The organism is Breznakiella homolactica (assembly GCF_016616095.2).
Lineage (GTDB): Bacteria > Spirochaetota > Spirochaetia > Treponematales > Breznakiellaceae > Breznakiella > Breznakiella homolactica.
The window spans coordinates 2,762,279-2,877,621 of record NZ_CP067089.2; the positions used below are offsets into that span (position 1 = coordinate 2,762,279).

Below are 115,343 nucleotides of genomic sequence, written 5' to 3' on the forward strand. Positions count from 1 at the left end.
ACCGCCCAGTCGGAATACCGGGAAGTCTTCCCGGAAACGGACTGGCCGATGAGTTCGGCGCAGAAGGCCACCTCCGAATCCTGGTCCGGCAGGAACGCCAGGGTCGGCGTCTTGCCCGGCCCCCGTTCGGAGCGGAGCTTTTTGCCGAGACGGCCCTCATTGTGGTCCACCACGGAAGAGGCCAGATCCAGGATGGGGGCGGTGGAACGGTAGTTGCGTTCCAGCCTGACGATCTCCGTTCCCGGGAAACGGTCCGGGAATTCAAGAATGTTCCGGACTTCGGCGCCCCGGAACCGGTAAATCGACTGATCGTCGTCGCCCACCACACAGACGTAGGTTTCGGGTCCGCAGAGCGCCTTGAGCAGCTCGAACTGGGCGACGTTGGAGTCCTGGTATTCATCCACCAGAATAACCCGGAACCGGTCCCGGAAACGCTGTGCGAGTTCCGGCGAGACCCGGAGGGCTTCCACGGGTTTTTTGATGAGGTCCCCGAAATCCACATTGCCGATCTGCAGCATCCGCTCTTCGTACCGGGCGTAGGTTTTGCGGAAGCTGCTCCGGTGTTCAATAATATCCAGTTCCGGATCATCGGGATTGAGAAAGTAGTCCTTGGCCCGGGCAATGAGATGGGCGGTATGCTTTACCTCCGCCCGGGATGAATCTCCCATAAGTGTCGCCAGCAGGGAAACCGTGTCGTCGTCATCGTAGATTACGAAGGACGGATTGAGCCCCAGCACGGAGCCGTTCCGCCGGAGGAACCACGCGCCGAAGGAATGGAAAGTCCGGAGCATGGCATCCCCAGCCCGGGGTTCGATAATCCGGGCCCGGTCCGCCATTTCCCGGGCGGCTTTATTGGTAAAGGTCACCGCCAGGATCGACCGGGGATCCATTCCCCGGTCCCTGATGAGATAGGCGATCTTGGTGGTAATAACCCGGGTTTTGCCGGAGCCGGCCCCGGCCAGGATCAGGAGCGGACTGCCGCTGTGGAGCACTGCCTCCTGCTGTTCCGGATTAAGCGTCTCCAGGTACGGCGGAACCTGCGCCGCGGGCTTGCTGTTTTTACTCATGAATGTACGCCGCGTCCAGATCGAAGCCGGAGCGGGAAAATACCCTGCCCCGGATAAAGGTCCCCGGCGTCAGAACGCCGTCGGCATTGATCACCGTGGCGCCGTCAACCTCCGGCGCCTGGGCCGCGGTCCGGCCCAAGTAGAGGCCGTCCTCATTGGTAACGGCCTCTTCCACCAGAATATCCAGGGTTTTCCCCACGAACCGGTCCATTTGAGCTTCGGTGATGGGAATCTGGCGGTCCTCGATCTGCTGCTTCCGGTTTTCGGCAACGCATTTTGCCACGGCCGGTTTCATGCCGAACGCGGGGGTATCTTCCTCCCGGGAATAGGCGAAAACACCGAGCCAGTCGAGCCGGGCTTTTTCCTGGAAATCAAGGAGCTGCCGGAAATCTTCTTCGGTTTCCCCGGGGAAGCCCGTCATAAAGGTGGAACGGACCACCGCGCCGGGCAGGGCCTGCCGGATAGTACCGATCAGCTCAAGATACTTCGGGGCCGATCCCCGGCGGTTCATGGCCTTGAGAACGGGCTCCGAGGCGTGCTGAAAGGGAATATCGAAGTACGGCAGGATCCGGGGATCCCGGCGGCAGATATCCAGGATTGGCAGGGGAAAATTATCGGGATGAATATACAGAAGGCGCACCCAGAACCGGCCTTCCAGGCCGGAAATGGTATTCAGAAGCTCCGGGAGGCGGCAGGTACCCGGTTCAAAGGCGCCCGCGGCGCCGTCTATTCCGTAGGAACCGAGGTCCTGGCCGATGATGCAGAGTTCCCGGATGCCCCTGTCCAGAAGCGTCCGGCATTCATCGGTGACGGCCGCAATGGGGCGGCTCCGCAGGGGGCCCCGGATATTCGGGATGGCGCAGAAAGAACACCGGTTGTCGCAGCCTTCGGTGATCTTAACATAGGCGGACCCCGGCAGGGACAGGAGATTCCGCTCCCCCGTAAAGCAGGCAAAATCCCTGAGACCGGAGGTATCAATGGACGGAACCAAAGGTTCCCCGGGACCGGCCATGGCCTTCTCCGCGGCTTCGGCGATCAGGGAAAGGTCCCCGTTCCCGAAAATCATATCCGCTTCCGGCAGATCGCCGGCCAGTTCCGCGGCGTACCGCTGGGCGAGACAGCCCGCGAGGAGTATTTTTTTGTCAGGGTACGCCCCCCGGAAGGAGAAAACCGCGTCCAGGGATTCCCGTTTCGCGCTTTCAATAAACCCGCATGAATTGATTATTATAAGATCCGCTTCGGAAGGGTCGGCCACGGATAACCAGCCGGACTTATCCAGGATAAACATCATGGTTTCGGCGTCTACCTGGTTTTTTACACAGCCGTAGGGGTCGAGAAAATACCGCACAGGATCAGTCGAGCCGGACAAGTACCAGTTTGTAGCGGCCGTCGTCGTCCCGGACCCACCGGAGATCCGCTACCACCACTTCGCCGGGCCCGCCGATTTCCAGATCCACCGTTCGGCCGCCGCCGATTACCTGGAGGCGGACGGCACTGGCATTGGAAACCCACATACGGATTCCGTTCTGGGCCTGGATATTCTGCACATCCGCTTTGTGGAAGTACCGTTCCTCCCGTTCCCGGCGGTCACTCTCCCACCGGAACATACAGTATCCCTTAAATGTAGCCTGGAGAGTAAACGGATACGCGCTGGGGGATGTAAAGATCGCCGGGGCCGAAGCCGCGCTGCCGCTGATAACCTCGGGACTCACAGCCGGAGCGGAACCGCCCGCGGCGGCCAGAACCGCGCCGGCTTCTCCGGTGCCGGCCATATCCATATCACCGGCGCCGGCAAGATCAAAGCGGATGAGACCGCCTTTGGAAGGATCGTTTCTGATAAAATCCGACAGGGTAATGCTGATATCATCCAAGCCATCCCCGTCGAGATCGATCCCTTTCTCCTGGCTGAGATCCAGGGAAATAGTACCCAGGGGACTCGAAATAAGCGCCGAATCCCCCAAAGAAATAAGTTCCATCTTAAACTGGTCGTTCCCTACGGGGATAAGAATTGAATCCCCGATATATAGACGCCGTTCCAGGGACGCGGTTTCAAGGGTGTATTCCGTAGGGGTCCGGTTCTGAACAACCGGGGCGGGATCGGCCCGGGGGATTTGCAGGATGCCGTAAACCGCCCCCGCGATCAGCCCCACCAGGACAACCGCGATCAGCACAATAAGAAGGGGTTTCGGAAAATGGCGCTGCGGCTTAAGCAGCTGTTCCACGGGAACCGGCTGTTCCTGGATACGCAGTGACCGGTACAGAGACATAAGCTCCTGCACATCCAGGCCAAGGTATTCACCGTAATTCCGGAGAAAACCGAGAATATAGGGCTCCCCGGGAAATTTCGAAAAATCCTCCGCCTCCAGGGCCTCCAGATACCTGCGGGCAATATTGGTTTCCCTGCCTACATGATCGAAACTGTAGCCTTTGCTTTCCCGAGCATTCCTTAATTTTTCTCCCAGGGATTCCACGGGATTCCTCCTCCGGCCTCCGCTGTCCGTTACGGGGACTGCCGAATATCAGTATTTTTTCAATAACAGGGCTGTAAGAACCTGCCGTTCTGCGTCAAGCTTAATCAGTATCTCTGAACAGGAAATTGTTGAACCGGTTAGCCGAAGCCGGTGAATCATACACAAAACGCTGTTCCGGTATACCCTGGTTAATCCTTGTATCAAGAAAGTCAAAACGGACAATGCCGTCGGCAATGGTCCGCCCTTCGATACGCCGGATCAGCAGCGTTTCGGGGTTTATATCCATCAGTATCTCCCGGAACCCTTCCGAAATGGAACGGCGGCTCAGGCGGAGTTTTACCACCATTTCTTCGGAGCCGTCCTCCAGCGGAACAGGCTCCGGTCCCCGGACAAAAGCCGGAATATAATTCCTCCGCAGCAGCATCAGTCCCTGGGCCGTTGCCAGGGATGCGCTCCCGGCTCCGGTGGATCTCCTGGCGGATGAGCTGATACTCTGCTCAAGGGTCGCCCGGTAATCAGGGAGGTACACCGTAAGGTTATCACCGTTGAAGGCAATAACCTGTTCCGCGGGGGTGGAAAAATCGATCCGCAGAAACGCCGGCGCCAGATGGCTGAGGGTGCCGAACATTTCGTTGTTTCCGGACCGGATTACGATTTTCGCCTCATAATCCCTGATGGTTCCGTAACGCTCCCCTACATTTGAAAGATACCGCTCCGCGGTTATAATTTCTTGAGAAAAAAGAGAAAAAATTCCACTAAAAAGGAAAATAATACAAGAGATCTGCCGTCTCATTATGGTACTCCGTAAAAAAACTCCGTTCCTTGGAACAATCAATATATACTACCCGAGTCCCGAATGGTATACAAGCACCCGGTTGAGTATACCACAGTTTGGCCGTGCCGTGCAGAGAATTATACCGGAAGCTGTATTCTCCGCTCTTCGGGATCATCAGCCCGCCGGTAAAATACCGCCACATTCCCGATAACCCGCACCAGTTCGGCGCCGGATTTCTCAGCCAGATTCCTGGCCGTATCCATACGGTCCTCTTTGAAAGCCACAAAACGGAGTTTTACCAATTCCCGGTGCTTGAAATCCTCAGCCAGGGCGGCGGCGACTCCGGGGGAATTTCCCTCCTTGCCTACCATAACCGTAGGGTTCAGTGAAGAAGCGAGTTTTGACAGATAACTCCGCTGTTTACTGGAAAGCATAGATACTCCTCAATTATACATGCTCAGGGTATACAATTTTTACAAAAATGACAAATGGCATGTACCGGGACAGCCAGGGTACACATACCGTGTGTGAAAACACAGCAGCATGAGATTACGGGTCCGGGGGTCCTGCCGAGGTAAATGGGGATTTGGCTCCTCAGCGGCCCTCGGCCTCGAAAGTCGCTCAAATCCCCATTTACCTTGGCACCCCGCGTTACCGGTACGGTACATGCTGCTGTGCTTTCCCGGCAGTTTGGCATATCCCGGCTGCCCCGACCTTGGAAAGGGGCTCGTGATACGGCAGCACCTCCACTATCGATTCCGCACTATTCCCGAAGCGTCCCCTCATACCCAGCCCCCTGTCCATGGCAGTGTACCTGAATAAACACAGCACCGGCACAGAAGCATGGTGCAAAATAGGTAACGCAGGGTGTCACAGAGTATGGGGTATGAGCGACTTTCGAGGCCGAAGGCCGACACGGAGCCATACCCCATACTCTGTGACAGGACCCTCGGCCCTGTTGTCACCATGCTTCTGTGCTAAGTAAATTGTAATATTTCAGATACCCTGCCGTCCCTGCCATTTGCCCTATCTTTAGCCCTGTGCTATGCTTTTATTGTAGAGAAAACAATTGAACCTTCCCGCCGTTACTGCGGAAGAGGCTTTTAAACCCCATATCTACCCAGGTTGGTATCATTTTGTTGAGGACAATTCTTAAAATAGCAGCACAGGCCGGAATTTTAATGTCAGCTATTCTGTATATTGCCGCGTGCGGCAGTACGGGCACCGAAAACCCATCCAAAGACCAGGAATCCTTCAGTACGGTCCGCAGCGAGCCGGGCCAGGTGCCGGAATACGGTGAAGGCCGGACAGTACCGGAACAGGAAATTACCCCCAGCCGTGGGGAACAGGTGATGAAAGCCCTGGCCGCGGCGTATCCCGATATTTTGGGGCCCGCGGAATCCCGGGACGGCGACTGGGCGGTCCCTCTGCGGGGACAATGGTATTATTACGCAGAAGGCCGCCTGCTTCCGGAGGATATGCGCAGCCGGGCTCTGGAGTTCGATCCCCAGCCGTTTTACAACTACATCGCGGACCTCCCCCCCTGGAAAGAACCCTCCGCGGAGGAGGCTGAACGGTTCGCGGCGGCGGCAGACCGGAGGAGCGCCCGCCCATCCCGGCGGTCCCAGCATTTTTACGATGCCCTGTGGCGGGCCCACGACCGGAACGAAGCCTATGAACGGGTAAAGACCATACGGTTTCTCGGCCACAATGTCCTGGTGCACTACTACATTTTAACCGAACTGTCCCTGGTGGAGGAACGGATCCTCGAGGAAGCGAAAACCGATCCCGAAGTCCGCCAATGGGTGGATGAACTGAGTACCCTTACCGGCTGGAACTGGCGGGGTATCGCGGATACCCAGAGCCGGAGCCTCCACGCATACGGCATCGCCATCGACCTGCTTCCCCGGAATCTCCGGGGACGGGAAACCTACTGGCTTTGGGCGGCGGAACACACCCCCGAATGGTGGGCCATTCCTTACAACCGGCGATTTCACCCGCCGGAGGCGGTTATCAAGGCCTTTGAAGCCTATGGTTTTATCTGGGGCGGAAAGTGGGTCTTTTTTGACACCATGCATTTTGAGTACCGGCCGGAGCTGCTCATCCTCAGCGGCATAGAAATGGAAAAACACCGGTAACGGCACCGCTAGACTTATTTTATATATTAGAGTAATTTAATAATAACACCAATCCAATAGCTACACATGACAGTATTAATGGCTATTTGTTGAAAACCACAATAGGGAGGAGAATTTACGGCAACCGTGGGAGAACAACATGACCGGGGTGGATGTACGTAAATTATTCAGCATGAACATGAAACGCCTCAGGGCAAAACAGGGATTTTCCCAGCTGAGCCTCGCCAATGAAGTCGGACTGGCGCACAACTTCATTAATGATATTGAAAACGGCAAAAAATGGGTTTCGCCGGACACCATAGCCAAACTTGCCAACGCCCTCAAGGCGGAACCGTATCAGTTTTTCCTCCCTGCGTATAAAATCAGCAAGGATAACGCGGAACTGATCTCCAGCTATATTGACGACATATCCGAATCATTCCTCAAAGCCGTCGGTGAACTGAAGAACCAATACCATCTGGACGACGACGAGAACGAGCCGGATTAACCGGGAACTTCCCCGGCCGCCGCGGGAACCGTTCCCCCGGCAACCGCGTTCTGTCCGGTTCCCGTCAGGGCTTTGAATTCCTTTTCATCAATAGTTTCTTTTTCCAGGAGCAGAACCGCGATTTTTTCCAGAAGATCCTGCTTCTGTCCGAGAAGCTCCTTTACGATGCCGTACTGGGTTTCAACCATGTGGGCGATTTCCTCATCAATATACTGCTGGGTCGCTTCGGAATACTCCCGGTGGAACATGGGTTCCTGGCTTTGGCCGCCCATCATGCCCGCACCGCGCTGGGTCAGGGCAACGTTTTTAAAGCGGCTGCTCATACCGTAATCGGTAATCATCTTGCGGGCAATGTCCGTAGCCTTGGTCAGGTCGTTGGAAGCGCCGGTGGAGATTTTCCCGAAAACCAGGTCTTCCGCGGCGCGGCCCCCCAGGAGAACGTTTATTTTGCCCAGGAGTTCATCCTCGGTCATGAGGTACCGGTCCTCCACGGGCATCTGCAGGGTATAACCCAGGGCCCCGAAGCCCCGGGGAATGATCGATATTTTCTGCACCGGGTCGGACCCCGGGGTAAAGGCGGCCACCACGGCGTGGCCTGTTTCATGGAAGGCCACAATACGCCGCTCATCATCGGAAATGATGCGGTTCTTCTTCTGGAGGCCCGCCACGGTTTTTTCAATGGCTTCCTCAAAATCCTTCTGATGCACGACTTTACGGCCCGCGCGGACCGCCAGGAGGGCGGCTTCGTTTACGATATTCGCCAGGTCCGCCCCCACAAACCCCGGAGTTCCCCGGGCGACCGCGGCGAGATCCACGTCGGGAGACAGCTTTACCGCGGTGGAGTGGATACGGAGAATAGCCTCCCTGCCGTTCAGGTCCGGGCGGTCCACCAGAACCTGCCGGTCAAAGCGGCCGGGCCGGAGCAGCGCCGGGTCGAGTACGTCCGGACGGTTGGTGGCCGCCAGGATAATGAGCCCGCTGGTGGCGTCGAAGCCGTCCATTTCCACGAGAAGCTGGTTGAGGGTCTGTTCCCGCTCATCGTTGCCCCCGGCGATATTGTTGATCCGGCTCTTTCCGATGGCGTCGAGCTCGTCGATAAAAATAATGCAGGGCGCCTTTTCCCGGGCCTGCTTGAACAGATCCCGGACCCGGGCCGCCCCGACTCCAACAAACATTTCAACAAAATCCGCGCCGCTCATGCGGAAGAAGGAAACCCCCGCCTCCCCGGCGACCGCCCGGGCAAGGAGGGTCTTACCCGTTCCCGGCGGACCTACCAGAAGGACGCCCTTGGGAATCTTACCGCCGATATCGGTGTATTTTTTCGGGTTTTTAAGAAAATCAACCACTTCGACGAGCTCTTCCTTGGCCTCGTCCACCCCGGCCACATCCCGGAACCGCGTTTTGATATCCCCTTCGGCCACGATGACCGCCCGGTTCTGTCCCGCGGCAAGTACGTTGTTGCCCATGTTACCCAGGCGCCGGAGGAGGAACCGCCAGATAAAAAAGAAAAACGCGATAGGCAGAACCCAGCTGAAGATAATGTTCAGCACGGTGCTGCCTTCCCGGGAAACCGCGTAGTAGGAGACGCCCTTTTCGTCCATGAGCTTTATGAGATCCGGATCATTCAGGGGAACCGTCCGGAAGGCTTCTTCCGAACTGCTGGACCGGACCGTCAGGGGAATGGACGCCGTTGGAGGCGGCTCGGGCTTTTCCGAGGTATATCCGGTAAAATACGTATCCGACAACTCCACCCGCTTGATTTCGCCGGAGCTGATCTTGGCCTTAAATTCCGAAAAATCAATCGTAGGATTAACCTTGTTGAGAAATACGTAGTTAAACAGGCTCATCCCGATTACCAGGATTAGTATGTATATAATTGAGAATTTCCATCCGCCGAAGGGATGATTCTTGGGATTTTCCTGAGGAGGGCCCCCGAAGGGAAACTGGGGGCCGGAATTTTTATTTTTTTTCTTATCCCGGGGCTGGTCGCCGTCGGGTCTGGAATCACTCATTCATAACTCCTGGTTTTCTTAAGCATATCAGATAATCCGGTTATTTGCCCCTGTTTCCGTCCCGTTTTTTACGGAAATATCGATCTTTTGGTAGGGTATTTCGATGTTTTCTGCGTCAAACCGTTTCTTTATATCAATCATGATTGAATTTTTAAGCTGCCAGTAGTTGTTTTTTTCAAACCAGATACAGAACAGCAGGGTGATACCCGAACTATCAAAGCTGTCTATGCCGAAAAACGGTTCCGGATTGTCCAGACAGTAGATGTTTTTGACCGCCAGTTCGGTCAGAACGGCCTGTACCCGCTCCAGATCCTCTTTATATGCGACACTGAGTTTGAGATCAAGCCGGCGGATGGGGAACCGGGTCACGGTAACCACGTTGGATTTGATGATGGTCTCATTGGGAATCCGCACAAAGGTATTGTCGTAGGTCCGCAGCTTGACCGACAGCAAATCCACCGAAAGCACCACCCCGGTAACATCCTCCACGGTGATGGCGTCCCCCACCTGGAAGGGTTTTTCCGACAGCAGGAACAGGCCGGAAATCAGGCTCGATACGGAGGTTTGGGCGGCGAAACCAATGGCAATTCCCGCGATTCCCGCCGCGCCCAGGATTGCGGAGGTATCGATGCCCATACTGTTGAAAATAAAAAGCAGGGCCATGACCAGGCCGAGGTACTTGATAACTTTTTTTACGATGAATGTCCGCTGGTCGCTGACATGGCCTTTCAGGAGTTTCCCCAGAAAAAGCTGGATCAGGTTAAAGATTATGATAATGACAAAGACCGTAATTACCGTGGTCACGACCTGGTCGAGCAGATCCAGGGGATCACGGTTGCGGAAAACCTTGGTGAACGCATTGGTTATGGCTGTTGTGTCCATTGATACCTCGTCTCAGTGCTGGATGGCGGTTAAGGTTTTGAGGAAATCCACCCCCCGGTGGATGAGAACTTCCCCGACACCGCCCCGTGTCCCGGAGGTGATTTTTTTGTAGGCAGGGTGGCTCCGGGTACGGACGAACATTTTGAGTTCACCCCCGGAGAGACCGTCCATGACAACTGTATCGCTGATCAGGTGGTCCTTGTATTCATAGACGTTGAGTATATCCGTGTAAATGGCAAGGTGGTCGAGATCCATGGGCACTTTGGAAATATTCCGCACCACCATCTCACAATGGATCAGGGACAGAGCATCGGAAAACAGGATCGATTCCGGATCCTGCTCGGCCTCACTGTTTTCCGGTTCCCCGCCGGCGGGGGTATTCCGGACCCGGGGCACCAGACTGGTCGGCAGGGACACGCAGAGAGTTCCGGACATGGTATCCCCGAACCAGGTTTCGGAAAGCCGCAGGGGCATGGCTTCCGCCAGGGTTTCATCCTTGGTTATCTCGAACCGCACCACCGGCGGAAGGGTAACATCGAACCGGGTTTCCGCGCCGGGGAGGAGCCGTATGCTGTTCTGGACCGATACGAGATAGGGCTTATCGCTTAAATATGGGCGCAGGGCTATCCGCTTTCCCTTTCCGATGGAAAAAACGGTTTCCATATCATCCGGGGGATCGGCTTCTTCGGGTCCGCGGAAATCGGCGGTCATTTCGGCGTACCCGGTCCGAATAAAACCCGCCCGCCACTCTTCATCTTTTTTCTGGATGTACGCGAAGGCTCCGTTGAGACTCCATCGGTACCATTGGCCTTCCCGGGGTTCAAAATGATTCCACATACTGTTCCTTTTTAAATACCGGCGCCCACTGGTCAATCAAAGAATTTTCTACAATACTTCTTTACGCGGGCATTCGGAGGATTTACAATAATTCCGCCGGATACCGGATGTATATTACTATTGAAAATATCTCCCCTCTATTAGGTTATAATGGATGCGGGAAGAGAAAAAAAGGAAAAAATGAATGACAGTAACGGAATTAATCAATCGGCTTGATTCCCCGGAAGCGGGGAGCCTCTTTGAAAAGCTTTATGGAAAGGAAGGAACGGAAGCCGCCCGCGGGCGGTACCGCGCCCTTCTTGAGGGTATGGCCAGCGGGTTTCCCGGCGCGGGAAAGGATATCCGGATTTTTACCGCCGCAGGCCGCACGGAACTCGGGGGAAACCATACGGATCACAACCGGGGCAAGGTTCTGGCAGCGTCCATCCAGCTGGATTCTGTCGCCGTGGCGGCGCCCCGGGAGGATAAAACCGTGATTTTCCGGTCCACCGGATATCCCGATGTGGTGGTGGACCTTACGGACCTTTCCAAACGGGAAGCGGAAATCAATACCACCGAAGCCCTGGTCCGGGGTATCGCCGCGGAATTCGCCGCCCGGGGAACCGGCGTCCGGGGGTTCACCGCCAACGCAGACTCCACGGTGCTGACCGGATCCGGGCTGTCGTCCTCCGCGGCGGTGGAGGTTCTCCTGGGCCGGATTTTCGACAGCCTTTACGGCGGCGGAAAGCGGAGCGCCCTGGAGATCGCCCAGATCGGACAGAAGGCTGAAAATAACTACTTCGGCAAACCTTCGGGACTCATGGACCAGGTCGCCTGCGCCTCCGGGGGCGCGGTGGCCATTGATTTCGCCGATCCATTAGATCCCAAGGTCCGCCGGATCAATTTCGACCTCGGCGCCGCGGGGTACGCCCTGTGTGTGGTTGACACCAAGGGGAGCCATGCCGACCTGACCCCGGATTACGCGGCGGTCCCCACGGAAATGAAAGCCGTGGCCGGGTTCTTCGGCAAATCCGTGCTCCGGGAGGTCAGCCCGGAAGAGGTGCTGTCCCGGATCCCGGAACTGCGGAAGGCCGCCGGGGACCGGGCGGTGCTCCGGGCAATTCATTTCTTCAATGAAAATAACCGGGTTGACGCCATGGAACGGGCGCTGGAAACGATCGACAATGCCGCCGGGAACGCGGAAAAACACCAGGCCCTGGAAACGTACCTCAGCCTGGTGAACGAATCCGGGAATTCATCCTGGGAACTGCTCCAGAACGTGTATTCCCCGAAAAACCCCGGGGAACAGGGAATTTCCCTGGCCCTGGCCCTGACCCGGAATTTTCTGGACAGCGGCGCCGCGCCGGGCAGCCCCCATCCGGGAGCGTGCCGGGTGCATGGCGGCGGCTTCGCCGGGACAATCCAGGCCTATATTCCCCTGGAACGCCTCAATGACTACAGGGCGGAACTGGAGAACGTTTTTGGAACGGGATCGGTGACGGAGCTCAGGATACGGCCGGTGGGCGCGGAAGAGCTTACTTTTGGATAACGCCGAAAGAATCCCAAATTCTTCAAATTAAAAAAGCCGGGCAGAAACCCGGCTTTTTTCAAATTATACAGCCTTCTTTAAATGATTAATTGGCAACAGACCACTCGCCGTCGCCGCCCCGGTACCGCACTATTATGTCTATATAAAGATCATTGTCAGCCCAGCCATATGCGACAAGAGTATATTGTATATCGTCTGTTTCATACTGATAATACTTCTCGCCTTGCGCCGTAAAATTCGTTAACTTTGCCGCATAAGCCGTGAACTCCGCCGGTAAAGGATTGTACCCCAAGCTGTCTTTGTCAAATTGGAAAGTGAATGTTACCTCTGTAACCATATTTTCAAAATTGCCGGTATTAAAGGATGGATATTTTGCGAGCGCGTCCTGCAGGCTGGTGGCCGACGCGGTTGTTACGGTGTTGTCACGCCATCCCGCAGTTGTTTCGCCGCTATCTTTGTAGGTATACCATGTGACATTGGAGTCGCTGTCTTTTGTGTAATTACCGGTGGTTGTTTCTGTAAAACCGGTTAAGTCATAGGTATAGGTCTCCGTTTCCGCACTCAATTGGACGGAAACCCTTTTCACGGTTTTCCCGTAAAAATCCGTCAGCGCGGGAAACTCAGCCATTGCTTTGAACAGGCCGTTTGTTCCGATGTCCAGACCATTTGAGGGCATATACAGCACTGCTTCATCTCCGCCGGAACTGTCACATCCCCAGATAAACAGTGAGAAGACAAGCAGCACCACCAAAAATCTCTTCATAATATAGCTCCTTTGAGAATTAATTTTTCTGATGAACTATACGCCATGGTGTATAACAGCTGTATAACAGATATGACAATTGAAAAAATTTAAGTGTAATTTCGGAGATTAAAATTAAATGAACTACCTGCGGTACCGTTTTTTCTGCGCGCTCAGGGTTCCCGCGGTCATCTCGGCCCAGCTGTAGTTGGCCATATACTCTTCCTGGTATTCTTCTATGGCGTTCCAGTCGCCCCGCATAAAACGGTAATAATCGCAGTCTATCTTTTCCGGGATGACCGACAGGCTGTTATGGCTTCTCCGGATGATGGAACCCGCGCCGGCTTCTTTGAGGGCCCGGAGCATTTCCGAGATCAGGATCTGCAGGTGGGTTTGGGTGCTGCGGTTATATTCGGTTTCCTCCCAGAGTACCGTGGCCAGTTCTTTTTTCGTTACCGTCCCGCCCCGGCGGTCCACCAGATAGGCCAGCAGTTCCTTTGCCTTTCTCCGGTGGAAGATCACGGGGTTATTGTCGACAAAGATATCGAAATTCCCGAAGGTCTGGATACGGACCATTTTTTTCCGGATTGGGTCCGGTGTATACCGGAGGTCCTCCAGTTCCTTCTTTACCGCGCCGGCGGAAACGGGTTTGAACACGTATCCGCTGGCCCGGATTCCGAAGGCATCCAGGGTATACTCCAAATGGCCGGTGACAAAAACGATGTTGATCCTGGGATGTATCTTCTGCAGTTTCCTGGCCAAAACCATGCCGTCCATCACCGCCATCTGGATATCCAGAAAAGCGGCATCCACTTTTTCCGCCTTCGCGTGGGCGACGGCCTCCAGGGGGTTACTGAAACTGATAAGGGAACAGTCCGGCGCCGCTTCGAGGATGGCGTCGGTCAGAGCGGCCAGGGATAGCTGTTCATCATCAACGGCAATGATATGCATTCAGTATGTCCATTCCTTTGGGATGTGTATCACCGCGGTGGTGCCCTGGCCCGGTCCGCTCCGCACATCGAGGGTGCCGCCGCACATGGCGGCCAGGCGCTGGCGGACATTGTCTATGCCGATATGGGTTGTACTTTCTCCAAGCGGCTGGCCGGAGTCAAATCCCACCCCGTCATCGGTAACAACGATAAAAAACGCCGTTCCGGTTTTCCCTGTCTGTATATGTACGGTACCGCCGGAGGGTCTGGGAGTTATACCATGGATGACCGCGTTTTCCGCCAGGGGCTGCAGGGAGAGCGGAGGAACCGAGAAATCCGCCGTTGGGATGTCGTATTCCACCTTGAGGCGGTCACCGAAACGTTTCTTCTCCAGGGAAAGGTAGACCCGGACATGGTTCAGCTCTTCCTCAAAGGGAACCGGTTTGCTGTAGGAAAGAGCATTGAGATTGGCCCGGAGGTAGCCGGAAAAATCCAGAACCGTCCGCCGGGCCTCGGCCGGGTCGGTGACACAAAGGGCGCTTATGGCGTTGAGGGTATTGTAGAGGAAATGGGGCCGGATCTGGGAAAGCATAATGGCGGTTCTGCCGTTGGCCAGTTCCAGTTCCTTCTGGTGAAGCCGTTTTTCCTGCTCCTGCTGGACATTAACGAAAATCAGGAGCAGGGACAGCATGCCCGCGGGATAGGTCAGCATAAGATCCTGGAATGTGATTTGAGCAATAACCGCCAGGGCGGGGAGGATTCCGAAGGAAAGGTACGCCCAGAGATCCCGTTTTTCCAGTATTCCTCTCAGCCTCAGAATCTGCAGCACCACCAGAGTCTGCTGGATGAAGTAAACCATGTGAAAAACAAAATACCAGCGGCCCCAATGGAACCGGTTATTTTCATCAATAGTATAAAACATTCCGTTAAAAAGGTTCATCACCGCCAGAAAAATACCTGCGGCGCTCAGCAGGCAGAGGATCAGCGTTATGTTTGTTTTAATATTTGCCTTAAGGGACGCGGCGACAACAATATATAACGCGAAAAACATGTACGTTAACAAGCCCGAAATCTGAGCCAGAAAATTTGCCGGTACCGTAATCCACCGCGCTCCGGGTTTCAGGTCTAATCCCCAGGAAACAGCGTCGCTTGTTACTGAAATCAAAGAAAGGATAAGCACCAGAAGAAACAAATGGTCCTGCAGGGTTTTCCGTTTTTTACCGGTGATGGAAAGGATTAATATACAGAGGGCCAGGATGCAGAAAATTTCCATGGTGATATTCACTGCGGTGTATATGGCTTGTGTCAGCGGCGCACCTCCACTCCTTCACGGGAACCGGTTAAAACTAATGGCGGCATGAACAATAGAAATTTTATAATATTCCATTGTGTATAACAAATGTATAACAACAAAATGCGGCATTGAGTTAATTGTAGCTAACCGGCGCTGCGCTTCCCCCTCTACTGGAAAAAACCCAAAAAATGACTTAAGATTTAATTTCCTATGCCGATAACCATAAAGATGGGCTGCCTTATTTTAAATACACCCTTAGCGCGGCGGGCAGTATCGTTATTATTCCAAGGGGTATATGGAGGGGACCATTTTGGCACATTCAAACGCATTATCAGCGTATAAAGAAACCCGCATCAAAACCGCAAGCCAGGGCCAGCTGATCATCCTGCTTTACGATGAGGCTATCCGGCAGCTGGACCACGCGGCGGAACTGCTCAGGCTGAACAGTTCCGGTAAAAAAGATCCCGGCAGGATCGAACAGATAAGCAAGGCTATTTTAAAAACACAGGAAATAATCACCGAACTGATGGTTTCCCTGGATTTTGACCAGGGCGGCGACATTTCCCGGAACCTCTTTTCACTGTACACCTGGTTCAACCAGGAACTTCTGGAAGGCAATATCGCCCAGGATGCCCAGCGGGTACTGAATGTGCGCAACATGATGGACCAGCTCCGGGGCGCCTGGAACGAAGTGGTGGCGAAAACCTCCGCCGAAAACGTTGCCCGGCCTTCGGGCGGCATCAATATTGCCGGATAGGAGATTGCCATGGCCGCAGCGCTTCAGGAAAAAACAAAACAGGAAATATCCCCGGAGGAACTGGTCCGCCGGGTCGCTATAGTAAAACGCTTCCGGGAACTGCTCATCCAGCAGCGGGACCGGTTCCGGGAATACCTGGAAGTCCTGGATAAACAGAAGGACGTCATCGAAGAGGGCAAAGCGGAAGATCTGATTGCCCATGTCGAGCTGGAAGAAAAAATCGTCGCCGATATCTTCTCCATCCAGAAGGTAATTGATCCTCTGGAGGATATGTACCGGGCGAGCTATCCCGATCGGGAATCCGAGGTACCCAACCTCAAAGCCGCTTTGGAGGAACTCAAGGAAGAAGCGGTGGTCCGTTCCGAACGGAACAGGGAACTCCTGTCCAAACGGATGGCGGAGATCCGTTCCGAAATCAAGGCCCTCCGGGGCAATCCCTACGCAGCCCGCCGTCCCGTGTACGGCGGATCGGATTCAGCGTCACTCATAGATATTAAAGGATGAAACCAGCAAAGGCGCCTCTCTACCTCATTGATGCCTACGGGCTGATTTACCGGTCATACTTCGCCTTCCTTTCCCGCCCCCTGAGGAATTCCAAAGGTAAGAACGTATCAGCTCTTTTCGGCTTTGCCCGGACCGTAACGGGACTGCTCAACGACGGAGCCCCCGCGGCGGACGCCCAGGGAAAACTCCTGGACCGGGCCCAGAAACCGGCCCTGCTGGCGGCGGTCTTCGATTCCCGGGGGCCCACCTTCCGGCACAAACAGTACCCCGAATACAAGGCCAACCGCCAGAAAGCCCCCGAGGATCTCCACGAACAGGTGCCCCTGGTGGATGAAACCCTCCGGGCCCTGGGGATTCCGGTGCTTCAGGCCGACGGATACGAGGCGGACGATATAATCGCCACCCTGGCGCGGAAATGCCAGGCCGAAGGCCGGCAGTGCTATATTCTGTCCTCGGACAAGGACCTGCTCCAGCTCGTGGGAAACGGAACTTATGAGCTCCGGCCCCTGAAATCCACCAAGGATTACTCCAGCGTCAACGCGTCGGGCACGGGCATTCCCTATGAACTGGTGGGCCCCGCGGAAGTTAAAGCCGAATGGGGGGTCACCCCGGAAAAAGTCCTGGACCTGCTGTCCCTTATCGGCGACACCTCGGACAATGTCCCCGGCGTAAAAGGCGTGGGCGAAAAGACCGCGGTCAAACTCATGACCCGCTACGGCAGCCTCGACGAGATATACAAAAACATAGCGGGAATAGAAGGGGCCGTCGGGAAAAAGCTCGCCGACGGCAAGGAAAGCGCCTATTTCGCGAAAACCCTCATAAGCCTCGAATGCGAGGTCCCCCTGCCCCTCAAAACATTGGATGATCTTTCCATAGAAAATATAGACAGGTCCGCGGGAGCGGCGGTGCTGCTCCGGGAGGGCATACGCCAGAGCGCCTTTGCCCTGGACCCGAAGACTGTTTCCGCGGCCCCGGAAAGCGCCGCGTCAGCCTCTTCCGGCCCGGCGGCGGGCGGTTCCCCGGTGTCAGGCGGAACGCCCGTACGCGACCTGGTCCCGGTGGATCCCGCTTTAACCGGAGACGGGGCCTATACCACCGTTCTTGCCATCAAGGAACTCGAATCCCTGCTGAAAACCGCTAAAAAACAGGGATTTATGGCCTTTGATTTTGAAACCGACTCCCTGGACGCCTGGAATTCCAAGCCCATCGGCATTTCCATGGCCCTGGAACCGAAAAAAGCCTATTACATCCCCGTGGCATCCCACGGCGAAGGCAGCGAATTCCTCGATCCCGACGCCGTCCGGAAGCTCTTCGAGCCCCTGCTGGCGGATCCGAAGATGACCGTGGCGGCCCACAACGCCAAATACGACTATAAAGTTTCCCGGGGATGGGGAATTCCCCGGTGGAAATGCGTTATCTGGGACACCATGGTGGCCGCCTGGCTCGCCGACCCCGAACGGAACAACTATTCCCTGGATTCCCTGGCGGCATCCTACCTCGGGTATACGGCTATTTCATATAATTCCATCGTTCCCAAGGGAAGCACCTTTGACGCGGTATCCCTGGAAACCGCCTGCCGCTACTCCGGGGAGGACGCGGACCTGACCTTCAGGATGAAGCTCCACCTGGAAAAGCAGCTGGAAAAGTCCGAAGCCACGGACTTGTTTAAAAATCTGGAAATGCCCCTGCTGCCGATTCTGGCGGAAATGGAAGGTTTGGGAATAAAAATCGAACCCAAGGTCCTCCGGGAATACGGCGTAACCCTGGGGGAGGAACTGGAACAGATCCAGGCCGAAACCTACCGCATGGTGGGCCATGAATTCAACCTCGGTTCCCCGAAGCAGCTCCAGGAAGTCCTCTTTGTTGAACGGAAACTCAAACCGGGCAAGAAGACCAAGACAGGATATTCCACCGATGTGGGGGTTCTGGAGGAATTGGCCCGGGAAGACCCGGTGCCGGCGCTTATCCTCCGCCACCGGACCCTGGCGAAACTTAAATCCACCTACGTGGATACTCTGGCGGACCTGGCAGGGAAAGACGGACGGCTCCACACGAATTTCGTGCAGACCGGCACCGCCACGGGCCGGCTTTCCAGCCGGGATCCCAACCTTCAGAATATTCCCATCCGGGACGAAGAAGGCCGGCGGATCCGCCAGGCGTTTATCGCCGAACCCGGACAGGTCCTCATTTCCGCGGACTACAGCCAGATCGAACTGGTGGTGCTGGCCCATCTTTCCGGGGACGAAGGCCTCTGCTCCGCATTCAGGGACGGCACCGACGTCCACGCCCGGACCGCGGCGCTCATCTTCGGCATCCCCGAAAAGGATGTCCGGCCGGACCAGCGGCGCATCGCCAAGACCATCAACTTCGGAGTCATGTACGGTATGAGCGCCTTTCGGCTGTCCAATGAACTGGGAATCAGCCGGACCGACGCCCAATCCTTCATAGAAGCCTATTTCAAGACCTATTCCGGAATCCGGCGGTACATCGACGATCTGGTAGCCCAGACGGAAAAAACCGGGTACGCGTCGACCATCTTCGGCCGGAGACGGTATATCGCGGCCATCAATTCCCGGAACAAAACCGAAAAAGCCGCGGCGGAACGGGTCGCGGTCAACGCCCCGATCCAGGGTTCGGCCGCGGATATTGTCAAAACCGCCATGATCCGGCTGGACAAAGCCATCACCGCCGGCAAAAGCCCCGCCCGGCTGCTGCTTCAGGTTCACGACGAGCTTATCCTGGAATGCCCCAAGGACCACGCGGCGGAAGCGGCGGAGCTCGTTAAAAAGGAAATGGAAAACGCGGTAAAACTGTCGGTTCCCCTCCGGGTAAGCGTCGAAACGGGCAAACGCTGGGGCGATTTCCACTAGGATTGCCGCGGAACCATGGAAAAGGCCCCCCTGCCCCTTATTGGGCTTACCGGACTGTACTGCGCGGGAAAAAACTACGTCGCTTCAATCCTCGAAGAACGGGGCCTGGAGGTCCTGGATGTGGATAAACTCGGCCACGCGGCCACGGAACTCGAAAAAGAGCCCATTGTCCGGCATTTCGGCGATACTGTCCTAAACAGCGACGGCACCGTAAACCGCAAAACCCTGGGAGAACTGGTCTTCGGCAAACCCGATGAACTGGCTTTCCTGGAAGGCATTATCCATCCCGCGGCGAACCGGCTCACCGAAGAGTGGATCGAAAACGGATCCGGAAAAATCAAGGTAATCAACGCGGCACTGCTCCACCGTTCAACGTCTTTCGGCAGGCTTGATTTCATCATTATAGTCCGGGCGCCCCTGATCACCCGGTTTCTCCGGGCCCGGAAACGGGACAAACTGCCCTTCCGGCAGCTGATAAAAAGATTCAAAAGCCAAAAAGAATTCATTTCTCAATATTTATCCCAAAACGCCGATATTCGTATTGTAGACAACAAAGGATATTTCGGTATCTGTTCCCGTCTGTACAGGCGGCGTTTGGAAAACCGGATAGATGAGATTCTTGCAAAGGCGGGTTGCGTTCTGCAGGAACCTTCCAAAGAAAAATGAATTACCATTTTTCTTTCGTTGTATGTAAGGTCGCTTGTGCAAAAGTTTCCGGCTTCTGCGCAGGCCCCGGATGAAATTCTTTCCCGGGAGGGGACGGTACGGTAGTCATGGAAAAGAAAAAATTACTGCTTGTGGCAGTTTCAGTAGGGGTGTTTCTCGTCATCGTAATCGGCGCGTCTATCTTAGTGGTATCACCAAAGACAGGTCCGGCCATGGCAATGGCAGGGGATAACCAGCCGCATACCACCATTGGAGTTCCGGGCACGCAGCCTGATTCCGGTATTACCGGAGAACCGGTCCGTCCGGGTTCGGTGGACGCGTCGGATATGCTCAGAAATCCCGACGATACCCAGCGGCTGCAGACGCCCCCCGGCACATCGACTTCCATACAGGACAGCACCTTTTACATTTATGGTGAAAGCGGAACTCTGCCGGCAGCTGCCGCGGAGCGGATAACCTCCGCCGTGGATTCCTCCGGCAGGGTGGTGATCGATGTTCCCAAACCGGCTACGGTAGCCGTACCGGACGCTCCGCCGCCCGCCAGAACCGTTCAGCCGCCCCGGCAGCCCCAGACCGTGGCAGCCGCACCGGCTCCGGCCAGGCCCGCGGCGGCTCCCGCGGCGCAGCCAAAACCGGCGGCTGTCCCAACCAGGGAGTATACCGATTACTGGGTCCAGACCGGCGCGTTTTCAACGAAACCCCGGGCTGAAGCTGTAAAGGATACCCTTACGGCAAAGGGCATAAAATCGGTAATCGACGTCCGGGATGTGGACAGCACAACCTATTACCGGGTGAGGGTCGGTCCGTACACTTCCGAGAACGAGGCCAATTACTGGCTTTCCCTGATCAAGTCCATAGACGGTTTTGAGGGCAGCCAGATCCGCACTACCCAGTCGAGGCGCTGAGCGGATAATCCGCTTTATTATATATGCAGAATCCATGGTGAATCCCTTCATAGGGCATGAACCATGGATTTTTTTTATTCATCCGTGTTGCTTTATTTTTCCTCTTCCTGCCCGTTTTCCTGCGGGGAGAGGAGAAAAAAGCGGGTTTCCGCGGGGACCTGTTTTTTTCCGGGTCCTGGGAGCAGCAGGGAAAACTCGACAACCGGGGCGATCTCAGGCTGATTACACCATTTTACGGCCTGTCGGCGCGCTTCCAGGTGCTGGACCGGCGGCCCGCCATGTTCCTGGAGGATACAGGAAACAGTATCACGGGATTTTCCGGCGGAATTTACCATAAAGCTACCAATTCCCGGATTTTATACGGAACAATTGATGAATGGGGCCTTCCGGCCCGTATACGCAGTCCCTGGATACGGAGCCTTCCCCTGGCGGAACGGCACGCTCCCATGGGCGGGGATCTTAAAACGGAAACAGTCTCCACCAGGGAACCGGCTGCCTACCTCTACCTCGGAAGTCCGCAGTTCGGTCCGGTACGGATCTTCCTCTCGGCCCTGGCGGACAGCCCGAAACTGCCTGATTTCGGCGGCGGAGCGGAGTTCACCTTCAAAAAACAAAACCGGCTCCGTCTGGAGGGTTTTTACACGGAACAGACCCTGGCGGCCCGCAAAAGCTCAACCTGGTTCTCCGCGGCACCGCCCCTGCCGGAACGGGATTTCCGCCTCGGCGCCGGATCCATCGCTTTTTCGTCTCCTTTTTTCAGTTTTGCCGCGGACTGGGCTTATTCGGAGACCTATGCCTACGGAAGCGGGACATACGGAAACCTCGGGATTACGGCGGGAAACAAACCCTGGCGGGTATCCCTCGGAGCGGATGTTTCAGAGGGCCGGTACGTCGGCAGGGACGGAAAAATCCCCGGGGAAGGCCTGCGTTTCGGAGGCGCCGCGGAATACCGCGGAGTACGGGGAAGTCTCTACAAAATAACCACTGCGGTGAGGGCTTCCGCCTGGGACGAAAAATTCAATAAAAGCACAACGAATTTTTCGGTTTATTTCCCCCGGGCAGTAAATCCAATGCCGGTCTGGCCCCAGAAGTGTACCGTAACACTGAAACGGGACGGCAGTTCCGCCGCAGCGGAGGATTCCGCCGTGGTATCGGTACATACCCAGATCGGGCCCCTTGGGACAGGCTTGAGCGCTTCGGTAAAATGGAAATCTCCCTACGACGCGCATCCGCAGCCGTATCCGGTACCATCCGGGCAGGGTTCTCCGTATTCGGTGGGCGGCAGCGGGGAAGCAACCTATAAAATCGGGTTCATAACCGTAAAAGCTAAACTGGGCTGCACCGCGGAAAGAGATAAAAGGAATATATGGGATCTATCCTTATCCGCGGCCGCGGTGAGGCCTTCCGGACGGTTCCGGATATCATTGGACATAGAGGAGAAACTGGAGGATTGGAACCTTGGTTTTTCGTGGCAGATCCGGAAAACCGGTATATCCGGCTCCGCACCATGATATCGCTTATTTGTCTCCCGGACGGCTGCCGCACCTGCCTCCTGCCCTCTTCCCACCCTCCTGCCACCAAGGAGCCGTAAAGAGCCGGAACAGAACCTGTCCGCAGCTCTGCCCCGGGAAGCGGATAACCGGTTAATAATTCCCGTTATACAGCGGAGTCTCCGCAGTCCCTTCAAACACATACCTCTGACCGGGCAGCACAGGGCCGGTTAAGCCGGAAAGCACCCGAGCCATAATAAGAATGCTGGTCACAACGTTAATATAGGATAAACGAAATTATAGTTTTTTTGTCAGAAAACAATTTTTCATAAAGTTTACTTTGAATATTGTGATATACTTTTATATGTATTTTTTTAGAAAGATATATAGAGAAATACAGATTAAAGTGAGGCCAATAATTTAATCTCTAAAAATGATTTTTTGTGAACAAAGGAGTTTATTTTGAAACACTTAAGAAAAATTATGATTTCCTTCTTTACAGTTGTAATTACTTTTTTAATAACGAATTGTTCTGTAGATAGTAATGTCTGTAAAATATGCGGCGGCGAATTAACTTATACTATGAGTAGAGGTGATGCCTCTAACAAGATTATAATTTCTCTGTCATCAGGAGAATGGACAGAGGTCCCTATTACTGCCCATTTACTTGAGTCATTATCACTAACCGAAACCTCAACAACCGTAGGATCGAACAGTAACTGGCAAGCGTTTTTTAGCGATGGCAATCGGGTAAATAAAAATATTCTTCCAGATAAGAGCAAACTGGAGTTACGATACTTTAGTGGCTGGGGTGACGATCTTGATGGAAGTTGGACAGGGACAGCTTCTTTTAAAGATGATTATTTGGTGTATTATACAAACCATGAACTCTTTGGTCATGATCACACGTTCATGGGTGATCCAATAACAATAAGAGTGGAAGGTACGGATACGGCCAATTAAGGAATCAGCCTGCTTGCCAAGGGTGATAATACTTTTGGCAAGCAATATATATCGAAAAGTAACAGATTTGTACCAAATCAAAAAAACAGCTGTCAAAGAAATAAGAAGATAATTCCATCACTTCTCCTAGCAGTATGAATTTTTTCACATTGCCCTCCTGACCGGGCAGCATAGCGCCGGTTGAACCGGAAAGCGCCCGGCCGTAATGGCAACGCCGGGTTTCTCGTATAAAACGGTTTTCGAGGCCGCAGGCCAACACAGCAATGCCCTTCACACACCCAGCCCCCTCTGACCGGGCAGCATAGAGCCGGTTAAGCCGGAAAGCACCCGGCCCGTAACGGTAACGCCGGGTCCCTGGACAGAACGGTTTTCGAGGCCGCAGGCCGACACAGCGATGGCCTTCCCTCACGCCGCCCCCTGACCGGGCAGCATAGAGCCGGTTAAGCAGGAAAGCGCCCAGTCGTAATGGCAACGCGGGTGTCACAGAAAAAGGGTGATGAGCGACTTTCGAGGCCGCAGGCCGACACGGAGCCATCACCCTTTCTCTGTGACAGGCCCCGCGGTCCCGCTATACACGGGCGCTTTCCTGCTTGAAAGACCCTATACTCCCCCCTTGAAACTTGTTGAAAAATTTACTATATTACAGCAATTACGGATGTCTGTTAGCCTATTTTTCAATTTTTAACCATAAAAAACTGAATGCCGCGGTTGACGGCTCCGGCCGGAAAACACACTGGTTTTGTAGGTATCCGATTTCCATAATTACGAAAACGGTGACAAAACCCCTGCCGGGATGAGGCGGGCAGCCAAAACTATAACGAGAGGTAAAAGACAAGATGGGCATCGATATTACTAAGATGCGGAACATTGGTATCAGTGCGCACATTGACTCGGGAAAAACTACCCTTTCCGAACGTATCCTGTTCTTCAGCAACAAAATTCACGCTATCCACGAAGTCAGGGGCAAAGACGGTGTCGGTGCCACCATGGACCACATGGAACTCGAACGGGAACGGGGAATTACGATTCAGTCCGCCGCGACCCAGGTAAATTGGAAAGAATATACCATAAATCTCATCGACACCCCCGGCCACGTTGACTTTACTATTGAAGTCGAGCGGTCCCTGCGGGTGCTGGACGGAGCCATATTGGTTCTCTGCGCGGTCGGCGGCGTACAGTCACAGTCGATTACCGTTGACCGTCAGCTTAAACGCTACCACGTTCCCCGGATCGCCTTTATCAACAAGTGCGACCGCACCGGCGCGAATCCCTTCAAAGTCCGTATGCAGCTCCGGGAAAAACTGGGCCTGCCCGCGGTTATGATCCAGATCCCCATAGGACTGGAGGACAAACTCGAAGGCGTGGTGGATCTCATCACCATGAAAGCGGTCTATTTCGACGGCGGAGAGGGTACGGATATCCGGATGGCGGAGATTCCCGCCCACCTCAAAGCGGATGCTGAAAAATACCGGGAAGAAATGCTCGACGCTATTTCCATGTTCTCCGATGAACTGGCGGAACTGTTTTTAGGCGGCGAGGCAATCCCCGAAGAACTTATCCATAAGGCAATCAGGAAGGGAACCCTTGCAGAGCAGTTTGTGCCGGTCATGATGGGTTCGGCTTATAAAAACAAGGGTATCCAGACCCTTCTGGATGGGGTTACCAGCTACCTCCCCGATCCTACGGAAGTGGAAAACTACGCCCTTGACCTGGACAACAATGAGGAAAAAGTCATCCTCAAACCCAATGACAAACTCCCCACGGTGGCTCTGGGCTTCAAGCTTGAGGACGGCCAGTACGGCCAGCTAACCTATGTCCGGATCTACCAGGGATCCCTGAAAAAAGGTGATGAACTGTACAACACCCGGGCCCGGAAAAAATTCAAAGTCGGCCGCCTCGTCCGGATGCACTCCAACAGCATGGAGGATATCACCGAGGGTGCCCCCGGGGACATTGTTGCCCTCTTCGGCATTGACTGCGCTTCCGGGGATACCTTCTGCGGCGGCGGCGTTAACTACGCCATGTCCTCAATGTTTGTGCCCGAACCGGTTATTTCTCTGGCTATCACCCCGAAGGACAAAAAATCCGCGGATCAGATGGCCAAGGCCCTCAACCGCTTTACCAAGGAAGACCCGACTTTCCAGACCTATGTGGATCCCGAATCAAACCAGACCATCATCAAGGGAATGGGCGAGCTCCACCTGGAAGTGTACATCGAACGGATGCGCCGGGAATACAAATGCGAGGTCGATACCGGCATGCCCCAGGTCGCGTACCGGGAAGCTATCACCCAGCGCGCGGAATTCAACTATACCCACAAAAAGCAGACCGGCGGTTCCGGGCAGTACGGCCGTGTGGCCGGCTACATGGAACCCATGGATTCCGGAGACTACGAATTTGTGAACAACATCAAGGGCGGTGTCATTCCCAACGAATACATCCCCAGCTGTGACAAGGGATTCAAGGAAGCCATGAAACGGGGCAGCCTTATCGGATTCCCCATTGTCAATGTCCGCATGGTAATCAGCGACGGGCAGTACCATCCGGTCGACTCCTCCGATATCGCGTTCCAGATGGCCGCCATCGGCGGTTTCCGGGAAGCCTATAACAAGGCAAAACCCGCTATTCTGGAGCCCATCATGAAGGTTTCAGTGGAAGGCCCGACGGAATTCCAGGGAAATATTTTCGCTTCCATTAACCAGCGCCGCGGTATAATCTCTTCGTCCACCGAGGATGGCAGCTTCTCCAGAGTTGAAGCTGAAGTTCCCCTGAGTGAAATGTTCGGCTACTCCACGGTACTTCGATCCTTGACCCAGGGTAAAGCAGAGTTTACCATGGAATTTGAGAAGTACGGAAAAGTTCCGTCCAGCATTTCCGATACCCTTATTAAGGAATATGAGGAAAAACGCAGGAAGGAACAGCAGAAGTAACACCGGTTTCCGGTTAATTTCTGCGGAGAATGGCAGCATGTGCGGCCCGCAAGCCGTACGCCGGAACAGTATCACGGATATTGTTCCGGCGGTATGATCAGAATCAAGGAGAGATCATGGTTAAACAGGAACTTGTTCAGCGCAGTCCCGTGCGGGTGTTTGAGAAATCCATCCACGGGGGACTCAAAGAGGGAGAAATCGGGGTTATCGCCTCCCAGAGCGGAATCGGAAAAACTTCGGTTTTGGTCCAGATTGCCCTGGATAAATTGTTGCAGAATAAAAAAATAATCCACGTATCCTTTACCCAGCATACCGACTATGTTCTGGCCTGGTATGAGGATATTTTCGAAGAATTTACGAAAAAGAAGAACCTCGAAAACGTTCAGGATGTCAAAAATGAGCTCATCAAGAACCGGGTTCTCATGAATTTCAACCAGGATGGGATCACCAGCGACTTAATACTCCGGAGCCTCAAGGCCCTGATTATCGACGGCGGCTTCAAAGCTGACGCCCTGATTATCGACGGCTTTGATTTTTCCCGCACCACCCATGAACGGCTGTCCGCGGTCAAAGAATTCGCCAAGGAACTCAACATTTCCGTATGGTACAGCTGCACCGTTAAGGGTGACAATATGTACGACAAACGGAATATTCCTTCGGTTCTCGTGGATTATATGGACCTCATTGATGTGGTTATTGTTCTGGAACCCAAACAGGACCATATTGAATTCAGGGCAACAAAAGACCGGGGAACCTACAACCCCGAATCCATGGCCCTTAAACTCGACCCCAAAACCCTGCTTATCCTGGAAAACTAAAAGCCGGGTTGCATAAAAAAGCCGTTCCGCTGTCCGGAACGGCTTTTTTTATCGGAATCCCGGTACCAAGTCAGGGTGTTACAATATATTCCCTGAGCTTTTCCCGGACAGTCTCATCCACCCTGGCCGTAACTTCAATATAATTTTCTTCATACTTTTCCGAGAAAACCGTACCCGAGCGGTGGATCAGCGCGGGAAGGTCGTAGCGGTCCGCGGGAAAACGGAAGCAGTCGACGGCTCTGGAAAGCAGCTCATCCATACGGAGGGCCAGTTCATCCAGTCCGGTGCGGTTTTTGGCGGAAATCATGACACTCCCGGGGTACCGTTTCGCCAGCCCTTCGAGATCATCCCGGGATTCCACCCGGTCGGTTTTATTAAGGGCGACAATCATGGGAGTCTCACCGGCGTTCAGGTCCCGGAGTACGGCCATGGTGGTTTCATAATACCGGTCCAGATCCGGGTCGGAAGCATCCAGCACATGGACCAGTATAGAAGCCAGGGAGACCTCCTCCAGGGTTGACCGGAAGGCGTCCACCAGGTCGTGGGGCAGCCGCCGGATAAACCCAACGGTATCCGTCAGGAGCACGGGCCTGCCGCTGCCAATTTCCAGCCGCCGGGTGGTCGGGTCCAGGGTGGCGAATAGCTTATCTTCCACAAAAACACCGGCGCTGGTCATGGCGTTAAGCAGTGATGATTTGCCGGCGTTGGTATACCCCACCAGGGCGCAGGCGGGAATGGGGATTTTTTCGCGTTTCTTCCGCTGGACAGCCCGGTGTTTGCGGACCTCCTTGAGTTCGGTTTCCAGCTTGTGTATCCGCTGCTGCACCAGGCGGCGGTCCGTTTCGAGCCGGGTTTCCCCGGACCCTTTCGTACCGTACCGGCCGCCCCGCTGCCGGGAAAGATCAATATATTTGTGGCTCAGACGGGGCAGCGAATATTTGAGCTCCGCCAGGTCTACCTGCAGCTCCGCTTCCCGGGTTTTGGCTCTTCCGGCGAAAATCTGGATAATCACTTCCCGGCGGTCAACCACGGGAATTCCGCACAATTTTTCCCAGTTCCGCTGCTGGGAAGGGGTCAGATCCTGGTCGAAAATAAGACAGTCCACATCCAGTTCCCCTGATTCCGCGGCTATCTCTTCGGCCTTGCCCGTTCCCATTCCGTATCTCGGATGTTTTTCCCGGATCCGGACGGTTTCCTGTCCGGCAATCTCCACACCCAGGGTTTCCGCAAGTCCGGCCAGTTCTTTCGCCAGGGACTCGGCTTCCTGTTTATCGATGGAGTCGTCACTTACCCCGATAAGAAACGCCCGCCGGGGTTTTATTTCATTTTCAATCATTTCTTTCATACAATTTTATTGTGGTTATTTTTCTCCAAAATAGTCAAGTTTAGCAAACAAAAATTGTTTTTTAATGCAACTCGTGTCTATATTTAATATTATAGTATTCCGATAATATACTGAATACCTAACAGGATATTATGTGGTGACCGTATCCCAAAAAGCTTCTCTGAGTTTGCTGATTTCCGTTATCCTCTTTGCCGGTTTCGCGGTACTGGCTTTCACCGGTTTCTTCGATCTGGTGGAAACCCGGTTTTACAATCCGTCCATAACCAGAGGTCTGACCCGGGAAATTGAGGGAGATACAAGCGCCATTGAGGAATTCCTGGAGAGCCTCAAGGTCCGCTTTGAGGCGACCCTGCAGGATGACGCGGTGCGGCGGAGTTTTCTGCCTAACCAGAGCGCGGAGGATATCTTTGAGCGGTCCCGGCTGTACGGAACCCTGCTTGAGTCTTCCGGCGGTCTGCAGTGGGTCCGTTTTGTCGATTCCGGCGGGCGGCGTATCCATTATTCGACCAACCCCGCGGATATACTCCGCCAGGACAGACTGTCGGTGTCTTACCGGAGCTACGATGACAGTTCCGAGGCTTTTTCCTATGAAAGCCTGGCGGTTCCCGATCAGGGAAATCCGAAGCTCACCCCGGATGATTCCGGCGACCGCATTGTCTTTTCCCTTCCGTTTTACGATTCCTTTGATGTATACCGGGGCACGGCCCTCTTTTCGGTATCCGTCCGCGCCGTATCCGAGCAGCTGATTAATGAAGGCAGAATAAAAATCGGAGAGGACGTTTCGGTCCTCTCGGTTCCGCCGGGGATCATCCTGGGTATGCCCCGGACCGCAAAAACGTCCCTCGCCGCCATGGTATCCGCCGTCTGGAACGAGGGCATCACCAGCCTCACACCCCTGGACGCGGCCGATTCGGATACCGCCTTCGCGCTGATTTCCGGACGTACGGCTCAGGGCTTTTACGTCGGCCGCCTGGTGAATGAAGCCCTTTTTGAGTTCCCCTTTACCATGAAGGTGATTCTTCTGGTTTCGTTTTTCCTGACCGTTTACCTCACAATTTTCCTTATTTTCAATCTCCGCCAGGACTCCATGACGGTGATCCAGAACCGGCTTAAACGGCTGCAGATCACCCTTTTTGAGGAATATTATGACCGCAAAGGGGATATGGACTGGGCCCGCTGGAGCAGCGAACTCGAACAGCGGCGTGAGGAAGTCCGGACTGAGCTCAAGCGGGGGCTCAAAACGAAACCGGGCAAACAGGCTGAAAAAGACATTGATTCTCTGATCGATAAATCCTGGGATGAACTCCTGGCGGTTATGGGTTCCGGCCGCGGGACACAGCTGACCGCCAACATTGACGAGGCAAAACTTTCAAGCATCCTTAACCGGGTATTGGCGGCCTCAGGCGGAACCGCGCTGCCCCAAAGCGCCGCGCCGGCGGAACCGGAATCCAAGGACGGTCCGCAGAAAACCGAACCGGCGGAGGATGCCGAAGAGCTCCAGGAGCTCGGCGACGCGGATGAACCGGAAGAGCTCGATGAGGCGCGGGAAGCCGAACCCGGCGAGCTGGAGGCCCTTGACGACGCCGGGGAACCGGAGGAACTGGAAGAACTTGAGGAACTCGGTGACGCCGAACCGGCGGAGGATGCCGAAGAGCTCCAGGAGCTCGGCGGCGCGGATGAACCGGAAGAGCTCCATGAGGCGCAGGAAGCCGAACCCGGCGAGCTGGAGGCCCTTGACGACGCCGGGGAACCGGAGGAGCTGGAAGAACTTGAGGAACTCGGTGACGCCGATGAGGCCGAACCGGCGGAGGACGCCGAAGAACTCCAGGAGCTCGGCGATGCGGACGAACCGGAAGAACTCCATGAGGCGCGGGAAGCCGAACCCGGTGAGCTGGAGGCTATCGGTGACGCCGGGGAACCGGAGGAGCTGGAAGAACTTGAGGAACTCGGTGACGCCGATGAGGCTCAGCCGGCGGAAGACGCTGAAGAACTCCAGGAGCTCGGCGCCGCGGACGAACCGGAAGAACTCCATGAGGCGCGGGAAGCCGGATCCGCGGAAGATGCCGGACAAGGGACACCTGATGAGGCAAACCAGTCGGAGATGCAGAAGCATTCCAATATACGGCTGGTATTCGGTGATGACGATATCCCGTATATCGTTGAAACCAGCGGCCTCGAACTGGTAGACGAAGACGTCGACTCGGTACTCAGCATTATGCGCCAGGATGAAGATGAAATCGGCGAGCTGGAGGACCTGGAAGAGGCGGAGGATTTGGAAGAAGCCGATTCTCCGATTGCGGAAGATGACGGAGATTCTCCGCCCAAGGGGATGACCGAGAGTGAATTGGCAAAACTCGCCAGCAAAATAGAATTCAGCCCGCTGCCGGAATCCGCCGAGGAGGATACTCCGGAAGACAGCAGCCTGGAAATATTCTCCCCCTTTGATACGATGCTCTCGGATTTTAAAACCGATGACCGGGACAGCGGCGATACCGCGGAGCTTGAAGACGTAGAGGGCGGCGTTGAGATATCGGATGTCCATACACCGTTCCAGATGGACGACAGTGTAAATCCGGAACCCCTTGAACCGGCGGAAGATAACGCGGAAACGGACCCCCCGGAGACTTCCGCCGAACTTGAGGATATTGATGCCGATCCGCCTCAGGGCAATACGGAAATAATCGAAGAAATAAACGGTATAAATTATATAAATGAGGAAAATATCGCCCGCAATCCGGAAACGGAAAACAAACTTGATTCAGAGTTTAAGGATCTCGTTGATTCTGTGCTGAAGGATGATGAATGAGTCCCGGCGGGACGAGCTCTGCAGACTGAAAAGCCTGGGATCTGAACGCAGATTTTTTACGGAGCGGAGATTCGTTCACAGGGAAATTTAGTTTATCATCCGGTCAATGCCTGCGGATGAATAACCGGACCCATCGCAATCATTTCATTAATATCCTGGGGTTTACGGTGACACCATTCTTGTACACCGTAAAGTGGACATGCGGTCCGGTACTGAGACCGGTACTTCCCACATCCCCGATCCGGTCGCCGGTTCTGACATAGGTTCCGGTTTTCGTTCTGATAACACTCATGTGGGCATATAACGTACGATATCCCGAATGATGGGTAATGATAACGTAATTCCCGGAAATATCATCGTACCCGGTAGCGCTTACCCGGCCCGCCATGGCGGCCTGTATCGGAGTTCCCATGGGGGCCCCGATATCCATTCCCGTATGGAACTGCCGTTTTCCCGTAAAAGGACTGGAACGGTACCCGTAGGGTGAAGTTACGTAACTCCGGACCGGCCAGATAAAAAGCTCCCCGTTGATTTCCTGCAGGGTGACACGGTCCAGACGGGCACCGGGAACGAAAATATCGGTTCCCGCGTTTATGGTTTCGGAAAACAGTTCATTTGCAACGCGGATTGCGGCCATATCGCATTCATACCTTCCGGCAATTGACGAAAGGGTGTCACCCTTCTTAACCGTATGGACGATGCCGTCCTGGTTCGGAACTTTAAGCATCCGGCCAATCTGCAGAAGACGGGAGTTCTTTATTCCGTTTACCGAAATCAGCGTATCCTGGGCAAGCCCGAAATCCTGGGCAATTTTGCTGATGGTATCATCTTTTTGGATAGTATATGGCACAAAATGAAGCGTCTGCGGCCGGAAATACAATTCCGGTCCCGGCACGCCGGATACCGCATCCTGTGTATCCGGAGCCAGGTCCAGTGCCGTAAGACCGCCGGCCAGGGTAACGGTATAAGGCATGCCCATACCGCCGGTATTATCCAGGGTTGCTTCCAGGAGTTCCGGGGCACTGTCTCCGGCAGCAGGCAATAATGCCCCGGGACCGTCATTCGGAACCGTATCAATGGGTATAACGACATACATGAAGGAAGCGGCAAGGATACATCCAAGAAAAACTTTTATAAATGTACCGTATTTGAAATTCATTTTAGGCCCCCGCTGATACAAGGGATTTTTTAATTAATGAAAAGAAACATTAATCTTTATTGTATATCGGTTTATTATCCATTGCAAATTAGATTCAGATTTTTTGGTTTTCCGTATTATCGGCGGAATCCAGGAGCAGCAGCAGATCCCGTATTTCCGCAGCCCGCTCGTATTCCTCCGCCGCCAGGCAAAGGTCCAGTTCAGCTTTGAGCTTTCTCCGCCGTGTGTCCGGGTCCGGGTCAATAACGTTCCCTGAAACACGTTCAAATTCGGTAGTAGGAATGAATTCGGGAAAATCACCCGGGTTTTCCGCCGCGTCAATCATAAGATTTATTGAGACCCCGGCCTGTTTCACCACGGCTTCGCTGATCAGTACGGGGCAGGGACTGCGGACCGCCAGCGCCAGAGCGTCGGACGGACGGCAGTCGATGACAACCGGATTGTCACCGGGGGCGCTCCTGTGCTGCAGAATAAGCCGGGAGTAAAATGTATTGTTTTTTAAATCATGAATCTCAACACGGTCCAGATACATATCGGACACAGTGAGAACGGAAAGCAGCAAATCGTGGGTCAGGGGCCGCACAATAGGAATGTTTCCGTATCCGATCAGTATGGATTGTGTTTCCAGCTGTCCGATGAAAATAGGAACGGTCTGCTCCGATCCGATAGGCCGGAGCAGGACGGCGTTTCCCTGGTCGGTACGGGTAACTGTCCATATTTCAGCTTCTACCATTTTTACCATTTGGCCTCCCAGACAGACTGCCTGCACTGCCCGCGGGCAGCCTTACAGGAGAAGTCCGACAAACCCGGAAAGCAGTTTCCGGGCTTCATTTTCTTCCGGTATGGCTTTGGCCAAATCATCACCGAATACCTTCTCCCCCGCGTCAATAAGTCCGAGACCGTGCTGCCGGGCTTCTTCTATCACCCCCGCTCCCTCCAGCGCGGAAATCAGTTCTTCCACCTCATCCGCGCGGGCGCCTTTCTCCCGGGCCGCGGAAAAACAGCGGGAAACGAAATCCACCCGGTCCTTCTGCTGATGGAGGTACAGAAGAATCGGTAGGCTTTTCTTACCTTCCACAATATCGTCTCCCCGTTTTTTTCCGGGATTGCCGGTGGTCAGGTTCTTTACGTCGTCAAGGATCTGGAACCCCACGCCGAGGCTTTCCGCACCCCGGCCGAGGTTTTCTCCAAGATCCCGCTCGTCCGCGGAATTTCTTGTCCCGGAGGAATTCCCCGCGATATACACTCCCAGCACCGCCGCCATCCGGGCCAGGACGCCGGTTTTGAGCCTGCACATTTCCATATATTCCTCAATCTTCGGGAGGGATGAGAAATCCCGGTGCCAGGCGATATCCATGCCCTGTCCCAGATGGAGCCGCCTGAGGTATTCGGCCCATACGGCATAAACCATGTTTTTCCGTTCCGGGGATGCTTCCCACCGGTCAACGCAGCTCAGGGGAAGGAAGTACAGAAAACTTCCCGCGTTGATTGCGGTGTCCATCCCGTACAGGAGATGCACCGCCGGCTTACCCCGGCGCTCATCGGAGTTATCTTCAATATCATCGTGGATAAGGCTGGCGTTATGGGGAAATTCCACCAGCGGCGTAAGGGGAATTGCGGAATCACCGCCCCCAAGGGCTTCGCACACCAGGGTCATGAGCAGCGGCCGCCAGCGTTTTCCCCCGCGGTCAAGCAGGTCCCGGCCCGGGATGGTCAGGGTCTTAACCAAATCCAGCGGGACCTTGCCGGTAAATCCGGTAAAGGACCGGGCCATCCAGGAGGCGCCGGGAATTTCCGGAAGGGCGGCCCCCAGGGCTTCTTCAATTTTTTCAAGCCGTAGACTATACTGTTGATTCATACCACTATTCTAACCAAGGGAAGCCCGGGATGGAAGACCTGGAATCCGAACAAAAGAGATTTCTTGCTTTCGGATTGACGGCCCAGCCCGCGCAGGAAACGGTTTTATGGCGAAATACAAGGAACTTGACCATTGGTCCCTCAAAGCCCAAAAAGAAGGGTATCCGGCCCGTTCGGTGTATAAACTCAAGGAAATCGATGAACGGTTCCGTATTTTCAAACCCGCCCGGGAAGGATCGCCGGGGCAGATAAAAATTCTCGACATCGGCGCGGCCCCGGGCAGCTGGAGCCTCTATGTCCTGCGGAAATTCGGCGCGCGGGTTTTTCTTGCCGCGGCGGACCTTTCCCCGCTTTCGCGCCAGTACGATAAAGGACTGTTCGACGGTGACAACTTCTTTTTCATCCAGGGGGATATCACCCTGCCGGAAACCCGGGAAATCCTGCTCGGAAAAGGGCCCTACGATGTGGTTCTCAGCGACGCCGCGCCGGCTACTTCCGGCAACCGTTCGGTGGACAGCCTCCGGTCCCAGGCCCTGGCGGAGGAAGTTTTATATTACGCGGAAACCGGACTGGCCCCGGGTGGGGCTCTGGCGGTAAAGGTGTTCCAGGGCGGCGATACGGTTTCGGTGCTCAAACGGGTCCGGGAACTTTTTGATACGGGGAAAAGCTACAAACCCGAGGCGTGCCGCTCCAATTCATTTGAAACGTATTACCTCGGGCTTGGAAGAAAATAGGCGGACAGCCCTTACAGTCGTCAGGTAAAGGAACACTCCATATCCGGGTCCAGAGGATACAGGGGACGCCGGACCAGTTTATAGGGAATGCTCTCCAGAACCTCGTTGGAACATCCCTTGGATGTGGCCATGATAGCCCGCTGCGCGATGGTACGGAAACACGGTTCCAGGTAGCCCAGCTTAACGACCACCAGGCAGTACTCCGCGGCATTCACTCCCAGTGCAGGCAGCAGCTCGTCATCCCCGAACCCTATGTGTTTTGAAGTAAGCACCATCAGCATATTCCGGCAGGAAATAAGCACCAGGTCCGAATGGTAGGGACCGAAATCCCGGACAATCTTCTTAACCTGGGCCTTGATGGGAATTTTCTTACCATTAATCGTGTCCCAGTTGCCGCCCACGGTAATATCCACCATTGCTCCGGTTCCGGCTTTGATGCAGGCTTCAGCCGCCGGGGCGTCGTAAAACCCGCTGTACAAAAGCTGGGTCGGGAGCCTGTCCACGGTATCCATGGTTTCCATGATCCGTTCCAGGATATCCGTGGCGTCCCCGGCGGCGCCGGCGGTGGGATTATCCCCGGAGTCGGAAACAAACACCGGATGCTCCCGTTTCTCGAGCACCGCTTCATAAGCCTTTTTCATGGATTCAGCGGAATCATAGTATTCGCTCCGGAAACTGAAATCCCGCCGCCGTTTCCAGAACCGTTCCGCCAGCTCCCGGGCGGTCTCTTCGGCCGCCGCGGGATCATCAAAGCCGCTCACGAGGGCGCAGCAGGCGTTGTGTTCAGTATCCGCCCAGGGAAAGCCCAGGAGGAATGACGCGGCCTCAACCCCGGGCCTGTTCTCCATATCCCGGCAGTCCTTTATCAGGGACTTCATGGGTTCCGCTTCGGATTCCGATTTTTCTCCCGCCACCAGCATGGGAATACGCCGGTACGCGGTGTACAGTTTCCTTCCTGTTTCCAGGGACGCCAGGAGCATCCGCGCCGCGTGCTCCCCGGTCTGCTGGCAGTCAATATGGGGAGCGGTTTTATAGCCCACAAAGGCATTGGCGGTCTTAAGCATTTCCGGGGTAATGGTGGCGTGCATATCCAGCGCCACCGTAAGGGGAATATCCGGCAGCAATTCCCGGATCGCGGTAAGCAGATCTCCTTCGGCGCACCCGATTCCTTCAACTTTCATGGACCCGTGCAGTCCCAGGCAGATACCGTCGATGGGTCCCGCCGCCTTGGCTGTTTTGATCCGTTCAATAAGCTCACTTTTTATGGATTGATAAAAAGGACCGGACACAACACCGTTGGGTACGGCCCGGGCCAGGACGGTGGGAATAATTTCGCATCCTGCGGCGCTGAGGGTATTTATTATTCCCGTGGATGAATAATAGGGCAGCATCCCTTTGGTCAGCATCTCTTCTCCCCGGAATACCACAAAGTCTTCCGGCCCGGTAATAATCGGATTGAAGGTATTTGATTCATGGTTCATTCCGCCGATGACTACGCGCATAACAACCTCTTTCTTTTTTGTAAACACCGGAAAAAAATCCGGAACTATGAAAACCGGCCGCGGGCGCGGCCGGCAGAAAAAAACATACCGCTATTCTTTGAGGGAACCTTCGCCGAATCCCTTGATGAGCTGTTTATGGAATATGAAATAGAAAATGATCATGGGCAGTATACCTATAACCAGGGACGCGTACTGCAGGCCGTATTCGATATTCTGCCTTCCCGCGAACTGGGTAATTGCCACGGGGAGACTCTTCAGCGCCGTTTTTGTGGTAAAGATAAACACGAACAGGAATTCATTCCAGTGCCGAAGGAACGACAGGATCACCATGGTGGCGATTACCGGAGTCGACAGAGGAACAATCATCTGCCAGAAAACGTACCGGTATTTGGCGCCGTCGATTTCCGCCGACTCGATCAGGGCGTCGGGAATTCCCCGGACGTAGGAAATGGCGATCATGATGGACATGGGCAGGTCAAAGGCAATATAGGGAATAATTACCCCCAGCCGCTTGTTGATAAGTCCCATCCTGACTTCAACGAGAAACAGCGGAATGATTACGGCGTGTACCGTAATCATGAGCCCCAGGGAGAATGCCCCGGTAAAAAAGCTCCGGCTTTTAAAGGGGAACTTCGTGATCCCGAACGCGGCGGCCAGGGCGAGGAACAGGGTCGATATTGTGGCGATGATGGTGTAGATAAAACTGTTCATCAGGGCCGGGCCGAGACCGCCCATGGTCCACGCGCGGAAGTAATTGTTGAGGGACGGAGCCTTGGGCAGCGCCAGGGGATACCGGATAATTTCCGCGTGAGGCTTGAGGGACGAGTATCCCAGCCATATCAGCGGAAAAATCGTCAGAACCGCGAACAGGATCATGATGATATAGGCGCTCGCGCGCCACGATGCCGGCGCCCGGTGCAGTGAAGACATTTCACTCATGGTTTCCCCCTACTCCACTTTAAACGCCCGGGTGACGGCCCGGGTGAGGCTGATGGAAATTACGATAAAGAGGATGATAATTATGGAAAGGGCGCTCCCGTATCCGTAATTCTGGTGCACAAAAGTAGTGTTGTACATGTACACGGCGATCACTTCGGTATAGTGGGCGGGACCGCCGCCGGTCATGGAATATATGAGATCGAAGCTTTTAAAACTTCCGGAAATGGCGAGGATTGAGTTGATGAAAATTACATACCCGAGCATGGGCATTATGATTTTTACGAAAATCTGGCCTTCCCGGGCACCTTCAAGCTGGGCCGCTTCGATAACGGAATTGGGAATGCGCTGGAGATTTGCCAGGAATATGACCATGTACAAACTGGTATGCTGCCAGAGCAATACGAACATGATCGGTACAATGGCGAGATTCTTGTTTTCAAAAATTGTCATCACGTATTCGCTGTTTCCCGTTATACTTCTGACAATGGCCGGTATGATTCCGACAGGGGAAAATACCCGGTTCCAGAGCTGCGCGATGATAACCGAAGAAATAGTTATGGGAAGGAAAATGAGAACCTCAAAAACATTCGCCTGCTTTACCATTTTGCGGTAGAGCATATACGCCAGGAGCATGCCCAGGGGAATCTGTCCGAAGACGGAGACCAGAACTATCATGATATTATTGCGGAACCCAATGTGAAAAACCGGATCCTTAAACATCCGTATATAGTTATCCATCCCGACGAACTTCATTTCCCCGTATCCTTTCCACTGGGTAAAGCCAAGGACAAAACTGAAAATAACCGGGAAAATAATGACGCTGATGTAAATGATAAAGGCGGGCATAATAAAACTGAAATAGCTTATTTTTTTTGACATATTGTAGCGCATGGGGCCCCCTTGCATACAGGATCCCCCTTCCGGGGGGTGCCGGCCGGGGCGCCTGCTTTACGGACATCCCGGCCTACAGCCGGGAAACCCCCGGCTGTATAGTGCTTATTTCTTTCTGTTGGAGTCGTTGGCAGCTACCCAGGTTTCATATTCTGAAGCGAGCTGTGCGGGGGTTTTGGCGCCCATCATGACAGCCTGGATTCCGGGATTCAGTATATTGTTCACCCCTTCTCCGTCCATCTTGGCGTCAATGACATAGCCCATGGACTGGGAGTTGATGAGGTCAATGTACTGCCGGTTAAGCGTGTCCAGATTGTACTTGGAGTAATCCAGCTTGTAGGTCGGAACCGTTCCGTGCTGCATCAGGATATCAGAACCTTCAAAACCGTAGATGAAGCTCAGGAATTTCCAGGCGGCATCGGCTTTGGGGCCGGAAAGATTTTTATTCATAGCCAGGGCTTCTCCGAGGGTCGCGGCGCTGGAGCCGTGCACCACTTCGCCGGGAACAGCGGGGAACGCGATTGCCTGATAAGCGGCGAATTCCGCGGGAGTCGCGGCGCCCTTGAGGGCGGAGATCCGCCAGCCCGCGTCAAGCAGATACACGGATTTGCCCTGGACGAAATCGCCCCATGCTTCGGGACCTTCCAGCTGGTTGACACCCGCGGGGAAGAGCCGTTCGTCCACCATGCGCTTGATTACGGCAATGGCGTCCACAAAGGGCTTGTCCGTAAATTTCGCCTGACCGCTCATGGCTTTGTCAAACCAGGCGGTACCGCCCATGCGGTCCGTCAGCATGGAAAGCAGGAATGACTGAGCCTGCCACTGGCCTTTATTCGCGAACATCAGCGGGGTGTATCCCGCGGCGCGGATAGCCGGAACCTGAGCGATCATTTCATCCAGGGTCTTGGGCATGGACAATCCCAGTTCCTTCTGGAGTCTGGTATTGACGTAGACCACGGTACAGACCGCCATGTTGGGGGAAATAATATAGATTTCCCCGTTGGGGCCCTGGGGCTGCCAGATAGCTTCATTATAATGAGACTTGAAATCGTCGGTCAGGTAGGACCGGAGATCCTTAACCATTCCCCGCTCGAGAATATAATTTGACCGCGCGCCGGCGTAGCAGGTGAAGAGATCCGGGATATCGTTGGCAGCGGCCATGGCTTGGAATTTGTCATGGAACTGTTCGCCCGAAACATATTCAAACTCGAGTTTGATATTGGGATATTTTGCCGCGAATGCCTCCAGGGTCTTCGGCCAGTAGATGTACTGAGGATTGGCAAGATCAATCTGCATGTACACCGACAGGGTTACCGACCCGTCCGCGCTTACGCCGTCGTCGCTTTTCCCGCCGGCAAACACAGCTGCCATCATTGCTACCAGCAGCAATGATGTTAAGAACAATTTTTTCATAGTAGCCTCCTGTTTATATAAACCCCGGCCAGGCGGGGCACTTATTACTATTACCGCTTTCTGTTGGTGTCGTTAGCCGCGACCCAGGCTTCATATTCCGCGGCGAGCTGTGCGGGGGTCTTGGCGCCCATCATAACCGCCTGAATGCCGGGGTTGAGGACCCGGTTAACGCCCTCTCCGTTCATCTTGGCGTCGATAACGTATCCCATGGGCTGGTCTTCGATGAGGCCAATGTACTGCCGGTTGAGCGTATCAAGGTTGTATTTTGAATAATCAAGCTTATACGTGGATACGTTGCCGTGCTTCACAAAGATATCCGCGCCCACGGGGCCGTAAATAAAGCTGAGGAATTTCCACGCGGCTTCCGCTTTCGCGCCGCTCAGATTTTTATTCATGGCCAGGGCCTGCCCAAGAGTTGCCGCGCTGGACCCCTTGATTATTTCTCCGGGAACCGCGGGGAACGCCATTACTTCGTACTGCGCGAAATCAGCGGGATCAGCGGCATTCTGGATAGCGCCGATGCGGTAGCCGGCTTCCAGCAGATACACCGCGTTGCCCCGCACAAATTCACCCCAGCCTTCGTGACCTTCCATCTGGTTGACACCCGCGGGGAAGAGCCGTTCATCCACCATACGTTTTACAATCGCCAGGGCATCCACAAAGGGCTTATCCGTGAATTTCGCCTCGCCGGTCATGGCCTTGTCGAACCAGGCGGTTCCGCCCATACGGTGGACCAGCATGGAAAGCAGGAAGGATGACGCCTGCCATTGCCCTTTGTTCGCGAACATCAGCGGGGTGTATCCCGCGGCCCGGATGGCCGGAACCTGGGCGATCATTTCTTCCAGGGTTACTGCCTTGGTAAGGTTCAGTTCCCGGAGCAGCTTAGTGTTGATATACACTTCGGTGCACACCGCCATATTGGGCGAGATAATGTAAATCTCGCCGTTGGGGCCCTGGGGCTGCCAGAGGGCGGCATTGTAGTTTGCTTTAAACGCGTCGGTCAAATACGGCCGGAGATCCTTGACGGCGCCGCGGTCCAGAATATAGTTTGACCGTGCCCCGGCGTAGCAGGTAAAAACATCGGGAATCGCGCCGGCCGCGGCCATGGTCTGGAATTTATCATGGAACTGCTCATCCGCGACGTATTCAAAATCAAGTTTAATTTCCGGATGCTGCGCCTCAAAGGCGGCTACGGTCTCGGGCCAGTACGCGTACCGGGGATCCGCGAGATCAAGCTGCATGTATACCGACAGGGTGACCGGACCTCCCGCCGCGGTTCCATCGTCACTTTTGCCTCCAGCAAAAACTGAAATTACTGCGGCAGCGGCCAATACCGCCAGCAACATTCTCTTTTTCATAACCACCTCCTGCAATATAAAAATCCCGCCAGGCAGAATTTCCCCAAAATTATTTGACCACCAGCCCGTGAAAAAACCGTTCAGTTACGGCGATACAGGCCCCCATGGCTGGGGCAGCCTTTCCCAGGGTAGAAACCCTGATTTCACATTCCGGCGACTTGGTCATAACCCGGTCGGCAACTTCTGTTTTTAACCGCTCAAAAAGCGGCGGCGATACATTGAGGACATCACTGTTTATAATTACCACCGCCGGCGAGAACGCGTTGATGAGGCTCACAACCCCGGTGGTTAAATATTCGATAAAATCAAAAAATATATCCCGGCTCCACCCCGGGATTTCCCGGGCGAGATCAAGCAGGGCGGCGAGGCTGGGCAGCTTGCCGTCCCCGGCTTTCGCAAGATTCTGCCGCAAAGCCATTTCGGTTCCGAATAAGTCCCAGCATCCGATATTGCCGCAGGGACAGCGGGGGCCGTTGTGCATGATCGTCATGTGCCCGACTTCACCGAATTTCCCGTTGTGGCCGTATTGAACTGTGCCGTTAAAATACGCCCCGGAGCCGATACCTTCATCGATGAGCACGCAGATAAGGTCGTCCGCGTCGGGAGCGTAGAGCTCCCGTTCCGCTATAGTAGCCAGGGTGGAGTCGTTTCCGATGTGGAGGATTCCCCCGAATTTTCCGGCTACCGCGTCCTTGAGGGAAACATCCCGCCAGTTAAGTTTTGCGGAACGGACCACATGGTCGTTGTTCCGGGCGACAACACCGGGGACCGCGATACCGAGTCCGAATAACCCGAACCGGGACTCTCCGATTTTCTTTTCCGCGGACTTAATAACCCTGCCTATGTGGCGGATTACCGTACCGGGACTGCTGTCTTTGATTTCCTGCAGTTCATCCAGGATTATTTTCCCGGATAAATTCATTGAAATAATATGAAGGGATTCGGAATTAATGGATATACCCAGTGCGTATCCCGCGTTCCCGTCTATTTCAAGCATCACCGGTTTTCGGCCAAGATCGGACACGCCGGTGCCGGTTTCCCGGGCGACACCCATTTCTATCAGTTCCGCTACCTGGGATGAAACGGTCGCCTTATTGAGGCCGCTTTTTTTCGCCAGGGCGGCCCGGGAAATTTCACCTTCCCTTCGGAGCAGGTCCAGGAGAATGCCGCGGTTCACGGCCTTGCTGAGGCTTTTGTCTCCGGTCATCCCCTCCACGTAGGGAGGCAGTCCAATATCGATCATCCGCCGTTTCCTGGTTTTCCTTGACATTAGGATATCACAAGTATATCATATTAGTATGATTAGTCAACAAACTATTTCAAAAAATATTTTTCAAACTATAATACAAAAAAATGTTATACAGTACCGGAGGAACAACTTCTCCCTGCGGCGGTTATGGTATATACTGCGGCAGGCAGACTAAAGGAGTAAAAAGATGAGCAATGATCTGTACAGGGGAATTTCGGAAGACCGCCTCGCCCATTATACCTGCTGCAGGACCAGCGGGCCCATAACCATCGACGGCGACCTGGAAAAACCCGTGTGGAAAAACGCGCAGAAATCCCGAAGGTTTGTCGACCTCGTAAGCGGAGAGCCGGGCTTTCTCGACACACGGATCGCCACCCTCTGGGACGATAAAAACCTGTACGTCGCGTTCTGGCTGGATGAACCCTTTCTCAGGGCATCCCAGACCGAACGGGATTCATTCATTTGGTTTGACAATGATATTGAGGTTTTCTTTGACGGTGAGGACTGCTATTACGAATTCGAAGTAAATACCTACAATACAATATACGAAGTGTTTTTCATTTACCAGGACGCCCTGAAAAAAGGCGGCCGTTTCGATACCCCCGAATTCGATCTCTATAACCGGAATGTTGACATACTGTGCGGCTTCCAGGACGCGTCCCGCATCGGAAAGCACCCCCGGGGAAAACGGTGGGCTTTTATGGATTACGATTTCCCGGGACTCAAATCCGCGGTTAAAACCTACGGCACCATGAATGATTCTTCCGATATAGACAAAGGCTGGACCGTGGAAATTGCTTTCCCCTGGGAAGGGATTCAGAAGATGTACGCTACCCGGAGTTTCCCGCCCAAGGAAGGGGATACCCTCCGGGCCGCGTTCTTCCGGTTCGAAGCCCTGCAGTACCACGGCAAAACCGTCGATCCCAGCGTCGCCTGGTCGCTCAATGAGCACGGAGTGTACGACTCGCATATCCCCGAAAGTTTTTCGTATCTCCATTTTACAGAAAAAACTTCCTGATGCGGGGGAGCACCGGGTCTTTCAAACCGGAAAGCACCCGTGTGCAGCGGTTCTGCGACACCCGGCGTTATCGGTACGGACGGGGCTTTCCGGCCTAACCGGCTCGGTACTGCCCTTAGAAGAGGGCTGCTCCCCCTCGCTGCAGACTTACCGCTATAAGCGGCAAGTCTTACGCTACCCCCTCTTCAGGGTCCTGGGTTCTGCTGGTTATCCGTAAAGGGGCTCCGTGACCGGGCCCGCAGAACCGGCAAATACGGGCGCTTTCTGCCCGCAGAGTCTCTGCAATACCCATACTCTTGACATCAAAACCGGAATCAGATATCGTAAAGAGCCATTCTGGAGCGGTGTCCGAGCGGTTGAAGGAGGCGGTCTTGAAAACCGTTGAGCCGAAAGGTTCCGGGGGTTCGAATCCCCCCTGCTCCGCTTTTGCCGTCACGTTGCGGGTGTTTCTTTTTTTGGTGAATGGGTAAAAACCCAAAAGGCGGGGATTCGAACCGAAACCTTCGCCGACCAAAGGGAGGAAAAGGCGGCAGGAAGCCGCCGGAAGAAGGTGTAGGCGGGTCGGAGGCGCAAACAGGATGTTTGCGGCGGAGACCGAATCCCCCTGCTCCGCTTTTACCGTCACGTTACGGATTACGGATGCCAAACATCCAGATGGAAACTCTTGGAGCGGTGCGAGAGCGGCTGAATCGGGCTCCCTGCTAAGGAGTTGTGCCCCGAAAGGGTACCGGGGGTTCGAATCCCCCCTGCTCCGTACGGTTATTGCAGTTTTTTCTTACTTCTGTGTTAAAGCTTTTGCTTAAAGGCGGGGATTCGAAACGGAGCCTTCGCCGACCGGAGGGAGGAAGAGACGGCAGGACATCGAAAGCCGCCGCAAGGCGGCGTAGGATATAATTCCTATCGATGCCAACCCATAGGGTTGATGCCGTCGAAAGAAGGCGTAGGCGGGTTTTTGGAGCAAACAGGATGTTTGCGGAAAAAACCGAATCCCCCCTGCTCCGTAATGCTGTACCATGGGTATAGCATTTGTCTAATGAGGTTGTAGCTCAGCTGGATAGAGCATCAGATTGCGGATCTGAAGGTCGGAGGTTCGAATCCTCTCAGCCTCAAGCTGTTATCATCAATAAGGGGCAGGGAAACCGGCCTTTTATCGATATTGGAGAGATGCGAGAGCGGTTGAATCGGGCGGTCTCGAAAACCGTTGAGCCCGCGAGGGCTCCGAGGGTTCGAATCCCTCTCTCTCCGGAAGGCAACCATTGCCGTATATTTCTTTCAGCGGGAGTAAGGATTTAAAGAGCCTTACAGGTGGGGATTCGAAACGAGCCTTCGCCGACCAAAGGGAGGAAGAGGCGGCAGGATGCCGCCGGAAGAAGGCGAGACGGGTCGGAGGCGCAAACACGAAGTTTGCGACGAAGACCGAATCCCTCTCTCTCCGGAAGGCAACCATTGCCGTGTATTTCTTCTTTGGGAGTAAGGACATAAAAAGCCTTACCGGCGGGATTCGAAACGAGCCTTCGCCGACCAAAGGGAGGAAGAGGCGGCGGGATGCCGCCGGAAGAAGGCGAGACGGGTCGGAGGCGCAAACACGAAGTTTGCGACGAAGACCGAATCCCTCTCTCTCCGGAAGGCAACCATTGCCGGCAGTACGTTTTATTTGGAGAGATGTCCGAGTGGTCGAAGGTGCACGCTTGGAAAGCGTGTGTGCTTGAGAGAGCACCGAGGGTTCAAATCCCTCTCTCTCCGTATTTTTTCTATAACAAAACAGTGTCCAGGCATTCCTGTACTTTCTCGAAAAATACCCCCGCATGGTATCCGTCATTTACACTGTGATTGAACTCAACCGCCAGCGGCATCAATGTTTTGGTGCCGCTGGTTTCGTATTTACCGATGGTGGCAAAGGGGACAAAGCTCGTGGTATCACTGTCGGAATGGGTATAGGAAGCCGGTTTCGACAAACTCAACGAGGTAAATTTAACCGTCTTAATGATAGATATATGGAATGTATCTATAGGAGAGGCATTGTTATAATAGAGGCTGCTCCCCGCCTCGGCGGCTTCTTTATCCGTGATAAACTGCCTGTGATAGCGGTCCGGATCTTCGGTAAAGGCCGTTACCATATGGGTAAAGAGCGCTGTATCCTTTCTTAAAAGGGTGTAATGGGTATCGAGTGTATCCCAGAATCCGATTTTCCCATCCATTTTGCCGTACCGGAAATCCCGGTTTTCATTGACAACCTTGGTCAGCGCGTAGCATATAGACGGGTAGAATTTAAATCCCCGGTTCCTGATTCTCAGAAGGAACGCGGTAATATCCACATCGGCGGTTACCGTATAGCTGTAACCGTAAAAACGCTGGTAAATTTCCTTCCGCTCCCAGGCGTCAAAATCTATTGGGGTAAACATAAACCGCTCCTTTCAGCTTAGTACTATAGCATACGGTGCCGGAAGTACAACCGGAGATCGAGGCAGCCGAACCCAGGCACCCGAAGTGGGGGTAGCGTAAGACGTGCCGCCCATGGCGGCACGTCTGGAGCGAGGGGGAGCAGCCCTCTTAACCGGGCAGCACCGAGCCAGTTAAGCCGGAACACACCCGCCGTACCGGCAGCGCCGGGTGTCATGGCAAAGGGATGATGAGCGGCTTTCGAGGCCGCAGGCCGACACGCCGCCATCATCCTTTTACCATGACAGGACCCGCAGCACCGGTAAAAACGGGTGTATTCCGGCTTGGAAGACCCTGTGCTCCCCCTACTATGCTTCCCCTCATCCTTGACAGGCCCGTGGAAACGAAAGTACTATACAAGCCAGGATTTTACAGTACAAAAAAGGAAAACTGTACCTGCAGGGAGAATTGGTATTCGGAGGTTCGAATCCTCCGGTCTCCGTATTACCCCGCAGCCAGGAACCATGCGAGCAGACACCGCCCAACTCCGCCAGGTCCGGAAGGAAGCAACGGCAAGCGGCTGCCTGCGGCGCCGTGGCATCCCTGGTTACGGGGTTTTTTTTGTCGCCCTTCATGGTATACTAAAACTATGGCATACGAAGTAACCGCCACCCGGCGGCGTCCAAAAACATTCGATGAACTCGCCGGACAGGATTTTGTGGTCGCCACCCTGAAAAGCTCCATCGAAACCGGCCAGATAGCCCACGCGTACCTTTTCTCCGGCCCCCGGGGATGCGGCAAAACCAGCGCCGCCCGTATTCTCGCCCGGTCCCTCAACTGCGAAAAAGGCCCCACCGCGGTTCCCTGCGGCGAATGCGCGAACTGCCGGGAGATCAGCCGGGGCGCGAGCATGGATATCATTGAAATTGACGGCGCTTCCAATACCAGCGTAAACGACGTGCGCCAGATCAAGGATGAAGTCCTGTTCCCGCCCAACTCCGGCCGGTATAAAATATACATTATCGACGAAGTGCACATGCTCTCCAACAGCGCCTTCAACGCGCTGCTCAAAACCATTGAGGAACCGCCCCCGTATATCGTCTTTATCTTCGCCACCACTGAACTCCACAAGGTGCCGGCCACCATAAAAAGCCGCTGCCAGCAGTTCGCGTTCCGGCTTATTCCCATTGAAACCATTTCCGGCATACTCCGGGCGACCTGCGATGAAATGAATATCCAGGCTGAGGACGAAGCCCTGTTCTGGATCGCCAAGGAATCCACCGGCAGCCTCCGGGACGCGTATACCCTGTTTGACCAGGTGGCGTCTTTTTCCGACGGCCATATCCGGGCGCAGCTTATCCGGGAGAAACTCGGCCTTATCGGCCTGGACACCATGAACGCCCTGGCTGAAGCCTGCGCGGCCAGCGATACAGCCGCGGCTTTCGGCCTCATCGATTCGATCCTCGAGAGTGGGGTTGCCATCGAACAGTTTGTCATAGACCTGGCGACCTATTACCGCAGTATCCTGCTGCTCAAAAACGGTATCACCCGGGAATCCCTGCTGGGATATACCCCGGACCGGTTTTCAGCGGCCGTGACCGGAGCCCTGGATTCAATCCATATTGAACGGGCCGTCTCCCTGCTGCTTGATCTGTACCGGGATATACGCTATTCCGTTTCGCCGCGGTTTGAACTCGAAACCGCGGTTTCCAAACTGTGCTGGCTCGGCAAATGGATCAGTCCGGCGGAGATGGGTCAGGCAATTTCCGCCATTAAAAACGGCGCCTTCAGTGCCGGGATACCAGGGCCGGGGTCCCATGGGTCCGGAGGGGCTGAAAAAAAAAGCCCGCCCCAGGGAGGGATAGCCCACCCTTTAGCTGACGCCGGGGGTGCACCTCCTCCGGCGGATACATCGTTTTTTGAGGACCGGGAACCCGGCGGTGCGCCCGAAGGAATCAATCTGTCCGAGCCCGGCGCTTTTACGGAGGGTTTCAAACGGTTTCTGGCGGCCAAGGAAGCCGGCACTCCGCTGTCCGGCGGGATTGCCCCGGAGGAATCTCCGGAGCATGTTTTTCCCGGGGAAGATCTTCCCGAAGAGGAAGCCGGTGCGGCAACGGACCACGGGACCGCGGAGGAAGATGATTCAGCCGCCGCCGATCCGCCAGGAGAGGACCTTTCCCGGATACGGGAGGAGGTTATTCAGAAACTGAACCGCGACCGGGGCATGCTTGCTTCGGCGCTGACAAAATCCCTGGCCTGGGAATGGGACGGGGAAAAACTTACCATTGCGGTTCAGGATCCGCTTACCGCGGAGCTGATAAAGAAGGATAGCACCGTAATCCGGGACCTGCTGGGGGAATACGGAGTACGGGTCGGGAACTTCACCGTTACGGAACGGAGCGGCCCGCCCCCCGGACCGGATGCGGCGGTCCAGGGAACCGCGCCCCAGCTGGAAATTGTCCGCCAGATTTTTCGGGGAACCATAGTAAAAGATCATTAATTTGGAGTATCCATGAATATAAACCCTTTTGATATTCTGAAAAACGCCCAGAAGATACAGGAACAGATGGGGTCCATCCAAGAGAAACTGGGGAACATCGTTGTCACCGGCACCGCCGGGGGTGGTATGGTAGAAATCGACATGAACGGCAGGATGGAACTTACGGATATCCGGATAACCAAAGAAGTGGTGGATCCCGCTGATATCCCCATGCTGCAGGATCTTATCAAGGCGGCCTTTGCCAACGCCTCGGAAAAGGCAAAAGAAGCGGTAACCGCCGAAATGGGAGCGCTGGCAGGCGGCATGGGCATGCCTCCGGGCTTTACGGGATAACCCATGAACGCCATTGATAAACTGGTAGCCCTGCTCAGCAAGCTTCCGGGGATCGGTAAAAAAAGCGCCGGCCGGATGGCGTACCACATGCTCGATTCCGATCCCAGCTACGCCAATACGCTGGCGGAACAGATTGCATCCCTCCATACACGGATCAAACGCTGCTCCCTATGCGGCAGTTTTACCGAAAGCGATCCCTGCCCCATCTGCACCGACCCCGGCAGGGATCCGGCGCTGATCTGTGTGGTGGAACGGGCCCAGGACGTACGGGTCATTGAGGAATCCCGGGAATTCCGGGGACGGTTCCATGTGCTGGGAGGACTTATTGCGCCCCTGGAAGGGATCGGCCCGGACGACCTGACAATCGGCCAGCTTATAAGCCGGATACGGAGGGAAGGCACCCGGGAGGTTATTCTCGCGATGAATCCCACGGTCGAAGGGGACACCACGGCGCTGTATCTCCAGAAAATGCTTAAGGAAACCGGGGCTGAAGTCACCAGGCTCGCCTCGGGCCTGCCCGTGGGCGGCGACCTGGAATACGCGGACAGGCTCACCCTCTCCCGGAGTTTCCGCGGCCGGGTTAAAATGTAACCCCCATTCCTCAGACACCCCCCAGGAGCCGGCCCCACCCGTTGCCCGAAATGTCCGCCCATACCCAGCGCCCCTCAACGGCAGGGCACCCGCATTATTTCAAGGGCAGAAGCCCCGCAGCATGGGGAGAACACGGTAGCGCGGGGTGTCTTCAAACCAGAGGTTTGTATGAAAAGAAATATCGCCCTGCGAGATTTTTTTCATATGACGGGCCCCGAGGAATTGGTAGTTCCATGCTACGGGACTGCAGCATGGTTATATACTGCGGGTACCCTGAAAGCACTACAGCCTCCGGTACACCTCGTCAATTATTGGATTGAGAGACCCTACATCAAATCCAAGATCCGCCAGGCGTTTCCGCTCACCGCTGTCCGCCCAGTCCATAAATGGATCCGAATAATGGTCCCGGAGAAAGCTGAACACGAGATTTTCCGCCTCTTCCGGAAGGGTGTAGATAAAACCTTTTCTGGTACCAAGCTGTTTTCTGATTGCCGCTCTGGTTTTAGCGAGGAAACGGTCCTGGTACAGATCGTATGAACGGCCGGAAAGTTCCCTCAGCCGGTCCGAGACGGACCCGGTCAGGACTTTCCGGGAGGTATCCGCCGGAGCCGGGGTCCGGGGAATTTTCCGTTCCGGGGTTTTCCCCGCGGGAGGAATTCCGGCGGTTTTCCGGTTCGCTTTTTTCTTCTTAGCCATGTTTTTAACTCCGGTTTTTACTTTTTTTACATTGCCACTTCCCGGGGCGGCTTTCGGCCGGCCGGTTTTTGCGGCGGTTCCGGTTTTCCCGGAACTTTTTTTCCGGGATACGGCGGTTTTCTTCCGTTTGCGGGGCCCGGGTCTTTTGGGAACCCGGTCCGTTCCGGCAGGCGCATCCGGTTCCGCCCGGGCAGGCTGGGACAGGGATGCCTTGAGAAGGTTCCAGCGCCGCTGCAGGTAAATATCCCCCTGGATCGAATAATAGTACCCTGTCACCAGGGATGACAGCACCGAAGCCAGAATTTCATCATCCCGGTTTTTAGTGCCCCTTCCCCGGCGTATGGTCAGGTAAATATCGTAATTTTTTGTATTGAATTTCCTGGAATACAGAAAAAGGATTCGCTCAAAAGCAGGATCGGCAACGAGATTCCAGTATTTGTAACAGTACGCCAGGGTCTGATCCTCAATACCCGTGATGTCCGGAGAAATTTCAATCCGCTTCAGATCTTCCGGCGAAAATTCGATGGCGGAAAAATCAATAAACGGATGATTTGCCCCGGGGCCGTTTTTTCTTTGGAGCAGATAGGACTCTCGGTCCTGCCGGAGCAGCTGCCGCCGCTCCCGTTCAGCGTCGAGGGCTTCCTGTTTTCTGCGGCGGCGGAGTTCCTCCTGTACAACCCCCAGGGTTTCGGTCACGTACGCCCGGACAAGCTCGACCGCTTTGGCCATGCTTTTTACCCGGTAATTGAGGCTCTGGGCGTACCGGGAGTACCGTTCAATGCCGGATACGGCTTCGAATTTTTCCTTGGGAAGCACCATCAGCAGGTTTTCCGCTGTTTTAATTGTGGAATAAACATCCCTGGGATTGTAGGATTCCGCCTGGCCGGCGATATAATCAATGGTGCGTTTTATCCGGTTAAGCGAACGCTCACGGAGTCCGTCATAGGCCCTGTGGAGAAGCGCGGGATATGCCGGATCCCTGCTTCGGTAGGCCCGCATTATGGCGGTCCGGAGTTCATCCTCGGGATACCGGATTTTGAGCCGGTTCCGGTACAGATCCAAAGCCGCCTGGGATCGGCCGATGGCGCGGAGTTCATAGTACCGTTCAATCTCAGGATCGTTATCCGGCTCAAGAAAGGGATATTCCAGCCGGAGCAGTTCGTCCTTGATGTCGAGAACACTCATGCTGTAATTATCGGGAAAAAAGGGATACATTGCAATTGAGTTCTGAGCCTAATACATGGTATGGTGAATTCATGAAATATCCACACAGAATATCCGGCAGCGCCGGTTTCAGCAGCGCTTTGCTGATTCTCCTTGCCAGCACCGCATCATGTTCCCCCCAGGACACCGCCCTTGGGGATGGGCTCTTCGCCCGGATCACCACATCCCGGGGTGATATTGTGGTCCGGCTGGAATACCAGAAGACCCCTCTCACGGTCTGCAACTTCGTGGCTCTGGCCGAGGGAACCATGAACATCGCCGGCGGAAAACCGTATTACGACGGATTGACCTTTCACCGGGTTATACCCGATTTTATGATCCAGGGCGGCGATCCCCTGGGCAACGGGACCGGCGGCCCCGGATACCGCTTTCCCGATGAAATCGTCCCATCCCTGCGTCACGACGGCCCCGGAGTACTCTCCATGGCAAACGCAGGTCCCGGTACCAACGGGAGCCAGTTTTTTATCACCCATAAGGAAACGCCCTGGCTCGACGGCAACCATACCGTATTCGGCAGGGTCGTCGAAGGGCAGCGGGTGGTCAACGCTGTCAAGCAGGACGATACTATAGAAAAAATCACCATTATCCGAAACGGAAATGACGCCAAGGCGTTCAAAGCCGACCAGGCCGCGTTCGACGGGTATCTGCGGGACATCCAGTCCGCGGAGGCCGGCAAAGCAAAGGCCAAGCGTGACGCCGACATTGCCCAGATTGAAGCGAAATACCCCAATGCCACCGTAACCCCCTCGGGACTGCGGTACCAGATTCTCAAAGAAGGAAGCGGCCCCAAGGCTGAACCGGGAAACACCGTTGCCCTGGCGTATAAGGGAATGTTTATTTCCGGAGACGTTTTTGACGGTTCCGATTTCCACGGCCAGCTGCTGGAATTCCCCCTGGGCTCGGGACGGGTAATTCCCGGATTTGATGAAGCGGCAAGGGAAATGCGCCGGGGAGAAAAACGGCTCGCCGTAATTCCGCCGGAGCTCGCCTACGGCGAGCGGGGCGCGGGAAACGGCGCCATCCCGCCAAACGCCTTCCTGGTTTTCGAACTGGAACTGGTCCGCCTGGATCAGTAACGAGGCCGCCTGCGGTGTAAAAACCGCAGTGCCGGCGCCAAGGGCCTTTCCCTGTGAATGACGGACCCCGGCAGCTGTATCTCCGCGCTTCCGGGCTGGCCGGTGATAGCAATACGGATTCTCCGCTATTCCCCGTTAATTATATGGTAGTCCCGGTCCGTCAGGGAAAAGTAGCTGAACGCCCCGGATGTGCCCCGGATACTCATGTCTTCAAAGACAAATACCGCTTCCGCGTTGTCCTGGGATTCCACCAGGGCTCTGCCCTGTTCGTATCCCAGGGCAAAAACTCCGGTGGACAGGGCGTCCGCGTCTATGGAATGGTCGGTAACAATGGTGACCGACAGGAGGCCGTTGCTGACGGGATATCCGTCTTTTCCGGAAAGGATATGATGGTACCGTATTCCGCCGGATTCAAAGAACCGCTCATACACCCCGGAGGTCACCATGGTTTTGTCCCTGACTTCCATGATCCCGAGGTAGGAACCCCGGAGTCCCGAAGGATTCTGAATGCCGATCCGCCAGGGAGCGCCGCCTTCCTTTGTCCCATAGGCGTAAACATTCCCCCCAAGGTCAATAATAGCCCGGGGAATTCTCGCCTTGGCGATGATCCGCGCCGCCTCATCCGCGGCATACCCTTTGGCGATGGCCCCTAAATCCAGGCGCATCCCCGGTTCTGTCAGAAAGACAGTCCCGGCATCTTCGTCGACCCGCACGTTGCGCCAGTTCACCAGCGGCAGAACGGCGTCTATTTCTTCCTGCCGCGGGATCCGGGCATCGTCGGATCCGATATTCCACAGCTTGACCAGGGGCCCCACGGTAGGGTCAAAAGCGCCGCCGGTAAGTTCGGCAAAATAAAGCGACCGCTGAACAACCTCAAGGACATCCCGGTGAACCGCCACCGGAGCGATCCCGGCATTGGCATTGACGGCTTCCACATCGGTTCCGTCCATGTTGGCGCTCATCCGGCTCTCAATTTCCCGGAGTCTGGAAAATATCTCCCGGTATACCTTCGCGTTACCCCTGTTGTAGAGGTTTACGGTACAAACCGTACCGAGAACAAATTCCGACTGAGCTGGTATCTGGTTGGCGCAGCCGTTAACGGCGGAAAAAAAGCACACCAGAACCAGGGCGAAAACCACTTTTCCGGTTTTATGAAATGAAATGTAATGCATAACTATACGATACCGGTTCCTCGGCTTTGCCGCAACACCTATGCCGAATCACCCCTAAGACTTTTTCCGCGTGTGGCAGGACAGTCGCAGATATACCGGGAAGCGGCACAGACGTATGGTGTGAATAGATTCTGCGGTGTATCGGCTGGAAAAAAAATATCCCTGCGGGTATTTCTTTCCATCAGACGGCCCCCAAGAGCAGCAGCTCCATACGTCTGTGCCAAGTACACTTTATATTGCCGCTGTTCTGTCCGGCGTTCATACCGGAGAAAAACAGTAATCTTCTTGTTTTCCGCGGTCCGATGAGTTATGATAATTTCTATGGAAGCCGGGAACAATTCACAGGATATATTCGGGAAAAAAATATTTTTTCTGTATCCTTCATCTTTGGTTCAGAATGAAATCGTCGGGGAACTTATTCAGCAGGAATTTGAAATATACTGCACCAGGGAGCACAAAAACCTCCGCCGGGCCCTCAAGAAGTACCCTAATTCCATTCTGTTTATCAATATCGACGATGGTATGCCCGAAAAGGAATGGGAAACCTATATCCGGGGACTCCTGGGGTCTTCGGAAATCACCAATTTGAAAATAGGAATACTCACGTCCTCCGGAAATGAAGCCATTCACCGGAAATACGTAAATTCCGTAAAGGTGCACTGCGGGGTAATTCCCATCAAGTCCAACGTAACCAACGCCACAAAACTCATTTTTGATACCCTTCAGACCTGTGAGGCAAAGGGCCGGCGGAAATATATCCGGGCAACTACGGAAAATGAGACCATGACCACCATAAACATTCCCCATGACGGGAGCTACATCAACGGAACAATCCGGGATATCAGCGCCGTGGGGCTGTCATGTTCCTTCCAGGAAGATCCGAATCTGGAGAAAAATTCCTATTTCCAGGATATACAGCTTAAACTCCAGAGCATGCTCCTCAAGGTTGAGGGCATTGTTTTCGGGTCCCGGATGGAAGGCATGGCCAAGGTATACGTCATCCTCTTTACACAGAAGATCGATCCCGATGTCAGGATGAAGATCCGCAAATATATCCAGTCAAACCTTCAGTCCAAAATGGATCTTGAACTGCGGTAAGAACCGGATTTCCGCGGAGCCGGTCCGAAAGGAATTGTATGCCTTATATTGCAGATAAAAACCGATACACCACCATGACGTTCCGGCGGTGCGGCCGTTCCGGCATCCGGCTTCCCCTTGTCTCATTGGGGCTCTGGCAGAATTTCGGCGGGGAAGGAACCTACGAAAACGCCCGCGCCATGGCGCGGACCGCCTTTGACCTGGGAGTAACCCATTTCGACCTGGCCAACAACTACGGGCCGCCCCCGGGATCCGCGGAGGAAGCCTTTGGCCGTATACTCAGGGATGACCTGCGCCCCTACCGGAACGAGCTGATTATTTCAACAAAAGCGGGATTTACCATGTGGGAAGGACCCTACGGCGACTGGGGGTCACGGAAATACCTTTCAGCAAGTCTGGACGACAGCCTCCGGCGGATGGGCCTCGACTATGTGGATATTTTTTATTCCCACCGCCCCGATCCCGAAACGCCTTTGGAGGAAACCATGGGGGCCCTTGCCCAGGCTGTCCGGTCGGGAAAAGCTCTGTACGCGGGGATCTCGAATTACCCGGCGGATACCGCCCGCAGGGCCGCGGTGATTCTCAGGGAAATGGGGACACCCTGTCTCATCCACCAGCCCCGGTACCATATGTTTGAGAGAACCATCGAGAAAGGCCTTCTGGATGTCTGCGCCGAAGAGGGCATCGGTATTATGGCGTATATGCCCCTTGCCCAGGGGCTTCTCACCAATAAATATCTCCATGGCATACCCGCCGATTCCCGGGCTTCCGCGGGAAGGACCTCTTTAAAAACCGATTCGATAACCGGAGAAACCCTCGAAAAAATCCGGGCGCTGCAGCAGCTTGCCCTTGAACGGGGCCAGAGCCTCGCGCAGATGGCCATAGCGTGGACCCTCCGGGATGAACGGGTCAGCAGTTCCCTGATCGGAGCGAGCCGGCCGGAACAGATCACCGAAAACATCGCGGCCATAGCAAAGCTGGACTTTTCGGCGGAAGAGCTTGGGGAGATCGACAGGATTCTCGGGTCCGAGGGGAAATAAAAAAAGCCGCCCGAAGGCGGCCTTTTTTTATTTCATTTAATCCAATCCGAACATCTTGATTCCCTCATCGGGGAAACGTTCCTTAACTTTGGCGAGGGCATCATGGATCATCCGGGCTTCATCTTCGTCGCACCAGATCACCAAGGTAAAATTCTCCTCGGGCCATACGGAATCCCCCATTTTGGGTCCGGAACGGCCGACGCCGTGTACGCTGTTGTACTTCGTATAATACTTTCCCACGCCGGCATCAAGAAACGCCTCAAGGATATTCTCCTCCACGGAGTTGTTCGCCATGATTTCTATCCGCTTCATTTTTCAGCCTCCCGGGCCTGTTTTTTTGTTATACCCGCGGCGATGCGCTGGCGCCGGGCTTCCGCCTTGGCGCGGCGCTCATCGGAGCGTTTGTTCATGATCGCGTAGATCGCGGGCATCAGGAAGAGGGTCATCAGGGTTCCGAAGGACAAGCCCCCCAGAACGGTTTTCCCGATGGGCGCCACCAACTCCGACCCTTCACCGGGGAAGAATGCCATGGGGAGCAGACCGAGTACGGTGGTCAGGGTTGTCATGAGAATAGGCCGGAGCCGGTTTCCCGCGGCTTCCACACAGGCGTCATGGAGATTCATCCCCCGTTTGCGGAGCAGGTTGGTGTAGTCCACAAGGACGATACCGTTATTTACGATAACCCCTACCAGAACGAGAAGCCCTACCGCGGTCAGAATATTGAAGGTATCGCCGGTGACCAGATAGATGGCCACGATACCAATTACCGACAGCGGTATGGTAAAGAGAATAATAAACGGATCCTTGAAGGATTCGAAGAGACTGGCCATGACCCCGAATACCAGGAGCACCGCCACCGCCATGATGAGCACGAGACGCTGCAGATACTTCATCAGGTCGGCGTAGTCGCCGGCGTATTCGATGATAACATCATCCTCAGCGGGAATCTCAGAGGCAATAAGGTTACGGACCTTTTCCTCTACCTCATTCAGCTTGGCCTTGGGCACCGTACCGGCGGTAACGTGGATAACCCGGCTCTGGTTTTCCCGGTTGATATCGATAGGTCCGGTTCCCAGAGAGTAGGACGCGAAATTCGACAGGGGAACCCGTCCCGCCGCGGGACTCATGACAAAAATATGGTCCAGATCAGGGAGGGAACTCCGGTCAGCCTCCGCGAGAATGACGACCACATCGTAGTCATTGCCGCTGGTTTTATACTTGGTTGCCGTGATTCCGTCCACCGCCGCCTTGATTTCATTCCCCACGGTGTAGGTGTTGAGCCCCAGAGCGTACATCCGCTCCCGGTCAATCACAAGCTCAACCTGGGGAAGCCCGTCATTGAGATCCACCGTGGGTTCGGTAACCTCCGGCAGCCGCTCCCGAAGGAGGTCGGCAATCCGGTCGGCGATGACTTTGCCTTTGACGAGATCCTCGGTCCGGATAATAATATCGACGGGATTTCCTCCCATCATATTGCCGCCGCCGCTGCTGCTGAAGGAGAACGAAACCCCGGGGAACTCATTGAAGTGCTCTCTGAGTTTCGCTTTAATATCGTCCGCCGTATCGATCCGTTCATTGTAATCCAGCAGGTTGATCCGGAGGCTGCCCTTGTAGCTTGAGGATCCGCCGAAAAATCCTGAGTCACCGGCGCTCAATATCATCCGTTCGTACCCTTCCACTTCCCGTTCCGCGATCACCTCAAGCTGCTTCATCACCGCTTCGGTCTCAGGCAGGGGCGTTCCCACGGGAAGGGACGCATTGATCGTAACCGAGTCCGCCTCCTGGCTGGGCATTAACACGAACCCGATTACCGGGATCAGGAAAAGGCTCCCAACAAAAAGGACAAGAATGATCCCAATCGTTATCAGTTTGTGCCTGAGCACCTTATCCACGGCGCGGCGGTAGGCATTATCCAGCCGCACAAAAAAGCGCTCAAAAACACCGTCAACCTTACCCAGAGAGCCCTTGAGGGGTTTCTGTTTGCGGGTCGTAACGGGGAGGTAATGGCTCGCCAGCACCGGAATGAGAATAATAGCTACCAGCAGGGATGTACCCAGGGAGATAACCACCGTAAAGGACAGTCCGGCGAACATCTCGCCGACTATTTCAAGCAGGCCCTGGAACATAACCAGCGGCGCGAATACACAGATGGTGGTTAGGGTAGAAGCCACAATGGCGACTATCATTTCCTGGGTACCAAGCACCGCAGAAGCGTTCAGCTTGGCCCCTTTTTCGCGGTACCGGACGATGTTCTCCAATATAACGATGGAGTTGTCCACAAGCATACCGACCCCCAGGGCAAGACCCGCCAGGGTCATAACGTTGAGGGTAAGTCCGGCGAAATACATAAACATCAGGGTAAAAAGCAGGGATACGGGAATGGTGATCCCGATGATCAGTGTCGGTTTGATTGACCGGAGGAAAATAAACAGGATAAGGACCGCCAGCAGCGCTCCCTGGATCGCGGAGGATGATACCTGGTTGATCGAATTCTCGATAATATCAGTGGTGTTGAATATTTCGGTAATCTTGATATCCTGCGGAATTTCCCGGGCGATGCGGACCAGCCTCGTCCGAAGCTCATTGGCGGTCTGCACCGAGTTCTTGCCGCTCTGCTTCTGCACCAGGATCTGGACAGCGGGGGTGCCATTTACGTAAACGGTGTTTTCTTCATCTTTGTATCCCTCGAATACGTCCGCGATATCCCGGAGCCGGATAGTACGGGACGGTTCAACCTGTCCGTTTACCAGACCGCCGCCCTTGTAGGCGATTACCGTTGACCGTATCTCATCCAGGGAGGTGTACTCGCCCATGGTGGTCAGAATGTATGAGAGTCCCTGTTCGGTTATGGACCCCGCCGCGACCTGGGTATTCTGGGTAGCCAGCATGGACTGGATCTGGGTTACCGTAAGGTCGTACGCCTCGAGCCGGCTCTGGGGGATTTCAACCCGGATGATCTTTTCCCGTCCGCCGGCCACCATTCCCATGGCGACCCCGGGAACCTGTTCTATCCGGGGAAGAATCGTATCTTCGGCGATTTCCCGGAGCTCCTCCGGTGACCGGTTGCCCGTCACCATCAGCCCCATGATCGGAATCATGGAAGGGTCAAACTTGAAGATCATGGGTGTGTCCGACCCGGTGGGCAGGTACCGTTTGACCATGTCCAGGTTGTCCCGGACGGAGTTTGAGGCGTCAGCCAGATCCGTCCCGTAGGAGAATTCCATCATGACCACACTCGATCCTTTGGACGACGATGACGTCATTTTCTCCAGACTCGAAACATTCGAGAGGACCCCCTCCAAAAGGCGGGTCACCGAGCGCTCAACCTCTTCGGGTCCGGCGCCGGTATAAGTGGTCATAACCACGAGAATCGGCATATCGATTTCGGGGTACAGGTCTATGGGGAGGTTAAACGCCGCAAACAGACCCAGCATTATAAGAATGACAAAGATTATAAAAATCGTTGTCGGTCGGGAAACTGCGGTTTTTGCAAAACTCATTAATTAATCCTGCCTTAGTTTGTTGCGCTCAGCGGAGCGGTGTGTTCTACCACATTGACCCGGACTCCGTCTTCCAGAAGGCTCTGCCCTCTGACAACGATCTCGTCTTCCGCGTTGAGCCCCTGCTGAACCTCAAGCACCCCGTCAATCAGAATCCCCGGGGTAACAACCTTCCGCCGCACGATTTTAAAGGCGGGGTCAGAGGGATCAGGCTCAACGGTAAATACGTAATTCTCACCGAAGCGCTGGACCATCGCGGTGGATGGAATTTTTACGATATTGTCTTTCTGCTCGGTAATGATCCGCACCTTGGTGAACATGCCGGCCTTGAGTTTCGATCCGGGATTTTCCACATTTACCCGGACCTCCATGGTCCGTGACGCGGGATCAACCACCGGACTGATTTCGCTGATAGATCCCCGGAATGATTCCCCGGGATACGCGTCCAGGGTGATCACCGCCGGCAGACCCAGGGCCATCTTTGAGATAAAGCGTTCAGCCACAAAGAGTTTTATCTCCAGGGCGCCGCCGCCGGATACCCGGGCAATCGGGGTTGCCTGGGTGATGGTCATACCGACCTGGGCCGGAAGCGAAACGATTGTACCGGCGATCGGTGATTTCGCGACGCCGGGAACGTATTTCATGCCCGGGCGGGAGGGGTCAACCACCGCGATGGGGGTGTCCTTCCAGACACGGTCCCCCACGGCAACGCGCAGCGCGGTAATCTTTCCCGCGGCGTCGGAAAACACATCCACCGTGGATCCCGCCACAATATCGCCGGACAGCATCAGGTAATCGCTGATCTGACCCTGCACTGCGGTGGTTGTGTTGACGGCAAATACGGGAACAGCCTCTTCGCCGCTTTTATCGCCCCCGGCCTGGGCGTTTTCGCCGCAGCCCGAAAGTACCAGTAAAATCACAACAGCAAAAGCTGAAAGCGCTAATCCATTGGGTTTCATTTTTTTCATGATCCATTAACTCCTGGAAAGGGTGCCGAAGGGCACTCCCATGGCATATTCAAGGTCAATAAGACCCATTATGTAATTGTATTTTTCCTTAAGAACTTCCAGCCGGGCTTTCTGCTGTTCCAGCCCCGCGTTCTGGACTTCGAAATAATCGTTAAGCCCAGCCTCAAAGGCCTGTTCCGTCAGATCGTAGCTCTGTTTCGCCAGGTTTTCCGTCAGCTTGAGCGCCTCGATGTTTCCCCTGGATTTTTCAAGCTGAAGCACATAGCTGTAGATTTCAACTTCCGTGCCGCGGACAGCCTGGGCCAGGGAGATATTGAGGCTCCGGATGGTGTCATCCAGTTCCTTTACTCCCAGGGCTTCGGAGGTAAACGGCAGGAGACTGCTGAGCCGGTACGCCAGGGTAACCCGGAACATACCGCTGCTCTGCTTCCAGCCGTCGTCCATGAACCAGGAATCCGACAGGGGATCACCCTGGAAGGCCGGATCGGCGGTCCAGGCCAGGGAAAGAGTCGGGGTATACACCTGGAAAAAAGTCGCCTTTCTGCGGCTCTGGAGGAGCGTCAGGTTCTGTTTTAATTCCAGGATATCCGGCTTGTTTGAAGATGCTTTGGAAATAAGCTCTTCCGTGTTGAGCAATACGTAATCCAGTTCCTCGCCCGCGGGGATTAAATCTATTTCAGTCCCGTACGGAAGCCCCAGATTCATGGCGAAAGCCGCGATACTGGTTTTTATTCCGTTTTCCAGCTCATCCATGGCGGGTTTAAGGTTTTCCATGGCGACCCGGGCCTGGAGCAGGGTCAGCTCAGGGGCAAGACCGGCGTTGTAGTTGGCGTCCGCCATCTCTACCCGCCGCTGGGCGGTGGCGAGATTTTCATGCATCAGATCCAGGTTTTCCTGAAGCAGGAGAATTTGGTAATAGGACTTGCGGACATCCCGTTCGAGCTGTGATTTCGCCTTTTCATAGGAAATAAGCCCTGATTCATAGTCCAGCCTGAGCATGCGCATGGCTTCGAAAAGTCCGAAGTTGATATTGAGGCCCACCGAGACGCTGCCGGATAATACCCACTGGGGAACTTCATAGGAATAGGGAACCACCGTCCCGGTCACGGGATCGATGCCTATGGTCATTCCGGTGGAGGGAGAATTAAGCCGGCCCAGGGTACCGCCGATATCCACCGTGGGAACCAGGGAATTCCAGGCGTACTTTGATGTCCGTTTTTTTGTTTCCGTGGTAATCCGGGTGGATTCCAGGCCAAGGTTGTTTCTGATGGCCAGTTCGACCGCTTCATCAGGGGTCATCCGCTGGACTTCCTGGCCGTATACCGGAAAGGCGAACACGGAAAAGAGAAGTGCCAGCAGGGGCAGACGCGTCAGCCCCCTTCCGGCACCGCGGAGGGTTGTGGTCATAATGAGACTCCTTGTAACTTGCTTTCCGGAACGTGGTTTGCCACCGAAGCCGAAAAGACAGTTCGCTGTAATGGCCCGCATATTGCGCGGCCGGATACGGCTTCTTGCCGTTTTATGTAAGTTCTTAGATTATAGCGCAAACATTTCACAAATTACCATCCTTCCAGGCCTAAAACCATAAATTTGTATAGAATTCTGATACTTTTATCAGGAATTTCAGAATAGTTTCTGCCTTTTTTGTCTTTCTGCATAAGCACGGTGACAATCAGAAAAAGCATCCATTGGGAAATCTTGTCCGAATAGGAAGCATCATAGGTATCCGGAATAGTGGTTCCGCTTCCTTTGGTTTGAAGCTGCGCGAAGATACGGTACATCTGCGGCGAAGCGTCGATTTCCACATCGATCCGCTGAACGCGGATCCAGTCCAAGGCAACGAGAATTTCGGGACGTCTGCGGAGGTATTCCGCGATGGTAAACACCGCCAGGTACAGCTGCTCCGCAATCACCGGAGAGCGGACCACCGCCGCTTCAATCCGGTTGGTTATGCGTTCCATTTCGGTAATAAAAAACCGGGAAAGCATATCCTTTTTGTTTTTAAAGTGAAAATAGAGGCCGCTTTTCGACCGCCCGGAACGGCGGGCGACCATATCCATGGAAGCGTGCCACGGGCCGGCTTCGGCCACCACCTGGGCGACAGCCGCTAAGAGACTGTCGTCTTCTTCTTCGAAACTGCTTTCACGGACAATCGCTTCGAGCCTGGAAAAATCAATGGTGTCTATTTCCCCTTTATTGAACCCCAGACCGCTGGAAATTTTTACTTCCATGTCACGGATAATTTCATCTGATTCCCGGCGGTCCACCGCCCGCTCAGGGGTGCAGTTGGATTTATATCTGAGGCTGATAATAAAGAAAGCCGTTACTCCCGCCAGATGTATAGCCGAAGGGTAAACGCCGGAACAGTTTTCCAGGGAATACAGCCGGGAAAAATCGATTCCCCGGGCGGTCATCTGTTCATTCATATTCCGGCAGGGATTGGTGTTCTCGTATATTTCCATCATGGTAAAACAGAAAGCGTCGGGATTGGCAAGATAGAATCCGGCAATGCCCCGCACCATGGTAAGAACCCCGTCCACCATTGCTTCGGTTTGAAGGGCTTTTTCAAAAAAAGGCTTTATATAGGCGCTGTACCGGTTAAAAAAATTCTGGTACATGGCATCCAGAAGAGCGTCTTTGTTTTTAAAGTGGCGGTACAGCGCGGGTTTTGTAACACCGAGATGGTCGGCTACCTTGGAGAGACTTGTATTCCTATAAAAGTCCTCCCCCCAAACGGTGAAGGCAGCATCAATAATATCTGTCTGCGTCATAAGTTACCGACCGGTCGTTAACATAGACAAAAATACTAACCCGGTCAAGAGAAAACAAGGAAAAAATAACAAAATGTTATATTTTACTGCCCTTTTCTTCCCTCCGGGCCAGGATAAAGAGAAAATCCGAAAGCCGGTTCATGTAACGCAGCACCGCGGAAGGAACCGCATCTCTCCGGGCCAGGCTGACGATACGGCGTTCCGCCCTGCGGCAGACGGTTCTGCAGATATCAAGTTTGGCGGCGCCCGGGGCGGCTCCGGGAAGGACAAAGCATTGGACCGGGTTTTCCGCTTCCAGCTTTTGTATATCCTCCGTGATCCGGCCGGCGGCAGCGGAAACGGAACCATCGGGCCGGGAATTCCCGGGGTCGGCCAGGAGTCCACATACTTCGAAAAGATCCCGCTGCACCGTTTCCAGGGCGGTTTTCGATTGTTCAGAGATCCCGGAACATCGGGCATCGCCGAGAAAAGCGCTGAGTTCATCCAGGGTTCCGAGACATTCGATCCTGAGATCGTCCTTGGATACCCGTCCGCCTGACAGGAGTCCGGTTTCGCCCCGGTCTCCGCCGCCGGTTGAAATTCCCATGGAAATCCTCCCTAATTCCCGCGCGCCGGGGCGAGCAGCGCCGGCATCCGGTCAAGAAACGCGGCCAGGGAATCCCCGGATGGCAGGCTTCCCTGAAAAAACGACGCGCCGCCGCCGCCGGACCCTCCCGACTCGGCCAGGGCATCCTTAAGGAACGGACGGAGGTCGATACCTTTGTCCGATGTCAGAACCGCGAATTTTCCGTCCCTGAGAGAGGCAAGGGCAAACACCGCGGGACTCATCTTCTGCGCGGCCCGGGCGATGCGGAGAACGGTATCCATATCTTTATCAGGGAATTGGCGCACCACCACCGCCGGACCGCTTCCGGCGGCTAATCCCGCTTCCCGGATCATCTCTTCCGCGGCAAACCGGGCACATTCATCTTCGTTTACCTGGAGCTTTTTTTCCATTTGGTTAGCCCGCTCCAGCAGGGCAAGCACCCCGCCGGCGGTCTGATCCGGGGGAATTTTCAGCACCCGGGAAATTGCGTCCGCATTTTCCCGGAGCAGGCGGCTGTCCCGGAGAACCCTGCGCCCGGCGATAAAGGATATCCGGCTTTTGCCTTTGTATTTTTCCGCCCCCAGGATACGCAGTATGCCGATTTGGCCGGTTGAACCCAGATGGGTTCCGCAGCAGGGAGAAAAGTCATATCCCGAGATTTCGACCACCCGGATGACCGCTTCTCCCCGGGGCGGGACCTTCCGCAAAGGAAAGGAATGTATATCCTCCGGCGGACACAGGTGCAGAACCACCGGCGTATCCGACTCAATGGCATCCTGAACCGCTTCCTCCGCGCGGACCAGTTCTTCCGGGGTAAATTCATCTTTTTCAACATCAATAGTACAAACAGCATCACCCAGGTGCATGGAAACCGTGGCGGCCCCGGTCTGTTTAAGGATAGTTGCCGACAGCAGGTGCTGGGCCGTATGGTGGACCGTTAAATCCCGGCGCCGGCCGGGATCGGCCCGCAGTTCCGCCGGCCCGGGGCTGAGTTTCAGGCCGTCCTCCTGGGATACTAAATGCAGGATCTCCCCGGCTTCTTCCCGGACATCGAGAACCTGAAAACCGTTTACCGTGCCCCGGTCCCCGGGCTGGCCGCCGCCCTCGGGATAAAAGGGCGTTGTATCCAGAATCACTCCCCAGAGTTCCCCCGACGGAATTATTTCCAATATCTCCGCGGATACTGTTTCTCCGGCGGGAATCGTATAGTATGCGGTTTCGGTTTTCATGGTACCAGTATTACCGAGAATTGGGCGGGAAGCAACCACGGCAAGAAATGGAATAGAAAAATAGAAAGTACCTATTATGCGTGGTATACTTGGCATAAACAGGCCTGGTCTGATAGTACAGGTCGTTTGAATTCGTTTCCACAAAAATATTACCTGATTTTTGGAGAAAGCTATGAAAAGGTATTCCTGGTTTGCGGTACTGGCACTTTTTATCGGGACATTGTCCGGATGCGACAACCCGGTAGGTTCCGGCGGCACCTCCGGAGACGGTTCCGGCGGACCATCCGGTTCCGCGGAAGTAAAAGTGGCGGCCCCATCGTTTTCAATACCCCAGGGTGAACTTGAAAACGTTCCGGAGACCGTCTCTTTTTTATGTGACACCGCCGGGGTCACATTTTATTATACCACCGACGGCACCAATCCGACGTCGTCCTCCGCTTCGGGGAATTCGATGGTAATAACAGAGGCGGTAACCCTACGGCTGATCGCCAAAAAGAGCGGATTCACCGATTCCGATATTGTCAGCGCGGAGTATACGGTCAAGGACAGACCCAGCAATGAAGCGCGCCTTACCCAGCTGGGGCTCTCCGCGGGGATTTTTACCCCGGCATTTTCCGGTGACATCGGGGCATATACGGTCATAATCCCGGATTCCGCGGGATCGGTTACCCTTACCCCGGTTGCCCGGGGCCCGGGGGCGGCAATAAAAATCAACGGCTCAGAAGCCGTATCAGGGTCGGAAAGCGGGCCGGTCACGGCCAGCAACGGCGGTCAGGCGGTTATCACCGTATGCGCTCAGGACGGAACAACAAACAGGACCTATACGCTCACATTCAAAACCGCCGGTTATACATCCTGGACCGAGACCGCCCTCAACGGATCACGGTCAACCAATGCATGGCGGTACGCCGCCGGGTCCGATGACGGAAATATACTTATAATCGCGGGTAGTTCCACATATGTGGACAGCCAGAAAATAAAGGATATTTATCGTTCGAATAACGCGGGCGCGACCTGGTCAAAATGCGAAGCCGCCGGATCACAGTCATGGAGTGCCCTTGCCTGTTCATCCGACGCGCAGACCATCGCGGCGGCGTATGACTACAACTACGGTGACAACAGGATTATTGTTTCCCGGAACGGCGGGAATTCATGGTCCGTCCCCCAGAAGCTGGGCGACGGCACCATAACCGCAGTCCGCATGTCGGACACGGGAAAGGATATATACATCCTGACCACGGGCTATCAAATTTCCGGTCTCTATAGGTCTTCCGATTACGGATCTACCTGGACAGAAATTGTACGCCCCGCAGCCATCAACACCTGGACGGATATCGCCTGTACATCGTCGGGGGCAAAGGTAATCGCCCTGGGAACTAAAACCGATTTCCCGGACCGCGGCACCCATATTCATACATCGGAAAATTATGGGATAACATGGACAACCGCAAAACTAACGCCGGACACTGGCCAGACATACAGCACCTACCTGGCCATAAGCGGCGATGGAACGAAAATGGCGGTTTCGACAAACTTTCAGGCGGATTCATGGTACAAGGAGGTATACTACTCCGATAACAGCGGAGCATCCTGGAAGAGATTGAATTACAATTGGTTCTCCAGCTACTATGTCACCAGCATCTATTTTTCAAAGGACGGAAGCAAACTCTTCTGCACCAAGAAAAAAGATTCCAATCCCAACGCACAGGACAACGAATACTACCTTTGGCGTTCCGACAACGGAAGTGAATTTCAGCTGCTGACCACCGACGAAAAACCATGGATCGTCACCCTCGCGGTATCCAACAACGGCAGCAAACTGCTGGCCCTCTCCGCGGACGAAGATGGATCCTTTTCCAGTTACCCGCGGACATCCACCGACTCCGGCGCCTCCTGGACCGTGCGGGAAAATATCGGATACCGGGACTGGCGAAGGGTCAGGATGTCCAGGGACGGCCTTACAGGGATTGCCTTTTTCCGAAGCGCCAATTCCTACAATATGAAAGGCAAACTCATGGTGAGTACCAATTCAGGCCAGACCTGGACAGAAAAAGAAAGCGCCGGGAGGAGAGACTGGCGGGATGCGGCGGCCAGCGGGAACGGGCAGGTTATCGCGGCTACTTCATATGAATTTCCCGACACAACCCACCATATATCCGTTAACGGAGGAAATTCCTGGAGTATTGTGCCGGTTTCCGGGGGATGGACGTATCCCACTGCTTTTGTGTCCGACGACGGTAATACCATTTTATTTGCCAATGATTTCGGAAGAATGATGGTATCCGGGGATAGGGGCTCCTCCTGGCGTGAAATATTGAAACCAGGGGATAGTAACAACTCTTCATTCCCGGCGTACGGATTGTCCGCTGACGGAAACACGATAATAGCCGCCGGTTTTGAAGTATGGATTTCACACGATAAGGGCGTGACGTGGACGAAAACATCACCCGGCGGTGCCCAATACATTAATGTCAACGGGACCGCGGTCTCCGCAGATGGCAGGTATATAGCTTTGACGGAAATAACGAACAATAAGGTCTATGTTTCCGCGGACGGCGGGGAGAGCTGGGCGGCAAAAACGATTCCCGTAACCGTGAAACAGTGGACCGGCATTTCAATTTCCGACGACGGCCGGGGAATCGCCGTAACCGGATGTTCAACAATAGACAGCTATTCAAAAGAAGTTACCGGAGCGGGTCCTCTCGTTATTTCATTTAACAGAGGAGAGACCTGGAATGAATGTTATCCGGCTGGTTCGCGGCTGTGGACCAGTGTGGCGGTGACCGGGGACTTTTCGGGCATCATCGGTTCCGCGTTATTTGAGATAGGATTATTTAAAAACGGCGGATAATATATTTTTTACACTTGGATACCGTATCCGCTTCGTGCCAACCGGCCGCGGCTGGCCGGAACAGTGCCTGCCGATGGCTTTATGGTACGATTCGGGTATAGTTTTAGTAAGAGCCATTATTATAGCAGGGTTTTGGTGTCAACCTCGACCAGGTATCTGCCGCAGCCCTTCTAGTATCCCGGAGGCCTCCCGGGTACAATAGAACAAATGCGGAACAAATTAACCAATGAACTGGCGGTCTGCGGCTTCAATGCCGTACACGCCCTGGGTGAATTCCACCCGGAACAGATAAACCGGCTTTTCCTGCGGGAAGACCGTCTCCCTGCCTTTACCAAGGTCTGCAAACAGCTTGCCGAAGAAAAGAGGCCCTACAAGCTCTGCGAAGACGAAGAACTGGAGCGGCTCTGCAAAAGCCCCCGCCACCAGGGCGTGGTGGCCATGATCGAGGAACCGGTTATCCGGGATCTGACAGCGGAAGAACTTGACCGATGGGCCCGGGAAGGGAAAACAGGGCTGCTTCTGAGTTCCGTGGGAAACGACAACAATCTTGGGGCAATCATCCGTTCCGCGGCTTTTTTCGACGCGTCATTTATCATACTGTCCGACGGCGACCGGGAAGCGCGGCTTACCACCAGCGCGTACCGGGTCGCCGAAGGCGGCATGGAACATGTGGAAGTGCGGAAGGTCCGCCGGCCCGAGGCTTTTGTACGGGATGCGGCGAAAAAACTGGTCACCATCGGCGCGGACCACCGGTCCCGGCTGCGGATCCGGGACATTAACCGGATCATCGGCGAGGAGCGGCAGAAGCTGCAGAAAAAACAGTCTCCCGGCGGACAGTACGTTCCGGGCATACTGCTGGCAGTGGGCAACGAAGAACGGGGACTCGCCCCGGGTGTCAGGGAACATTGCGCGATCCTGGCAAGGATTCCCGGTACCGGCAATATCGAAAGCCTCAATGTCGCCCAGGCGGCAACCCTTTTCCTCCATGAAATCTTTGAATCGTGACGGGTTTGACCCGGGAACAGCCCTGGCGCTTTTTCTGTCCCGTTTAAAGGCTGAAAATTTTGACAGTGAATCCTGCGGGGATTTTCTTACGGCCGCGGGGAGTCTGCCCCTGGATGTGCCCCTGATCCGCGAGATCGTTGAATTCACGGATAAAGCCCGGGACCGCAGTGTTCCCGCCGCGGAATGTGCCCTTGGGAAAAAAATTGAGCGGCGGTACAGAAAAGTACTGTTCGTCCAGCGGGAACTGCACCGGCTCGATTTTAAAAAGGCTTCGCCGGCGCGGTCTTTTGAGGATTTCATCTTCGGCCAGACTGATTTTTCAGCCTACGAAAAAATAAGCGCGGAAGACTTCGAAGGGCTTTTCCTCGCCGGCATGGAGGATTATACCGACGGATTTTTTACGGCCGGGCTGGGTATGGCCAGGGAAGAGGCAAAAACCATCGCCCGCACCGGATACAAAAAAGACGGGGATAATTTCATCCTGGAAAAAAAACATCCCGTGGTATTATCGGTGATGCGGACCATCCATACGGCTCTGGAATTCGCGCCCCTGCTGGACAAGGAAATCCTGGCGGAGGAAACCGGCCTTGTATTCGATTTCCTGGAGGAAAACAAAATCATCGACAGGACCTTCGGGGAAGGCCTGGATAGGAATTTCAGGGATATCTTTGCCTGCATTTTAGGTCTCTTTCATAATACCGGAACAATCCAGGCCGATGGAACAGAAACCCGGCTTTTTACCGCGCCGGCAAAGGGGCGGTACTGTTTATGCGCGACCTTTGCCCCGGAGAATAAAGCCCATACCATGGTGATGGTTCCGTCGGATCTGCCCTTCCCGGGGACCGCCGCGGGAGACAGCGAATCTCCCAGGGATTTTATCTTTTTTCCCCAGGGGCGGCTGGTCCGGGACAGCCGGAACCGGCTCGTCCGGGCGTGAGCCGCGGCTGCAGCAGACCCGCAGAATGTCCCGCGGTCAGTTACATCCCCCGGCGGAACCGTCATTGAACCGTTCTTCATCCGCCCAGAGCCCCAAAGCGGGGTTTGAAATGAAAAATACACGTTCCCCGGAAACCGTATTCCAGCCGAGGTTAAGGGTATTGGGATTGTACCGGTCACAGTACTCCTGAAGATCTCCCCACTGGTAACCCACGGATTCTATTTCGGCTTTGGACAGCCCCGGACCGGGACAGTACCGTACGGTAAACCGGCCTTCGGCGGATCCGTGGATAAGGTGGGCGGCGGCGCTTAAAGAATCCGCCAGTTCGGAATCACTTCCGATCCGGTCCTTGATTTCCCCGGTCGGGCGGTATCCGTGGCGCCGGATAAGCCGGTCTATGCCGGGGTCCTCCCCAAAGGCCACAAGCCCGGGGGCGAGGATAATAAGTTCGGCGCCGTCGGCCAGGGCCATCCGGGTCCGGTAGATGCTTTTATTGCCCAGCCAGGTACTGCGGTATTCCCGGGGATCGAGGTACACCACGGCTTTCCGGAGGGGCTTTTTCAGAAGTTTCACGTTAAGTCTGCGGGAAAGAGCGGCGGCCTTTTCAAAGCAATCTCTGCCGAATCCCACATAGAGGCCCCGGACAGCCAAAGATGCCCGGGGAGCGCCCGCGGCTTCCGCTTCCCGGTCCGACCGCGGACCGAGAACCGTCAGGGCGAAGAGTATGGGAGGAAGGTATTTGCCGAAACGCCGGTGGCCTTCGTCCAGCAGCGCCCTGACGGGTGTATCGGTGCGGCCCATGAGGCGCTCCAGACCGTAGCAGGCGCCCATGAAATGGCTTTTGTCGATGGATTCCTTGCCGCCGGTACCGATAAAAATATTCTTGAGATGATTCGCCATTCCCACAACTTCATGGGGAACCACCTGTCCGATGGAAACCGCCAGTGAAAACCCGCCGTCCCTGAGGAGCCGGTTTACCTGCACCGGCCAGTCAAAGGCGGAAGCTCCGCCGGATACGGCCTCGACCCAGGATGCTTCCAGCCTGCCGAGTTCCGCCACATCCCTGCGCCAGTCGTGGTTCCGGAAAAGCTCCGGAGGCGTTCCGGGAAACATCCGGATAAGCTCCTCTTTTCCCATGGCCGCGTGGGTACCCAGGGCGGGCAGCACCGCGCCGAGCCTGCCGCTGGATTGCCCGAGCAGTTCCCGGGCGGCTATATCGCACAGGAACCCGGCCCGGGAATGGTACCGGGTTCCGTCGGGGGGCAGCAGCAGCACCGGACGGGGATCGCCGGTATCCCTGAGGGCAAGCCCCAGAGCTTCGGAAAAGAGTTCATCTATTTCGCGGTCCGACAGGTCGAGGTGGAGACCTTCCTTGGCAAGATAGGTCATTGCCTACCGGGACAGTTCCAGGGGATCGGTTCCTTCGCTGACCGTGGGTCCCTGGGGATTTTTATTTTCCATAAGAATAGGCTGGTTGGTAGCGTCCAGGGTATCCCGCCAGAGGTTTCCTTCGGGGTCCACGTGGTTCCGCTGGGAAACCGCCGCCTTCATGGGTATGTGGACGAATTCATTGTTGATAAGCCCGATTATGGTTTTGGTCTTGCCCGCCATAGCGGCGTGGACCGCGGCGTTCCCCAGGCGTTCGCAGTAAATTGAATCCACCGGAACCGCCGGAGCGGACCGGATCATATAGCTGGGGTCGATGTATTTAAGATTTATCTCGATTTTTTTCCGGTCAAAATGTTCCTGGATCTGGTCCCTGAGATACCGGCCCACATCCACCATTTTTAGATTCCCCGATTCGTCGGTTTTGACTTCCTTTACCAGCTTATCCTGCATCGCCCCTTCGGCTACTACAATAACCGCGTGGCTCCGCCGCTGGAGCCGTTCCTCCAGGTGGTGAAGCAGACCGTTGGGGCCCTTGATGTCAAAGGGAACCTCGGGAATAAGCACGAAATTGACTTCGTGGCTGGCCAGAGCCGTATGGGCGGCGATAAATCCCGATTCCCGGCCCATAAGTTTGACGAGGCCGATACCGTTGATCTGGGAATGGGCTTCCATGTGGGCGGCGGTAACCACCTCCACGGCCTTATTCACCGCGGTATCAAACCCGAAGGACCGCTGGATAAACGAAAAGTCGTTGTCCACGGTCTTCGGAATCCCGATGACCGCTATCTTAAGATTACGCCGTCCCACTTCCTCGGCAATGTCCAGGGCGCCCCGCTGGGTTCCGTCGCCGCCGATGGCAAAAAGCATATTGAGGTTGAGCCGCTCCATGGAATCAACAATTTCAGTAACCTGCTTCCCGCCGCCCCGGGCGCTTCCCAGAATGGTACCCCCGATTTTGTGGATATCGTCCACCACTTCGGGATCGAGTTCCTTTGTATTGAAACCATATTCCGGGATCAGGCCCTTGTATCCGTACCGGATACCGGAAATCCTGCGCACCCCATAGCGGAACCACAGGCAGCGGACAATGGCCCGGATAACATCGTTGAGGCCGGGACAGAGGCCGCCGCAGGTCACAATCCCGGCGTGTACATGCTGGGGGCTGAAATAGATCATCTCCCGGGGGCCGGCGGCTTCGAAAACCTGGGTTCTGTCGATGGGAGGCTGATCTCCCAGGACAACATCAACGTTATAAAGAACGAATTCATTATCCGTAACGTAATTTGCGATAAAGTCGCCATGGACCTTCGATAGTTTAATCGGGGATTTTACACCGCGTTTGCCCAGTTCTTCCACGGAAAAATCAATCTTTGCACTCATTCACGCCTCCCGAATGCCGCCGCCGTTTGATAAAACGGAGCATTCGATGTTTCAAAATAAAACTCCAATACAGTATAGTCCTCATGCTTGGTACTTTCAATATTCCTAAAAGGCACCGCAGCATGGAGGTACCGTGTATGGGGGTCCTGTCTGAGCATATGGGGTCTGACTCCTGTCTCGGCCTTCGGCCTCCAAAGTCGTTCAGACCCCATATGCTCAGACACCCCGCGTTACCGGTACGACACCATGCTGCAGTGCATTTTCCTGCGGGGGGATGGGATACTGCAGTCACCCTGTGAAAGGTAAATGGCCGAATCCCCGGAAACCGGGCGCATATCACTCCGGAAACACCCACCATCACCCAGCACCCCCACCAAAACAATACACCTGTATTACTATTCCGAAACGGCACAGAAGCATGGTGTGGAAAAGGTAGCGTGGGGTGTCCGGGTACTGAGGGTATGAGCGGCTTTCGAGGCCGCAGGCCGACGCGCCGCCATACCCTCAGTACCCGGACAGGACCCCCGGACCCTGTACTTACCATGCTTCTGTGCTCTTTCAAAAGACGGTAAAAAGGTGTATAGTACACCCAATGGATAACGGTTTTGACGAGCGGTTTGACAAAATCGAAATGAAGCTGGCCTTCCTGGAGGATTTCCTGAATCGTCTCCATGAAGAGGTTCTCCAGCGGAATGCGCTGATGGACCGTTTAGGGGCTGAACACGGGGCGCTGAAGGAAAAAGTTTTCCAGCTGTCCCGGGAAATCGAGGAGATTCCCGACCGGAAGCCCCCGCATTATTAGTATATTATAGGTGGAGGAATATATGCTCGAAGATAAAGTAAAGATCGCTCTGGAAGATGTCCGGCCGAGCCTGCAGGCCGACGGGGGAGATGTGGAATTCGTATCCGTCAGCGATGACGGGGTTGTTTCCCTCAAACTCACCGGCGCCTGTAACGGCTGTCCCATGGCCCAGATGACCCTCAAGATGGGTATAGAGAATTATCTCAAGAAGGAAATTCCCGAAGTTACTTCCGTCGTCGGAGTGTAAAATCCGGCTGATATGCCTGCTCCATCCGCAGTATCTCAATCCCGTTCTACGCAGTTAAATTTTCTCCCGGTTTCCCGCGCCGACATGGATCGGCGGGGCTGGGATTTCTGTGATTTTATTTTCGTGTCCGGGGACGCCTATGTGGACCATCCGTCTTTCGCGGCGGCTATTATTTCCCGCTGCCTTGAGGCTGATGGTTTCCGGGTGGGAATAATTCCCCAGCCGGACTGGAAGGATCCGGCTTCGTACCGGGCCCTCGGAAGGCCCCGACTGGCGTTCCTGGCCGGAGCCGGAAACATGGATTCCATGGTGGCCCATTACACGGCGGCGAAAAAACCCCGGTCCGATGATTCCTACAGCCCCGGAGGCCTTGGAGGCAAACGGCCGGACCGGGCCCTCCTCAGGTATGTTGAAGGCATCCGGGCCGCTTACAAGGATATTCCCGTCATTATCGGCGGTATCGAAGCGAGTCTCCGGCGGTTTGCCCATTACGATTACTGGTCCGATACGGTCCGGCGCTCGGTACTGCTGGACTCAAAGGCGGACATCCTCGTCTACGGCATGGGTGAAACGCCGATCCTCGAAATCGCCCGGCGGCTCCACGCCGGAGAAGCCATCGGAGCTATCACCGATGTCCGGGGTACCTGTGTCCGCTCCCGGGGTAAGCCAGCGTTCACTGAGGATTCCGCTATCGAACTGCCCCCATACGATACGGTTAAAGGCGGTGACCCCGATTCCCTTAAATCCTACGCGGAACATTTTATGGAACAGAAACGCCAGGCCGACCCCGGAACCGGAAAGATACTGGCGGAACAGACCGATGACCGCTGGGTCATCCAGAACCCGCCGGCTTTTCCCCTTTCAAAGGATGAATTCGACCGGGTATACGAACTGCCCTATGCCCGGGAAGCCCACCCCATGTACACCGCGGCCGGAGGAATCCCCGCTTTAAAGGAAGTGCGTTTTTCCCTGACCGCGAGCCGGGGCTGTTTCGGCGGCTGCTCATTTTGCGCCATAACCTTCCACCAGGGCCGGGCGGTAACCGCCCGGAGCGCCGCCAGCCTCGTCAGGGAGGCAAAGGAACTGGCGGAACAGGAAAATTTCAAAGGGTATATCCATGACGTGGGCGGGCCCACGGCCAATTTCTGTACCCCCGGTTGTCCCCGGCAGGACAAAGGCGGATTCTGTCCGGACCGGGAATGCCTGTTTCCTGAACCATGCCCGCGGCTCAGAAAAGACCATACCAGTTATATGGAAAGCCTCAGGCTTCTTCGCAATATCAAAGGAATTAAAAAGGTATTTATCCGGTCTGGGATACGCTTCGACTACCTTCTGGGGGATACAAAAAACGGCAGCCGGTTCCTGGATACGCTCTGTGAGTACCACGTAAGCGGCCAGCTTAAGGTCGCCCCGGAACATATCTCGCCGAAGGTCCTTGCGGTCATGGGGAAAAGCCCCCCGGAAGCCTACGAAGTGTTTAAGCGGCGGTACGCCGAGACGAACCGGCGGCTGGGGCTCAAACAGTATCTTATTCCGTATTTTATTTCGAGCCATCCGGGATCGGACCTGGAAGACGCGGTGGAACTGGCCCTGTATCTTAAGAAAAGCCGGTTTGTTCCCGACCAGGTACAGGATTTCTACCCCACCCCGGGGACGCTGTCCACCGCTATGTACCGGACCGGCATCGATCCCCGGACCATGGAGCCCGTCTCTGTACCCCGGGGAGACCGGGAAAAACGCCTCCAGCGGGCGCTCCTGCAGTTCAACCGGCGGGAGTCAAAAAACCTTGTCCTGGAGGCGCTGAGAAAAGCCGGCAGGCCCGATTTAATCGGCCCGGGACCGGACTGCCTCATTCCCGAAAACGGCAAACCACCCGGGAATAACGGTGTAAGAACCCATAAAAAAACAAACCGCAGCCGTTAGGAGGAGGACCGGCTGCGGTTCTTTTTAAGTAATTCTCATGGCGTTTATACTTATTAAACACCATCCTGGGGGAAAGGTTACATGGACGGATCCGTACATTTTAGGGCGGTCCTTTTCTATTCATGATAGATGTAGTATATTTATCATGTTAGTCTTTTCTAACATTATTCAATCCCTATACTTAAAAAAGGTATTATTATGGAAACTTCAGACATAGTATTTGCCTTCGGGCTTACTCTGATGGCGGGATTGTCCACCGGCATAGGAAGCCTCATGGCGTTTCTTTCCAGGGATTTCAACCCCAAATTCCTGGCTGTCTCCCTGGGTTTTTCCGCGGGGGTCATGATTTACGTTTCCCTGATAGAAATTTTCGCAAAAGCCCGGGATTCCCTCACCGTTGTATACGGAAATAAGCTGGGATATGCTTTGACGGTGGTTTCATTTTTCGTCGGTATCGGAATTATCGCGCTGATCGATAAACTGGTGCCGAACTTTGAAAATCCCCATGAAATGAAGAATCCCCGGAAAAAGGACAATTCCGGGCAGGAGGACGCGAAGCTTAAACGCATGGGGATCTTTTCCGCCCTGGCAATCGCGATCCACAACTTTCCCGAGGGCCTGGCTACATTTATAGGGGCCCTGCAGAACCCAACCCTGGGGGTCAGCATTGCGGTCGCCATTGCGCTGCACAACATCCCCGAAGGTATCGCGGTTTCCGCCCCGATATATTACGCCACCCAAAGCAGGAAGAAAGCCTTTGTCCTGTCTTTTCTTTCGGGACTGGCGGAACCGTTAGGCGCGCTGATCGGTTTTTTCCTCCTCAAATCCATCATAAGCGACGCGTTGTTCGGGTATATTTTCGCCGGAGTCGCGGGAATCATGGTATACATATCCCTGGATGAACTCCTGCCCACCGCGGAGGAATACGGGGAACACCACCTGGCAATCGGCGGTATCATCGCCGGCATGGCGGTTATGGCCGTAAGCCTTGTAATCTTTTCATAGCGGGTTGCCGACAGGAGGCTATTATGGTACAAAATACCATGGAAATAACAAAAGACCGGGTGGCAAGTTTCGACTACACCCTCACAGACAAAGAAAATCAGGTTCTTGATTCTTCTTCCGGCTCCGGACCGCTATCATACCTCCACGGACACGACAACATCATTCCCGGCCTGGAAAAGGTCATGGAAGGCAAAAAAGAAGGGGACACCTTTACGGTGACAGTCCCCGCTGCGGAAGCCTACGGCGAAAGGGATGAACGGCTGGTCATCAATGTGCCCCTGGACCGTTTCGAAGGCGCCGAGGTCGTGGAAGCGGGAATGCAGTTCGAAGCGGAAACCCCCGAGGGGAACCGGATCGTAACCATTACCCGGGTCGCCGACGGCATGGCCACGGTTGACGCCAATCATCCCCTGGCGGGAACCGATCTTACCTTTGACGTGACCGTAGCCGCCGTCCGGGCCGCCACGTCGGAAGAGCTGGAACACGGCCATCCCCACATTGCCGGAGGCTGCGGCGATGACTGTTCCTGCGGTGACGGTGACTGCGGCGGCGGGTGTTCTTGCGGAAATTGAGCGGTACCGAGCCCGGGAAAGGCAAACCAAAACTACGGTTTAAACCTCTTGATTTCGCGGCCATCGGGCTTTCGGTCGCGCTGACGGTTTTCTCCGGGGTGATGGTTTACGCCAAAGCTGCCCCGAAAACCCAGGTAGTGATTGAAAGCTCCGGCAGAAGCTGGGTTTTTCCTCTGGATGCGGAAGAAAAAGTGCAGGTCCCGGGATCGCTGGGGACTACGGTAGTGGAAATTCACAACGGAACGGTACGGGTATTGTCTTCGCCCTGCGACAACCAAACCTGTGTCGCGGCGGGGGAAATCCATTCCCACGGACAATGGGTGGCGTGCCTCCCCAATGGTGTTTTTGTATTAATTGAAGGAACCGGCGATGACGGACAGCTTGACGGCGCAACCTGGTAAGGGCGGCTCAGAGAGAAAAAATGTCGCCCTTCTGGGGGCGTTCTGTTTATTTCTCTCCACCATTGAATACATGATCCCGAAGCCCCTGCCTTTTATGCGGCTGGGCATCGCGAATCTTCCGCTTATGCTGGCGCTGGATATTTTCCCCCTCCGGACATTCATACTCCTGGTGGCCATAAAAATTGTCGGACAGGCGGTCATAACGGGAACGCTTTTTTCGTATATTTTCCTGTTTTCCCTGGCGGGAACCGCCGCTTCCGCGGCGGCCATGTATCTGCTCCGCCGCGGCCTGGGCCCAAAACGCATCAGCTTTATCGGTGTCGGAACCGTCGGCGCCATGCTGTCCAACCTGTCCCAGATACTCCTGGCGCGGATTTTTGTCTTCGGGGAAAGCGCCAAATATATTGCCCCCCCATTTCTGGCCGCCGGTGTAATCACCGGGGTTGCCCTGGGAATATTCTGCGAATATTTTACCGCCCGTTCCCAATGGTACCAGCAGCACCGGACTCTGAGGTAGGCGGCATGAAAAAGCTCGACGCTTTCAGAGCGGCCAGGAAGGAACGGTACCAGGCGCTCTTTACCAGCCGCGCCCTCTTTATCGCCGGCCTCATCATGATGGCGGGTTTTCTTTTTAATCCGTCGCCGGTGCTCAGGGTTTTCCAGTTTCTGCTGTTCTGGTTTTTCGCGTGGCTGGCGGGCAAAAAAAACAATCCCCTGATAACGCTGCTGATTATACTGGGAATCGTGATTTTTAATCTCCTGGTCCCTTACGGGCAGGTTCTTTTTTCAATTGGCTTTTTTAAAATCACCGCGGGAGCGCTGCTTGCGGGGATACAGAAGGCGGTCACCCTGGAAGGGCTCATCATGCTGTCCCGGGTTTCCATTCGCCAGGACCTGCGGCTTCCCGGATCTTTCGGGGCAATCATCGGGGAATCCTTCAGGATCTTCGAACAGATCACCGAACGGAAGCACATAATAACCCGGAAAAACATCATCGGCGGTATAGACCAGCTTATGATTGAACTGAGCAACGAAACGGTTCCGGAGAATAATACGGAAAAAAAACGGCAGCGCACTGGCGCTGCCGGTATCATCATACTGGTTTTTGCGGTTATCCTGGCATGGCTCCCCTGGGTTCTGTTCCTGCCGGTATGGTAATTAACCGAGCTGCCGCCGCGACCGGGCCAGCCCGTCGGCGGCTTCCCGGTAATTCGGATTGAGCCGCACTGCCCGCTCATAGGCGTCCGCCGCGGGCTGGTAATCCTCCAGGGATTCCCGGACCGTTCCGAGCCGGTACCACCATAACGCGGAATTCGGTTCCAGCCGTACCGCCGTGGTATAGGCAATATCCGCGTGATGGTACTTCCGCTGGAGCCGGTAAATTTCCCCGATAAAAAAGTACGCCACCGATACCCGGTCACCCTGGGGCACAGAATCCACGTACCGCTGCATATACTTAAGGGACTGGGCAAAATCATTGAGGTAGAATGAAGCCTCTCCCATGGTTTCTATAATACGGTAATCACTGGAATTTACCCGCAGTCCCCGCTGGCCCCATTCAAGCACTTCCGCGTACTTCTGCTGGCGCTGCAGCGCCCAGGTAAGAACCGTATACGAATCCATATTGGTGGCATCCTGGTTGATCTCATCGAGGCAGATTCGTACCGCCTCATTGTAGTACCGGTTGGCTTCTTCCATACGGCCCTGGTTTTCCAGATCCCGGCCGGCCCGGTAACGCTGCAGGGCATCCGGGCGGCTGGTCTGGGAAAACACCTGCAGTCCGGGAATCAGAAGAAACAGAACACAATACAAACTGATTTTTTTCATATAATTCATATTACCACAACAATCGCAAAATCACTACACACGGATAATCCTGTTATTTCAGAAGTGTATTGATCGCCGCGGCGGCTTTACGCCCTTCTCCCATGGCAAGAATAACCGTCGCAGCGCCGAGAACGATATCCCCGCCTGCGTACACACGGTCCAGGGATGTTTTCTGGTCTTCGTTTACTATGATCCGGCCCCTGCGGTCCACATCGAGATTGTCCGTGGTTTTGGTCAGGAGCGGATTTGATTCATTGCCCAGAGCCACGATTACCGTATCGCAGTCAAAGATATATTCGGATCCGGCAATCGGTACGGGGCTCCTCCTCCCGGAGGCATCGGGCTCCCCGAGTTCGTATTTTTTTACTTCCATTCCCGTGACCCTGCCCTGGTCATCCCCCAGGATTTTTTCGGGGTTCCTGAGGAAATCGAATACGATCCCCTCTTCCATGGCATGCTCCACTTCTTCCGCCCGGGCGGGCATCTCATCCCGGGTCCGGCGGTAGATTACATGAACTTCCGCGGCTCCGAGCCGGAGCGCCATCCTGGCGGCGTCCATGGCGACATTTCCGCCGCCGATGACCGCCACAATCCGGGATTGGTATATAGGGGTCGCGGACTTTTCCGCGTCGTAGGCTTTCATAAGATTGGCCCGGGTCAGGTATTCATTGGCGCTGAAGACTCCAACCAGATTTTCTCCGGGACAGCCGAGGAACTTGGGCAGCCCCGCCCCGACTCCGATAAAAACAGCGTCGAATCCGTCTTCTTCCATAAGCTCTTTTACCGTCCGGGTCCGGCCCACCAGGAAGTTGGTCTCGATGGAGACTCCCATTTTTTTGAGAATATCGACTTCAGCCTGGACAATAGATTTGGGAAGCCGGAATTCCGGAATACCGTAGACCATGACTCCGCCGGTTTTATGGAAGGCCTCAAAAATCGTCACACGGTGACCTTCCCGGGCAACATCCGCGGCAACGGTGAGTCCCGCGGGGCCTGATCCGACAACGGCAACCTTTTTACCGGTTCCCGGTTTTACCTCGGGAACCGTTACTTTGTTATTTTCCCGTTCCCAGTCGGCCACGAACCGTTCCAGCCGGCCGATGGCCACCGCGTTATCTATACTTTTCAGGCTTTTGCCCACGGTGCATTCAAGCTGGCACTGCTTTTCCTGAGGGCAGACCCTGCCGCAGACCGCCGGCAGAAGATTGGTTTCCTTAATGGTGTCCGCCGCGGCTTTGAAGTCACCTTTCTGAATTTCCTCGATAAACCGCGGAATCGGCACCTGTACGGGGCAGCCCCTGACGCAGGGCGCGTTTTTGCAGCCCAGGCACCGTTCGGCTTCCAGGCGGGCCTGGCATTCACCGTACCCCAGGGCTACCTCGGAAACGTTTTTTCCCCGGGCCGCCGGATCCTGGGTTGGCATTTCCTGGACCGGAATCGCAAGCCGTTCTTTGGGACTGATGGTTCCTCCGGCGGCTTTTTTCGCCAGGATAGGCTCCAGCAGCCGTTCCGCATCGCTGTTCAGTTCTTCTTTAGTCTTCATTTCGCTGCCCATGGTTTTCTCTTATTTCCCGCCGGGGGCCGCGTGGGGCTCAATGCCCAACCCGATGTGGCAGGTGTGGTGATCCCGGTCTTCCCGGTCCTTGTATGACCGCATACGGATCATCATATTCTCAAAATCGACTTTATGGCCGTCGAATTCCGGCCCGTCCACACAGACAAATTTCGTCTCTCCGCCCACGGTTACCCGGCAGCCGCCGCACATTCCCGTTCCGTCGATCATAATGGTATTGAGCGAAACCATGATGGGAACATCGAATTCGGCGGTGGTTTTTTCACAGAATTTCATCATTATCGGCGGACCGATGGCGATACTCATATCCGGTTTGGGATCGGCTTCACAGAATTCCCGCAGAGGCTCCGTGACCAGGGCTTTCCTGCCGTAGGAACCGTCGTCGGTGACGATTACCAGCTCGTCGGCGTACTTCCGCATCCGGTCCTCAAAAATCACGAGCTCCTTTGTCCGGGCGCCGATGATGACCTTAACCGTATTGCCCGCTTCCTTCATGGCCTGGACAATAGGGAACAGCGGCGCCACGCCGATACCTCCGCCGACACACACCACGGTGCCGAATTTTTCTATATGCGTGGGATTTCCCAGAGGACCGAGGACATTCTCAACGGAATCACCGGGGCTGAGTACGGCCAGTTTATGGGTACTGGCCCCCACGGTCTGGAACACCATGGTTATGGTTCCAGCCGCGGGATCCGCGTCGGCGATGGTCAGGGGAATCCGTTCTCCCCAGTCGGTATCGATCTGTACAATAAGAAACTGCCCGGCCTTCCGTGATTTGGCGATCAGGGGCGCCTCAATGGTCATTTCGTACACGTCCGCGGACAGCTGCTTTTTGGAGATAATTCTGTTCATGGCAATATTGTACGGGTATATCCGGGGTTTTACAATATGCGGGGGGAGCACCGAGTCTGACAAGCCGGAAAACACCCGTGTATACCGGTGCCGCGGGTCCTGTCATAGAATAATGGGTTTGGCTCCTCAGCGGCCTGCGGCCTCGAAAGTCGTTTTATACGAAAGACCCGGGGCTACCGTTGCGGCCCGGGTGCTTTCCGGCTTAACCGGCTCGGTACTACCCGTTCGCGGGAGGGCTGCTCCCCCTGACTCCAGCCTCCTCACGGCAAACCGTCCCGTTTTGCCGCTCCGGGGGCTTCCGTCACCCCCACTTCGGGTTCCCCGGTCCGGCGGCCTAACCACCTATACCCAGCCTTCCCCCGCAAACCGGGGCAGCCGCAGTCCCATATTCCATGGAGAAAAGGCAAAGCAGCATGGCGCCGTAACGGTAACACGGGGTGCCAGGCTGCTTTGCTATATCCCCAGGGTATACTGCGGCGGCCCCGGCCGGTACACTTGAGGATATGACCGAATCAGCATGGAAAGCTTTCCGCGCGGCAAAACGCCGGTACCGGAATTACACAGTAAAACTCGCCGCCGCGCTGCCGGAACTGGAGGCAGCCCAGGTAAAGCTTATCGCGGCCCGAAGCGGCGGCACGTACCCACTGGAAACACCCCTGGTGTATAACGGAGCCCTGGATGATGTCGGACCCGGAGATGACATAAAAATAATTCTCGTGGCGGACAATCCGGGAAAAAAAGAGCAGGCCGCGGAAAACCGGCGCTACCTGGTCGGGCCTTCGGGGAAAATAGCGGACCGGTTTTTTAAAAATAACCCCAGCCTGGGAATCGACTTCAGACGGAATGTTATTATCCTCAATAAGACCCCGATCCACACCCCCCGGACCGCAGAACTGAAGGATCTGGCCGCCCTCGGCGGGCCCCGGATCATGGAAGCCATTAAAACATCCCAGGTGACCATGGCAGAATCCCTGTACGAATTCCACCGCGCTCTGGCGCCGGCGGCGGTATGGATCATAGGATACTCGGAAATGAAAAAAAACGGAATTTTCGATGTATATACGGATACCCTTCAAAAACTGTACCATCCCGGGGAACCTCTCCGGAAATCCGTATTTCTCTACCGCCATTTCTCCATGAACCAGTTCACTGTAGATTTTAACCGGCAGCATAACCCCGGGGAAACAGCTAAAAAAACATTGCAGCGGATCGGAAAAGCCTACCGGGAACGGATATTACACTGGTAAGAAGGAATTTGACAGGAAAAAAGAATAAAAGAAAATAGTAATAGCAGCAGAAAAAAAATCCTAGCAGGTTTTTTGCCGTAAAAGTAATTTAGAAAAGGAGGACAGCATGAAAAGATGGAAAACAATCGCATGGATAATTGCCGCGGCAGTTATGCTGGCCGGGATGGCGGCATGCAAAAGCACAATAGTCGAATTCACCCTGGCCGGGACCACATGGAAAAATGAGGCTATCACGGGCTACAAATTATATTTTGAATTCAAGTCCGGAAGTGACGGCAGTTGGACCCGGACCGATAGCGGCGGCAATTCAACATCCACCCCTTTTACGTATGATTATGACAACGATGACAAAACAGGTATTATTACGTATGAGGGAAGAGACTATACATTCGCATTGTCCGGGGACAAGGACAGCCTGACCGTAGACGGATGGATATTCAACGGGCAGGGAGTAAGAACCTTCTATCTGGATAAGCTGTAATTTTTCAGCGGATACCGTACTGTCTCCGGGCATCATTTAAGCGGCGCAAATTTATAATCCCCCGGGAATTGACAATTTCCCGGGGGATTTTTTTATACGGTTACCCGGCTCTCGCCGGCGAGATTTTTTACCCATTTTTCCTTTTTCAGGAGATGCCGGGCAATAAAATATTTAATGATATCCGTCAGCTTGAGCACCGCGTACATGGCCACGGGCCCCCAGTTGGTAAACCAGGCAAGCAGGAAGGCACCGGGAATAAACAGGAGCGTATTAACCGATACATCCGTCCACATTCCCAGGGCCGTATCGCCGCCGGCCCGGGAAATGGCAAACTGCGAATTAAGCAAAGCCCAGAGGGGCATGTACACAAGAATAACCGCTACAAGGCCCATGGTTATTCTGCGGGCTTCGGCGCTGAGGTTTCCAAAAACCAGGGGAATAATTATGATTGAAAACAAAGCCCCCAGGATTGCCACGGCAAACCCGCCGACCACAGCCCCGGACTTGATCCACTGAGCCCGTTTCCTGGCTTCGTCAAGTTTTCCGGCTCCCAGGGTTCCTCCGATTACCACCGCGGTGGTGGCGAAAATACCGTTGAAAACAAGAAAGAAAATATTGGCCATGGTCCAGCCCGCGGCCATACCCGCCACGACTTCGGCGCCGCCGCGGCCGTTGTAGAGCGCGGTGATAACCGTTTCCGAGGTAACCCAGGACGCTTCGGACATGAACATCATCGCCGAGCGGATCAATATTTCTTTGACGAGATGCTTATTGACCTTGAGTATCTCTTTGAACTTCACGTAAAATACGGTCTTTTCCCTGTTCACATAGATAACAAATACGGTAACTTCAAAAATCCTGGCGAGGATTGTCGCGTACGCCGCGCCATTGACTTCGAGGCGGGGCGCTCCCAGGTTTCCGTAAATGAGGAACCAGTTGCCGATGGTATTGACCAGGGTTGCCAGAGCCGAAATCAGCAGCGGAATTTTCGGACGGCTGATTTCCCGGAAGGAGGTCCCGATTGCGGTGGATACGGACTGGAACAGGAAGGTGAACGACACCAGCCTGAGATAGGTTGCGCCGATAGGAATTATGGCGTCCTGGGCGGCATTGCCGTGGGTCATCATCCGCAGCATGGGTTCGGGAATAACCCAGCAGAGGATCAGGTACAGGGTTGACGCGGACAATCCGAAAATCACCTTGAAGCGGTAGGCATGTTTCATGCCTTCGGTATTCCCGGCGCCTTTGTACTGGGCCAGGTAAATCCCGCCCGCGGCGCTTATGGCGTTGATAACCACAATGCAGATAAAGTTAAGCTGGTTTGCCACATTAACCGCGGCCATGCTTACATCCCCAAGGCCGGCAACCATAAAGTTGTCGATCAGGGATACGAGACTCATAATCAATTGCTGGAGCATCACCGGAACTGCGATATTCAGAGCTTCCCGGTAAAAGCTGGCGGGACCGAAACGTTTCATGATTCTTCTTTCTTTAGCTGGATATATGTATGTGCTATATACTGTATGTTCTTCTACCTTATTTATGCGGCCGTAGTCAAGAGATTTGCGCCGGCGGATTGAGCCGGTCTCTGCAGAATTGGGCCGTACAGAAGGAACACGTGGTATACGGAACAGCGGAAGTAAAATAAATACCCGAGGTTGTTTTGTTCGGCACCATGACACATTCATCCGTAAGGGTCACGCCTATGGCGCCGCGGATATCCGGAAAAAGCATAAAGAGCTCTTTCTGCTGCCGCAGGCTCCAGTAGGAATCGCCCCCGGATCCCGGGTTAATGGCATACAGGGGCCGTTTACCGGTTTTTTCCTCAACATAGCCGCGGAGGTATTCTTCAGCCTGAACCATGACGGCGCCCTTGATCATGTCCAGCCAGTAATACGCCAGGGAATCAAAATCAGACAGCGGCAGGGATTCAAGCTCATCTCCGCAGGTAACCACAAAAGGGAAAACCCGGCCGCAGTCCTTAAACAGCACGTTTAGGACCGACCCCGGGAAGCTGACGCCGTTTAGGGTAAGGACCTCGTCTGAGCAATCGGCCCGGACATCGGTGTATACGGCTTTGGGCCTGACCAGCGGAAATACGGCCTCCGCAAAACGGCGGCCTTCCCCGGACAGTTCGCTGCCGCGGCTAAGGCACGCTTCATCAAGAAAAGATTCTATCGGATATTCCCAGGGAATGTCCTTTAAAATGTTCATGGCATATATACTCCATTACACATCAACCCCCAGGACATTCTTCAGGAGCCATCCAATAAAGAATGAAAGGGTTGCGACACCCAGGCTGATGACAGTCATCTCCAGGAAGCGGCGCCTAAAATTTAAATCCTTTGCGGTAGCTAGATAATAATTGAAAATAAAAATGATGAAAACCGCTGTAACCAGGGTTATTCCCAGGGCAATGAATTTATTTGCGATAAGCAGAAAAGGAAGAATAAGCAGCGCCACGGTTACGATGTAAGCGCCTCCGGTATACAGGGCGGATTTTACGGCCCGGGGATCGCCGTCGGCCCGGCAGGACAGATACTCCGATGCCGCCATGGAAAAGGCGGCGGAAATACCGGTGACCAGACCCGCCAGGGAAATGACCTTTGTTTCACCGAGGGCCAGGGTAAACCCCGCCAGGACCCCGGTCAGTTCCACCAGGGCATCGTTGAGGCCAAGCACAATGGAACCTACGTACTGGAGAAGTTCTTCATCCAGCATAGCCAGGAGTTTCTTTTCGTGCTCCGCCTCATCCCTGCTGATCTGCTCAAGTTCCGGAAACGCCTCTATGAGGCCCGCGTACCGCTTTGACGCGGTTCCTTCGTTTTTTTCCATCCGTTTAAGCACAAAGGTAAATCCCAGCAGCCGCGCCATGAATACGGTTTTGAATATTTTAAACCTATCCGGTTTTACCGTGATACCGGTTTTGCCTTCCCAAAAAGCAGCATGTTCTTTTTCCGCATCCGCCACGGAACGGAGCACATCCGCGTTATGGGAATCCTTGCACAGTTTAGCGAGCTCGGTATACACGTGGCATTCGGTTATTTCCGCTTTCTGGGCGCGTATAGCGGCTTTGAGCATTTTTTCATCGGTGATTTTTATCACTGAAGTATCCTCCTCCGGCGCAGGCCGTATATTTACATGCCTTTATCATCGGCAGAAAGCGGGGATATTTCAAAGAGACCGGGAATACCCGCGGCGGGAATCTCCTGACCCCGCCGGGTATCCGGGCTACATCAGCAGTTCCAGGTCAATTTCGGCGGCGATACAGGGCATGGCGGTGCCCCAATTTTCCAGCACCTCGGGATGAATCTCACCGAATACACCGGCATTGCTTCCATTATAAAGAATCATTGCCGCCCTCCCCGGGATAAACCGGGGATCGTCGGATTCCTCCAAATCATAGTCCCTGGAGAGATAGTAAAAAAGCGTCTGCAGCTGGCTCGCGGCGGTATTGAAATTAGCCTCCGGGCCCGCGTGAAGGAAGCCCATATACTGGTGGGTTTGGGTACCGTAATTCTCCCCGCTGTCCCTGTATGCGACTTTCCCTACTTCGAAAATTTTATGGGGATATACCGCGTGGCCGGAAACGGATTCGCTCATCATCAATGAAGCCAGCACCGAGTCCCGGACGTATTCGTAATTTTCGGTCATGGGATTGGAAATCCGGATTATCCGGTCCCCGGCGCCCCGCATGTTGTCCACCAGGTCCTTCCGGGATCCGAGATAGTTGTAGATCATTTCCTGGTAGCCCATGCCCACGAGGCATTCCTTTACCTTCCGGCTGAAAATTGTCACCGGGGTGAGACGGCCTATGGTAAAGTCCCGGGGCGTTTCCGGAGCGAAAGCGGCCAGAGTCCGGCCGATCATAATATCCTCAACCACATCCGCGGCATGGAGAAAGTCGTTCCGGTATTCCGGAGGGTATACCAGGATCCCGTCACCCTGGGCCTGGTCTCCCCGCTCGGCGGCCGCCGCTGCTTCGGCCCGGCAGCCCATACGTTCCATGGCCGCGAGGCATTCCGCGGAATTCAATGTATCCCCGAGAAATTTCTCAACCCTGGAAAGCGAACAGAAGACCGGTTCCTGGAAATAGAAGGGAGTCGTCACGGTACGGCCCATGGGCGTATCAAAACTGTATTCAACCTCCACCGGTTCTATCGTATAGCCCTGGTCGGCGAGATCGCAGGCCATGATTGAGGCGGCCAGAGTTACCGAAGGCTGGTCCGTGCCGGTGAGTTCAATAAACAGATCCGTATCACCAACCTGGACCGCGCCGATATCCGCGGAATTAATAATGGGAGGATACGAAAGGATGCCGCCCTTGGAATCGATCAGCAGCGGATGCAGGGGTTCGTGTTCCTGGATAAAACCGTACTCTTTTCCCTTGGGATGCTGCTTAAGGATCTCCCGGAGCGTCAGGGGCGTTTCCCACTGGAGCGGGACAAAGGAAACCTTATCGGGATCGACCGCCCGGTAAATTATGGGCCATTCGATCTTCGCGATCCGGTACAGCCCCATGGAAACACTCCGCCGTTTACGGCCGAAATTCCAGGCTAACTTTTCCTGGGTCTGGATCATGTCCTTGAGGGATGAATCGGTAACGGCTTTTCCCGACGCGATAAAGCCGGTCAAATAAGGCCGCACCTTCTGTACGCTGGCCTCAACCACGACTTTGCGGGACGCCGGCTTTACGGCACCGGCTTTCGAAAAGAAGGGGTAATCCGGCCGTTCTGCGCCGCCGTGGACGCGGAGCTGCCGGGCGCAGCCGGCGGCGGACCACAGATCCGGCCGGTTGGTATCGTTCAGTTCGATCTTAAGGGTCCGCTCCTCCGCGGGCAGGCTTTTGTCTGAATCCTCATCCAGTTCAGCCTTGGCGCAGGTAAGGGCTTCCTCGAAAGCCTCCGTCGAATCCCAGCGCCGTCCCACCAGAGAATAAAACAGTTCTTCGTTGACTTCTATCTTAGGCATGGCGTATCCCTTTATGCGTCCGCCCGGCGGAGCCGGACATTTTCAATATCATTGCTGAATAATTCCCGGAGGTCGTTGAGGCCCAAGGCCATGAGGGCCATCCGGTCAATACCGATACCCCAGGCGGCCACCGGAACGCTGACGCCCAGGGACTGGGTCACCTCGGGCCTGAAAATCCCGGAACCGCCCAGTTCGAACCAGCCCAGCACGGGATGTTTGATATGGACCTCCACGGAAGGTTCGGTAAAGGGGAAATACCCGGGAACGTATTTGACATCCTTGGCGCCGGCGACTTCCACGGCGAACATTTCCAGGAATCCCAGAAGCGTCCTGAGGTTGACTTCCTCCCCGAGGACGATTCCCTCGGTCTGGTAAAAGTCCGAAAGATGGGTCGCGTCCACCCGGTCGTACCGGAAGCAGCGGGCCATTCCGAAGTACTTTCCCGGGATCTTTGCGGTGGGCAGCTGCTTCGCCGAGAGCACCGTTCCCTGGCTCCGGAGTATAAGCCGCCGGGTAAATTCCCGGTCAAAGGTATAGTTCCAGCCGCGGCTGCCGGTTTTGCCGCCGTTCTCATGGGCCTCGGCAATATTCGACAGCCAGGGTTCTTCAATGGACTGGGCCTTTTCCGGCTCCGCCACGTGGTACACATCGTGGATATCCCGGGCGGAATGGAACTGGGGCATAAACAGCGCGTCGGAATTCCAGAATTCCGTTTCCACCAGAGGGCCGTCAAATTCCTCAAATCCCAGGGAAACGAGTTTATCCTTTACATCCTCGAGGAATTTCGCGTAGGGGTTCGTCCGGCCGACAATGAGCCGGGTGGGCGGTACCTTGACGTTATAGGAACGGAAAGCCCTGCCCTTCCATGATCCGTCGGAGAGCATTTCCGGAGTCAGAGTCCCGATTTCGTCACCGGTGATTCCCGCGGCATCCAATGCCCCGGCAAGTTCATCCCGGACAGCGGTAAACGCAAATACTACGGTTTCCCGTTCAATTATTCTGAAGGGTGAACCTGAAGCTCCCCGTTTTTTGGAAATCCCGACAATGGCGACCCGCTCCGCCTGGGAAAGGTCATCGTTGGCAAGGATATAATTCGGGGCGGCATGGGCTTTATCCAGAAGCCCCCGGACGATCGGAAACAGCTGGTCGGCTTCAGCCCCAAAGGGTTTGCCGCTTTCCATCATCTGAGCGGCACGCAGAAGAAACACCCGTTTTGCCCCGTTCATGGCGAAGATCCCAAGCTTCGAAAGAGTACCGAAGGCGCTGCCCACATCCTTGTTGTCCAGGCCCAGGGCCTGGGCAATATCCGGCAGGGTAATTTCCTTCCTGTTCCGGACGAGCTCAATCATCCGCTCCTCGGGGGTACCCTTTTCCTTCCATTCCCGGCCAAGCTCGGTGAGTTCGTAGTAAATCCGCATCTCCCGGCGGAGTTCCTGTACGATTTCCTTGCTCTGCAGCCAGGAGAGGGCCTGGTTTCCGTTTCCGGGTTTGAAGCCAAGGTCGGATTCCACTTTCTCAATGGTCAGCTCGTCTCCGGATTTGTAATGCCGGATTATGCGGACCTCCAGGGGATGCAGATTTTTTACGGTACTTTGAATATCCATGAAAACTCCCGTTATGGAAAACACCCCGCAATGGTACAGGCGGCGGTATTCGGTTGTTCAGTATTTCAACAGCATACCAATTATAATCGATTCTGAAAAGCCGGAAAGCATCCGGAGGTTACTAATACCGCGGGTCCTGTCACATAGGAATGGGGCTGGCGCGTGTCCTCCGGACACGACGTATCGGCCTGCGGCCTCCAAAGTCGTTTTATACGAAAGACCCGGCGTTACCAGTACGCCCGGATGCTTTCCGGCTTAACCGGGTCGGTATGGGAGGATTGTCTGTTCAGGGCAGAGCGCCTGAGCCGGATCAGGCTCACCACTGCCGGAGCCCCCGCTAAGACAGGGCACCTGCATTATTCACAGAGAACAGCACAGAAGCATGGTGTCGTACCGGTAACACGGGGTGTCGGACTACTGAGGGTATGAGCGACTTTCGAGGCCAAAGGCCGCTGAGTCGTGTCCAAAGGACACGCGCCATACCCTCAGTAGTCCGACAGGCCCCCCGGAACCGGTATCTCCATGCTTCTGTGCTTGAAACTACGGTATAATGCAGATACCCTGGACAGACCATGAAATCCTTTACAAAAGAACTGTGGTTCAACACCTCAAAAATGCGGGAGTTCATCAATATTACTCCCGAAGTCGACGCCTTGCTCCGGGAATCGGGAATACAGGAAGGCCTGTGCCTGGTAAACGCGATGCACATAACATCGAGTATTTTTATCAATGATGATGAATCGGGGCTGCACCACGATTTCGATGTGTGGCTCGAAAAGCTCGCCCCCCATGAGCCGGTTTCATCCTACCGCCATAACAAGGGGGAAGAAAACGCCGATGCCCACATGAAGCGCCAGATCATGGGCCGGGAAGTGGTTGTAGCCGTCACCGGGGGGCAGCTCCATTTCGGTCCCTGGGAGCAGATTTTTTACGGTGAATTCGACGGCCGCCGCCGGAAGCGGATACTGGTAAAAATCATCGGGGAATAACCGGGGCAGTCCCGGTAAACCGTGGAGATACAGACAGCGGAGCATGTGAAACCCGGATCGGGGGTCCTGCCGTATAGCATGGGTTCTGGCTCCTCAGCGGCCTGCGGCCTCGAAAGTCGCTTAGAACCCATGCTATACGGCACCCCGCGTTACCGGTTTACACCATGCTCCGCTGCCATTTCTGCAAGGGTAACTACGTTGGGACTGCCCCGGTATTGGGAGAGGGGCTCTGTGTGGGCGGATTGGTCAGGGCAGGGCACCTGCCTTAGCCACAGAGCGGAGGCAAAGAAGCATAGCCGGAAAGACAGCCAAACAGGGGAACCAGAAGTGGGGGTAGTGAAAGACCCGCGAAGTGGGGCTGGAGCCAGGGGTCGTGTCCTTCGGACACGCGCAGCCCTCCCGCGAAGGGGAACACAGAGCCGGCTTGTCAGACTCGGTGCGCCCCCGCCTAATATGCGGAAAAGGGAATAATTTCGGTAATCTCCACCCGGAACCGGGCGGAAGCCGCCCACTGCCCCGCATCGATCCAGTATGACGGGAAAGCCGCCAGGGCGATAAACCCTTTCGCGGCTTTGGGCCGGTTGCGTTCCGTACCCTGGAGCAAGGCCCGGACCGCGGCTCTCCCGGCATCCTCCAGGACCTTCTTTTTTATTTCTATCCAATCATCTTCATCCACGGGCATCCCAATGGGGCCGTAACCCACGGCCTGGGCGTTTTTAACGGTACCGGCCCGCCAGGATTGTATACGCCGCAGCTGGGCATCATCCATCCGGTAGTCGGTCCAAAGGTAGAATTTCGAGCCCTTTACTTCCGCGTCGGTGGCCCGGAGCTTCGGGTCTCCGAACCGGACCGCGCCTTCCGGGTGGAGTTCAAAAAGCTCCGGAATACCCCTGGCCCGTTCTCCTATTTCATACTCAAAGGACCAGCCGTAAATCATGGCGGAATAGAACATCGCCGCTTCACTTAAAGCTCTGCGGTGGGTGGCGGCGGTATCCAGGGGATAGTAAACATCCATGTAGAACGGATATACCGGAGCCATTTCAACGGTTACCTGTCCCCGGAGAACCTCCTGGCCGGAAACGGACAAGATACTATTGAGAAAAATTACACCTGTAAACAGGAAAATTTTACTTTTCACCGATCCGTACCATCCGCCAACAACCGGGAATCGTCCCCCAATATCCAGCACTCCCGCCAAGGCAGGGCATCCGCATGATCTGTAAGAGACGGCGCTGAAGCATGGTGTTATTGCGTAACGCGGGGTGTCATATGAAAAGAAATACCGCCCTGCGGGATTTTTTTCATATGACGGGACCCCCGGAAATTATATCTCCATGCATCAGCGTTTAGTTACACATAATGCGGATACCCTGCATTTTAATTATCGGCGGCCTACCAGGGAATTCCAGGGATTTGCGCCGAAACGGATCAGGAAGTACAGCCAGGCGAAGGCGAAACCCGCGAGGTGGGTCAGGTGGGCGACACCGCTCTGAAGTCCAGTTATGGAAAAGATCAGCTCCAGCACGGTAAAAACCAGAACCATCACCGGAGCCCGCAGGGGCAGTATTCCCCAGATGTATATAATGGAATCGGGGAAAAAAACCGCGTAGGCGAGCTGGACCGCAAAAACAGCGCCGGAAGCGCCCATGAGGAAAATCCCGTAGGAACCGGTAACCAGATATACCACAAAAGAAAATACCCCGGCTAATATGCCTGTGGAAAAGTAAAAAAGCAGGAATTCCTTGCTGCCCATCTGGCGTTCCACATGGCGGCCGAATATAAACAGGGCCAGCATGTTGAACAGAATGTGGGAAATCCCTCCATGGGTGAACATATAGGTGACGAACTGCCATACCCAGCCGTTGAGGATGGCCACGGGATTCAGGGCCAGATAAAAGGTGACATGCCTGTCCCGGAAAACCTGCTGGGCGAGGAATACGAGAATATTTATACCAATTAAATAGATGACCACGTTGTCATACCGGTACCGGAAGGGCCTGCGCAACAATTTCATACTGTAAACATACGATTCTGCACGCTTCTGGTCAATGAAATAATCATGAGGGGGAGCAACGAGTCTATCAAGCCGGAAAGCACCCGGTTTTTACCGGGACTGCGGGGCCCGTCATGGAAAAGGGCGGATGGCGGTGCGTCGGCCTGCGGCCTCGAAAACCGCTCATCCTCCCTTTTCCATGACACCCGGCGCTACCGTTACGGCTCGGAGCTGCCCGGGTGACGGGGGCTGCTTCCGGATGCGGCGGTTATTTTATTTGATACTACGCAGCGGTATCCCCGCGTCCAGGAGAATACGGCGGTATTCTCCGATGGTTTCGGCCCGGACCAGGCTGTTCCGCAGACCAGCCCCGCCCGGTATACCCTTTGTATACGCGCAGAACTGCTTCCGCATTTCCCGGCAGGCGGTCCGCTCCCCTATGTCCTCGGCACTGAGCAATAGCTGACGGAATCCGGTTTTAAGCCGTTCCGCAGGATCGGGCATCCGGTACGTCCCGGTACGGAGCAGCGAACGGGCGGCGGAAAATATAAAAGGGTTGCCCATAGCGCCCCGGGCGAACATAACCCCGGCGCACCGGGTTTCCCTGAGCATCCGTTCGCCGTCTTCCGGGGTAAAGAGGTCCCCAGAGCCGATTACCGGGACAGTAAGACGGGAAGCCAGATCTCCGATATGATCCCAGTTGCTGACCCCGGAATAGATCTGAGCCCGGGTCCTGGGATGGAGCGCAACCAGGCTCACACCGGCTTCCACGGCAATACGGCTGCTTTCCCGGTAATTAATAGAATCCGCGTCCCAGCCGGAACGCATTTTAACGGTCACCGGAACATTGCCGAGATAGTCCCGGGAAGCCCGGACCACCGCTTCAATAATCCGCCCAAGATTATCGGGATTCCGGGTTAACGCCGCGCCGGCGCCGGTTTTTACCACCTTTGTTACCGGGCAGCCGGCGTTGATATCCACGGCTTCCGGATGGTGGGGCGCAAGCAGGGCGGCCGCCCGGTACATATGTTCCGGATCCGCCCCGAAAAGCTGAATGGCATACTGTTTTTCGTTATCCGCCCGCCGGAGCAGGACCTCGGTTTTTGCGGAATCCCGGACCAGGGCCTCCGAGGATACAAGCTCGGTGCAGGTAAAGTCGGCCCCAAGATCCACACAAACGGACCGGAAAGCCCGGTCGGAATATCCCGCCGTGGGCGCCAAAAACAGGTTCCCCGGTATTATAAGGGAACCTGCGGCTACTGGGCGGTATAGTGTATGGGATTCCATAATGCTGATGGCGAAACCGTGGTCTGCTGCCGAGGGATTACTCGGCCGGAAGTCCGAAGAAACGGTTGGAGTTTTCCCACAGAACGGCCGCCAGTTCTTCATCACCCATGTCCAGCATTTCCCCGAGGAAACGGGCGGTCATGGGCAGATACTTCGGCATATTCCGCTTACCCCGGTAATCCGCGGGAACCATAAAGGGGCTCTCCGATTCTATAAGGATCCGGTCTGCGGGAAGAACTCCTATTGTTTCATGGAGGTTCTTGGCATTCCGGTACGTCAGATTTCCGGCAAAGGAGAAATACAGGTTGAGATCCAGGGCTTTTTTGGCGTATTCGGCGTCCTCTGAATAGCAGTGCAGCACACCGCCCTTGGGCGGCAGCCGGTCTCTGAGGATATCCAGCACATCGCCGCCCGCTTCCCGGTTATGGATTATTACGGGAAGATCCAGCTTCGCAGCAAGATCAAGCTGGGTGATAAAAAGCTCTATCTGGGATTTCTTGTCCCCGAATTTCCGGTAATAGTCGAGACCTATTTCGCCAATAGCGACAATCCGCGGCAGCTGAACATTCTGTTCAATTGTCTGGACCCAGTCCCGCCCGGGATTCTGGACCTCCGAAGGGGATACCCCTACCGCGTGGTAAACATTCGACGCGGATTTAAGGTTCTCATAAACCCCGGTAAAATCATGGAGACTGTTGCAGATCGAAATAATCCGCGCAACAGAGGCCTGCCGGGCTTCCTGAATAACTATGAGTTGCTCAATAGGGTCATCACAAATGAGCCCTATGTGGGCGTGAGTATCAAAATACTGCATTGCTTATTCCAAAAGAAATGTGATCAGATTTTTTCCAAACTGGATACTAATTAATATAACACAGCTTACCCCGGTCGTCAATTAAATGCCGAAAATGTCCCAGGGTATGCATAATTCATAGAAAAATATGATAAATATTGCAAAAATAATATCTGAATACATCAAATTATGACAAAAGTCATATAGTTGATTACCATGTCTTGCGGCTTGCTTACTTTTACACCAATAGTAAATCTATGGGTAATAAATAGTTAAAAACCCATATTTAAAAAACGTCCTTCAGGTCCATGGATTGTAATAGGGGTAAGAGCATGCTCAACAATATACCAGCATATTTCGATAATTCGGTAATATATCATAGAACAGACAAGGGGGTAAAGAGGGGCTTATTATTGCGACATAATAAAAACTGCCGTTAAAAAAAGGGGTCGTAATCAATATGATGGAACGATTCAGGTCTTATCACCTTGCCCGGTATGCTCTGGTATTGGTAAACCTGATTACCATATTCTTCATGATTTTTGTTTTTATAAACACCACGGATCTTATCTGCAACGAAAACAACGCAAGAACCACCCTGATTCAGATACATACCGTTCCCCACAGAACCTATACGCTTCTGATATTGTCAGGAATAATCTCGGTTACCCTGGTGGTATCCCTCATATTCCGTGAAATCTTCAGGAAAAAGATGGGATACCTGCCGACATTTCTGTTCTGTGTGCTCGATGTACTGTTATGCCTGGGAATTCTCTTTCTGTTTGACTTTGATTTCAAATATATCCTGTTTATACCCATCTCAAACGCGATCGCGTATCTGCCGGATAAAATCTCAAAAACCATTTTCACCTTAGTCTGCATTGTTGGGTATATTTTTCTGGATTACCGGATCATCGGACTTAAGATCCCGCTGTTTTCAATCGACCAATATATCCAGTACAACAGTTCTCTTAACCAGGCGTACATTCTGGGAATGCGGAATCTGTTCTTTTCCGTGGGAGAGGTGTTTTTTATCGCCTTTCTCGTTATGGAAATGCAGAATATTCTTGATGAATCTTATAGAATTAATAAACTTAATAGAGAACTACAGGAAAGCAAGGATAAACTGGCGATCACCAACGCCCAGCTTCAACTCTATGCCGAAGAAGCGGAACGGGCTGCTATGCTCAAAGAACGGACCAGAACTGCCAGGGAGTTTCATGATACTATCGGGCATCACCTGACCGGAATAACCTACGGCTTATCAGCGGTGCTGGAACTTTTAAAGACAAAACCGGAATTGGTACCTGAAAAGATTAAACATTTAGCCCTGATGTCTGACCACTTATTGGATGATGTCAGGCTGTCCGTAAGCCTATTAAATCCCGATGTTTTGGAAGACGGAAATCTTCCCGCGGCATTGCAGAAAATGGTCGATGCCATAAATAAAACAGCCAACAATCTCAGTGTGGAGTTGATTTTCAACAGTCCAAATACTCAATTTCCGGCTGCGCTGGAAAAGACTATTTACCGCGTAGTTCAGGAAGGAATTACCAACGCTCTGCGCCACGGAAAGGCAACCCATATAAAAATTGTTCTTCAGGAAGCTCAGAATATTCTGCATGTATGGATAACGGACAATGGCAAAGGCGATACAGCTATTACTGAAGGATTCGGATTAAAAAATATGCGGGAACGTATCAGTGAGCAGCATGGCACTTTGAAAATTACAACGGCTCCGGGCCAAGGAGTTACCCTGTATATCTTATTTCCTTTGGACGGAGGTGAATTATGATAAGAATTGTTATTGTGGATGACCAGGAAGTGATTAGGGACAGCCTGAATATTCTGCTGTCATCCCAGGAAGATTTTCAGATCGTCGGTATCGGCAAAGACGGATACGATGCTATCCGTTTGGTGGATACTCTGAAGCCGGATGTTGTTCTTCTCGATGTACGTATGCCCATAATTGACGGCGCAGAAGCAACATTAACGCTAAAGCACCGTTCGCCGTCATCATCGATAATTATTCTGACGACTTTTGATGATGACGAGTACGTACTCAAATCCATACGGAACGGCGCCTCGGGATATCTTCTGAAAAGTTCCGATATGAATGAATTAGCCACGGCGATCAGGACGGTTAACGAAGGAGGCAGTCTCATGACACCCGGCGTAATGACAAAAGCGTTCCGTCTGTTTTCCGACCTGGCAAAGGAACGTACTCCGCCGAAGAGTGTCTATGCTCCTCAGGAGGACAAAGTCCAGATTCCGTCGAACATCTCGAGAACGGAGATGCAGATAGTTACCTATATCGGCCAGGGACTTTCGAATAAGGAAATTGCCAAAGAACTTTCCCTCAGAGAAGGTACCGTAAGGAATTATATCTCATCCATACTGCAGAAAACGGACCTTAGAGATCGTACTCAGGTGGCTATTTACGCCATCAAGAATGGATTGGTGGAGATTGATGAAAAATAAAACGAAGTGGATTATTTTTACGGTAATCCCCGTCGCCGTTGTTTTGCTCCTTGCGGCGGGAACACTGCTGCTCTACAGCGGCAGAAGCTCCCACCGCCTTCGGATCTGCATCTTCAGCGGGAACCCCTGGGGTACCTCAGCTTCCGTGGGCGATCATGTATACACCGATTTGATCAGCCAATTCGAGATGCAGCAGGGTAAATATACTATAGAAGTCTCGGTTTATCCTGTGGGAGATTATTCGGAGCTGCTGGCCCAGGATATTCTGAAGGGGATTGAAGCCGATGTATTCATGATACTGCCTGGAGATTTCGCGGTTCTCGCGTCCGTGGGAATCCTCGCGGATCTCAAGCCGCTGATAAAAGAAAGCAGCTTCGATCTGTCGGTTTTTTACGATAATGCCCTTAAAGCGGGCCAGTACCGGAACAACCAGTATGCGCTTCCCTTGGAATTAAATCCCGCTCTGATGCTGATGAACCTCTCCATTCTGGAATCCTTCGGCCTGTTTCCTCCGGATTTAAGCTGGAACTGGGCTGATTTTTCATATTATATACAAAATGTTACCACCATCGGAAACGACATTCCCTGTTATTACGGAATCTCCAACTGGACCTGGTTTGACGCGGTTTACTCGAATCAGCAGACGCTGTTTTCCGAATCGGGAGACCAGGCATTATGCACCGAGGAAGGAGTCGTTGAAGCTACCCGGTATTACCAGGAAATCTGTTCATTGTATGAAGGGGTGATGGTCCCGGATTTTGATTCCGGGGAAGTTCTTTTCTCACCCTGCACCTACGCAAGCTATAAAACAAACGCCTATTTTGAGGATAAGCTGAGCAATCCCCGAGATTTTAAATGGACTGCCACGACCATTCCCCGTGGTCCGCGGGGAAACAACGCCGGAGAGCTTAAGGTCCTTCTTATGGGCATATCCAGCCGGTCACGGAATAAACAAGGCGCCTGGGAATTTTTACAATTTGTGTCCGCCGGTTCCGGATCTTCCAGGAAAATACTTCTTGAATCCCAGGGACTTCCCGCAAACCGGAACGGATTAGCCGAATACATGGGAACAAGCTCCGGTGAAGGTTTCGATGCCAGGCTGCTGGAGACAATAATCAACGGATCGGTGGTGACACCGCGGTTTAAGAAACATACCTCGGCGCTGGAATTTCTTTCGGATACCATATTGAATGAACAGATACACCTGGAAACCGATATTTCGGATTATCTCAAAAATCTCAACGATGCTATAGACATCTTTCTGAAGGAGTAATCCGTACCGGAGACTGTGACTTTTGTGACAATTGTAATGAAAAAGAAGTTTTTTTTTGACCGCCATGCTATGATGCTCTAGAATCACTATAGGATTAAAGAAAAGTTAGAAATTAGGAATTATGACAATATTGTTCTTCTACAGCAGGACAGTATTGGTATTCTAGCGGGACTTCGCAGTATTTCAGCTCTGTTTTTTATAAGGAGGAAATACAGACTACGAAACACTTCTTATTTGTGAATAGGAAATGCTGCGGGTTATTAATCAAGCTCCCCATAGCTATTGATAGTATAAACCGACATGCAGTATTTAAAAAAGTAACCCATTAAAAAAAGCAATTTAAAAAAGTTTTTTACTAGGGGGTATCCAGTAAACGTCACTCTGCTGGATATCCCCTATTATTTTTTAAACTATTTATAATTGTTTTAATACTCTTTATAAAATAACACAAAAAAATTTACTTTCTATAATTATTTTACTTATTTTGTGTTTTTTTTAATACATCATTTCAAAATTACAAAACCCCGGGAAAATCCGGGGTTTTGTTTGCGTTATTTCAGGCGGTATATATTACTGTTCGATCTGATATACACCGTACCCGGTTTCGGATGTCCTCAGGAACCTGATCCCCGGCAGAAGCGACTCCGCGGCCAGCGGGGAGCTCTGGAAGATAAGAGGCCCGGTGCCCGCAGGCAGGATCAATTCCCAGTTGCCGTCCGCTTCCGGAACTATTTCCTGGCGGTACTCAATATATTTGAGGATTACCTGCCGGTTTTCGTCGGGGGAAGCAAAAATTATCTTTCCGGGATTGACCCCCGGGAAATTGCCGCCGCCGTAGGCGCGGTAGTTGTTGGTGGCCACCACAAACTCCTGGTCCGCCCGGATAGGCCGGCCTTCAAACCGGAGATCCTTGATGCGTTCCGCTTTGCTGTCTACGAGGGTTCCTTCGGCGTTGTACCGCGCCGGCTGGGACACATCGATTTTATAGGTAACACCGTCAATTACATCGTACAGGTACGTGGGGAAGCTCTCATTTACGAGCATCTGCTCGCCCTGCTTTGCGGGATCAATCTGGTTGAACTGGCCGGCGCTCATTTCGAGCCATTCCTTGATTTCCGCGCCGTTCATTTTGAGGCATACCACGGTGTTGGAGAACACGTACAGGTCGGCGATGTTCTTAATCGCCAGGGGGCCGGCGGGTACATTGGTGTAATACCGGGGGCCCTGCCGTCCGCCGGCTTTGAAGGGCGCCGCGGCGGACAGTACGGGAAGGTTCGCGTATTCCGTACCGGCCAGGGCCTGCTTGGTATACCAGGTCTGGGCCTCATTGATAATCTGCACGGAATAATCGTCCCGCACGAGAGCAAAGAAACTGTTGAGAGGCGCGGCAAGGCTGCCGCCGGCGGTAGCGCCGCCTTCATCGCCGCCCACGGGCGAACGGATATACGCCACCGTGGCTTCGTGTTCCTTTTCCAGAAGCGCCGCAAGTTCAGGATCACCGGGGTACAGGCTTGTCCGGGCCGCGGTATCGTATACGGGAATCAGCTGGGCGGATCCGTCGGTCCGCTGCCACGCTCCGTTCTTCTTTTCATAGGTCAGATTGATCGCACCCAGGGTATCGGCAAAACTGCTGGGCATAACCACGGGAATACCGTTGATCGTCCCTTTATCAATATCCGCGCCCTTGAGGCCGGCGAAAGCCCGGCCGGGGAATTTGCCGTGGGCATGGCCGGTGATAACCGCGTCCACACCGGGAATCTCCGTCATGTAATAGCCGAAATTCTCCTCGCCGCCCTGCCGGGGAAAATCCGAAATACCTGAGTGGGCGAGGACTATTATGATATCCGCACCGGCGGCTTTCATCTGGGGAATGTATTTTACCGCCGCGTCATAGCCGTCCATAACTTCCACCCTGCCCCGGAGATGCGCTCCGTCCCAGAGGATGATCTGGGGCGGAACGAGCCCGATTACACCAATCCGCATAAGCTGCAGGTATCCGTTCCGGTCTTCAAATCCCCGGACCAGTATTTTGTATGGGGTGAAATAGGGGGTTTTAGTCAGGGGGTTAACCACATTGGCGCAGACCACGGGAAAATGGGCGCCCTGGATAACCGTATTGAGATAAGGGAGCCCGAAGTTGAATTCATGGTTTCCCAGGGTCATCGCATCGTACCCCATGGCGTTCAGGAGGGTCATTATGGGGCTTATCTGGCCCTTCTGGGGCGGATTCTTCATGAGATACTCACCGAAGGGGTTTCCCTGGATATTATCGCCGTTATCCAGAAGCAGAACATTCGGATTGGAAGCCCGTTCCTGATTAATTGCGGTGGCTATTTTTACGAGCCCGTTCTGGTCAGTAGGCATATCGGTAAAATAATCGTATTCCAGGTAATTGTTATGGACGTCAGAGGTTGCCAGAACCGTGATATCAACGGTCTGACCATATGCAGAAAGGGCTCCGGCAATGATAAGCACCATGCTTATCCAGCGGATTTTTGGTAATACAACTTTCATATATCCTCCTGATTAATACTTTACACAGCAATATACCATATAATTATAGACCTTGGTTATAAATTATTACAAGAGATTGCGGCATGACCAGGTCACCCGCAGTATACTATGGAAATAATACAAAGCAGCATGGGAGAAAGAGATCCGGGGGTCCTGCCGTACAGCATGGGAGCTGAGCGACTTTCGAGGCCGAAGGCCGCTGAGGAGCCAGCTCCCATGCTGTGCGGCACCCCGCGTTTCCATTGCGGCACCATGCATAGGCGCGGAATGCTTTGTATATTGCGGCAGTCCTGCTATAATAATAGTATGGAAGCCAGAAAAAAAACGAAAACCCCGCCGGCCGGGACGAAAAAGCTTTCCAAGTCCGCAAAACAGCCGCCGAAAAAAGAAAATGACCCTAAAAAAGCCCTGGAAGAAGAGCTTAAAAGCCTTATTCCCCGGCTGGATGAAGAGGGACTTACGTTCCTGATCCAGCAGGCACAGGTCCATCTGTACAACATGCAGGTTGATGAGCTGAATAAAACCATGATGCGCACCGCCCCGCGGGAAAAAGCCGCCGATTCTTCGGAAAAGGCGAAGAAAAACTCCCAGGAACTGCGGATAGAAGCCTCAAACGACAAAAGCAGTTTTTATCTTGTCCACAGCAACCACTGGATCATGCTAACCGACGAAGAAATGATCCAGCTGGTTAAAATAGCCTCCGCCAGGGGCGTTACCAACGCGGAAAAAACCGAGGCTCTTTACCGGTGGCTGGAAAGGGAGCGGACGGATATTTTCGGTGAGATTCCCATTGAGGACGAAAACGACGAAATTCTGCTTAATCTAATACGGCTTATTAAAAAAACCTTTGCCCTCCGGTATAAGTAATTTTGTTAGAAAAGGCTAACTAAGATGACAAAAAAAACCTCCGGCTGAGTGCCCGGAGGTTTTTGCTTCCTTCAGCGGATCATAAACCGTCGATCATCCAATCAACGATGACATTGAGCCGTTTCTGTATGGCCGATGGCATGTGGACCCGGGAGGATATAAAACTGGAAACATCGGCGCCGGCTATACTGTAAACCAAAAGGCCGTCGGTAAGCGGCTCGATGTAAATCTGCGCTACGAATTTCTCTTCCCGGATAACGGGAATAAAAGTATAGGTCAGGTTCTTGAAATTCGACAGGGTATATAAAAGGCCGTTTCCTGCTGGCCGTATATCGGCGCGGTAGTATGAATTGCCGAAGTTGACATCCTTGAGCTTAATATAGATCGTTTCCGAAGCGGGAACCGCCGCCGCGTCCGGGGGATCAGGGATCTCTCTGGTTCTCTTGGCGCTTTCTATGCGGCTGGCTTCCTCAAACAGGGGAATATTGTCGTTTTTCGTGGCGGAACGGTAGAGCCGGCCTTTAAGATTGCGGACTTTTCCCAGGGCATTGTACACGGTAAGAAGTTCCACCGGGCCGCCGGTATAAGGCAGCACCTGGAGGGATTCCACAATAAATGAGGGACTGCGGTCAAATACCGGTCCGGAAATATCGGTATCCATCGCGGGAAGCAGTCTGAGCCGGCCCGAAGGCGATTCATCGGTTTCCAGAATACCCCCGGAGGCAAAAGCCGCTTCCTTTTTAGAACCTTCCAGATTGGGATACGCCTCATCAAAAGATCTGACCTGCCCCCACAGAGCAGCGGGAAGCAGCCACAATACAGCCAAATACAGCATGCGTCTGGTCAATCAGTACGCTCCTTTCCCGCGGATTACGACACCCACGGTTTTATACAGAATCCACAGGTCGAGCCACACGGACCAGCTTTCAAGATAATAGGTATCGTAGGAAATCCGCTCGGAATAATCCGTATTGGATCTGCCGGAAACCTGCCACATACCGCTGAGGCCCGGTTTTACCGAGAAAATCCGGTAAAAATCCTGACCGTATTTTTTCACCTCATCCTGAACAATAGGCCGGGGACCCACCAGGCTCATTTCACCTTTTATAATATTGAATATCTGGGGAAACTCATCCAGGCTTGTTTTCCGCAGGAATTTGCCGACCTTCGTAACCCGGGGATCGTTCTTAAGCTTATGGCTGGCTTCCCATTCCTTTTTTATTTCAGGATCAGAATCGAGAAGCTTTTTAAGCCGCTCATCGGCGTCAACAACCATGGATCGGAATTTATAGGCCTTAAAGGGCTTCCCGTCCTTTCCGAGACGGGTATGGCCGTATAATACCGGCCCCGGGGACGAGGTTTTAACCAGCAGCGCCAGGAAAAGGAGCAGCGGGGAGATGATGAGTCCGCCGAGAACCACAATAGACAGGTCCATAAAACGTTTGCAGCCCAAGTTCCAGGGCATCTTTAGCTTATGGCTGGAGGCAAACCCCAGAATACCGTCGAAATCCCGGACAGACATCCATATATTGGTAATGCCGAAAAAATTCGGGATGAGTACGCTGTACCGGAACGCGGCCACCGAGTAGTTGAGGAGTTTGGCCAGTTCGGTGCGTTTTAGCTCCGGCATGGCCACAATCGCCATTTTAATGTTGTACCGGGAGACAATTTCCGGACCAATGCTGGTATCGGCAATTATGGGAATTCCCCGGTATTCCTCCCCGGTTTCCGGGTTGTTGTCCAGGATCAGGACCGGAATATACCCCATTTGCCGGCTGTTGAGCAGCCGGTCAACGATGAGCTGCCCGGTGGCCCCGTTGCCGTATATGACCGCCGGGATACCCCCCAGCCGGGTCTTAGCAAGGAACGATCTGGCGCAGGAACGGAAAAACAGCAGAATAACCATGGAACACAGAAAACTGACGATAAACGCGATGGAAATATAATCCCATTCCTGATCTTCAACATACCGGGACATTATAATGCCCCCATGGGCCATCAGGGACGCTATCGTAAACCGGCGGAGCTCCTCCGCCGGAGCTAAAGAAATCCCGGGATACAGGTGGGTCACGTAAAAAACAATGATAAACGCCGGCAGATACGGCCAGTATGTCACAAAGGATCTGAAATTTATCGCGCTGAAATCATATAAATTGACCAGGAAAAACCCCGCCCCGAAGGACATCATTACCGCAATGAGATCAAAAATGATAAGGATTGTGGTGGTCAGGGCAGAGCTTGTCCGGCGATATCTGGTCCGGTACCAAATATCGAATTCAGTTAATGACATAATACCAGCATGAAGGAAAATTCCATTTATAGCAATAATATAGCAGATAAATTATTTTGCATATCCGCTTAAATAACCGTTGAAGGGATTCCATATTGCCTTTATACTAACCCTGTCGCAGACGATATCTAATTATTCATTGAGAGTACAATTATGAGGAAGTTTTACACTGCAGTCTTACTGATTGTGTTCCTGTCGGCGGGAATCTCGGCCCAGTCAATTATCAATCCTTCGGATTCGTTTTATGAAGATCTGAAGGTTTGGGAAACCCTTGGCCTGGTATCCAATCTGCCGCCCCTGCGCCCGTATCCTGAGCAGATGGTAAAATCCATCCTGAACCAGGTGATGGAAAGCAGCAATCCGGTCCAGCGGGAAAGGGCGCGCGCCCAGTATGACCGTCTGTTTTACAGACCCGTCCGGGTGGCCGCGGAGGGAATCGGGACGTTCAGCATGAACAACCATTCCGACACGGCAAAACAGGCCGATATGAGCCTTATTTTATTCGGAAACTATTCATTCCGCAATATTTTTTCCCTGGCCTATGATCTGAACATTCTGCTTTCAAACAAAGACCCGGGAGAAGAAATTACCCCCGCGAATTCAGCCTACCCCCACGATACGTATGCCGACAGCGCTGAAATCGGCCCCATGAATGTGTATACCAGTTTCAACACCGCGGCGGCCGTGGGGACCGAGAAAATGTGGTTCCAGGCGGGGATGAACCGCTCATCCTGGGGTGATTTCTATGACAACGGCCTTGTAATCGGGCCGGACGCCTTCCATACGGGCAATATGTCCTTTGTTATCAACGAAAAAAAATGGAATTACACCCTGGCAATGTTTATGCTGTCCGCGTCCCCAGATACGGGCAATATATACGACAGCCCCCATCCGGAAAAATTCATGTTCATGCACGCAGTTGAGTTCAAACCTCTTAAATGGCTGAGTCTTTCCTATTACGAAAATGTTATTTACGGCCAACGGTTCGACCCGCTGTATTTGCTGCCCGTTTCCCCGTATATGATCTCCCAGCAGCTGACCGGCGCGGATGACTACAATCTGCAGATGGGTGTATCCTTTAAGATAAAGCCTTTCAGCGGTTTTTCATGGGCGACGAATTTATTCCTGGATGACGCCAACTTCAACGATATTATCCGGCTTGACTTTGATACGAAACTCAGGATAGGGCTGCAGACGGGAGTAACCTGGATACCGGAGGTACCCATGGTTTCGGCGGTCCTCTTCGACTACACTCTCATAACCCCGTATACCTATACCCATTACGATTATTCCGAAGACAGGGTCAACTACCAGAATTATACCAACAAGGGCCGGAGTATCGGCGCGTCGATTCCGCCGAATTCCGACCGGATAACCCTGACGGGAAAATTCGAACCGATTAAGAACCTCAGGGTGAACGCGTCCGCGGTGTTTATTCGGCACGCGAACGTAAACGAATCCCTTCCCTGGGATGTGGCTAAGGAATATCTGGATTACACCTATGATCCCGAAAAAAGCGAGAGCATCGATACCAGCGGCGGGATAATGGATTCGCCTAACGCGGGAAAGGAATATCTGGATTACGCCCATGACAATCTCATGTTTATGGAACAGGAAACGAAGCAGTATACGGTTCAGCTCGGGCTGGACGCGGCCTGGGAACTGCCCCGGTTTAAATACGGCAGTCTGAGCTTCACCGCGGGATACGTATTTGAGTTCATCTACAATGACGGTGTCAGTAATCCGATATATACCGGAAGCGAGCTCGATCTCAGCACCAATCCTACTGAAGCTCAGATAAAACAGGCGATTGAGAAAGCCAAGTCGGTCTGGCGGAGCAACCTGCGCAACACGATCAACAATTACTTCACCCTGGGCATAAAATTCACGTATTAAAAAGAAGCTGGGCCGCCGCTATACGCGGCGGCGTTCTTCAATTATTGAGTTCATCCTGCGGATGAACTCATCCTTGGAAAACTGCTGAACATGAGCTGCAAACTGTTCCCTGTCCTGAAACCGGGGTTCCATAGATTCAAACGCGTCCATGGCCTTGATCAGAGACATGGGCGTTTGTTCTTCAAAAAATAATCCCGTAACATTTTCCTTGACCGTGTCCAGAACCCCGCCCTTGCGGTAGGCGATCACCGGACAGCCGGCGGCGTTGGCTTCCACGGGGATAATCCCGAAGTCCTCAATACCGGGAAACAGCAGAGCCTTTGCCCGGGAAAAATAATCCGCGATATCATCATCCGAAACACGGCCGACAAAGGTAACGAGCCCCGACTGTTCGTATTCCCGGATATCTTTTTTCCGGGCTCCCGCCCCAAGGACAACCAGCTTTCTGCCGGAAGCGATACACGCGTTGATCGCTATGTCGGCCCGCTTATAGCCCACAAGCTGTCCGAAGAAAAGATAAAAATCTTCGGGATTGCGCTGCACCGGGAGAAACCGTTCAATCGCGACGGGAGGAAAAACCACATCCGAGCCGCGGTTGTAATACCGGCGGATCCGCTTTGCGACGTAATTGGAATTCGCAGCGAAATGATCGACCAGATTAGAGGAGGTAACATCCCAAACCCGCAGGGAAGGAATCATGCGTCTCATTAAAAACCGCACAAGAAAATTACTGTCCCGTAAATACTCATGGTACATGTCCCATAAATAGCGCATGGGACTGTGGCAGTAACAGATATGGAAAGCGTCCGGATTGGGAACCACCCCTTTCGCGGGGCCCGACTCACTGGAAATAATGAGGTCGTATTCCTGGAGGTTGAATTTATTGAGGGCCCTCGGCATAAAGGGCATATACTTCTGGTACAGTTTTTTTGCGAGAGGAAGGTAATTTATATAGGACGTGTATACCCTGTGGGAATTGATCAGGTCCGACACGGCATCGGGATCGTAAACATGGGTATATATATCAGCGTCCGGAAACATTTCCAGAAGGGTTTCGAGGACCTTTTCCCCGCCGCGCATAGTTACGAGCCAGTAATGGACAATCGCTACTTTCATGTTATCTCCCCGAGAATGATCCCGGCTGTTTTTTGATATGTATAAGTATCACGCTGCTTTTGCGTCAGCGCAACCCGCGGCGGGATTCCATTTCCGCAGAGGAGCAGAAGCTGCTCTTTTAGGGAGAGAACATTTCCGGCTTCAAAATAACTGACCGGAAAACCGCGGTAGATTTCTTTAAACACCGGAATATCCGAAACAAGCGCCGGTGTGCCCTGGCTCATGGCCTCAAGCGGAGGTATCCCGAAACCTTCATACAAGGAAGGCTGGACCAAAAGCGCGGCGTCCCGGAGATATGTCAGAAGTTCGTCGTCGGAAACATGGCCGGTAAAGGATACACCCTGGAAGGCATCTTTCCGCGGGGATGCGGTGATTTCCGTATCCTTTGTACGGAAGTTCTCAGCGCTTCCCACAATAACGAGATCCATGCCGAGCCCTTCCTGCCGGGCCGCGGCAAACGCCGCCGTCAGAACAGAAAGGCCCTTCTGTTTTTTTATGTTTCCGATGAAGAGCAGGTATTTTCTCGGTTTCCCGGAACCCGGAGCAAGCAGGTAATTGGAGATCCCATTGTATGTTACGAGCACCGGCTTTTTCGTACCGAAATAATGCTGTATCCGGCTTCGGGAAAATTCCGAAACCGTAAATATACATTTTGATCGGCGTACCGCGCGGCGGTAAAAAAACATCCGCAGGATAAGTCCGATTTTTGACGTCAGCTCCGGCATATCCGGAAACAAAACATCGTGTATCGTGGTATATACCGGAATCCGCACACCGGAGGGAATATTAAAATACGGTGAATAATAGGCACCGCAGCTGTTAACCGCCCTGCGGACTTTTCCGGGCATGCGGGTTAATTCCTTTATGGAAAAAGGGTTATCAGTATACTGGAAAATTGTAACGTTGGGGGATTTTATTGGGACATACTTCTGCAGCACCTTCTCGTCACCAAGCAGCAATAGTTCATTGCCCGAACTGACAAAAAACGGCAGGCACTCACGCAGATAAACGCCGATACCGCTGGATTCCACTACCCTGCAGTCAATTGCTATCTTCATATTTCTGAATCATAAAATCAGCGATCCGTTTTCCCGCTTCTCCCGGATGCTGCCAGGCAGCTTCCTTTGCTTCGCGCCGGGCATCGGCAAGACCGGTACTGGCACCGGCGGATTTTATCACTTCGCCGATACGGTCAAATTCTTCCTCTCTCAATTCAACACCGATTTTCTCCAATGTTTCATACTGCCAGAGCGGATGGCCCAGGTCATACGCGTCATAGGGACGGAGATCAAACTGCGCCTTCACATATATAACCGGTTTATTGAACAAAAAGATGTAGTCATACACAATTCCCGAGAAATCGGAAATCATGATATCCGCTTTCGAAAGGGAATAAATATTGTCATTCGCGTAATCCCATTCAAGATTCTCCGCGTCTTTGTACCGTTCCGTCAGCCGTTCAAGCATTGGAGCTTCGGATTTTTTTGACTGAGGATGGGGCCGTACGATAATGCGCCATCCTGTTTTTACCAGAGGATCAAGCAGTTTTTCCCCAAAACGGTTTAATATACCCGAAGTCCCCCAGGAGGGAGAAACAAGGACGGTAAACTGGTGGACCGTTTCAGGAGTCAGCTGACCTATTTTCTCTTTATACACATCGAGGTAGGAACACCCCACGGTTACCAGTTCCTTTTCCGGCAGATTACGCTGCTGTTCAAGGAGTCGTATATCCGGAGCCTGGAAATCCCCGGTAAGAAGGACTGAATTAAAATAATCGAGGCCAAACAGACGGTACAGGGTCGCATCACTGGGAGCGTGCAGTACATGAGAATAGTGTTTTACCCGTTTTGACCGTTTCAGCTGATACACATCGAGGCCGGGGGTCGTCATCAGTACAACATCCGCCTCAAGCAGATTAAGCCGGGCGAAGGCGGTATTTCCCGCGCCGATATACTCGCTTTTTATATGCTGATAATTCTGTTCGAATACAGGATCATCTTCCGCTGAGGTAAAGTAGACAACATCGACACCGCGTTTTTCAAACTCATCTGTCACTGGTTTAAATACGTTCCAGTACTGTCTTCCTTCACAGTAAATAACATACGGGTACCGCGCGGTGTCACCTTTCGCCGACTTACCGGTTAATATAAACTTAAGCTTTATAAAAGCCGCCTTCCCCAAAAAGTACAGTGTGGCGACCACACCGATGAGAATTGAGAACAGCATGCTGCCTGTACCGGGATCGATATATAAAAGGAACAAATTCATTTCGCTCTACTCCAATTGTTTTTATCGAAAATATTATCATGCACAAAAACCCATTCATCATCTTTGATCTTGAATGTATTCTTGTTGTGTTTTTCTGGTTCCCATGCGTGATTAATTGTTATCCAAACTCCGTCTTCTTTTCCTCCCGAAGTCAACAAATTTCCGGTAAACGGATTAACGGGATGTTCATCAATTCCTGCAAGAACCATAAGAGGAACGTCGCCATTTGTCATAAATGTCATATCCGTTACCAGGGAACCATGAGCACCGAAATCCTTTTCCATAAGAATAGGATTGTATTTTTCCCGCCGCTCCCCGGGAATATCAAGCTCTTCATCCGCGATATGCGCATTGGAACTGCCGCCGTGGTCCGCGACGATGATTATTCGTGTATTATCGTATACACCATTTGCCTTTAGGGCATCGAACCACCGGCCCAAGGCACGAAGCGCCGCTACAGTGCCGTGATAATATCTATTCTTGGCATATTCACCCGACCCCAGCTGTGTTACTTCAGGAACCGGTATATATTCGGGATACTGCAGAAGTATAGGGCTATGGGGTGATTCGTTGGTAATTAATACAGCACTGCTTTTTGCTGAAGTATAAGTCGTCAATCGCGGCAGATAATCAAGTACAGCGTAGTTATCTATAAATCCTTTCTGGCTGTTTTGAGTATCATTTGAGTTCCAGTATTTACCCTGATCATAGACAAAAAACCGAAGAATAACAGGCATTTGTTTTAAAAAGCTGAAAAAGATAGTATTCCGTCTGATAGCGGAACTGGTAACTTCGGTTTCGGAAAATCCGTGCTCCTGATACCATACGCTGGTAAAATTTCCGATCGTATTATACGCGGTTATCCCTTCCTTGCCGGCATAGGGACGGATATCCGACTTAAAACTGTAATTAGACCAGGAAGGATCGGTGACGGTTACATCAAATCCGTTTTTAACAAGAATGGTCGGAAGAACGAGCAGTGCTTCATTGTGTTTGTCTTTCATGGTTTCGTTCGGGCGGGTGTTCATTCCCTTTGGGGAATATTCATACCCTCCCCAGATAGGGGGAGCTCCCATATGGGTATGGCCTCCGAACGATATTGTGTTCGGGAACAATGTAAAACCGTCAAATTGACGATACAGTTCCGGAGTTTCTTCAAATATATATTTTACGAATCCGTTTACAGTGCCATCGAGCATAACGACTACAACATTCTGTTTGTCTTTTGAAAGATTAAACAGCGGCTTTATTTCCCGTTCTACAATACCGGATGACTGCCTGATTTCTTCATATTCCTTAAAATCCCTGTTTATTACCACACTATTGTAAACAGAAACCGCGGCAAATACCACACAGATAATTCCGGCGGCGGTAGATACAATTTTTATTTTATTAATTTTGAATAACACCAGCAAAAGAACAGCCACTAATATAAGAACAAAAATATTAATCAGATCCAACACACCACCCGCGTTAAGAAGTGCTGGGTCAGTAAATGTAAAGGTAATAGAAATAGTTCCATAGTTGCTGGGAAAAAGAAAAGCATTGCAGACAGCAGAAAAGCCGCAGACTGTTGCCAGGACTGTAAGCATTGTCTGAATTTTTTTTGAAAATAAAAAATATATACACAGAGGCCATACAAAACAAAATCCCATTGACTGAAAAAAAGTATTAAAAATAAAAGCCATCGGGTTTGTATACGCGTCAATAAAACTGAATTCCTGCGGCGAAGAGGCAATTACAAGAGAAGGGAGTACAAAACCGGTCAGCAAAGTACATGAGACACACATAAGAAAAAAAAGCCGTGTCCGTCTGGCTGAATCCTCAACAAGACCGGCAAACACAGTTTTAAACGCATACCGCAGCAGCTTCAGCAGAAGAGGTGCTAGATACACGATACTGATCACAGTTACCATTAAGATCCGTTTTGAGAACATGCCGGTACCTATGAACAGCAGATATATATTCATAGCGGTAACACAGATACAAAGCAAAACATACAATGCTTTGAGCGGATTTTTCAGTTTATAAAAAATATTCTTGATTAATGAAAATACATTGTTCATCGTCCAGTACAGAACGAGCCCCGCCGGAGAATTGTACAGCAGTACTAAAAATACAAGGGCCATCCCGTAGATCTGGATTTTTTCCTTTGCCGGAAAACCTTTTGTATATATAGCGCCAGCGATACAGTTGATGACTGTCATCGCGATCGGCAGCACATTGACGGTAAAGCCTCCGATGGACAGCATTCTATCCGGCATTCCCAGATCACGAATAAAGAAGAAGGAAAAACCCTGGACCGCTTCATTGTTCGAAAGGAATGAAAAAGCCGCCATGAAAAAAGGAATCTGTATCAGCAGTCCAAAGGAGCTGCGCAGCGCCATCATCGGATGGTAATGATTCTGCCGATAATATGCAGACAGGATCATATACTGTTCATCACCTTTGAATACAGCCTTAATACGGTTGATGGTTGGTTTAAGCTTGTTCTGGGTATCCCGTTCAGTCTGCTGCCACCGTTCAGCGACTACATAAAGCGGAAGGCAAAACAGTGTAACAGCGGCACTTACTCCGATAATCGAGAGACCGGGATTTTTAAACAGCTTGAAAATGACAACATAACAGACTTCAATTATTTGATAGAGCGGATATATGAATATTGAATATAAAGCATTGATCATTTTTTCAGTTTACTCCAATTCGACTCTTTAAAAATGTTATTTTTAACAGTATACCACTCATTGTCCGTGATTTTAAACCCATTATTCAACGTCTCCCGCACACCTTTACCATTACTGAAAGATATAATAGAAGCGGCGTTTTTCTCATCTATGGTAAGTGTCCTTATTTCTTTTTTGGTAAAAGGGTTTATGGGGTTATCAATCAGCCCTTCCATTGCTAGAGCAGGGACATCGGCATTGGTCATATATGCATAGTCTGTCCGGAACGATTCTTGCGAATTAAAATCCTTTACTAACAGCAGCGGATTAAAATATTCTTTTCTTTTTCCCAGATTATTTCCCTCAAATATTTTCGATTCCAAAGTCGCAGCGCCATGATCAGCTACAATAATAATACGAGTATTGTCATAAACTCCTTCCAGCTTAAGATAATCAAGCCATTCCGCGACACGTTTTAAGGCAGCAATATTGGTATGGTATGTTGAATTGTGCGCGTACTCGGAAGTACCGAAATCGGTAACCGTATCAACCGGTACATAATCCGGAGCCTGGAGAAAGTTAGATTCGTGAGTCATCTCGTTATCAATAATGGCAAAAAAAGGTTTTTCGTTATCGACTGATGTAAGCTCAGGTAAATAATCAAGCACAGAGTAATAATTGATAAGATCCATCTTATCTTCAATATCGATATTTACGTTCCACCAATCGGCATACTGAACAAGAACCCGAAAAAGCATAGGAACTGATTTAAAGATACCGAAAAAAATAAAATTTCTTTTTATTAAGGTGCTTTTTATAGGTATAGGATCCATATTGTTTTCATGGAACCATAAGTCAGAATATACTCCCTTTGCGGTAATAGGTGTTATTTCAGGATATGGATCGAACATTCCAAAAACCGGAGGTATATCATAGTTAGGATACGGCGGATCTATGACGGCGGCGTTATATCCATTTTCAGAAAATATAATACTTTGCAACATAAGAGACTCATTATGCTTTTCAGCCATTGTAATATCCCTGCGTTTGTTCATTTCAAAAGGGGTGTATTCATAGCCGCCATACAGCGGCGGTGCCCCTTGGATTGTCCAGCGGGAGAAAGAAATAGTATTTGGATAATAAACAAAGCCGCTGTAGGCCGCCGTCAAATCGGGACTTTCCTCAAAAATAGCCGGCAGAAAAAGACTTATTGCGCGGTCAAGCATAAAAACTACAACATTTGGATTGTCTTTGGAGAAATGAAAAATAGGCTCTATCTCATCCTTTTGCGGTTCTTTTGATGCAATATCAATATTATTAAATGCTTTTTGTATTTGTACTGTATGTACAATCGATATTATTACAAGAGAACTAAAAAGCATCAATAAAACAGGCTTTAATACTTTTTGCTGTGGAAACTTAACAAGGAAAAAGATAAGCACTGCTGAGATTAACAGAGCTGCAGTATTTCCTAAGAACTGCATTATAGTTGGAATAAAAACAGGATGTTCCGTAAAAACCAGTTGGGGCAGAATTGTTCCGTAATCACCGGAGAAAAGAAAACTGTTAATCAGCGCTCCGGTAGCGAATAAGACCGAGGAAATAGAAAAAATAGTTTTGATTTTCTTCGGAAATAAAAAATAAATACACAGTGGCCAGAAAAGAAAAAAACCCGCAGCCTGCTGCAAACTATTTCCAAGGAAATACATGGGTGTTGTATAGGAGTCAATATAGGAATACTCCACAGGAGAAGAAACAACCAAGAAAGATGGAATAACAAACCCAGTTAACAGCCATATTATAAGGAAAGACATTAAAAATAAAGCGAAACGATTCTTTGAGTCTGAAACTAAACCTGACAGAATACCATTCAGCAGCCGGCGTATACCCGCAATAATAAAGGGCAGTACCAGAATAACAAAGGTAAGACCTATCATTACTACAGCAATTTTTTTATTTTTCAGAGTCAATGTATAAAAACAACAAAGTATCGAAACAATGGAAATAAAAATATAAAATACTTTGAGCGGGTTTTTAAGTTTATAAAAGATATTTTTTATCAGTGAGAAAATATTATTCATTGTCCAGTACAGAACGAGCCCCGCTGGTGAATTATACAGAAGGATCAGAAATATTGCGGCCATCCCGTATATCTGGACTTTTTCCTTTACCGGAAATCCCTTTGTATATACAGCGCCGGCTATGCAGTTGATAAGTGTCATCAGTATTGGGAGCACATTTACAGCAAACCCACCAATAGATATAAGCTTGTCCGGCATCCCCATATCACGGATAAATAAGAATGAAACTCCCTGTAATGACTCATTCTTTGATAAGAAAGAATACGCTGCTATGAAAAAAGGGATTTGAATCAGCAGACCAAAGGAGCTGCGCAGGGCCATCAGCGGATGGTAATGATTCTGACGATAGTAAGTCGACAGAACCATGTACTGCTCATCACCTTTGAATGTCGTTTTTATCCGGTCCGTATACGGTTTAAGTTTTCGCTGTGTATCCCGCTCAACTTGCTGCCATTTTTCTGCTACAATGTATAACGGCAGACATAACAAGGTTACCGCCGCACTAACACCTATCACTGCTACCCCAGGATTGCGAAAAATCACATTTACCAAGACATAAATTATTTCAATGATCTGCACAAGCGGATAGATAATTAATGTGTACAAAATATTCATTCTAAATTTTCCTTACGGAGGAATTAGCACCCTTTTCCTATTTTTATAGTCCGGGTCATTAATCTAACAAAGGATTTGTTACCCAATTCCTGAATAGTAATGAGTTAAGCTGAACAGCACCTTGATCATAGGTATATTTTTTAAGGATCAAAGAGGGGTCCTCCACGGTCTGTTTCAGCATCTGATCAAGATCAATATCCGGATTAAACGGATCGATGTAATGAACCGTATCGCCGTATATTTCCGGAAGTGAAGCCGCACGGGCAGCAACAACATTGGCACCAACTGATAACGCCTCAAGCGGCGGAATACCAAACCCTTCATAATAAGAAGGAAAAATGAACGCAGCGCAGTTCTGCATAAGCACCTTTACCTGACCGTCACTGATATAACCGGTAAACAATATATTAGGCAATTTGGAAAGTTTTTCAAGCTCCGGGGGAATAAGCCCGGAAATTTCTTTTCCGGAGATCACGAATAAATCATCGGTATGATTTTCTGCATACGAGGCAATCCACGCAAGATTCTTGCGGCGGGAAAGACTGCCCAGTGTAAAATAATATTTCCTGCCGGACAAACAGGAAAACTTTTCAAAAACAGAGTCATCGGAATTGACAGTTTTAAAGTGATCCCAACCATTATAAATGA

At 53.2% G+C, this 115,343-nt stretch carries 95 protein-coding genes, 5 tRNA genes and 1 other RNA gene (2 of these 101 running past the window's edge); 46 read left to right on the forward strand and 55 right to left on the reverse strand.

Going from position 1 to position 115,343, the window contains the following annotated elements; translation table 11 throughout:
• The 5 genes from JFL75_RS12495 to JFL75_RS12515 form a co-directional block, all read right to left on the reverse strand.
• Positions 1-1,067 carry the 5' end (the start) of an ATP-dependent helicase gene (locus tag JFL75_RS12495; RefSeq protein ID WP_215627016.1) on the reverse strand. It extends 1,309 nt beyond the left edge of the window, so only the first 1,067 of its 2,376 coding nucleotides appear in the window; the start codon lies at positions 1,065-1,067; the stop codon falls past the left edge of the window.
• The gene (rimO, locus tag JFL75_RS12500; protein WP_215627017.1) at positions 1,060-2,415 is read right to left on the reverse strand and encodes a 30S ribosomal protein S12 methylthiotransferase RimO; all 1,356 of its coding nucleotides are present in this window, start codon (positions 2,413-2,415) and stop codon (positions 1,060-1,062) included. Before rimO ends, JFL75_RS12495 begins: the two co-directional genes overlap by 8 nt.
• 4 nt (positions 2,416-2,419) lie before the next feature.
• Positions 2,420-3,538, reverse strand: a complete 1,119-nt coding sequence (locus JFL75_RS12505) for a helix-turn-helix domain-containing protein (protein WP_215627018.1) — start codon at positions 3,536-3,538, stop codon at positions 2,420-2,422.
• A 100-nt stretch (positions 3,539-3,638) separates the two neighbouring features.
• On the reverse strand, positions 3,639-4,331 hold the full coding sequence (locus tag JFL75_RS12510) for a LolA family protein (RefSeq protein ID WP_215627019.1): 693 nt from the start codon (positions 4,329-4,331) through the stop codon (positions 3,639-3,641).
• Between the two features lie 119 nt (positions 4,332-4,450).
• Complete coding sequence (locus tag JFL75_RS12515) at positions 4,451-4,747, reverse strand: YhbY family RNA-binding protein (RefSeq protein WP_215627020.1); 297 nt, start codon at positions 4,745-4,747, stop codon at positions 4,451-4,453.
• Between the two features lie 747 nt (positions 4,748-5,494).
• Here JFL75_RS12515 and JFL75_RS12520 point away from each other — a divergent pair.
• Positions 5,495-6,451: a M15 family metallopeptidase gene (locus tag JFL75_RS12520; protein ID WP_223292644.1), complete on the forward strand. Its 957-nt coding sequence runs from the start codon at positions 5,495-5,497 to the stop codon at positions 6,449-6,451.
• A gap of 139 nt (positions 6,452-6,590) precedes the next feature.
• Positions 6,591-6,938, forward strand: a complete 348-nt coding sequence (locus JFL75_RS12525; RefSeq protein ID WP_215627021.1) for a helix-turn-helix domain-containing protein — start codon at positions 6,591-6,593, stop codon at positions 6,936-6,938.
• Here JFL75_RS12525 and ftsH read toward each other — a convergent pair.
• From ftsH to JFL75_RS12540, 3 genes are read right to left on the reverse strand one after another with little or no spacing between them, the layout of a single operon-like run.
• Positions 6,935-8,950, reverse strand: coding sequence for an ATP-dependent zinc metalloprotease FtsH (gene ftsH, locus JFL75_RS12530; protein ID WP_215627022.1), 2,016 nt, complete (start codon positions 8,948-8,950; stop codon positions 6,935-6,937). The genes JFL75_RS12525 and ftsH overlap by 4 nt on opposite strands.
• Positions 8,951-8,977: 27 nt before the next feature.
• On the reverse strand, positions 8,978-9,832 hold the full coding sequence (locus JFL75_RS12535) for a mechanosensitive ion channel family protein (RefSeq protein ID WP_215627023.1): 855 nt from the start codon (positions 9,830-9,832) through the stop codon (positions 8,978-8,980).
• Positions 9,833-9,844: 12 nt separating this feature from the next.
• On the reverse strand, positions 9,845-10,669 hold the full coding sequence (locus tag JFL75_RS12540) for a DUF432 domain-containing protein (RefSeq protein ID WP_215627024.1): 825 nt from the start codon (positions 10,667-10,669) through the stop codon (positions 9,845-9,847).
• A gap of 184 nt (positions 10,670-10,853) precedes the next feature.
• On the opposite strand from JFL75_RS12540, the gene JFL75_RS12545 reads away from it, so the two are divergent.
• Positions 10,854-12,197 (forward strand): galactokinase, encoded by a 1,344-nt coding sequence (locus tag JFL75_RS12545; RefSeq protein ID WP_215627025.1) that lies wholly within the window; start codon positions 10,854-10,856, stop codon positions 12,195-12,197.
• 85 nt (positions 12,198-12,282) lie between these two features.
• Here the strand turns inward: JFL75_RS12545 and JFL75_RS12550 are convergent, their stop codons facing one another.
• From JFL75_RS12550 to JFL75_RS12560, 3 genes are all read right to left on the reverse strand, one after another.
• Positions 12,283-12,960, reverse strand: coding sequence for a hypothetical protein (locus tag JFL75_RS12550; RefSeq protein WP_215627026.1), 678 nt, complete (start codon positions 12,958-12,960; stop codon positions 12,283-12,285).
• Positions 12,961-13,083: 123 nt separating this feature from the next.
• Complete coding sequence (locus tag JFL75_RS12555) at positions 13,084-13,890, reverse strand: response regulator (protein WP_215627027.1); 807 nt, start codon at positions 13,888-13,890, stop codon at positions 13,084-13,086.
• Positions 13,891-15,141, reverse strand: coding sequence for a sensor histidine kinase (locus JFL75_RS12560; RefSeq protein ID WP_215627028.1), 1,251 nt, complete (start codon positions 15,139-15,141; stop codon positions 13,891-13,893).
• Positions 15,142-15,472: 331 nt separating this feature from the next.
• Between JFL75_RS12560 and fliS the strand changes: the two genes are divergently transcribed.
• From fliS to JFL75_RS12595, 7 genes are all read left to right on the forward strand, one after another.
• A complete protein-coding gene (gene fliS / locus JFL75_RS12565) occupies positions 15,473-15,919 on the forward strand; it encodes a flagellar export chaperone FliS (protein WP_215627029.1) in 447 nt (148 codons plus the stop codon).
• A 9-nt stretch (positions 15,920-15,928) separates the two neighbouring features.
• Complete coding sequence (locus JFL75_RS12570) at positions 15,929-16,423, forward strand: flagellar export chaperone FlgN (RefSeq protein ID WP_215627030.1); 495 nt, start codon at positions 15,929-15,931, stop codon at positions 16,421-16,423.
• Positions 16,420-19,293 (forward strand): DNA polymerase I, encoded by a 2,874-nt coding sequence (gene polA / locus JFL75_RS12575; RefSeq protein ID WP_215627031.1) that lies wholly within the window; start codon positions 16,420-16,422, stop codon positions 19,291-19,293. The genes JFL75_RS12570 and polA overlap by 4 nt, the downstream gene beginning before the upstream one ends.
• A 15-nt stretch (positions 19,294-19,308) precedes the next feature.
• Positions 19,309-19,959: a dephospho-CoA kinase gene (gene coaE, locus JFL75_RS12580; RefSeq protein WP_215627032.1), complete on the forward strand. Its 651-nt coding sequence runs from the start codon at positions 19,309-19,311 to the stop codon at positions 19,957-19,959.
• Positions 19,960-20,066: 107 nt separating this feature from the next.
• Entirely contained in the window at positions 20,067-20,864 is a 798-nt protein-coding gene (locus JFL75_RS12585) for an SPOR domain-containing protein (protein WP_215627033.1), read from the forward strand.
• A gap of 56 nt (positions 20,865-20,920) precedes the next feature.
• Complete coding sequence (locus JFL75_RS12590; protein ID WP_215627034.1) at positions 20,921-22,375, forward strand: hypothetical protein; 1,455 nt, start codon at positions 20,921-20,923, stop codon at positions 22,373-22,375.
• Between the two features lie 441 nt (positions 22,376-22,816).
• A complete protein-coding gene (locus tag JFL75_RS12595) occupies positions 22,817-23,317 on the forward strand; it encodes a hypothetical protein (protein WP_215627035.1) in 501 nt (166 codons plus the stop codon).
• A 4-nt stretch (positions 23,318-23,321) separates the two neighbouring features.
• On the opposite strand, the gene JFL75_RS12600 is transcribed toward JFL75_RS12595, so the two are convergent.
• The gene (locus JFL75_RS12600; protein ID WP_215627036.1) at positions 23,322-23,591 is read right to left on the reverse strand and encodes a hypothetical protein; all 270 of its coding nucleotides are present in this window, start codon (positions 23,589-23,591) and stop codon (positions 23,322-23,324) included.
• Positions 23,592-24,153: 562 nt separating this feature from the next.
• Between JFL75_RS12600 and fusA the strand changes: the two genes are divergently transcribed.
• Together fusA and JFL75_RS12610 are read left to right on the forward strand one after the other, a co-directional pair.
• Positions 24,154-26,247 carry an elongation factor G gene (gene fusA / locus JFL75_RS12605; RefSeq protein ID WP_215627037.1) on the forward strand — a complete coding sequence of 698 codons (2,094 nt, stop codon included), beginning with the start codon at positions 24,154-24,156 and terminating at the stop codon, positions 26,245-26,247.
• 116 nt (positions 26,248-26,363) lie between these two features.
• Positions 26,364-27,065 carry a hypothetical protein gene (locus tag JFL75_RS12610; RefSeq protein WP_215627038.1) on the forward strand — a complete coding sequence of 234 codons (702 nt, stop codon included), beginning with the start codon at positions 26,364-26,366 and terminating at the stop codon, positions 27,063-27,065.
• Positions 27,066-27,135: 70 nt separating this feature from the next.
• Here JFL75_RS12610 and hflX read toward each other — a convergent pair whose 3' ends face one another.
• Positions 27,136-28,410: a GTPase HflX gene (hflX, locus tag JFL75_RS12615; RefSeq protein WP_215627039.1), complete on the reverse strand. Its 1,275-nt coding sequence runs from the start codon at positions 28,408-28,410 to the stop codon at positions 27,136-27,138.
• A 136-nt stretch (positions 28,411-28,546) separates the two neighbouring features.
• Here hflX and JFL75_RS12620 point away from each other — a divergent pair, with 136 nt between their 5' ends.
• Entirely contained in the window at positions 28,547-31,216 is a 2,670-nt protein-coding gene (locus tag JFL75_RS12620) for a hypothetical protein (RefSeq protein ID WP_215627040.1), read from the forward strand.
• Between the two features lie 139 nt (positions 31,217-31,355).
• Here JFL75_RS12620 and JFL75_RS12625 read toward each other — a convergent pair whose 3' ends face one another.
• The 3 genes from JFL75_RS12625 to JFL75_RS12635 form a co-directional block, all read right to left on the reverse strand.
• On the reverse strand, positions 31,356-32,375 hold the full coding sequence (locus JFL75_RS12625) for a peptidoglycan DD-metalloendopeptidase family protein (protein ID WP_223292645.1): 1,020 nt from the start codon (positions 32,373-32,375) through the stop codon (positions 31,356-31,358).
• 94 nt (positions 32,376-32,469) lie between these two features.
• Positions 32,470-33,117 (reverse strand): bifunctional nuclease family protein, encoded by a 648-nt coding sequence (locus JFL75_RS12630; protein WP_215627041.1) that lies wholly within the window; start codon positions 33,115-33,117, stop codon positions 32,470-32,472.
• A 42-nt stretch (positions 33,118-33,159) separates the two neighbouring features.
• Positions 33,160-34,233, reverse strand: a complete 1,074-nt coding sequence (locus tag JFL75_RS12635; RefSeq protein ID WP_215627042.1) for a polyprenyl synthetase family protein — start codon at positions 34,231-34,233, stop codon at positions 33,160-33,162.
• Positions 34,234-34,339: 106 nt separating this feature from the next.
• Between JFL75_RS12635 and JFL75_RS12640 the strand changes: the two genes are divergently transcribed.
• Positions 34,340-34,966 (forward strand): SAM-dependent methyltransferase, encoded by a 627-nt coding sequence (locus tag JFL75_RS12640; protein ID WP_215627043.1) that lies wholly within the window; start codon positions 34,340-34,342, stop codon positions 34,964-34,966.
• Positions 34,967-34,986: 20 nt separating this feature from the next.
• On the opposite strand, the gene JFL75_RS12645 is transcribed toward JFL75_RS12640, so the two are convergent.
• From JFL75_RS12645 to JFL75_RS12670, 6 genes are all read right to left on the reverse strand, one after another.
• Positions 34,987-36,468, reverse strand: a complete 1,482-nt coding sequence (locus tag JFL75_RS12645; protein ID WP_215627044.1) for a M81 family metallopeptidase — start codon at positions 36,466-36,468, stop codon at positions 34,987-34,989.
• Between the two features lie 90 nt (positions 36,469-36,558).
• Positions 36,559-37,407, reverse strand: a complete 849-nt coding sequence (locus tag JFL75_RS12650) for a carbohydrate ABC transporter permease (protein ID WP_432756656.1) — start codon at positions 37,405-37,407, stop codon at positions 36,559-36,561.
• A 9-nt stretch (positions 37,408-37,416) separates the two neighbouring features.
• Positions 37,417-38,298, reverse strand: coding sequence for a carbohydrate ABC transporter permease (locus tag JFL75_RS12655; protein WP_215627045.1), 882 nt, complete (start codon positions 38,296-38,298; stop codon positions 37,417-37,419).
• Between the two features lie 105 nt (positions 38,299-38,403).
• Positions 38,404-39,711: an ABC transporter substrate-binding protein gene (locus JFL75_RS12660; RefSeq protein ID WP_215627046.1), complete on the reverse strand. Its 1,308-nt coding sequence runs from the start codon at positions 39,709-39,711 to the stop codon at positions 38,404-38,406.
• A 50-nt stretch (positions 39,712-39,761) separates the two neighbouring features.
• Positions 39,762-41,069, reverse strand: coding sequence for an ABC transporter substrate-binding protein (locus JFL75_RS12665; RefSeq protein WP_215627047.1), 1,308 nt, complete (start codon positions 41,067-41,069; stop codon positions 39,762-39,764).
• Positions 41,070-41,118: 49 nt separating this feature from the next.
• The gene (locus tag JFL75_RS12670) at positions 41,119-42,312 is read right to left on the reverse strand and encodes an ROK family transcriptional regulator (RefSeq protein WP_215627048.1); all 1,194 of its coding nucleotides are present in this window, start codon (positions 42,310-42,312) and stop codon (positions 41,119-41,121) included.
• Positions 42,313-42,505: 193 nt separating this feature from the next.
• Between JFL75_RS12670 and JFL75_RS12675 the strand changes: the two genes are divergently transcribed.
• From JFL75_RS12675 to JFL75_RS12700, 6 genes are all read left to right on the forward strand, one after another.
• A complete protein-coding gene (locus JFL75_RS12675; RefSeq protein ID WP_215627049.1) occupies positions 42,506-43,336 on the forward strand; it encodes a carbohydrate-binding family 9-like protein in 831 nt (276 codons plus the stop codon).
• Positions 43,337-43,674: 338 nt separating this feature from the next.
• A tRNA-Ser gene (locus JFL75_RS12680) sits at positions 43,675-43,759 on the forward strand.
• Positions 43,760-44,002: 243 nt separating this feature from the next.
• Positions 44,003-44,090: transfer RNA gene (locus tag JFL75_RS12685), tRNA-Ser, on the forward strand.
• A gap of 281 nt (positions 44,091-44,371) precedes the next feature.
• Positions 44,372-44,445, forward strand: a tRNA-Arg gene (locus tag JFL75_RS12690).
• Between the two features lie 49 nt (positions 44,446-44,494).
• Positions 44,495-44,581: transfer RNA gene (locus JFL75_RS12695), tRNA-Ser, on the forward strand.
• A gap of 411 nt (positions 44,582-44,992) precedes the next feature.
• Positions 44,993-45,079: transfer RNA gene (locus JFL75_RS12700), tRNA-Ser, on the forward strand.
• A gap of 8 nt (positions 45,080-45,087) precedes the next feature.
• On the opposite strand, the gene JFL75_RS12705 is transcribed toward JFL75_RS12700, so the two are convergent.
• The gene (locus JFL75_RS12705; protein WP_215627050.1) at positions 45,088-45,738 is read right to left on the reverse strand and encodes a CatA-like O-acetyltransferase; all 651 of its coding nucleotides are present in this window, start codon (positions 45,736-45,738) and stop codon (positions 45,088-45,090) included.
• A 490-nt stretch (positions 45,739-46,228) separates the two neighbouring features.
• Between JFL75_RS12705 and ffs the strand changes: the two genes are divergently transcribed.
• The 4 genes from ffs to recR all read left to right on the forward strand — a co-directional run bounded on the left by ffs (position 46,229) and on the right by recR (position 49,139).
• An RNA gene (ffs, locus tag JFL75_RS12710) (signal recognition particle sRNA small type) lies at positions 46,229-46,327 on the forward strand.
• Positions 46,328-46,364: 37 nt separating this feature from the next.
• The gene (dnaX, locus tag JFL75_RS12715; RefSeq protein WP_215627051.1) at positions 46,365-48,215 is read left to right on the forward strand and encodes a DNA polymerase III subunit gamma/tau; all 1,851 of its coding nucleotides are present in this window, start codon (positions 46,365-46,367) and stop codon (positions 48,213-48,215) included.
• A 12-nt stretch (positions 48,216-48,227) separates the two neighbouring features.
• The gene (locus tag JFL75_RS12720; RefSeq protein WP_215627052.1) at positions 48,228-48,548 is read left to right on the forward strand and encodes a YbaB/EbfC family nucleoid-associated protein; all 321 of its coding nucleotides are present in this window, start codon (positions 48,228-48,230) and stop codon (positions 48,546-48,548) included.
• 3 nt (positions 48,549-48,551) lie between these two features.
• Positions 48,552-49,139: a recombination mediator RecR gene (recR, locus tag JFL75_RS12725; RefSeq protein ID WP_215627053.1), complete on the forward strand. Its 588-nt coding sequence runs from the start codon at positions 48,552-48,554 to the stop codon at positions 49,137-49,139.
• 282 nt (positions 49,140-49,421) lie between these two features.
• On the opposite strand, the gene JFL75_RS12730 is transcribed toward recR, so the two are convergent.
• Positions 49,422-51,020: a hypothetical protein gene (locus JFL75_RS12730; protein WP_215627054.1), complete on the reverse strand. Its 1,599-nt coding sequence runs from the start codon at positions 51,018-51,020 to the stop codon at positions 49,422-49,424.
• A gap of 71 nt (positions 51,021-51,091) precedes the next feature.
• Here JFL75_RS12730 and JFL75_RS12735 point away from each other — a divergent pair, with 71 nt between their 5' ends.
• On the forward strand, positions 51,092-52,135 hold the full coding sequence (locus JFL75_RS12735) for a peptidylprolyl isomerase (protein WP_215627055.1): 1,044 nt from the start codon (positions 51,092-51,094) through the stop codon (positions 52,133-52,135).
• Positions 52,136-52,260: 125 nt separating this feature from the next.
• On the opposite strand, the gene JFL75_RS12740 is transcribed toward JFL75_RS12735, so the two are convergent.
• Entirely contained in the window at positions 52,261-53,307 is a 1,047-nt protein-coding gene (locus tag JFL75_RS12740) for an FAD:protein FMN transferase (RefSeq protein ID WP_215627056.1), read from the reverse strand.
• A gap of 309 nt (positions 53,308-53,616) precedes the next feature.
• Between JFL75_RS12740 and JFL75_RS12745 the strand changes: the two genes are divergently transcribed.
• A complete protein-coding gene (locus JFL75_RS12745; protein ID WP_223292646.1) occupies positions 53,617-54,405 on the forward strand; it encodes a PilZ domain-containing protein in 789 nt (262 codons plus the stop codon).
• Between the two features lie 38 nt (positions 54,406-54,443).
• Positions 54,444-55,445 carry an aldo/keto reductase gene (locus tag JFL75_RS12750; protein WP_215627057.1) on the forward strand — a complete coding sequence of 334 codons (1,002 nt, stop codon included), beginning with the start codon at positions 54,444-54,446 and terminating at the stop codon, positions 55,443-55,445.
• A gap of 36 nt (positions 55,446-55,481) precedes the next feature.
• Here JFL75_RS12750 and JFL75_RS12755 read toward each other — a convergent pair whose 3' ends face one another.
• From JFL75_RS12755 to JFL75_RS12785, 7 genes are all read right to left on the reverse strand, one after another.
• Entirely contained in the window at positions 55,482-55,757 is a 276-nt protein-coding gene (locus JFL75_RS12755; RefSeq protein ID WP_215627058.1) for a PG0541 family transporter-associated protein, read from the reverse strand.
• Complete coding sequence (locus tag JFL75_RS12760) at positions 55,754-58,945, reverse strand: efflux RND transporter permease subunit (RefSeq protein ID WP_215627059.1); 3,192 nt, start codon at positions 58,943-58,945, stop codon at positions 55,754-55,756. Before JFL75_RS12760 ends, JFL75_RS12755 begins: the two co-directional genes overlap by 4 nt.
• 14 nt (positions 58,946-58,959) lie before the next feature.
• Positions 58,960-59,913 (reverse strand): efflux RND transporter periplasmic adaptor subunit, encoded by a 954-nt coding sequence (locus JFL75_RS12765; protein WP_215627060.1) that lies wholly within the window; start codon positions 59,911-59,913, stop codon positions 58,960-58,962.
• A 6-nt stretch (positions 59,914-59,919) separates the two neighbouring features.
• Positions 59,920-61,320, reverse strand: coding sequence for a TolC family protein (locus JFL75_RS12770; protein WP_215627061.1), 1,401 nt, complete (start codon positions 61,318-61,320; stop codon positions 59,920-59,922).
• A 152-nt stretch (positions 61,321-61,472) separates the two neighbouring features.
• On the reverse strand, positions 61,473-62,684 hold the full coding sequence (locus JFL75_RS12775) for a TetR/AcrR family transcriptional regulator (protein WP_215627062.1): 1,212 nt from the start codon (positions 62,682-62,684) through the stop codon (positions 61,473-61,475).
• Between the two features lie 76 nt (positions 62,685-62,760).
• Complete coding sequence (locus tag JFL75_RS12780; RefSeq protein ID WP_215627063.1) at positions 62,761-63,270, reverse strand: cob(I)yrinic acid a,c-diamide adenosyltransferase; 510 nt, start codon at positions 63,268-63,270, stop codon at positions 62,761-62,763.
• An 11-nt stretch (positions 63,271-63,281) separates the two neighbouring features.
• Positions 63,282-64,499, reverse strand: a complete 1,218-nt coding sequence (locus JFL75_RS12785) for an alanyl-tRNA editing protein (RefSeq protein ID WP_215627064.1) — start codon at positions 64,497-64,499, stop codon at positions 63,282-63,284.
• A 172-nt stretch (positions 64,500-64,671) separates the two neighbouring features.
• Here JFL75_RS12785 and JFL75_RS12790 point away from each other — a divergent pair, with 172 nt between their 5' ends.
• The 3 genes from JFL75_RS12790 to JFL75_RS12800 all read left to right on the forward strand — a co-directional run bounded on the left by JFL75_RS12790 (position 64,672) and on the right by JFL75_RS12800 (position 69,292).
• Positions 64,672-67,350 carry a VPS10 domain-containing protein gene (locus JFL75_RS12790; protein WP_215627065.1) on the forward strand — a complete coding sequence of 893 codons (2,679 nt, stop codon included), beginning with the start codon at positions 64,672-64,674 and terminating at the stop codon, positions 67,348-67,350.
• Positions 67,351-67,557: 207 nt separating this feature from the next.
• On the forward strand, positions 67,558-68,355 hold the full coding sequence (locus JFL75_RS12795; RefSeq protein WP_215627066.1) for a TrmH family RNA methyltransferase: 798 nt from the start codon (positions 67,558-67,560) through the stop codon (positions 68,353-68,355).
• Entirely contained in the window at positions 68,336-69,292 is a 957-nt protein-coding gene (locus JFL75_RS12800; protein ID WP_215627067.1) for a hypothetical protein, read from the forward strand. Before JFL75_RS12795 ends, JFL75_RS12800 begins: the two co-directional genes overlap by 20 nt.
• A gap of 36 nt (positions 69,293-69,328) precedes the next feature.
• Here JFL75_RS12800 and JFL75_RS12805 read toward each other — a convergent pair whose 3' ends face one another.
• Together JFL75_RS12805 and JFL75_RS12810 are read right to left on the reverse strand one after the other, a co-directional pair.
• Complete coding sequence (locus JFL75_RS12805; RefSeq protein WP_215627068.1) at positions 69,329-70,681, reverse strand: nickel-dependent putative hexonate epimerase; 1,353 nt, start codon at positions 70,679-70,681, stop codon at positions 69,329-69,331.
• 3 nt (positions 70,682-70,684) lie between these two features.
• Entirely contained in the window at positions 70,685-72,061 is a 1,377-nt protein-coding gene (locus tag JFL75_RS12810) for an ATP-dependent 6-phosphofructokinase (protein WP_215627069.1), read from the reverse strand.
• A 592-nt stretch (positions 72,062-72,653) separates the two neighbouring features.
• Here JFL75_RS12810 and JFL75_RS12815 point away from each other — a divergent pair.
• The 8 genes from JFL75_RS12815 (at position 72,654) to JFL75_RS12850 (ending at position 78,169) form a co-directional block, all read left to right on the forward strand.
• The gene (locus JFL75_RS12815) at positions 72,654-72,863 is read left to right on the forward strand and encodes a SlyX family protein (protein ID WP_215627070.1); all 210 of its coding nucleotides are present in this window, start codon (positions 72,654-72,656) and stop codon (positions 72,861-72,863) included.
• A 22-nt stretch (positions 72,864-72,885) separates the two neighbouring features.
• Positions 72,886-73,110, forward strand: coding sequence for a NifU family protein (locus tag JFL75_RS12820; RefSeq protein ID WP_215627071.1), 225 nt, complete (start codon positions 72,886-72,888; stop codon positions 73,108-73,110).
• Positions 73,111-73,122: 12 nt separating this feature from the next.
• Positions 73,123-75,033 carry a YgiQ family radical SAM protein gene (locus JFL75_RS12825; RefSeq protein WP_215627072.1) on the forward strand — a complete coding sequence of 637 codons (1,911 nt, stop codon included), beginning with the start codon at positions 73,123-73,125 and terminating at the stop codon, positions 75,031-75,033.
• A gap of 198 nt (positions 75,034-75,231) precedes the next feature.
• Entirely contained in the window at positions 75,232-76,038 is an 807-nt protein-coding gene (zupT, locus tag JFL75_RS12830) for a zinc transporter ZupT (protein ID WP_215627073.1), read from the forward strand.
• 23 nt (positions 76,039-76,061) lie between these two features.
• Complete coding sequence (locus JFL75_RS12835) at positions 76,062-76,610, forward strand: FKBP-type peptidyl-prolyl cis-trans isomerase (protein WP_223292647.1); 549 nt, start codon at positions 76,062-76,064, stop codon at positions 76,608-76,610.
• Positions 76,598-77,011 carry a NusG domain II-containing protein gene (locus tag JFL75_RS12840; protein WP_223292648.1) on the forward strand — a complete coding sequence of 138 codons (414 nt, stop codon included), beginning with the start codon at positions 76,598-76,600 and terminating at the stop codon, positions 77,009-77,011. The genes JFL75_RS12835 and JFL75_RS12840 overlap by 13 nt, the downstream gene beginning before the upstream one ends.
• Entirely contained in the window at positions 76,980-77,528 is a 549-nt protein-coding gene (locus JFL75_RS12845) for a Gx transporter family protein (protein ID WP_215627074.1), read from the forward strand. The genes JFL75_RS12840 and JFL75_RS12845 overlap by 32 nt, the downstream gene beginning before the upstream one ends.
• A 5-nt stretch (positions 77,529-77,533) precedes the next feature.
• Positions 77,534-78,169 (forward strand): DUF8519 domain-containing protein, encoded by a 636-nt coding sequence (locus JFL75_RS12850; protein ID WP_215627075.1) that lies wholly within the window; start codon positions 77,534-77,536, stop codon positions 78,167-78,169.
• Here the strand turns inward: JFL75_RS12850 and JFL75_RS12855 are convergent, their stop codons facing one another.
• Genes JFL75_RS12855 through JFL75_RS12865 form a run of 3 tightly spaced genes read right to left on the reverse strand, consistent with a single transcriptional unit; the run spans position 78,170 to position 81,266 of the window.
• Entirely contained in the window at positions 78,170-78,838 is a 669-nt protein-coding gene (locus tag JFL75_RS12855; RefSeq protein ID WP_215627076.1) for a tetratricopeptide repeat protein, read from the reverse strand.
• Positions 78,839-78,890: 52 nt separating this feature from the next.
• Positions 78,891-80,393 carry an NADPH-dependent glutamate synthase gene (gltA, locus tag JFL75_RS12860; protein ID WP_215627077.1) on the reverse strand — a complete coding sequence of 501 codons (1,503 nt, stop codon included), beginning with the start codon at positions 80,391-80,393 and terminating at the stop codon, positions 78,891-78,893.
• Positions 80,394-80,402: 9 nt separating this feature from the next.
• Positions 80,403-81,266 (reverse strand): sulfide/dihydroorotate dehydrogenase-like FAD/NAD-binding protein, encoded by an 864-nt coding sequence (locus tag JFL75_RS12865; protein ID WP_215627078.1) that lies wholly within the window; start codon positions 81,264-81,266, stop codon positions 80,403-80,405.
• 503 nt (positions 81,267-81,769) lie between these two features.
• Between JFL75_RS12865 and JFL75_RS12870 the strand changes: the two genes are divergently transcribed.
• Together JFL75_RS12870 and JFL75_RS12875 are read left to right on the forward strand one after the other, a co-directional pair.
• Positions 81,770-82,513 (forward strand): hypothetical protein, encoded by a 744-nt coding sequence (locus JFL75_RS12870; RefSeq protein WP_215627079.1) that lies wholly within the window; start codon positions 81,770-81,772, stop codon positions 82,511-82,513.
• 106 nt (positions 82,514-82,619) lie between these two features.
• On the forward strand, positions 82,620-82,994 hold the full coding sequence (locus JFL75_RS12875) for a hypothetical protein (protein ID WP_215627080.1): 375 nt from the start codon (positions 82,620-82,622) through the stop codon (positions 82,992-82,994).
• 92 nt (positions 82,995-83,086) lie between these two features.
• On the opposite strand, the gene JFL75_RS12880 is transcribed toward JFL75_RS12875, so the two are convergent.
• From JFL75_RS12880 to pheS, 5 genes are all read right to left on the reverse strand, one after another.
• Positions 83,087-84,472 (reverse strand): MATE family efflux transporter, encoded by a 1,386-nt coding sequence (locus JFL75_RS12880; RefSeq protein WP_215627081.1) that lies wholly within the window; start codon positions 84,470-84,472, stop codon positions 83,087-83,089.
• Between the two features lie 76 nt (positions 84,473-84,548).
• Positions 84,549-85,208, reverse strand: a complete 660-nt coding sequence (locus JFL75_RS12885; protein ID WP_215627082.1) for a vitamin B12 dependent-methionine synthase activation domain-containing protein — start codon at positions 85,206-85,208, stop codon at positions 84,549-84,551.
• 15 nt (positions 85,209-85,223) lie between these two features.
• A complete protein-coding gene (locus JFL75_RS12890) occupies positions 85,224-86,099 on the reverse strand; it encodes a VIT1/CCC1 transporter family protein (protein WP_349629686.1) in 876 nt (291 codons plus the stop codon).
• A 126-nt stretch (positions 86,100-86,225) separates the two neighbouring features.
• Positions 86,226-87,965 (reverse strand): phenylalanine--tRNA ligase subunit beta, encoded by a 1,740-nt coding sequence (pheT, locus tag JFL75_RS12895; RefSeq protein WP_215627083.1) that lies wholly within the window; start codon positions 87,963-87,965, stop codon positions 86,226-86,228.
• Between the two features lie 11 nt (positions 87,966-87,976).
• On the reverse strand, positions 87,977-89,569 hold the full coding sequence (gene pheS / locus JFL75_RS12900) for a phenylalanine--tRNA ligase subunit alpha (protein ID WP_215627084.1): 1,593 nt from the start codon (positions 89,567-89,569) through the stop codon (positions 87,977-87,979).
• 572 nt (positions 89,570-90,141) lie between these two features.
• On the opposite strand from pheS, the gene JFL75_RS12905 reads away from it, so the two are divergent.
• The gene (locus JFL75_RS12905) at positions 90,142-90,558 is read left to right on the forward strand and encodes a secondary thiamine-phosphate synthase enzyme YjbQ (protein WP_215627085.1); all 417 of its coding nucleotides are present in this window, start codon (positions 90,142-90,144) and stop codon (positions 90,556-90,558) included.
• A 448-nt stretch (positions 90,559-91,006) separates the two neighbouring features.
• Here the strand turns inward: JFL75_RS12905 and JFL75_RS12910 are convergent, their stop codons facing one another.
• The 4 genes from JFL75_RS12910 to JFL75_RS12925 all read right to left on the reverse strand — a co-directional run bounded on the left by JFL75_RS12910 (position 91,007) and on the right by JFL75_RS12925 (position 94,652).
• The gene (locus JFL75_RS12910) at positions 91,007-91,696 is read right to left on the reverse strand and encodes a hypothetical protein (RefSeq protein WP_223292649.1); all 690 of its coding nucleotides are present in this window, start codon (positions 91,694-91,696) and stop codon (positions 91,007-91,009) included.
• A 243-nt stretch (positions 91,697-91,939) separates the two neighbouring features.
• The gene (locus tag JFL75_RS12915) at positions 91,940-92,572 is read right to left on the reverse strand and encodes a rhomboid family intramembrane serine protease (protein WP_215627086.1); all 633 of its coding nucleotides are present in this window, start codon (positions 92,570-92,572) and stop codon (positions 91,940-91,942) included.
• Between the two features lie 252 nt (positions 92,573-92,824).
• Positions 92,825-93,838 (reverse strand): tRNA dihydrouridine synthase DusB, encoded by a 1,014-nt coding sequence (gene dusB / locus JFL75_RS12920; protein ID WP_215627087.1) that lies wholly within the window; start codon positions 93,836-93,838, stop codon positions 92,825-92,827.
• 37 nt (positions 93,839-93,875) lie between these two features.
• Positions 93,876-94,652 carry a TatD family hydrolase gene (locus JFL75_RS12925; RefSeq protein ID WP_215627088.1) on the reverse strand — a complete coding sequence of 259 codons (777 nt, stop codon included), beginning with the start codon at positions 94,650-94,652 and terminating at the stop codon, positions 93,876-93,878.
• Positions 94,653-95,091: 439 nt separating this feature from the next.
• Between JFL75_RS12925 and JFL75_RS12930 the strand changes: the two genes are divergently transcribed.
• Genes JFL75_RS12930 through JFL75_RS12940 form a run of 3 tightly spaced genes read left to right on the forward strand, consistent with a single transcriptional unit; the run spans position 95,092 to position 98,385 of the window.
• Positions 95,092-96,426 carry a sensor histidine kinase gene (locus tag JFL75_RS12930; protein WP_215627089.1) on the forward strand — a complete coding sequence of 445 codons (1,335 nt, stop codon included), beginning with the start codon at positions 95,092-95,094 and terminating at the stop codon, positions 96,424-96,426.
• A complete protein-coding gene (locus tag JFL75_RS12935) occupies positions 96,423-97,112 on the forward strand; it encodes a response regulator transcription factor (protein WP_215627090.1) in 690 nt (229 codons plus the stop codon). Before JFL75_RS12930 ends, JFL75_RS12935 begins: the two co-directional genes overlap by 4 nt.
• Positions 97,102-98,385, forward strand: coding sequence for an ABC transporter substrate-binding protein (locus JFL75_RS12940; RefSeq protein ID WP_215627091.1), 1,284 nt, complete (start codon positions 97,102-97,104; stop codon positions 98,383-98,385). Before JFL75_RS12935 ends, JFL75_RS12940 begins: the two co-directional genes overlap by 11 nt.
• A gap of 570 nt (positions 98,386-98,955) precedes the next feature.
• Here the strand turns inward: JFL75_RS12940 and JFL75_RS12945 are convergent.
• Positions 98,956-100,899, reverse strand: coding sequence for a bifunctional 2',3'-cyclic-nucleotide 2'-phosphodiesterase/3'-nucleotidase (locus JFL75_RS12945; protein WP_215627092.1), 1,944 nt, complete (start codon positions 100,897-100,899; stop codon positions 98,956-98,958).
• A gap of 306 nt (positions 100,900-101,205) precedes the next feature.
• On the opposite strand from JFL75_RS12945, the gene JFL75_RS12950 reads away from it, so the two are divergent.
• The gene (locus tag JFL75_RS12950) at positions 101,206-101,766 is read left to right on the forward strand and encodes a hypothetical protein (RefSeq protein ID WP_215627093.1); all 561 of its coding nucleotides are present in this window, start codon (positions 101,206-101,208) and stop codon (positions 101,764-101,766) included.
• A gap of 79 nt (positions 101,767-101,845) precedes the next feature.
• On the opposite strand, the gene JFL75_RS12955 is transcribed toward JFL75_RS12950, so the two are convergent.
• Together JFL75_RS12955 and wbaP are read right to left on the reverse strand one after the other, a co-directional pair.
• Entirely contained in the window at positions 101,846-102,613 is a 768-nt protein-coding gene (locus JFL75_RS12955) for a DUF6675 family protein (RefSeq protein WP_223292650.1), read from the reverse strand.
• The gene (gene wbaP, locus JFL75_RS12960; protein ID WP_215627094.1) at positions 102,614-104,056 is read right to left on the reverse strand and encodes an undecaprenyl-phosphate galactose phosphotransferase WbaP; all 1,443 of its coding nucleotides are present in this window, start codon (positions 104,054-104,056) and stop codon (positions 102,614-102,616) included. It abuts the gene before it with no gap.
• Positions 104,057-104,209: 153 nt separating this feature from the next.
• Between wbaP and JFL75_RS12965 the strand changes: the two genes are divergently transcribed.
• Positions 104,210-105,952, forward strand: a complete 1,743-nt coding sequence (locus tag JFL75_RS12965; RefSeq protein ID WP_215627095.1) for a hypothetical protein — start codon at positions 104,210-104,212, stop codon at positions 105,950-105,952.
• A gap of 18 nt (positions 105,953-105,970) precedes the next feature.
• Here JFL75_RS12965 and JFL75_RS12970 read toward each other — a convergent pair whose 3' ends face one another.
• The 6 genes in view from JFL75_RS12970 to JFL75_RS12995 are tightly spaced (at most 58 nt apart) and all read right to left on the reverse strand, a layout consistent with a single transcriptional unit that may run on beyond the window.
• Positions 105,971-107,068: a glycosyltransferase gene (locus tag JFL75_RS12970; RefSeq protein ID WP_215627096.1), complete on the reverse strand. Its 1,098-nt coding sequence runs from the start codon at positions 107,066-107,068 to the stop codon at positions 105,971-105,973.
• Positions 107,065-108,126, reverse strand: a complete 1,062-nt coding sequence (locus tag JFL75_RS12975) for a glycosyltransferase family 4 protein (RefSeq protein ID WP_215627097.1) — start codon at positions 108,124-108,126, stop codon at positions 107,065-107,067. The genes JFL75_RS12970 and JFL75_RS12975 overlap by 4 nt, the downstream gene beginning before the upstream one ends.
• Positions 108,110-109,336 (reverse strand): CDP-glycerol glycerophosphotransferase family protein, encoded by a 1,227-nt coding sequence (locus JFL75_RS12980; protein ID WP_215627098.1) that lies wholly within the window; start codon positions 109,334-109,336, stop codon positions 108,110-108,112. The genes JFL75_RS12975 and JFL75_RS12980 overlap by 17 nt, the downstream gene beginning before the upstream one ends.
• Positions 109,333-112,020, reverse strand: a complete 2,688-nt coding sequence (locus JFL75_RS12985) for a YidC/Oxa1 family membrane protein insertase (RefSeq protein WP_215627099.1) — start codon at positions 112,018-112,020, stop codon at positions 109,333-109,335. The genes JFL75_RS12980 and JFL75_RS12985 overlap by 4 nt, the downstream gene beginning before the upstream one ends.
• The gene (locus JFL75_RS12990) at positions 112,017-114,695 is read right to left on the reverse strand and encodes a YidC/Oxa1 family membrane protein insertase (protein ID WP_215627100.1); all 2,679 of its coding nucleotides are present in this window, start codon (positions 114,693-114,695) and stop codon (positions 112,017-112,019) included. The genes JFL75_RS12985 and JFL75_RS12990 overlap by 4 nt, the downstream gene beginning before the upstream one ends.
• A gap of 58 nt (positions 114,696-114,753) precedes the next feature.
• Positions 114,754-115,343: the 3' portion of a glycosyltransferase family 4 protein gene (locus JFL75_RS12995; RefSeq protein WP_223292651.1), read on the reverse strand. 442 nt of this gene lie beyond the right edge of the window; the window shows 590 of its 1,032 coding nt (coding positions 443-1,032); its start codon lies beyond the right edge, outside the window — the gene reads right to left on this strand; the stop codon is at positions 114,754-114,756.

Excerpts from the sequence above, each read along its gene's own strand:
- JFL75_RS12845 (WP_215627074.1), top strand. The coding sequence starts at position 76,980 with ATGACGGACAGCTTGACGGCGCAACCTGGTAAGGGCGGCTCAGAGAGA.
- JFL75_RS12875 (WP_215627080.1), top strand. The coding sequence starts at position 82,620 with ATGAAAAGATGGAAAACAATCGCATGGATAATTGCCGCGGCAGTTATG.
- JFL75_RS12770 (WP_215627061.1), bottom strand. The coding sequence starts at position 61,320 with ATGACCACAACCCTCCGCGGTGCCGGAAGGGGGCTGACGCGTCTGCCC.
- fusA (WP_215627037.1), top strand. The coding sequence starts at position 24,154 with ATGGGCATCGATATTACTAAGATGCGGAACATTGGTATCAGTGCGCAC.
- JFL75_RS12925 (WP_215627088.1), bottom strand. The coding sequence starts at position 94,652 with ATGCAGTATTTTGATACTCACGCCCACATAGGGCTCATTTGTGATGAC.
- JFL75_RS12950 (WP_215627093.1), top strand. The coding sequence starts at position 101,206 with ATGGAAGCCAGAAAAAAAACGAAAACCCCGCCGGCCGGGACGAAAAAG.
- JFL75_RS12670 (WP_215627048.1), bottom strand. The coding sequence starts at position 42,312 with ATGATCGATATTGGACTGCCTCCCTACGTGGAGGGGATGACCGGAGAC.
- gltA (WP_215627077.1), bottom strand. The coding sequence starts at position 80,393 with ATGGGCAGCGAAATGAAGACTAAAGAAGAACTGAACAGCGATGCGGAA.
- JFL75_RS12525 (WP_215627021.1), top strand. The coding sequence starts at position 6,591 with ATGACCGGGGTGGATGTACGTAAATTATTCAGCATGAACATGAAACGC.
- JFL75_RS12585 (WP_215627033.1), top strand. The coding sequence starts at position 20,067 with ATGGAAAAGAAAAAATTACTGCTTGTGGCAGTTTCAGTAGGGGTGTTT.
- JFL75_RS12755 (WP_215627058.1), bottom strand. The coding sequence starts at position 55,757 with ATGAAGCGGATAGAAATCATGGCGAACAACTCCGTGGAGGAGAATATC.
- JFL75_RS12810 (WP_215627069.1), bottom strand. The coding sequence starts at position 72,061 with ATGAGTGCAAAGATTGATTTTTCCGTGGAAGAACTGGGCAAACGCGGT.
- JFL75_RS12915 (WP_215627086.1), bottom strand. The coding sequence starts at position 92,572 with ATGAAATTGTTGCGCAGGCCCTTCCGGTACCGGTATGACAACGTGGTC.
- JFL75_RS12730 (WP_215627054.1), bottom strand. The coding sequence starts at position 51,020 with ATGAGTGTTCTCGACATCAAGGACGAACTGCTCCGGCTGGAATATCCC.
- JFL75_RS12765 (WP_215627060.1), bottom strand. The coding sequence starts at position 59,913 with ATGAAAAAAATGAAACCCAATGGATTAGCGCTTTCAGCTTTTGCTGTT.
- JFL75_RS12930 (WP_215627089.1), top strand. The coding sequence starts at position 95,092 with ATGATGGAACGATTCAGGTCTTATCACCTTGCCCGGTATGCTCTGGTA.
- JFL75_RS12940 (WP_215627091.1), top strand. The coding sequence starts at position 97,102 with ATGAAAAATAAAACGAAGTGGATTATTTTTACGGTAATCCCCGTCGCC.
- JFL75_RS12610 (WP_215627038.1), top strand. The coding sequence starts at position 26,364 with ATGGTTAAACAGGAACTTGTTCAGCGCAGTCCCGTGCGGGTGTTTGAG.
- JFL75_RS12675 (WP_215627049.1), top strand. The coding sequence starts at position 42,506 with ATGAGCAATGATCTGTACAGGGGAATTTCGGAAGACCGCCTCGCCCAT.
- dusB (WP_215627087.1), bottom strand. The coding sequence starts at position 93,838 with ATGGAATCCCATACACTATACCGCCCAGTAGCCGCAGGTTCCCTTATA.
- JFL75_RS12795 (WP_215627066.1), top strand. The coding sequence starts at position 67,558 with ATGCGGAACAAATTAACCAATGAACTGGCGGTCTGCGGCTTCAATGCC.
- JFL75_RS12705 (WP_215627050.1), bottom strand. The coding sequence starts at position 45,738 with ATGTTTACCCCAATAGATTTTGACGCCTGGGAGCGGAAGGAAATTTAC.
- JFL75_RS12855 (WP_215627076.1), bottom strand. The coding sequence starts at position 78,838 with ATGAAAAAAATCAGTTTGTATTGTGTTCTGTTTCTTCTGATTCCCGGA.
- JFL75_RS12825 (WP_215627072.1), top strand. The coding sequence starts at position 73,123 with ATGCCTGCTCCATCCGCAGTATCTCAATCCCGTTCTACGCAGTTAAAT.
- JFL75_RS12790 (WP_215627065.1), top strand. The coding sequence starts at position 64,672 with ATGAAAAGGTATTCCTGGTTTGCGGTACTGGCACTTTTTATCGGGACA.
- polA (WP_215627031.1), top strand. The coding sequence starts at position 16,420 with ATGAAACCAGCAAAGGCGCCTCTCTACCTCATTGATGCCTACGGGCTG.
- JFL75_RS12590 (WP_215627034.1), top strand. The coding sequence starts at position 20,921 with ATGAACCATGGATTTTTTTTATTCATCCGTGTTGCTTTATTTTTCCTC.
- JFL75_RS12780 (WP_215627063.1), bottom strand. The coding sequence starts at position 63,270 with ATGGGAATTTCAACCGGCGGCGGAGACCGGGGCGAAACCGGACTCCTG.
- ftsH (WP_215627022.1), bottom strand. The coding sequence starts at position 8,950 with ATGAGTGATTCCAGACCCGACGGCGACCAGCCCCGGGATAAGAAAAAA.
- JFL75_RS12535 (WP_215627023.1), bottom strand. The coding sequence starts at position 9,832 with ATGGACACAACAGCCATAACCAATGCGTTCACCAAGGTTTTCCGCAAC.
- JFL75_RS12970 (WP_215627096.1), bottom strand. The coding sequence starts at position 107,068 with ATGAAAGTAGCGATTGTCCATTACTGGCTCGTAACTATGCGCGGCGGG.
- JFL75_RS12570 (WP_215627030.1), top strand. The coding sequence starts at position 15,929 with ATGGCCGCAGCGCTTCAGGAAAAAACAAAACAGGAAATATCCCCGGAG.
- JFL75_RS12870 (WP_215627079.1), top strand. The coding sequence starts at position 81,770 with ATGACCGAATCAGCATGGAAAGCTTTCCGCGCGGCAAAACGCCGGTAC.
- JFL75_RS12800 (WP_215627067.1), top strand. The coding sequence starts at position 68,336 with ATGAAATCTTTGAATCGTGACGGGTTTGACCCGGGAACAGCCCTGGCG.
- wbaP (WP_215627094.1), bottom strand. The coding sequence starts at position 104,056 with ATGTCATTAACTGAATTCGATATTTGGTACCGGACCAGATATCGCCGG.
- JFL75_RS12735 (WP_215627055.1), top strand. The coding sequence starts at position 51,092 with ATGAAATATCCACACAGAATATCCGGCAGCGCCGGTTTCAGCAGCGCT.
- JFL75_RS12655 (WP_215627045.1), bottom strand. The coding sequence starts at position 38,298 with ATGCGCTACAATATGTCAAAAAAAATAAGCTATTTCAGTTTTATTATG.
- JFL75_RS12645 (WP_215627044.1), bottom strand. The coding sequence starts at position 36,468 with ATGCGCGTAGTCATCGGCGGAATGAACCATGAATCAAATACCTTCAAT.
- JFL75_RS12650 (WP_432756656.1), bottom strand. The coding sequence starts at position 37,407 with ATGAGTGAAATGTCTTCACTGCACCGGGCGCCGGCATCGTGGCGCGCG.
- JFL75_RS12720 (WP_215627052.1), top strand. The coding sequence starts at position 48,228 with ATGAATATAAACCCTTTTGATATTCTGAAAAACGCCCAGAAGATACAG.
- dnaX (WP_215627051.1), top strand. The coding sequence starts at position 46,365 with ATGGCATACGAAGTAACCGCCACCCGGCGGCGTCCAAAAACATTCGAT.
- JFL75_RS12665 (WP_215627047.1), bottom strand. The coding sequence starts at position 41,069 with ATGAAAAAGAGAATGTTGCTGGCGGTATTGGCCGCTGCCGCAGTAATT.
- JFL75_RS12510 (WP_215627019.1), bottom strand. The coding sequence starts at position 4,331 with ATGAGACGGCAGATCTCTTGTATTATTTTCCTTTTTAGTGGAATTTTT.
- JFL75_RS12805 (WP_215627068.1), bottom strand. The coding sequence starts at position 70,681 with ATGACCTATCTTGCCAAGGAAGGTCTCCACCTCGACCTGTCGGACCGC.
- JFL75_RS12625 (WP_223292645.1), bottom strand. The coding sequence starts at position 32,375 with ATGAATTTCAAATACGGTACATTTATAAAAGTTTTTCTTGGATGTATC.
- JFL75_RS12660 (WP_215627046.1), bottom strand. The coding sequence starts at position 39,711 with ATGAAAAAATTGTTCTTAACATCATTGCTGCTGGTAGCAATGATGGCA.
- JFL75_RS12865 (WP_215627078.1), bottom strand. The coding sequence starts at position 81,266 with ATGAACAGAATTATCTCCAAAAAGCAGCTGTCCGCGGACGTGTACGAA.
- JFL75_RS12850 (WP_215627075.1), top strand. The coding sequence starts at position 77,534 with ATGAAAAAGCTCGACGCTTTCAGAGCGGCCAGGAAGGAACGGTACCAG.
- JFL75_RS12885 (WP_215627082.1), bottom strand. The coding sequence starts at position 85,208 with ATGAACATTTTAAAGGACATTCCCTGGGAATATCCGATAGAATCTTTT.
- JFL75_RS12975 (WP_215627097.1), bottom strand. The coding sequence starts at position 108,126 with ATGAAGATAGCAATTGACTGCAGGGTAGTGGAATCCAGCGGTATCGGC.
- JFL75_RS12980 (WP_215627098.1), bottom strand. The coding sequence starts at position 109,336 with ATGAATTTGTTCCTTTTATATATCGATCCCGGTACAGGCAGCATGCTG.
- recR (WP_215627053.1), top strand. The coding sequence starts at position 48,552 with ATGAACGCCATTGATAAACTGGTAGCCCTGCTCAGCAAGCTTCCGGGG.
- JFL75_RS12945 (WP_215627092.1), bottom strand. The coding sequence starts at position 100,899 with ATGAAAGTTGTATTACCAAAAATCCGCTGGATAAGCATGGTGCTTATC.
- JFL75_RS12815 (WP_215627070.1), top strand. The coding sequence starts at position 72,654 with ATGGATAACGGTTTTGACGAGCGGTTTGACAAAATCGAAATGAAGCTG.
- JFL75_RS12985 (WP_215627099.1), bottom strand. The coding sequence starts at position 112,020 with ATGATCAATGCTTTATATTCAATATTCATATATCCGCTCTATCAAATA.
- JFL75_RS12785 (WP_215627064.1), bottom strand. The coding sequence starts at position 64,499 with ATGAAAACCGAAACCGCATACTATACGATTCCCGCCGGAGAAACAGTA.
- JFL75_RS12880 (WP_215627081.1), bottom strand. The coding sequence starts at position 84,472 with ATGAAACGTTTCGGTCCCGCCAGCTTTTACCGGGAAGCTCTGAATATC.
- hflX (WP_215627039.1), bottom strand. The coding sequence starts at position 28,410 with ATGAAAGAAATGATTGAAAATGAAATAAAACCCCGGCGGGCGTTTCTT.
- JFL75_RS12550 (WP_215627026.1), bottom strand. The coding sequence starts at position 12,960 with ATGAAGAGATTTTTGGTGGTGCTGCTTGTCTTCTCACTGTTTATCTGG.
- JFL75_RS12750 (WP_215627057.1), top strand. The coding sequence starts at position 54,444 with ATGCCTTATATTGCAGATAAAAACCGATACACCACCATGACGTTCCGG.
- JFL75_RS12835 (WP_223292647.1), top strand. The coding sequence starts at position 76,062 with ATGGTACAAAATACCATGGAAATAACAAAAGACCGGGTGGCAAGTTTC.
- JFL75_RS12775 (WP_215627062.1), bottom strand. The coding sequence starts at position 62,684 with ATGACGCAGACAGATATTATTGATGCTGCCTTCACCGTTTGGGGGGAG.
- JFL75_RS12515 (WP_215627020.1), bottom strand. The coding sequence starts at position 4,747 with ATGCTTTCCAGTAAACAGCGGAGTTATCTGTCAAAACTCGCTTCTTCA.
- JFL75_RS12990 (WP_215627100.1), bottom strand. The coding sequence starts at position 114,695 with ATGAATATTTTGTACACATTAATTATCTATCCGCTTGTGCAGATCATT.
- JFL75_RS12745 (WP_223292646.1), top strand. The coding sequence starts at position 53,617 with ATGATAATTTCTATGGAAGCCGGGAACAATTCACAGGATATATTCGGG.
- JFL75_RS12640 (WP_215627043.1), top strand. The coding sequence starts at position 34,340 with ATGGCGAAATACAAGGAACTTGACCATTGGTCCCTCAAAGCCCAAAAA.
- zupT (WP_215627073.1), top strand. The coding sequence starts at position 75,232 with ATGGAAACTTCAGACATAGTATTTGCCTTCGGGCTTACTCTGATGGCG.
- JFL75_RS12740 (WP_215627056.1), bottom strand. The coding sequence starts at position 53,307 with ATGCATTACATTTCATTTCATAAAACCGGAAAAGTGGTTTTCGCCCTG.
- JFL75_RS12540 (WP_215627024.1), bottom strand. The coding sequence starts at position 10,669 with ATGTGGAATCATTTTGAACCCCGGGAAGGCCAATGGTACCGATGGAGT.
- coaE (WP_215627032.1), top strand. The coding sequence starts at position 19,309 with ATGGAAAAGGCCCCCCTGCCCCTTATTGGGCTTACCGGACTGTACTGC.
- JFL75_RS12965 (WP_215627095.1), top strand. The coding sequence starts at position 104,210 with ATGAGGAAGTTTTACACTGCAGTCTTACTGATTGTGTTCCTGTCGGCG.
- JFL75_RS12545 (WP_215627025.1), top strand. The coding sequence starts at position 10,854 with ATGACAGTAACGGAATTAATCAATCGGCTTGATTCCCCGGAAGCGGGG.
- JFL75_RS12520 (WP_223292644.1), top strand. The coding sequence starts at position 5,495 with ATGTCAGCTATTCTGTATATTGCCGCGTGCGGCAGTACGGGCACCGAA.
- JFL75_RS12635 (WP_215627042.1), bottom strand. The coding sequence starts at position 34,233 with ATGAATCAACAGTATAGTCTACGGCTTGAAAAAATTGAAGAAGCCCTG.
- JFL75_RS12630 (WP_215627041.1), bottom strand. The coding sequence starts at position 33,117 with ATGGTAAAAATGGTAGAAGCTGAAATATGGACAGTTACCCGTACCGAC.
- pheT (WP_215627083.1), bottom strand. The coding sequence starts at position 87,965 with ATGCCTAAGATAGAAGTCAACGAAGAACTGTTTTATTCTCTGGTGGGA.
- JFL75_RS12760 (WP_215627059.1), bottom strand. The coding sequence starts at position 58,945 with ATGAGTTTTGCAAAAACCGCAGTTTCCCGACCGACAACGATTTTTATA.
- JFL75_RS12555 (WP_215627027.1), bottom strand. The coding sequence starts at position 13,890 with ATGCATATCATTGCCGTTGATGATGAACAGCTATCCCTGGCCGCTCTG.
- pheS (WP_215627084.1), bottom strand. The coding sequence starts at position 89,569 with ATGGATATTCAAAGTACCGTAAAAAATCTGCATCCCCTGGAGGTCCGC.
- JFL75_RS12935 (WP_215627090.1), top strand. The coding sequence starts at position 96,423 with ATGATAAGAATTGTTATTGTGGATGACCAGGAAGTGATTAGGGACAGC.
- JFL75_RS12905 (WP_215627085.1), top strand. The coding sequence starts at position 90,142 with ATGAAATCCTTTACAAAAGAACTGTGGTTCAACACCTCAAAAATGCGG.
- JFL75_RS12820 (WP_215627071.1), top strand. The coding sequence starts at position 72,886 with ATGCTCGAAGATAAAGTAAAGATCGCTCTGGAAGATGTCCGGCCGAGC.
- JFL75_RS12560 (WP_215627028.1), bottom strand. The coding sequence starts at position 15,141 with ATGGAAATTTTCTGCATCCTGGCCCTCTGTATATTAATCCTTTCCATC.